This is a genomic window from Mitsuokella multacida DSM 20544, assembly GCF_000155955.1.
Taxonomy (GTDB): domain Bacteria; phylum Bacillota; class Negativicutes; order Selenomonadales; family Selenomonadaceae; genus Mitsuokella; species Mitsuokella multacida.
The window spans coordinates 230,687-346,029 of record NZ_GG697141.2 but is presented as its reverse complement, the minus strand read 5'-3'; the positions used below and the strand labels follow the sequence as shown (position 1 = coordinate 346,029).

At 56.7% G+C, this 115,343-nt stretch carries 95 protein-coding genes and 1 pseudogene (2 of these 96 running past the window's edge); 13 read left to right on the top strand and 83 right to left on the bottom strand.

The annotated features are described in order from the left end of the window. The 4 genes from nth to MITSMUL_RS01640 form a co-directional block, all read right to left on the bottom strand. A protein-coding gene (gene nth, locus MITSMUL_RS01655; RefSeq protein WP_050751620.1) for an endonuclease III crosses the window boundary here: on the bottom strand, window positions 1-369 show its 5' portion. The gene continues 300 nt to the left of window position 1, outside the view; only the first 369 of its 669 coding nucleotides appear in the window; the start codon lies at window positions 367-369; its stop codon lies beyond the left edge, outside the window. Between the two features lie 167 nt (window positions 370-536). After that, window positions 537-1,898 carry a PFL family protein gene (locus MITSMUL_RS01650; RefSeq protein WP_040635296.1) on the bottom strand — a complete coding sequence of 454 codons (1,362 nt, stop codon included), beginning with the start codon at window positions 1,896-1,898 and terminating at the stop codon, window positions 537-539. Between the two features lie 75 nt (window positions 1,899-1,973). Then, window positions 1,974-2,243 carry an ACT domain-containing protein gene (locus MITSMUL_RS01645; RefSeq protein WP_005839366.1) on the bottom strand — a complete coding sequence of 90 codons (270 nt, stop codon included), beginning with the start codon at window positions 2,241-2,243 and terminating at the stop codon, window positions 1,974-1,976. 481 nt (window positions 2,244-2,724) lie between these two features. Further along, window positions 2,725-3,324, bottom strand: a complete 600-nt coding sequence (locus tag MITSMUL_RS01640; protein WP_005839362.1) for a hypothetical protein — start codon at window positions 3,322-3,324, stop codon at window positions 2,725-2,727. Between the two features lie 298 nt (window positions 3,325-3,622). On the opposite strand from MITSMUL_RS01640, the gene MITSMUL_RS01635 reads away from it, so the two are divergent. Further along, window positions 3,623-5,044 (top strand): alanine/glycine:cation symporter family protein, encoded by a 1,422-nt coding sequence (locus MITSMUL_RS01635; protein WP_005839360.1) that lies wholly within the window; start codon window positions 3,623-3,625, stop codon window positions 5,042-5,044. 46 nt (window positions 5,045-5,090) lie between these two features. Here the strand turns inward: MITSMUL_RS01635 and MITSMUL_RS01630 are convergent, their stop codons facing one another. From MITSMUL_RS01630 to MITSMUL_RS01610, 5 genes are all read right to left on the bottom strand, one after another. Then, window positions 5,091-6,758, bottom strand: coding sequence for a nucleoside kinase (locus tag MITSMUL_RS01630; protein ID WP_005839357.1), 1,668 nt, complete (start codon window positions 6,756-6,758; stop codon window positions 5,091-5,093). 121 nt (window positions 6,759-6,879) lie between these two features. Next, entirely contained in the window at window positions 6,880-7,878 is a 999-nt protein-coding gene (locus tag MITSMUL_RS01625) for an inorganic phosphate transporter (RefSeq protein ID WP_005839355.1), read from the bottom strand. Beyond that, the gene (locus MITSMUL_RS01620) at window positions 7,871-8,497 is read right to left on the bottom strand and encodes a DUF47 domain-containing protein (RefSeq protein ID WP_005839353.1); all 627 of its coding nucleotides are present in this window, start codon (window positions 8,495-8,497) and stop codon (window positions 7,871-7,873) included. The genes MITSMUL_RS01625 and MITSMUL_RS01620 overlap by 8 nt, the downstream gene beginning before the upstream one ends. Window positions 8,498-8,702: 205 nt before the next feature. Beyond that, window positions 8,703-9,947, bottom strand: coding sequence for an aminotransferase class I/II-fold pyridoxal phosphate-dependent enzyme (locus tag MITSMUL_RS01615; protein WP_040635293.1), 1,245 nt, complete (start codon window positions 9,945-9,947; stop codon window positions 8,703-8,705). 175 nt (window positions 9,948-10,122) lie between these two features. Then, entirely contained in the window at window positions 10,123-11,355 is a 1,233-nt protein-coding gene (locus MITSMUL_RS01610) for an aspartate kinase (RefSeq protein WP_040635291.1), read from the bottom strand. A gap of 331 nt (window positions 11,356-11,686) precedes the next feature. On the opposite strand from MITSMUL_RS01610, the gene uraA reads away from it, so the two are divergent. From uraA to fba, 3 genes are all read left to right on the top strand, one after another. Next, a complete protein-coding gene (gene uraA, locus MITSMUL_RS01605; protein ID WP_005839347.1) occupies window positions 11,687-12,973 on the top strand; it encodes a uracil permease in 1,287 nt (428 codons plus the stop codon). Beyond that, complete coding sequence (locus tag MITSMUL_RS01600; protein WP_005839345.1) at window positions 12,970-13,860, top strand: RluA family pseudouridine synthase; 891 nt, start codon at window positions 12,970-12,972, stop codon at window positions 13,858-13,860. Before uraA ends, MITSMUL_RS01600 begins: the two co-directional genes overlap by 4 nt. 141 nt (window positions 13,861-14,001) lie before the next feature. Further along, window positions 14,002-15,000: a class II fructose-1,6-bisphosphate aldolase gene (fba, locus tag MITSMUL_RS01595; RefSeq protein WP_040635288.1), complete on the top strand. Its 999-nt coding sequence runs from the start codon at window positions 14,002-14,004 to the stop codon at window positions 14,998-15,000. Window positions 15,001-15,334: 334 nt separating this feature from the next. On the opposite strand, the gene MITSMUL_RS01590 is transcribed toward fba, so the two are convergent. Together MITSMUL_RS01590 and MITSMUL_RS01585 are read right to left on the bottom strand one after the other, a co-directional pair. Beyond that, a complete protein-coding gene (locus MITSMUL_RS01590; RefSeq protein ID WP_005839338.1) occupies window positions 15,335-16,099 on the bottom strand; it encodes an HAD-IIB family hydrolase in 765 nt (254 codons plus the stop codon). Window positions 16,100-16,154: 55 nt separating this feature from the next. Beyond that, window positions 16,155-17,915, bottom strand: coding sequence for a B12-binding domain-containing radical SAM protein (locus tag MITSMUL_RS01585; RefSeq protein ID WP_040635286.1), 1,761 nt, complete (start codon window positions 17,913-17,915; stop codon window positions 16,155-16,157). A 187-nt stretch (window positions 17,916-18,102) separates the two neighbouring features. Here MITSMUL_RS01585 and pepF point away from each other — a divergent pair, with 187 nt between their 5' ends. Further along, a complete protein-coding gene (pepF, locus tag MITSMUL_RS01580; protein ID WP_211205204.1) occupies window positions 18,103-19,899 on the top strand; it encodes an oligoendopeptidase F in 1,797 nt (598 codons plus the stop codon). Window positions 19,900-20,384: 485 nt separating this feature from the next. Here pepF and rpmB read toward each other — a convergent pair whose 3' ends face one another. The 31 genes from rpmB to typA all read right to left on the bottom strand — a co-directional run bounded on the left by rpmB (window position 20,385) and on the right by typA (window position 58,997). Next, window positions 20,385-20,576, bottom strand: coding sequence for a 50S ribosomal protein L28 (gene rpmB, locus MITSMUL_RS01575; RefSeq protein ID WP_036375242.1), 192 nt, complete (start codon window positions 20,574-20,576; stop codon window positions 20,385-20,387). Between the two features lie 164 nt (window positions 20,577-20,740). Then, window positions 20,741-22,801, bottom strand: coding sequence for an elongation factor G (fusA, locus tag MITSMUL_RS01570; protein ID WP_005839330.1), 2,061 nt, complete (start codon window positions 22,799-22,801; stop codon window positions 20,741-20,743). A gap of 165 nt (window positions 22,802-22,966) precedes the next feature. After that, window positions 22,967-23,476, bottom strand: coding sequence for a cob(I)yrinic acid a,c-diamide adenosyltransferase (locus MITSMUL_RS01565; RefSeq protein WP_005839328.1), 510 nt, complete (start codon window positions 23,474-23,476; stop codon window positions 22,967-22,969). Window positions 23,477-23,499: 23 nt separating this feature from the next. After that, window positions 23,500-23,943: a nucleoside-diphosphate kinase gene (gene ndk / locus MITSMUL_RS01560; RefSeq protein WP_005839326.1), complete on the bottom strand. Its 444-nt coding sequence runs from the start codon at window positions 23,941-23,943 to the stop codon at window positions 23,500-23,502. Between the two features lie 49 nt (window positions 23,944-23,992). Next, window positions 23,993-24,517 (bottom strand): gamma carbonic anhydrase family protein, encoded by a 525-nt coding sequence (locus MITSMUL_RS01555; RefSeq protein ID WP_005839324.1) that lies wholly within the window; start codon window positions 24,515-24,517, stop codon window positions 23,993-23,995. Between the two features lie 122 nt (window positions 24,518-24,639). After that, window positions 24,640-25,911 (bottom strand): tRNA nucleotidyltransferase/poly(A) polymerase-related protein, encoded by a 1,272-nt coding sequence (locus MITSMUL_RS01550; RefSeq protein WP_005839322.1) that lies wholly within the window; start codon window positions 25,909-25,911, stop codon window positions 24,640-24,642. 10 nt (window positions 25,912-25,921) lie between these two features. Next, window positions 25,922-26,848 carry a homoserine kinase gene (gene thrB / locus MITSMUL_RS01545; RefSeq protein WP_040635283.1) on the bottom strand — a complete coding sequence of 309 codons (927 nt, stop codon included), beginning with the start codon at window positions 26,846-26,848 and terminating at the stop codon, window positions 25,922-25,924. Window positions 26,849-26,852: 4 nt separating this feature from the next. After that, window positions 26,853-28,154 carry a homoserine dehydrogenase gene (locus MITSMUL_RS01540; RefSeq protein WP_005839319.1) on the bottom strand — a complete coding sequence of 434 codons (1,302 nt, stop codon included), beginning with the start codon at window positions 28,152-28,154 and terminating at the stop codon, window positions 26,853-26,855. Between the two features lie 18 nt (window positions 28,155-28,172). Next, complete coding sequence (locus MITSMUL_RS01535) at window positions 28,173-28,619, bottom strand: ACT domain-containing protein (protein ID WP_005839317.1); 447 nt, start codon at window positions 28,617-28,619, stop codon at window positions 28,173-28,175. 228 nt (window positions 28,620-28,847) lie between these two features. Further along, on the bottom strand, window positions 28,848-29,447 hold the full coding sequence (plsY, locus tag MITSMUL_RS01530) for a glycerol-3-phosphate 1-O-acyltransferase PlsY (RefSeq protein ID WP_005839315.1): 600 nt from the start codon (window positions 29,445-29,447) through the stop codon (window positions 28,848-28,850). After that, window positions 29,447-30,778 (bottom strand): ribosome biogenesis GTPase Der, encoded by a 1,332-nt coding sequence (gene der / locus MITSMUL_RS01525; RefSeq protein WP_040635281.1) that lies wholly within the window; start codon window positions 30,776-30,778, stop codon window positions 29,447-29,449. Before der ends, plsY begins: the two co-directional genes overlap by 1 nt. 36 nt (window positions 30,779-30,814) lie before the next feature. Continuing rightward, window positions 30,815-32,221: a DUF512 domain-containing protein gene (locus MITSMUL_RS01520; RefSeq protein WP_040635279.1), complete on the bottom strand. Its 1,407-nt coding sequence runs from the start codon at window positions 32,219-32,221 to the stop codon at window positions 30,815-30,817. An 87-nt stretch (window positions 32,222-32,308) separates the two neighbouring features. Continuing rightward, complete coding sequence (rpsA, locus tag MITSMUL_RS01515; protein ID WP_040635714.1) at window positions 32,309-33,352, bottom strand: 30S ribosomal protein S1; 1,044 nt, start codon at window positions 33,350-33,352, stop codon at window positions 32,309-32,311. Between the two features lie 2 nt (window positions 33,353-33,354). Beyond that, window positions 33,355-34,182 (bottom strand): 4-hydroxy-3-methylbut-2-enyl diphosphate reductase, encoded by an 828-nt coding sequence (gene ispH, locus MITSMUL_RS01510; protein WP_005839307.1) that lies wholly within the window; start codon window positions 34,180-34,182, stop codon window positions 33,355-33,357. A 101-nt stretch (window positions 34,183-34,283) separates the two neighbouring features. Then, window positions 34,284-34,889: a lysophospholipid acyltransferase family protein gene (locus MITSMUL_RS01505; protein ID WP_005839305.1), complete on the bottom strand. Its 606-nt coding sequence runs from the start codon at window positions 34,887-34,889 to the stop codon at window positions 34,284-34,286. Between the two features lie 4 nt (window positions 34,890-34,893). Further along, on the bottom strand, window positions 34,894-35,550 hold the full coding sequence (gene cmk / locus MITSMUL_RS01500; RefSeq protein ID WP_005839303.1) for a (d)CMP kinase: 657 nt from the start codon (window positions 35,548-35,550) through the stop codon (window positions 34,894-34,896). Between the two features lie 36 nt (window positions 35,551-35,586). Then, window positions 35,587-36,891 (bottom strand): 3-phosphoshikimate 1-carboxyvinyltransferase, encoded by a 1,305-nt coding sequence (gene aroA / locus MITSMUL_RS01495; RefSeq protein ID WP_005839301.1) that lies wholly within the window; start codon window positions 36,889-36,891, stop codon window positions 35,587-35,589. A 51-nt stretch (window positions 36,892-36,942) separates the two neighbouring features. Then, window positions 36,943-38,187, bottom strand: coding sequence for a BaiN/RdsA family NAD(P)/FAD-dependent oxidoreductase (locus MITSMUL_RS01490; protein WP_005839299.1), 1,245 nt, complete (start codon window positions 38,185-38,187; stop codon window positions 36,943-36,945). Next, window positions 38,184-38,936: a pseudouridine synthase gene (locus MITSMUL_RS01485; protein WP_005839295.1), complete on the bottom strand. Its 753-nt coding sequence runs from the start codon at window positions 38,934-38,936 to the stop codon at window positions 38,184-38,186. The genes MITSMUL_RS01490 and MITSMUL_RS01485 overlap by 4 nt, the downstream gene beginning before the upstream one ends. A gap of 4 nt (window positions 38,937-38,940) precedes the next feature. Continuing rightward, window positions 38,941-40,032 (bottom strand): D-alanyl-D-alanine carboxypeptidase family protein, encoded by a 1,092-nt coding sequence (locus tag MITSMUL_RS01480; protein ID WP_040635712.1) that lies wholly within the window; start codon window positions 40,030-40,032, stop codon window positions 38,941-38,943. Window positions 40,033-40,260: 228 nt separating this feature from the next. Beyond that, on the bottom strand, window positions 40,261-43,647 hold the full coding sequence (locus MITSMUL_RS01475; protein ID WP_005839291.1) for a DNA polymerase III subunit alpha: 3,387 nt from the start codon (window positions 43,645-43,647) through the stop codon (window positions 40,261-40,263). Window positions 43,648-43,741: 94 nt separating this feature from the next. After that, window positions 43,742-45,436 (bottom strand): ribonuclease J, encoded by a 1,695-nt coding sequence (locus MITSMUL_RS01470; protein WP_005839289.1) that lies wholly within the window; start codon window positions 45,434-45,436, stop codon window positions 43,742-43,744. Window positions 45,437-45,813: 377 nt separating this feature from the next. Continuing rightward, entirely contained in the window at window positions 45,814-46,605 is a 792-nt protein-coding gene (locus MITSMUL_RS01465; RefSeq protein ID WP_005839287.1) for a class I SAM-dependent methyltransferase, read from the bottom strand. 36 nt (window positions 46,606-46,641) lie between these two features. After that, window positions 46,642-48,609 (bottom strand): DNA mismatch repair endonuclease MutL, encoded by a 1,968-nt coding sequence (mutL, locus tag MITSMUL_RS01460; RefSeq protein ID WP_005839285.1) that lies wholly within the window; start codon window positions 48,607-48,609, stop codon window positions 46,642-46,644. Next, window positions 48,606-51,209 (bottom strand): DNA mismatch repair protein MutS, encoded by a 2,604-nt coding sequence (gene mutS, locus MITSMUL_RS01455; RefSeq protein WP_040635274.1) that lies wholly within the window; start codon window positions 51,207-51,209, stop codon window positions 48,606-48,608. Before mutS ends, mutL begins: the two co-directional genes overlap by 4 nt. A gap of 217 nt (window positions 51,210-51,426) precedes the next feature. Beyond that, on the bottom strand, window positions 51,427-52,635 hold the full coding sequence (locus tag MITSMUL_RS01450; RefSeq protein WP_005839281.1) for an RNA-guided endonuclease InsQ/TnpB family protein: 1,209 nt from the start codon (window positions 52,633-52,635) through the stop codon (window positions 51,427-51,429). Then, window positions 52,574-53,224, bottom strand: a complete 651-nt coding sequence (locus tag MITSMUL_RS01445) for an IS607 family transposase (protein WP_005839279.1) — start codon at window positions 53,222-53,224, stop codon at window positions 52,574-52,576. The genes MITSMUL_RS01450 and MITSMUL_RS01445 overlap by 62 nt, the downstream gene beginning before the upstream one ends. Window positions 53,225-53,349: 125 nt before the next feature. Then, a complete protein-coding gene (gene miaB / locus MITSMUL_RS01440; protein WP_005839277.1) occupies window positions 53,350-54,684 on the bottom strand; it encodes a tRNA (N6-isopentenyl adenosine(37)-C2)-methylthiotransferase MiaB in 1,335 nt (444 codons plus the stop codon). Between the two features lie 175 nt (window positions 54,685-54,859). Further along, entirely contained in the window at window positions 54,860-56,329 is a 1,470-nt protein-coding gene (gene pepD / locus MITSMUL_RS01435) for a beta-Ala-His dipeptidase (RefSeq protein ID WP_040635267.1), read from the bottom strand. Between the two features lie 118 nt (window positions 56,330-56,447). Continuing rightward, complete coding sequence (locus tag MITSMUL_RS01430; protein ID WP_005839271.1) at window positions 56,448-56,987, bottom strand: cell division protein SepF; 540 nt, start codon at window positions 56,985-56,987, stop codon at window positions 56,448-56,450. A gap of 189 nt (window positions 56,988-57,176) precedes the next feature. After that, on the bottom strand, window positions 57,177-58,997 hold the full coding sequence (typA, locus tag MITSMUL_RS01425; protein WP_040635264.1) for a translational GTPase TypA: 1,821 nt from the start codon (window positions 58,995-58,997) through the stop codon (window positions 57,177-57,179). Between the two features lie 329 nt (window positions 58,998-59,326). Here typA and gltS point away from each other — a divergent pair, with 329 nt between their 5' ends. Then, window positions 59,327-60,589 carry a sodium/glutamate symporter gene (gltS, locus tag MITSMUL_RS01420; protein ID WP_005839269.1) on the top strand — a complete coding sequence of 421 codons (1,263 nt, stop codon included), beginning with the start codon at window positions 59,327-59,329 and terminating at the stop codon, window positions 60,587-60,589. A 164-nt stretch (window positions 60,590-60,753) separates the two neighbouring features. After that, window positions 60,754-61,164, top strand: coding sequence for a hypothetical protein (locus tag MITSMUL_RS01415; RefSeq protein WP_005839268.1), 411 nt, complete (start codon window positions 60,754-60,756; stop codon window positions 61,162-61,164). Between the two features lie 106 nt (window positions 61,165-61,270). On the opposite strand, the gene MITSMUL_RS01410 is transcribed toward MITSMUL_RS01415, so the two are convergent. From MITSMUL_RS01410 to MITSMUL_RS12935, 4 genes are all read right to left on the bottom strand, one after another. Beyond that, complete coding sequence (locus MITSMUL_RS01410) at window positions 61,271-62,305, bottom strand: 3-deoxy-7-phosphoheptulonate synthase (protein WP_005839266.1); 1,035 nt, start codon at window positions 62,303-62,305, stop codon at window positions 61,271-61,273. 174 nt (window positions 62,306-62,479) lie between these two features. Next, window positions 62,480-62,941 carry a YbaK/EbsC family protein gene (locus tag MITSMUL_RS01405; protein WP_005839263.1) on the bottom strand — a complete coding sequence of 154 codons (462 nt, stop codon included), beginning with the start codon at window positions 62,939-62,941 and terminating at the stop codon, window positions 62,480-62,482. 196 nt (window positions 62,942-63,137) lie between these two features. Then, a complete protein-coding gene (locus tag MITSMUL_RS01400; RefSeq protein WP_005839261.1) occupies window positions 63,138-63,983 on the bottom strand; it encodes an RNA-guided endonuclease InsQ/TnpB family protein in 846 nt (281 codons plus the stop codon). Beyond that, complete coding sequence (locus tag MITSMUL_RS12935; protein WP_211205203.1) at window positions 63,980-64,408, bottom strand: helix-turn-helix domain-containing protein; 429 nt, start codon at window positions 64,406-64,408, stop codon at window positions 63,980-63,982. The genes MITSMUL_RS01400 and MITSMUL_RS12935 overlap by 4 nt, the downstream gene beginning before the upstream one ends. Before the next feature lie 94 nt (window positions 64,409-64,502). On the opposite strand from MITSMUL_RS12935, the gene tnpA reads away from it, so the two are divergent. Next, window positions 64,503-64,928 (top strand): IS200/IS605-like element ISMmu1 family transposase, encoded by a 426-nt coding sequence (tnpA, locus tag MITSMUL_RS01395; protein ID WP_005839258.1) that lies wholly within the window; start codon window positions 64,503-64,505, stop codon window positions 64,926-64,928. A gap of 132 nt (window positions 64,929-65,060) precedes the next feature. Here tnpA and MITSMUL_RS12020 read toward each other — a convergent pair whose 3' ends face one another. The 6 genes from MITSMUL_RS12020 to MITSMUL_RS01365 form a co-directional block, all read right to left on the bottom strand. Continuing rightward, window positions 65,061-65,840 carry a hypothetical protein gene (locus MITSMUL_RS12020; RefSeq protein WP_156779527.1) on the bottom strand — a complete coding sequence of 260 codons (780 nt, stop codon included), beginning with the start codon at window positions 65,838-65,840 and terminating at the stop codon, window positions 65,061-65,063. 63 nt (window positions 65,841-65,903) lie between these two features. Further along, window positions 65,904-66,239, bottom strand: a complete 336-nt coding sequence (locus MITSMUL_RS01385; RefSeq protein ID WP_050751616.1) for a 7(1) septoil knot domain-containing protein — start codon at window positions 66,237-66,239, stop codon at window positions 65,904-65,906. 190 nt (window positions 66,240-66,429) lie between these two features. Beyond that, on the bottom strand, window positions 66,430-67,431 hold the full coding sequence (locus MITSMUL_RS01380; RefSeq protein ID WP_005839254.1) for a LacI family DNA-binding transcriptional regulator: 1,002 nt from the start codon (window positions 67,429-67,431) through the stop codon (window positions 66,430-66,432). 50 nt (window positions 67,432-67,481) lie between these two features. Then, on the bottom strand, window positions 67,482-68,561 hold the full coding sequence (mtnA, locus tag MITSMUL_RS01375) for an S-methyl-5-thioribose-1-phosphate isomerase (RefSeq protein ID WP_005839253.1): 1,080 nt from the start codon (window positions 68,559-68,561) through the stop codon (window positions 67,482-67,484). A 38-nt stretch (window positions 68,562-68,599) separates the two neighbouring features. After that, the gene (mtnK, locus tag MITSMUL_RS01370; RefSeq protein ID WP_005839252.1) at window positions 68,600-69,856 is read right to left on the bottom strand and encodes an S-methyl-5-thioribose kinase; all 1,257 of its coding nucleotides are present in this window, start codon (window positions 69,854-69,856) and stop codon (window positions 68,600-68,602) included. 96 nt (window positions 69,857-69,952) lie between these two features. Continuing rightward, window positions 69,953-70,606, bottom strand: coding sequence for a class II aldolase/adducin family protein (locus MITSMUL_RS01365; RefSeq protein ID WP_005839251.1), 654 nt, complete (start codon window positions 70,604-70,606; stop codon window positions 69,953-69,955). A gap of 549 nt (window positions 70,607-71,155) precedes the next feature. Between MITSMUL_RS01365 and MITSMUL_RS01360 the strand changes: the two genes are divergently transcribed. Then, window positions 71,156-72,151 carry an IS30 family transposase gene (locus MITSMUL_RS01360; RefSeq protein ID WP_005839250.1) on the top strand — a complete coding sequence of 332 codons (996 nt, stop codon included), beginning with the start codon at window positions 71,156-71,158 and terminating at the stop codon, window positions 72,149-72,151. Between the two features lie 144 nt (window positions 72,152-72,295). Here MITSMUL_RS01360 and MITSMUL_RS01355 read toward each other — a convergent pair whose 3' ends face one another. From MITSMUL_RS01355 to MITSMUL_RS01330, 7 genes are all read right to left on the bottom strand, one after another. After that, window positions 72,296-73,297, bottom strand: a complete 1,002-nt coding sequence (locus MITSMUL_RS01355) for a Fic family protein (protein WP_040635705.1) — start codon at window positions 73,295-73,297, stop codon at window positions 72,296-72,298. Between the two features lie 219 nt (window positions 73,298-73,516). After that, complete coding sequence (locus MITSMUL_RS01350; RefSeq protein WP_005839247.1) at window positions 73,517-76,405, bottom strand: DEAD/DEAH box helicase; 2,889 nt, start codon at window positions 76,403-76,405, stop codon at window positions 73,517-73,519. Between the two features lie 2 nt (window positions 76,406-76,407). Then, window positions 76,408-77,664: a DNA methyltransferase gene (locus tag MITSMUL_RS12495; RefSeq protein ID WP_084778521.1), complete on the bottom strand. Its 1,257-nt coding sequence runs from the start codon at window positions 77,662-77,664 to the stop codon at window positions 76,408-76,410. Window positions 77,665-77,871: 207 nt separating this feature from the next. Next, window positions 77,872-78,444 carry a DNA methyltransferase gene (locus MITSMUL_RS12930; RefSeq protein ID WP_211205202.1) on the bottom strand — a complete coding sequence of 191 codons (573 nt, stop codon included), beginning with the start codon at window positions 78,442-78,444 and terminating at the stop codon, window positions 77,872-77,874. An 89-nt stretch (window positions 78,445-78,533) separates the two neighbouring features. Beyond that, complete coding sequence (locus tag MITSMUL_RS01340) at window positions 78,534-79,235, bottom strand: radical SAM protein (protein ID WP_244944608.1); 702 nt, start codon at window positions 79,233-79,235, stop codon at window positions 78,534-78,536. Between the two features lie 95 nt (window positions 79,236-79,330). Further along, window positions 79,331-80,470, bottom strand: coding sequence for a three-Cys-motif partner protein TcmP (gene tcmP / locus MITSMUL_RS01335; RefSeq protein ID WP_005839242.1), 1,140 nt, complete (start codon window positions 80,468-80,470; stop codon window positions 79,331-79,333). A 5-nt stretch (window positions 80,471-80,475) separates the two neighbouring features. Further along, window positions 80,476-80,706: a helix-turn-helix domain-containing protein gene (locus tag MITSMUL_RS01330; RefSeq protein ID WP_040635258.1), complete on the bottom strand. Its 231-nt coding sequence runs from the start codon at window positions 80,704-80,706 to the stop codon at window positions 80,476-80,478. A gap of 133 nt (window positions 80,707-80,839) precedes the next feature. On the opposite strand from MITSMUL_RS01330, the pseudogene MITSMUL_RS01325 reads away from it, so the two are divergent. Further along, window positions 80,840-81,836, top strand: a pseudogene (locus tag MITSMUL_RS01325) (IS30 family transposase). 295 nt (window positions 81,837-82,131) lie between these two features. Here the strand turns inward: MITSMUL_RS01325 and MITSMUL_RS01320 are convergent. The 13 genes from MITSMUL_RS01320 to ylqF form a co-directional block, all read right to left on the bottom strand. Then, window positions 82,132-83,433, bottom strand: a complete 1,302-nt coding sequence (locus MITSMUL_RS01320; protein WP_005839237.1) for an IS4 family transposase — start codon at window positions 83,431-83,433, stop codon at window positions 82,132-82,134. 332 nt (window positions 83,434-83,765) lie between these two features. Continuing rightward, window positions 83,766-84,470: a hypothetical protein gene (locus MITSMUL_RS01315; protein WP_005839234.1), complete on the bottom strand. Its 705-nt coding sequence runs from the start codon at window positions 84,468-84,470 to the stop codon at window positions 83,766-83,768. A gap of 24 nt (window positions 84,471-84,494) precedes the next feature. Next, on the bottom strand, window positions 84,495-85,691 hold the full coding sequence (locus MITSMUL_RS12015; protein ID WP_005839233.1) for a hypothetical protein: 1,197 nt from the start codon (window positions 85,689-85,691) through the stop codon (window positions 84,495-84,497). A 193-nt stretch (window positions 85,692-85,884) separates the two neighbouring features. Next, a complete protein-coding gene (rlmD, locus tag MITSMUL_RS01305; RefSeq protein ID WP_005839231.1) occupies window positions 85,885-87,258 on the bottom strand; it encodes a 23S rRNA (uracil(1939)-C(5))-methyltransferase RlmD in 1,374 nt (457 codons plus the stop codon). A gap of 5 nt (window positions 87,259-87,263) precedes the next feature. After that, complete coding sequence (locus tag MITSMUL_RS01300; protein WP_005839230.1) at window positions 87,264-87,929, bottom strand: HAD family hydrolase; 666 nt, start codon at window positions 87,927-87,929, stop codon at window positions 87,264-87,266. A 76-nt stretch (window positions 87,930-88,005) separates the two neighbouring features. After that, window positions 88,006-89,448, bottom strand: coding sequence for an Asp-tRNA(Asn)/Glu-tRNA(Gln) amidotransferase subunit GatB (gene gatB / locus MITSMUL_RS01295; protein WP_005839228.1), 1,443 nt, complete (start codon window positions 89,446-89,448; stop codon window positions 88,006-88,008). Continuing rightward, window positions 89,448-90,917: an Asp-tRNA(Asn)/Glu-tRNA(Gln) amidotransferase subunit GatA gene (gene gatA, locus MITSMUL_RS01290; RefSeq protein WP_040635256.1), complete on the bottom strand. Its 1,470-nt coding sequence runs from the start codon at window positions 90,915-90,917 to the stop codon at window positions 89,448-89,450. The genes gatB and gatA overlap by 1 nt, the downstream gene beginning before the upstream one ends. 20 nt (window positions 90,918-90,937) lie before the next feature. After that, entirely contained in the window at window positions 90,938-91,228 is a 291-nt protein-coding gene (gene gatC / locus MITSMUL_RS01285; protein WP_040635254.1) for an Asp-tRNA(Asn)/Glu-tRNA(Gln) amidotransferase subunit GatC, read from the bottom strand. A gap of 109 nt (window positions 91,229-91,337) precedes the next feature. Further along, complete coding sequence (gene priA, locus MITSMUL_RS01280) at window positions 91,338-93,755, bottom strand: replication restart helicase PriA (protein WP_040635253.1); 2,418 nt, start codon at window positions 93,753-93,755, stop codon at window positions 91,338-91,340. 84 nt (window positions 93,756-93,839) lie between these two features. Further along, the gene (locus tag MITSMUL_RS01275) at window positions 93,840-95,390 is read right to left on the bottom strand and encodes a YifB family Mg chelatase-like AAA ATPase (protein ID WP_040635252.1); all 1,551 of its coding nucleotides are present in this window, start codon (window positions 95,388-95,390) and stop codon (window positions 93,840-93,842) included. Window positions 95,391-95,441: 51 nt separating this feature from the next. Next, entirely contained in the window at window positions 95,442-95,798 is a 357-nt protein-coding gene (locus tag MITSMUL_RS01270; protein ID WP_040635251.1) for a YraN family protein, read from the bottom strand. 106 nt (window positions 95,799-95,904) lie between these two features. After that, the gene (locus tag MITSMUL_RS01265; protein ID WP_005839216.1) at window positions 95,905-96,684 is read right to left on the bottom strand and encodes a ribonuclease HII; all 780 of its coding nucleotides are present in this window, start codon (window positions 96,682-96,684) and stop codon (window positions 95,905-95,907) included. Further along, complete coding sequence (gene ylqF / locus MITSMUL_RS01260) at window positions 96,681-97,604, bottom strand: ribosome biogenesis GTPase YlqF (RefSeq protein ID WP_005839214.1); 924 nt, start codon at window positions 97,602-97,604, stop codon at window positions 96,681-96,683. Before ylqF ends, MITSMUL_RS01265 begins: the two co-directional genes overlap by 4 nt. Before the next feature lie 355 nt (window positions 97,605-97,959). Between ylqF and MITSMUL_RS01255 the strand changes: the two genes are divergently transcribed. Beyond that, complete coding sequence (locus MITSMUL_RS01255; protein ID WP_005839210.1) at window positions 97,960-99,543, top strand: PucR family transcriptional regulator; 1,584 nt, start codon at window positions 97,960-97,962, stop codon at window positions 99,541-99,543. A gap of 29 nt (window positions 99,544-99,572) precedes the next feature. Here the strand turns inward: MITSMUL_RS01255 and MITSMUL_RS01250 are convergent, their stop codons facing one another. The 10 genes from MITSMUL_RS01250 to MITSMUL_RS01205 all read right to left on the bottom strand — a co-directional run bounded on the left by MITSMUL_RS01250 (window position 99,573) and on the right by MITSMUL_RS01205 (window position 111,428). Then, entirely contained in the window at window positions 99,573-100,922 is a 1,350-nt protein-coding gene (locus MITSMUL_RS01250) for an NCS1 family transporter (protein WP_040635249.1), read from the bottom strand. A gap of 38 nt (window positions 100,923-100,960) precedes the next feature. Further along, the gene (gene allB, locus MITSMUL_RS01245) at window positions 100,961-102,316 is read right to left on the bottom strand and encodes an allantoinase AllB (protein WP_005839206.1); all 1,356 of its coding nucleotides are present in this window, start codon (window positions 102,314-102,316) and stop codon (window positions 100,961-100,963) included. 15 nt (window positions 102,317-102,331) lie between these two features. Further along, window positions 102,332-103,714, bottom strand: a complete 1,383-nt coding sequence (gene allB / locus MITSMUL_RS01240) for an allantoinase AllB (RefSeq protein WP_005839204.1) — start codon at window positions 103,712-103,714, stop codon at window positions 102,332-102,334. Window positions 103,715-103,747: 33 nt separating this feature from the next. Continuing rightward, window positions 103,748-104,980, bottom strand: coding sequence for a M20 family metallo-hydrolase (locus tag MITSMUL_RS01235; RefSeq protein WP_005839202.1), 1,233 nt, complete (start codon window positions 104,978-104,980; stop codon window positions 103,748-103,750). Between the two features lie 12 nt (window positions 104,981-104,992). Next, window positions 104,993-106,273: a dicarboxylate/amino acid:cation symporter gene (locus MITSMUL_RS01230; RefSeq protein WP_005839200.1), complete on the bottom strand. Its 1,281-nt coding sequence runs from the start codon at window positions 106,271-106,273 to the stop codon at window positions 104,993-104,995. Between the two features lie 135 nt (window positions 106,274-106,408). Continuing rightward, window positions 106,409-107,191, bottom strand: coding sequence for a (S)-ureidoglycine aminohydrolase (gene allE / locus MITSMUL_RS01225; protein WP_005839198.1), 783 nt, complete (start codon window positions 107,189-107,191; stop codon window positions 106,409-106,411). 39 nt (window positions 107,192-107,230) lie between these two features. Beyond that, window positions 107,231-108,202: an electron transfer flavoprotein subunit alpha/FixB family protein gene (locus tag MITSMUL_RS01220; RefSeq protein WP_005839196.1), complete on the bottom strand. Its 972-nt coding sequence runs from the start codon at window positions 108,200-108,202 to the stop codon at window positions 107,231-107,233. Further along, window positions 108,195-108,977 (bottom strand): electron transfer flavoprotein subunit beta/FixA family protein, encoded by a 783-nt coding sequence (locus tag MITSMUL_RS01215; RefSeq protein WP_005839195.1) that lies wholly within the window; start codon window positions 108,975-108,977, stop codon window positions 108,195-108,197. The genes MITSMUL_RS01220 and MITSMUL_RS01215 overlap by 8 nt, the downstream gene beginning before the upstream one ends. A gap of 12 nt (window positions 108,978-108,989) precedes the next feature. Next, entirely contained in the window at window positions 108,990-110,150 is a 1,161-nt protein-coding gene (locus MITSMUL_RS01210) for an NAD(P)/FAD-dependent oxidoreductase (RefSeq protein ID WP_005839193.1), read from the bottom strand. Between the two features lie 39 nt (window positions 110,151-110,189). After that, window positions 110,190-111,428 (bottom strand): M20 family metallo-hydrolase, encoded by a 1,239-nt coding sequence (locus MITSMUL_RS01205; RefSeq protein ID WP_040635246.1) that lies wholly within the window; start codon window positions 111,426-111,428, stop codon window positions 110,190-110,192. Window positions 111,429-111,753: 325 nt separating this feature from the next. Between MITSMUL_RS01205 and MITSMUL_RS01200 the strand changes: the two genes are divergently transcribed. After that, window positions 111,754-112,338: a BsuPI-related putative proteinase inhibitor gene (locus MITSMUL_RS01200; RefSeq protein ID WP_005839190.1), complete on the top strand. Its 585-nt coding sequence runs from the start codon at window positions 111,754-111,756 to the stop codon at window positions 112,336-112,338. A gap of 108 nt (window positions 112,339-112,446) precedes the next feature. After that, entirely contained in the window at window positions 112,447-113,793 is a 1,347-nt protein-coding gene (locus tag MITSMUL_RS01195; RefSeq protein WP_040635245.1) for a hemolysin family protein, read from the top strand. 78 nt (window positions 113,794-113,871) lie between these two features. Here MITSMUL_RS01195 and addA read toward each other — a convergent pair whose 3' ends face one another. Continuing rightward, on the bottom strand, window positions 113,872-115,343 hold the 3' end of the coding sequence (gene addA / locus MITSMUL_RS01190) for a helicase-exonuclease AddAB subunit AddA (RefSeq protein WP_005839186.1). It continues 2,380 nt past the right edge of the window; only the last 1,472 of its 3,852 coding nucleotides appear in the window; its start codon lies beyond the right edge, outside the window — the gene reads right to left on this strand; its stop codon occupies window positions 113,872-113,874.

The following is a 115,343-nucleotide window of genomic DNA, read 5'->3' as shown; positions in this document are numbered from 1 at the left end:
CGTCTTGCGCCCGACGCCCGGCAGCCTCTGGAGCGCCTCGAAATCGTCCGGCACCTCGCCGCCGAATTCCGTGCAGAGCATCTGGCAGGCCGCGAGGATGTTCTTCGCCTTATTGCGGAAGAGTCCGCAATCGCGGATCTCGTTCTCGAGTGTGGGGAGTCCCATCGCCACGATGTCCTCTGGCGACTTGACCTTGGCAAAGAGGCGCTTCGTCGTGACGTTGACGCGCTTGTCGGTACACTGCGCCGAGAGGATGACGGCGATCAGGAGTTCAAACGGGTTGCGGAAGATGAGCTCCGGCTTCGCCCCGCGGTACGTCTCCTCGAGGATGGCCAGCTGCTCATCTCGTATCTTTTTCGTTACACGCATAAAATCCACTTCCTGTTCTGCAAAAATGGCAAAAGGAAGGGCCCAATCCATGAATTGAGCCCTTTCCTGAGTTTCACGATTTTATTCCATTATAGCAGATTCCAGACGTCTGGCAAGTGACAGGTGCCTGTCATCCACCATTACAGTCCTCGCAGCCATGAACGCCATCAGTTCGTCAGGCTGCGGATTGGTGCAGGGATGCGACCGCCGCGCGCGATGAACGCCTCGGAGCTGTACTGGTTGCGCACGGGCACGATCGGGCAGTAGCCAAGCAGGCCGCCGAACTCGACCGTGTCGCCGACTTTCTTGCCCGGGACCGGGATGACGCGGACGGCCGTCGTCTTGTTGTTGATCATGCCGATGGCCGCTTCATCTGCGATGATGCCCGAGATTGTCGCAGCCGACGTGTCGCCCTCGATGGCGATCATGTCGAGGCCGACCGAGCAGACGCAGGTCATCGCCTCGAGCTTCTCGATGGAGAGACTGCCTTCAGCAACCGCGTGGATCATGCCCTCATCCTCGCTGACCGGGATGAAAGCGCCCGAGAGGCCGCCGACATGCGAAGAAGCCATGAGGCCGCCCTTCTTGACGGCATCGTTGAGCAGGGCGAGCGCCGCCGTCGTGCCCGGTGCACCACAGCTCTCGATGCCCATCTCCTCGATGATGCGCGCGACGCTGTCGCCGACAGCTGGCGTCGGGGCCAGCGAGAGGTCGATGATGCCGAACGGCACGCCGAGGCGCTTCGACGCCTCGCGCGCGACGAGCTGGCCGACACGCGTGATCTTGAAGGCCGTGCGCTTGATCGTCTCCGCGATTTCCGTGAAGTCCGCGCCCTTGAGGTCTTCGAGCGCATGCTTGACGACGCCTGGGCCCGATACGCCGACGCTGACGACCTTATCCGCCTCGCTGACGCCGTGGAACGCACCTGCCATGAAGGGGTTGTCGCCCGGCGCGTTGCAGAAGATGACGAGCTTCGCGCAGCCGAGCGCCTGCTGGTCGCGCGTGAGCTCTGCCGTGCGCTTGACGACTTCGCCCATCTCGCGCACGCAGTCCATGTTGATGCCCGTCTTCGTCGAGCCGAGGTTCACCGAAGAGCAGACGAGGTCCGTCGTCGCGAGTGCCTGCGGGATCGAGTTGATGAGCACGCGGTCGCCATGCGTGAAGCCCTTCTCGACGAGGGCCGAGAAGCCGCCGATGAAGTTGATGCCGACTTCCTTGGCCGCACGGTCCATCGCCTCAGCGACCGGCACGTACGAGTCCGTCTTGCAGGCATCGGCTGCGATGGCGATTGGCGTAACGGAGACGCGCTTGTGGATGATGGGGATGCCGTATTCTGTCTCGATGTCCTCACCCGTCTTGACGAGGAATTCCGCCGACTTCGTGATCTTGTCGTACACATTCTGGCAGAACTTGTCGATGTTCGGATGTGCGCAGTCGCGCAGCGAGATGCCCATCGTGATGGTACGGACATCGAGCTTATTTTCCGTAATCATGCGGTTTGTTTCTAAAATATCATCTATCGTTATCACAGAGCTCTTTTCCTCCTAAAAGTCATCAAAATCATCAAAGTCATCAAAAGTCAGTCCGGTATCCTTGCCGTCCGTTCAGACGTTATGCATGACATTGAAGATGTCTTCATGCTGTGCCTTGATGTCGACATTGATCTCCTTGCCCTTCTCCTTGAGCGTCTTCTGCAGGTCTACGAGGTTGATCTTGCTCGCGCTGATCTCCGCGATCATGACCATGTTGAAGAAGCCATCCATGATGTTCTGATTGATATTGAGGATGTTGACATTATTCTCGGCGAGGATCTGGCTGACCATCGCGATGATGCCGACACGGTCTTTACCAACAACAGTTACTACCAGTTTCATTTACACATTTCTCCTTCATTGACCAGATGTATAACACCGTTTGCATCAGGTGGAACAATGTCCCCACACAAACTATTTTCTCCATTATAGCAAGGCTTCTTGAAAAAACCAATAGCTACAGTGAAAATTCTCGCCGTTTCATTCCTTCTATATACAAAAAAGGCGAAGAACACCGCGTTCTCCGTCTCATTTCGTGCTATTCCTTTATACGAGCCTCATCTGGCAAGATCATGCATTCCAGCTGATGACTTTGCCCAGAGCCTCTACATTTGCATAGGACTTGAAGACGTGCTTCACAATCTTCTTCATGGAAAAACCCCCTGTCTTTTCACGATTTCATCTGTGATTTGATGATGTAATTACCATAGCACGATACCGATTCCACGTCAATACGAGCTAAAAAAGAAGTTTTCTTGAAAATTTTTTCTATTTTCGCGCATTAAAAAACAATGTACCGCAGCGTATGCTGCGGTACATTGTTTCAATTTTTCTGCAGAATAAAGCTTGTGCCGTCATCTGTGCTAATCGCATAGTCCGTCGAGGAGAGCAGGCCTTCGATGAACTTGCCGCGCAGGGCCTGATAGACAGCCGGACTGCCCTCGACTTCCGTCCAGTAGTGGCTGTGCACATCTGCCGTCTTGTCCCAGCGGAACGTCTCGGCCGTCTGGTCACGCATCATGTTGACGCCATCGCACGGCATGCCGTCGACGAGGTGCGTCGTCAGATACTGGAAGAGCTCGCCTGCCTCGGCATCGGCCGGTGCAGCCTGCTTCTTGCCTTCTTCATACGCCACTTCCTCGAGCACAGAGAGGCGCTCCGGATGGCCGAACAGGAGCCCCGTGACGAGCGCCGCGAGGCGATGCTCGACATCGGCGATGCTGTTCGAGAGCCAGCCGTGGATATTCGAGACGTCGATGATCGCATCGAGCGGCCGGTCCTCATGGCTGCAGTAGGCATCGAGTGCCTCGGCAGTGGCCCAGCCCTCCGCAGCCGCCCGCTCGGCAATGCGCGCAATGAGCTGCTCCTGCAGCTGGTTCTTACCGTACACCATGAAGTGGATTGGCGCTAAAAACATACTCATGAAAAGACCTCCTGTATCGCAGCGACGCCATGGCAGGCACGGCGCTTGTTAACTTCAGTAAAGATTTCGTTAAGGGTTTGTAATGGCAGTTCGTATCATGTCCTGCCTGTTATTCTATCGGCAATGCACGCTTCTCGCCGTGACATCTGTTACACTTCGCCTCTTTTTTCGCATTCCATCGCGTTCTTTCTTGACCTCCTTAGAAGATTTCTTTATAATAAATATGTATTTCTGTCATAGATTGTGATTGATTTAAAGAACACGGTTCCCAAAGAATCAAAGAAATGAGGTATCATCTATGGATGCAATGAATACGGTGGTCTCGGCCATCAACAACGTGCTATGGTCGTACGTGCTCATCGTCGTGCTCGTCGGCTGCGGCATCTACTTCACGCTCTCCACGCATCTCGTGCAGCTGCGCATGCTGCCCGAGATGCTGCGCCTGCTGACGGAAGGCATCGGCAAAAAGACAGAGGGCGATGCGATAAGCTCCTTCCAGGCCTTCTGCGTCAGCACGGCCTCGCGCGTCGGCGTCGGCAACATCGCGGGCGTCGCGATTGCCATCGTCACGGGCGGCCCCGGCGCCGTCTTCTGGATGTGGGCCATCGCCTTCCTCGGCTGCGCGACAGGCTTCATCGAGAGCACACTCGCCCAGATCTACAAGCTGCCGCGCGGCAACGGCAAGTTCCACGGCGGCCCGGCCTACTACATCAAGAACGCCCTGCACCAGCCCGGTGTGGCCAAGCTCTTCGCCTTCCTGATCTCTGTGACGTTCGGCCTCATCTATGTATCCGTGCAGGCCAACACGATTGCGCTTTCGGCTCAGACGGCCTTCGGCATCGAGCCGATCTACTCCGCTGCCTTCCTCTGCGTACTGACCGCCCTCGTCATCTTTGGCGGCATGTCGCGCATCGCGAAGTTCACCGAGTTCCTCGTGCCCATCATGGCTGGCATCTACCTCCTGACGGCCTTCGCCATCATCGTGATCCACATCGATCAGGTCCCCGCCATGTTCGCCCTGATCCTCCACGATGCCTTCTCGCCGCAGGCAGCCGTTGGCGGCGGCCTCGGCACGGCCGTCATCACGGGCATCAAGCGCGGCCTGTTCTCCAACGAGGCCGGCGAGGGCTCTGTGCCAAACGCCGCGGCGACAGCCGATGTCTCGCACCCGATCAAGCAAGGCCTCGTCCAGTCCTTCGGCGTCTACGTCGACACCTGGATTGTCTGCTCCGCCACGGCCTTCATCGTCCTCTTGACGGGACAGTACACGATTGGCGGCGAGCTCACGGGCATCGCCCTCGCACAGGCATCGCTTGCGAGCATCTTCGGGCCGATGGCTCCTGCAGCCATCTCCATCCTGATCCTGATGTTTGCCTTCAGCTCGATCGTCGGCAACTACTACTACGGCGAGATCAACATCGCCTTCTTCGAGGGCAACACCAAGAAGTACCTGCTCCTCTTCCGCGCCGGCGTCGTGCTCATGGTCTTCTTCGGCTGCATGGCCGAGCTCGCGCTCGTCTGGAACCTCGCCGACCTCTTCATGGGCTTCCTTTGCCTGACCAACCTCTACGCCGTCCTGCGCCTCTCTAAATACGCGCGCATCGCCCTGTTTGACTACGTCAAGCAGAAGCGAGAAGGCCACAAGGAGCCGACCTTCGATCCCGCCATCTTAGGCGACGAAGACGGCGTCCACGCCTGGGGTGTAGACAAGATCAAATGATCCCGCGCACAAAAAGAGCTGCCACAGCAATGTGACAGCTCTTTTTTCATACCTGGTCTTCGCCCTTGAAGAACACCGACTTGCCGATGAACTCGCGCAGGATGGAGTTGTTCGGCACATCCTCCTCGTCGGGCAGGTCGAGGAAGTACTGGCAGAAGTCGAGCAGGCGCCGTGCCTTCGTGTACTCCGGTACATCCGGCGTCACGGCCTCGAGCATCGGCACGGCATAGCGGCGCAAGGCCGATAGCTCGTAGATCATCGCTGAGTTGAACATGACATCGGCTTCTTCCTGATACGGGAAGATGTACTTCTCCTCCCCTTGGCGCACATCCGGCCACTGTTTGAGCGTCTTCAGCGCGCTCGCACCGCGGAACTGATAGTCGCGCACGAGGCGGCGGATCAGGCGCGCATCGGTCGTCGGGATGCGGTTGTGCGCATCAATGTTGAGCTGGGTCAGCGCGCTGACGTAGATCTTGAACTTGTACTCGCGCGGGATGGCTGCCGTGAGCTTCTCGTTGAGGCCGTGGATGCCCTCGACGATGATGGGCTGGCTCTTCTCAAGTGTCAGCGGCGTTTGACCCTCCCACTCGCGCTCGCCCGTCTTGAAGTTGTAACGCGGCAGCACGACGCTCTCGCCCTTGAGCAGGGCGAACATATCCTTGTTGAAGAGGTCGACATCAAGCGCCTCCAAGCATTCGTAGTCGTACGCCCCCGCCGGCGTCTTCGGCGTGTCCTCGCGGTTGACGAAGTAATTATCGAGTGAGATGGAGAACGGGCGCAGGCCCATGACCTGCAGCTGGACACGCAGGCGCTGCGCAAAGGAAGTCTTGCCCGACGAAGAAGGGCCCGCGATGAGGATCAGGCGCAGCTTCTGGCGGTGCTTGGCGATGTAGTCGGCAATCTCAGCGATGTGCTTCTCCTGCAGGGCCTCCGAGACGCGGATGACCTCGCTGATGCGGCCCGAGCGGATGGCGCGGTTGAGATCCGTGACATAACGGCAGCGCAGGATGTTGGCCCAGTTCTTCGCCTCGGTCAGCACCTCCGAGAGCTTCGGCTGCGGCACGGAAGGCGGCACTTCCCCCTTGCTCTTGAGGTCCGGCGTGCGCAGCAGGACACCCGACTCGAAGATGTCGAGCGCGAATTTGCCAAGGTGACCGGTCGAGCCGATCATCGCGCCGTAGAGGTAGTCGTAGTAGTCGCCGCAGCGGTAGATGCTGACCTTCGGCAGCTTAAGCGAGGCGATGAGGTTGGCCTTCTCGACCTGCTTCGTCTCCTTGAAGAGCTTGACGGCCGCTTCTCGTTCGAGCACCTCCTTGACGATGGGCCGGTCTTCCTCGACGATGCGGCGCATCTCCGCCTCGATGGCTTGGGCCATCGCCTCCGTCAGCTTCTTGCCCGGCACGCTGATCTCACAGTAGAGGCCGTTGTTAGCGCGGAACATGGCCGCGACCTCGGCCTCCGGATAGAGCTCGTGCACGGCCATGACGAGCAGGAATTCCACCGAACGGCGATAGATGATCCAGCCTTCTTCACTCTCGAGCTCAACGAACTCGATGGAGCGCGACTTGCCGACCGGCGTCTGCAGGTCGTGCAAGGTGTTGTCGAGCTTGACGGCGACGATGCGGCTCGCGTACTCCTGCTGATAATCCGCCGCGAGGTCGCGAGGCAGGACCTGCGGCAGGACATTCCTTTCCTTTCGTATCGTGACGAACATAGGATTACCCCCTTCTCTTGACGTCAGATGCAAAAAACCGGAACATGTGTTACTACTATTGTAGCACATGTTCCGGTCCAAATGTCAGTTCATTTGGCAGGATTGCAGTCCCTGCGCGCCTTTACCTGAAGATCCAGAGTACGAACTGGTAGGCAACTGCGCCCATCACGGCCGTGCACGGGATCGTCAGGACCCAAGCCGTGACCATCTGCTGGGCAACGCCCCAGCGGACGGCATTGACGCGCTTGGCCGTGCCGACACCCATGATGGAACCCGAGACGACATGCGTCGTCGAGACCGGCAGGTGCAGGAGCGTCGCCGAGAAGATGACGATGGACGAGTTGAGATCAGCTGCGAAGCCAGAGATCGGCTCAAGCTTGAAGATCTTGCCGCCGATTGTCTTGATGATGCGCCAGCCGCCGACGGCCGTGCCGCAGGCCATCGCCGTCGCCGCGAGGACCTTGACGTACGTCGGGACCTCGAAGACATCGATGTAGCCGCCCGAGAGCAGCGCCAACGTGATGATACCCATCGACTTCTGCGCATCGTTCGAGCCGTGCGAGAAGGCCATCATCGCAGCCGAGAGGATCTGCATCTTCTTGAACTTGCCGTTGATGGCCGACGGACTGAACCGCCCGAAGATGCGGAAGAGCAGCGTCATGACGAGGCAGCCCGTCACGATGGCGATGATTGGCGAGGCGATCAGCGAGAGCACGATCTTGCCGATGCCGTAGAAATTCAGACCGTCCGAGCCGACGGAGACGAGCACGGCACCGATGACGCCGCCGACGAGTGCATGTGAGGAACTCGACGGCACGGCGAACCACCAGGTGATGAGGTTCCAGATGACGGCGCCCATCAAGGCCGCGATGATGACGTGCTCATCGACGTGCTGGGCCGACTTGACGATGTCCGCACCGATGGTCTTCGCGACGCCTGTACTGTACATCGCGCCGAGGAAGTTGAGGAATGCCGCCATGATGATGGCGTGGCTCGGATGCAGGGCGCGCGTGGAGACCGATGTCGCAATGGCATTCGCCGTATCGTGGAAGCCATTGATGAAGTCAAACAGCAGTGCGAGCCCGATGACTGTAAAGATCAAAAGCTGGAGTTCAGGCATACTTCATTACCACTCCCCGGAGCATATCCGCGATCTTCTCGCAGTGGTCGAGCGTATTCTCGAGATTCTCGAGGATGTCCTTCCACTTGATGAGCTCGATCGGATCTTTTTCTTTGTCGAAGAGGTAGGCGACCTCATGGCGGTAGACGCGGTCGCCCTCACTCTCGAGGCGGCCGATCTTGTGCGTCGCCTCAAGGATCTGCGCCTGATTCTTGCGGATGTTCTTCAAGAGGGAGAACGCGCGGATGATTTCCTCTGTGCTCTCGATGAGCAGCTTCGTCAGTGTGACTGCGCCGCTCATCGCCTTGCCCGTGCGGTACATCACGATGCGCTGCAGCGTCCCCTGCAGATTGTCCACGCCATCGTCGAGGCCATTGGCCAGTGCGTAGATATCCTCGCGGTCAATCGGCGTGATGAAAGTCAGATTCAGCTTATCGATGATCTTATCGTTTACGGCATCGGCTGCGTGCTCGAGGTCAACAACTTCTTTCACCTTGTCAGCGGCCTTGCTGTAATCCAGCATGACTTCGTCCATCATGAGCGCACCCTGGTAGAAATACTGGGCGCTTTCCACGAACAAGTCAAAGAACTCGCTGTCCTTCTGCTTGAACTTAAACATCTTCTTCTGCGTCCTCCTAGATCATGAACGAAAACGAACCTATTGCATTGTAGTGCAGTGTTAACAAACCTTAACAATTAAACTATAACATCAATCACGGTACACATCAATAAAAACTTTTGACGCACGACGAAAAAGGGCCCGGCATCCGTCATGGGAAACGGATGCCGGGCCTTGCTGTTTTCAGGCATTGAGCGGCGGTATATCAGCCTTCTACAGCCTGCAGCGCCTTGAGGACCTTCGGGGCAATGCCCTTCATCTTCTCGGCCGAGACCGAGCAGGCAGCGATGCGAACGCCGAGCTTCAGCGGCACGGCGAAGATCAGGTCGTCGTGCAGCTTGTCGCAGACAGCCTGCGGGTCCTTGGCCGGCACGGCGAGGAAGAAGCCGCCCTTGTACGGCAGGGCGCCGAGGCCGCATGCCTTTGCCTCTTCCATGAAGAGGTTGCCGCGCTGCTGGATCATCTTGTAGTAGTCATCGCGCTCTTTCTCGAACTGTGCGAGCGTGCTCTTGTCCTGCTGGATGCGCGTAAGCAACGTCATCGCACCGCGGTTGATGTTCGACCACGTCGCGCGGCTCGTGTACTTATTGACTTCCTTGAACTCCGTGATGACTTCCTGGCTCGAGGAGACGGCGACGAGTGCGCCCGTGCGCTGGCCATAGGCCGTGTAGCCCTTCGACATCGAGAAGGCGAACATGACGAGGATGTTACTCGGCAGATTGCCGAACTTCTTCATGAAGCGGCGCGTCTCATTCTTCTCGCCAGCGAAGTCGATGTAGGCGATATCGACGAGGATGCTCATCTTCTTGCCCTTGGCAGCGTACTTCTTCGCGAGGTCGAGGACATTGTCCCAGTCCTCCTCCGTCAGGCTGAAGCCCGTCGGATTGTGTGCCGGCGTGTTGATGATGGTCAGCAGGCTGTCCTGCTTTGCCATGATTGCATCAACCTTTTCGGTGAAGTCCTGGATATTGAAGTTGTTGTTCTCATCGAAGAGCTTGTAGTTCGTCAGATGCGAACCGCATTCGTTGCAGATAACGTTGTAGGTTCCCCAGAACCAGTCGGCCGTCAGGACATCGTCGCCGTGCTCTGCGTAGTTGGCCACGGCGTGGTGGATGGCGCCCGTGCCGCCTGCCGTCGCGATGGCACCGAAGTAACCCTCCGGCTTCTGGTCAGCAAACGTCAGGTCGATGACCGCATCGAGGTAGTCCGGCAGGCCCGGGATTGGTGCATAGCGTGCGTAATCTTCAATGGACAGGGAGCGGAAGACGCGCTCCATCGTCGGGATGCTTGCGAATTTGCCGTTCTCGTCCATCATGACGCCCATCGTCGCATTCGTGACTTTATCGGCACCGTATTTCTCAGCTGCCTCACGGCAGGCTGCACTCGCACCAAAAATCGCATCCTTCAGTCTCTTGCTTGCAGCATGAGATGCTGCCATACTCGTCGTCATAGAATAACTCCCTTCCATACAAACCAATATCCTTTTGATGGGTATATCATAAACGTTTTTCTTTCGCATGTCTAGAGGAAATACTGAACGTATACAATATTTTTCAACATTTCCCTACAATAGAGTCGCACCAACAAGAAAAGCCACCCCGAAGAAAGGGGCGGCTCCTTCTTGCTTATGCCTTAGCCGGGAAGAATTCGTCGTGGATGGCATTGACTGCTTCCTTGAGCTGCGAGCCCTTGACGAGGCAGGAAATGCTGATCTCCGACGTGCTGATGATGTCGATGTTGATCTGGGCCTTCGACAGAGCGCCGAACATGCGCGCCGCGATGCCCGGGTTGCCGAGCATGCCAGCGCCGACAATCGAGACCTTTGCGACATCCTCTTCGATGAGGACGGCAATCGCATTGAGCTTGTCTGCGACCTTGTCGACGACCTTCTTGGCCTGCGCGAGGTCATCCGTCGCGACCGTGAAGACCATATCCGTGACATTCTTCTCGATGTTGCGGATGCTCTGCACGATCATGTCGACATCGATGTTGGCCTCAGCGAGTGCCGAGAAAATCTCATGGGCAATGCCCGGCGTGTTCGGGATGCCCAGGACAGCAATCTTAGCTACCTTCTCATCGTGTGCGACACCGCGGATCACAAAATCCTTATCTTCCATCGTATAATCCTCCCTAATGATCGTGCCCGGTTTGTTCGTGAACGTCGAACGAACGTGAATCGGAATATTGAAGTACTTGCCCATCTCGACGGAGCGCGGCTGCATGACGCCAGCGCCAAGGCGCGCCATCTCGAGCATCTCGTAATACGTGATCTCCTTCATCTTGCGCGCGTTCTTGACGATGCGCGGGTCAGCGGAGTAGACGCCGTCGACATCCGTGTAGATCTCGCAGCTGTCCGCCTTGAGTGCGCCAGCCAGTGCGACGGCCGACGTATCTGAGCCGCCGCGTCCGAGCGTCACGAGGTCGCCAATCTCGTCAGCGCCCTGGAAACCAGCGACGACGACGATATTGCCCTTATCGAGCTCTTCATGGACGCGCTTCGGCTGGATGTCCTTGATGCGGCCCTTCGTGTGCACGGAGTCCGTGCGCATGCCCGCCATCGGCCCCGTCAGGGAAATGGCCGGCTGGCCGAGCGACTTGAAGGCCATCGCGAGCAGTGCGATGGAGACCTGCTCGCCCGTCGTCAGCAGCATGTCCATCTCGCGCGCGTACTGGTACGGGTCCTTCGTGATGCCATTGGCCAGAGTAATGAGGTCATCCGTCGTGTCGCCCATCGCGGATACGACCATGACGATCTGATCGCCCGGCTGCTTCTCACTGAGGACTCTCTTCGCTACGTTCATGATTTTTTCTGTGGTAGCGACCGAGCTGCCACCGAATTTCTTTACAATAAGCGCCATGTTTCTCCCCCTAAACAGATACCGGCGCATCCGCCACAAACGGACAACGCGGGTGTTTTGTTTGTTAAAGTGTTTAATCGAGACATATTATACAAGAATTTTAGCGGCCTGTCTACCATCTTTCGCTATTTTTATGTAAAAATGTTTTCGAGGAAAACACAAGCGAAACGCATCGCGTTACAATATCCCTCAAAAGCAGGAAGTATCTTCGCCTGAATGATAAGATTTTCCGTGTTTTCAAAGCAAAACAAGAAAAGTGGACAGCTGTCCCATCCTATGATAAATTGGATGAGGGCAAGAACAGCTATCAGATTGAAAGGAGTGTCTTATCTTGCAAAAACGTCCTATCGGTGTCGAAGAGAAGCTGCCGCTTCTCGAGACCATCCCGCTCTCGCTGCAGCATCTCTTCGCGATGTTCGGCTCTACAGTGCTCGTGCCGATCCTCTTCAAGATCAACCCCGCCACGGTCCTCTTGTTCAACGGCATCGGCACGATCCTCTACCTCATACTCTGCAAGGGCAAAATCCCGGCATACCTCGGTTCGAGCTTCGCCTTCCTCTCGCCGGTCTTCCTCGTGCTCGCACAGTACAGCTATGAGGCGGCGCTTGGCGGCTTCATCTGCGTCGGCATCGTCTTCTGCCTCGTCGGCCTGCTCGTGCGTGCCGCGGGCACGGGCTGGATTGACGTGATTTTCCCGCCGGCCTCGATGGGCGCCATCGTCGCCGTCATCGGCCTCGAGCTCATGCCGACAGCCGCGGGCATGGCCGGCCTCACGGGCGACAAGACGGACAGCACGGCGATATTCGTCTCACTCGCAACGCTCGCCATCACGATCTTCGCCTCCGTCGCCTTCAAGGGCTTCCTCTCCATCATCCCGATCCTCATCGGCGTCGTCAGCGGCTACATCATCGCCGCGCTCTGCGGCATCGTCGACTGGTCGCTCGTCGAAAGCGCACCGTGGTTTGCCCTGCCGACCTTCTACACGCCGAAGTTCGACCTCGGCGCCATCCTCATCATCCTGCCGGCCTCCCTCGTCGTCATCGTCGAGCACATCGGCCACCTGATCGTCACGGGCAACATCGTCGGCCACGACCTCACGAAGGACCCCGGTCTCGACCGCTCCATCTTCGGCAACGGCCTCTCGACCATCATCTCAGGCTTCTTCGGCTCGACGCCGAACACGACGTACGGCGAGAACATCGGCGTGCTGGCCATCACGAAAGTCTTCTCGACCTGGGTCATCGGCGGCGCGGCCGTCTTTGCCATCCTGCTCTCGTGCCTCGGCAAGCTCGCCGCACTGATCCAGAGCATCCCGACGCCTGTCATGGGCGGCGTCTCCATGCTGCTCTTCGGCGTCATCGCCGCTTCCGGCATCCGCATCCTCGTCGAGGCGAAAGTCGACTACAACAACCCGATGAACCTGCTCTTGACGTCCATCGTCATGGGCATCGGCGTCTCGACGGCCAGCCTGACAATCGGCACGGTCAGCTTCAAGGGCATGTCGCTCGCGACAGTCGTCGCCATCATCCTCTCCCTCGCCTTCCGCCTCATCGCCATGGTGCGCGGCGACAAGACGCCGCTCGTCGGCCAGAAGGCAGAAGACAACACGCATCAATGACGCAGATCCGCGTCGAACTCCCAGAAGCCTTGACGAGTATGCCCGTCAAGGCTTTTCTGACGCAGCACGAAGGCATCTCCTCCACCCAGTGGAAGCGCATCAAGCACTCCGGCACCTTCCGTGTGGGTGGCATCCTCTGCAATGCCGCCCGCACCGAAGTCAGGACGGGCGACATCATTACCTTCGACATCGTGCGGCCTTCAGATATCGAGCCGGAGGACCTGCCGCTCGACATCCGCTATGAGGACGACTACCTGCTGATCGTCAACAAACCCGCAGGCCAGCTCGTCCACCCGACGACGAAAGAAGCGCACGGCACACTCGGCAATGCTGTATTATATTGGTATAAAGCGCATGGTGAGCACCACGCCTACCACCCCGTGCACCGGCTCGACCGCAACACCTCAGGCCTCGTCCTGATTGCCAAGGTCCCGCAAGTCCAGTACAAGCTGACGCCGCGCCATGGCGAGGGCAAGCTCTTCCACCGCGAGTACCTCGCCTTGATTGAAGGCGAGCTCACGCCGCCAGAAGGCCTCATCGACGCACCGATTGCCCGCGCCCTGCCGAGCATCATCCTGCGCAAGGTCTCGCCCGACGGTCAAACGGCCCGCACACATTACGACACCGTGCAGACAGATGGCAAACTATCGCTCATACACCTCGTGCTCGACACGGGCCGCACGCACCAGATCCGCGTCCACCTCGCGCATCTCGGACACCCGCTGCTCGGCGACGACCTCTACGGCGGCAACCTCGCGCGCATCAAGCGGCAGGCCCTGCACGCCGCAAGGCTCCACTTCCGCCATCCCATGACGGGCGCAGAGATCGACGTGCAGGTGCCGCTGCCGTCCGATATGGCGCAGATTGTCTCGGATTTCCAGCGATGAAGCAGATGATTGCTATTATTTACTCGCAAAATAAGATATTTTCGCAAAAAATGACTTTTGGCTATACACCCAGAGCTGGTTCTATGCTATAATGAAGTCAGTTCGTATAGTGAACATGATTTCATTAGGGGGTAATGAAAAATGCCATTAGTTGGAACGAAAGAAATGTTCAAGAAAGCTTACGAAGGCGGCTTCGCTATCGGTGCTTTCAACATCAACAACATGGAGATCGTACAGGGTATCACGGAAGCAGCTGCAGAGCTGAATTCCCCGGTTATCCTCCAGGCTTCCGCTGGCGCACGCAAGTACGCTAAGGGCCCGTATCTCCGTCACCTCGTCGAGGCAGCCCTCGAGGTCAACGATATTCCTATCGCTCTGCACCTCGATCACGGTCCGGATTTCGAGACCTGCAAAGCCTGCATCGATGACGGTTTCACGTCCGTCATGTTCGATGGCTCGAAGTACGAGTTCAAAGAGAACATCAAACGCACGCAGGAAGTCGTCGCTTATGCTCATGAGCATGGCGTTGTCGTCGAGGCTGAGCTCGGTAAGCTCGCTGGCATCGAGGACGATGTAAAGGTTGCTGCTCACGAGGCAGCTTACACGCAGCCGGAAGAGGTTGAGGAATTCGTTCGTGAGACGGGCGTTGACTCCCTCGCTATCGCAATCGGCACGAGCCATGGCGCATTCAAGTTCAAACCGGAGCAGTGCACGCGCAATGCTGACGGCGTTCTCGTACCGCCTGAGCTCCGTTTCGACATCCTCGCAGAGATCGAGAAGAAGATCCCTGAGTTCCCGATCGTTCTCCATGGCGCTTCCTCGGTTATCCCGAAGTACGTCAAGATCATCAACGAGAACGGCGGCAAGCTCGACGATGCTGTCGGCATTCCTGAGGACCAGCTCCGCAAGGCCGCTAAGTCCGCAGTCTGCAAGATCAACATCGACTCCGATCTGCGCCTCGCTATGACGGCTGGTATCCGCCAGCACTTCTTCGCTCATCCGGAGCACTTTGATCCGCGTCAGTATTGCGCTGATGGCCGTACGTACATCAAAGAGCTCGTTGAGCACAAGATCAAGGAAGTTCTCGGTTCCCAGAACAGCGCTGCTGGCGTTATGGAACTCGTCAACGCCAACAAGTAATCTTCGAACTTACCAAACGGCAAATAAAAAAGACTGTGTTTCGCACAGTCTTTTTTTTATTGCAAAATTACCTTTATTGCAAAATTACCTTTACGGAAATAGGTAGACATCCTGACTTAGAAGGCGCGCAGGCATCCATCCCGGCTTCAGCGCGCCGCTGAATGGGGCCCATGTCTTTTTTCTGTCAGCAAAGGCAGTTCGCCGCCTACTGCGGCGTTCTTACATCCTCGCTGCAAGATAGCGCCCCTTGGGCCCCAGCCCTGCGGACGGTCGCTCTGCGCTTGCAGGCGGGATGGGTGCCTGTGCTTGACGTTTGTTCGAATTCCATCAACTATCAAAGATGAGCCAACAACATGGCCCCTACACTTGGGTAGACTTTTGTAGCGGCTTCTTTCATAAAGGGTTCGGCGGTCTCGACGGTGTAGCCGTGGAAGTATTTGACGGCGGGCAGGTCGTTCTGGTCGTCGCCGATGAAGAGGGTCTCCTCGGGCTGCCAGCCAGTCACTTTCAGCAGGCGGCGCAGGCCGTCGCGCTTGTTGGCTTCTTTGAGGTTGAAGTCGATGTAATTGCGGTTGATGTTGCCGATGAGGTCCGGATAGGTTTTCGTGACTTCGGCGGTCACGGCTTCGGCCTCCTCTACGGACTCGCAGCGCATGCTGATCTGGACGACTTTCTCCATCGCCTCGGCTTCAGCGAAGCTCAGCGTCTCCATCGGGATGACCAGGCCGAATTCGATGGTCGAGCCCGTGTCGAGCAAGTACATGTCGGTCTCGGTCAGGAGGCGCATGGGGTTCTTAGTCTGACGCACGAGAGACATGCGCAGGAGTCCCTTGACCGTCTCTTGGGGCAGGCAGAGGCTTGCGAGGAACTCGCGCTTGTTATTGACGACGACGGCGCCGTTATTGCAGACGAGATAGTCGGGATGGAGCGCGGGGTACTTCTTGAGCTCGAACTCGATGAGGCTCAGTCCCCTACCCGTGCAGATGCCGAACTTATGGCCGGCTGCCTGCCATTTGGCGACGGCTTCGATGTTCGATGCGGGGACGGGCTGACGATGCGGCGCAAACGTCCCATCAAAATCGGTTGCAGCTAATTTCATGTTGACACATCCTCATTTCTATGCGCATTTTTTTCGTAATTCGTAACAGATATCATTATAGCACGATTTCCTGGCATGTCACATCAGGGCCCCTAAAGTCGAAGAGCAATGCCATCTCGCGCGCTTCGACGACGCCCTCGCGCACCCGCCGCATATCGTAGGCAAAGAACTCAATGTGGTAGCAGCCGCGCACGGCGCGCCAGTTCGTGAAGGTGAAGCCGGGCAGGTAGGCGCGCGGCCTCTCGCTGCGCCAGAACGGAGCGGTCTCCTGCTGATGCTTCTCCATGTCCCAGTCGAGATAGACGGGCCGGATGCGGCCGCCATCGGCCATCAGCGCGTCGAAGCGCAGCAGATTGTCAAGCAGCGCCGCCGCAATCTGGTAGGCATCCTCTGCGAAGTCGCGCAGCAGGCCGTAGAGGTCTTTGGTCGCATGGCCGACCTTATGATACCCATGCGCCTCCCACCAGTCGGTAAAGCGCTTCCAGAAGGCGAAGGCATCGCCCGCTTCCTGCGAGGCAATCAGGTAGGCGGCCGTATGGCGGCAGCGGCCCGCGTTGTAGTAATATTCGAAGACGGCTTCGAAACTGTGGAACCAGCGAATCTCGCTGTACGTCAGGGCATCTGACACGAGGACCTCGTACGGTGCCATGGGCATGTAGCAGTAGCCGTACGGCTGCACGAGATTCATCATCGAGGCGCCCTTGAGGAATTTGAGGAAGCCGAGCTGCAGCATGTCGGCCTGCAGCGCATAGACGTCGTTGAACGACTGCGCAAACGACGCCATGCCCTCGCCGGGCAGGCCGATGATGAGGTCGACGTGCAGGTGCATATTGTGGAATGAGAGGATGCGCCGGATATGCGAGGCAATCTGCTCCCAGTGGTTGATGCGCGAGACGGCCTGCAGTGTCTTCTCATTCGTCGACTGGATGCCGATCTCAAGCTGCACGCGGCCGCGTGGCAGGCGCGCGAGTGTCGCGAGCACCTCTTCATCGAGGTAGTCAATGGCGACTTCGAAGTGGAAATTCGTGCGCACGCTGTCCGGCAGGTCGACGAGGTACTGCAGGATGGGCAGGAAATGCGATTTCTTAGCATTGAAGGTCCGGTCGACGAACTTGACCTGGCGCACGTCATGGCGCACGAAGAAGTCGAGCTCGCGGAAGACGCGCGCGAGCGGCAGGAAGCGCACGCCGGCCGTCGCACACGAGAGGCAGTAGGCGCACGAGAACGGACAGCCGCGCGATGTCTCATAGTAGAGGATACGCTCCTTGATAGGCTCCATCTCCTCTTCGCGGTAGGCAAATGGCACTTCTGAGAAATCCGCGACCGTCACGGCCGTGCTCTCGTCGATGCTGCCGTCCTCGCGCCGCATGGCAATGCCCGGCAGGCTGCCCGCGCGGCTGACCTCAGCTGCCCGCGCCTTGGCAAAGCCGACCGCACGCAGCCGCTCGATGAGCCTTAGCACGGCCTCCTCGCCCTCGCCACGCACGACAAAGTCAACCATCGGGAATTCTTCGAGGAAGGCGGCCGTGTCGTACGAGACCTCCGGGCCGCCACAGACGATGATGGTATCGGGCAATGCGGCTGGCAAGAGGCGCAGGATGTCCTTGACCATCTCGATGTTCCAGATGTAGCACGAAATGCCGAGCACTCGCGGCTGCCGCTCGTAGATCTCGCCGAGCGCCGCGAGCAGCTGGTGGTTGATCGTGAGCTCCAGGATAGACGAGCCCGGCACGCATTCACGCAGATAGCGCACGGCCAATGATGTATGCGAGTACTTCGCGTTGACGGCGAGCCAGAGGATATCCCCCTGCTCCATCCCATTTCCTTCTCTTTTCTCTGCTTTCCCTGCTGCTTGCACGACAGTCACTCCTCCGCTTCTTTTCCTCCATTGTAGCATGCCTTGCAGCCTGCGGCAAAGAAATCCGCAGGAGTCCTGCCCCTGCGATTTATGCTATAATGAAAGCAGCAATCTCAGAATCGCAACGATAGAAAGGATGAATAAGATGAAAGACAAGATGATTCCCGCACGCAAGGACTGCCCCGCTGCAGAGAAATGGCAGCTTTCCGATATCTACGCCACCCGAGAAGACTGGCAGAAGGCCCGCGATGGCATCCCCGCTGAACTCGCTGCCATCCAGTCATTCAAGGGGCGGCTCCACGCCCCGCAGGCACTGCTCGACTGCCTGACCAAGCAGGACGAGATGGAGATTGCGCTCTCTGCGGTCTTCGCCTGGGCCCGCATGATGGCGGACACCGACACGGCCAATCAGGAGCATCAGGCAGATGCCGCGAGCGTCATGCCGCTACTTGACAAGGTCGGCGCGGCGACGGCCTTCATCGAGCCGGAGCTGCTCGCACTGCCGGAAGATACACTGAAGAGCCTTCCAGACGCCCTGCCGGGCCTCGCGAAATACCGCTTCCGCCTGCAGGAGCTCCTGCGCATGAAGGCGCACATCCTGACGCCGGAACAGGAGGCCTTCCTCGCGCGCACCGGCGAGCTGCGCAGCGCCCCGCGTGACACCTACACCGTCATGGTCAACGCCGACCTCAAGTTCCCGGACACGCTTGGCGAAGACGGCAAGCTCACGTCACTCTCCGAGAGCCGCTACATGAACTTCCTGCGCAGTGCGGACCAGAACGTCCGCAAGGATGCCTTCACGAAACTGTTTTCGACGTATCGTTCGTTCCGCAACACCTTTGCCTCGCTCTACAGCGCTTCCGTCAAGAGCAGCCAATTCACCGCCTCCATGCGCCACTATGCGACCATGCGCGAGGCGGCCCTCGACGCCAACAACATCCCGCTCGCCGTCTACGACAGCGCGATTGAGGCGACGCACGCGGCCCTGCCTGCGCTGCACCGCTACATGGAGGTCAAGAAGCGCCTGCTGAAACTCGACGCCGTCCACATGTACGACCTCTACGTGCCCGTCGTCAAGAAGCCCGAGACTTCCTACAGCTACGAGCAGGCCAAAGGCATCCTCAAAGAAGCCCTCGCACCGCTCGGCAGCACCTACGAGCACGACCTCTTCCAGGGACTCGAATCCGGCTGGGTCGACCGCTGCGAGAACCAGGGCAAGCGCAGCGGCGCTTACTCCTGGGGTGTCTACGGCGTCCATCCCTTCGTGCTCATGAGCTGGAACGATACCTATGAGTCCGTCTCGACCCTCGCCCACGAGATGGGCCACTCCATGCACAGCTGGTACAGCAGCCAAAAGCAGGACTTCGTCAACTCCGAGTACACCATCTTCTGCGCCGAAGTCGCCTCCACGACAAATGAGAACCTGCTGCTCGAGTACATGCTCCAGCACGCAAAAGGCGAGGAGCGGCTCTACTACCTCAACCTCTACCTCGAGCAGATCCGCACCACCGTCTTCCGCCAGATGCTCTTCGCCGAATTCGAGCTCATGACCCATGCCGCCGTCGAGAAGGGCGAGGTCCTGACCGCCGACAAGCTCGAATCCATCTGGATGCAGCTCAACCGCACCTATTACGGCGAGAACGTCATCCTCGACCCCGAGCTCGCCGCCGAGTGGAGCCGCATCCCCCACTTCTACCGCCCCTTCTACGTCTACCAGTACGCAACCGGCTACGCCGCCGCCATGACCCTCTCCCACAACCTGCGCACAAAAGGAACCCCAGCCCAGGACGCCTACCTCTCCTACCTCGCCAGCGGCGGCAGCGACTACTCCATCCCCCTGCTCCAGCACGCCGGCGTCGACATGACCACCCCCGCCCCCTTCCAGATCACCTTCCAGAAATTCACCGACTGCCTCGATGAACTTGACCAACTGACAAAATGATCATATCGTAAGCCAAAAGCTGGTATCTATAAGCGCAGCTTCAGCCTGCTGCGCGGAGCGTTAGATACCAGCTTTTTGCGTCTCGCCTTGTTTCACTGATTTTAATGTCTTACATTGCAAAACATAAGCCAAAAGCCATTATCCATAAGCGAAGCTTCAGCCCGCTGCGCGGAGCGTTGGATAATGGCTTTTGGCGCCTTATCTTGCACGTTATTCATCGTAAGCAAAAAGCAGGTGTCTATAAGCGCAGATTCGGCCTACCGCGCGGAGCGTTGGACACCTGCTTTTTGATGCCGTTGCTTGCTTCTTGCCAACGTCAGTCAAAAATAGGGTACCTATAAGCGAAGCTTCAGCCTGCTGCGCGGAGCGTTAGGTACCCTATTTTTGACGCCTCATTTTGCCAATGCAACACAAATAAATAGAGCAGATAAGATTTCTCTTATCTGCTCTATTTATGATATATCAGCTTTGATATTATGCGCAAATCAAAGGGCACGCTGAACCTTGCCAGAACGCAGGCAGCGCGTGCAGACGTTGACACGTTTGACCTCACCGTCAACAACAGCGCGGACACGCTGGATGTTCGGCTTCCAGGAACGTTTCGTCTTCAGGTGGGAGTGGCTGACGTTGTTGCCGGACAGCTCGCCTTTTGCACAAAACTCGCAAACATTTGCCATGTGTTACACCTCCTTCATACTCAGGGACACAGTGGCCCCCAAACACAATATAAGTATTCTACCACAAATGATGAGACCATGCAAGTATTTTTGCTTGACAATGCCCCTTTGGCATGAGTCACACGTCAAAGGGGCATATCTCATTCTGTCATTGTCTCAATAGTTCAGCCCTTGGCCGCCTGGATGATGGCCTCGGCCGATTTTTCCGGCACGGGCTCGTAGCGGGCGAAGGCGAGCGTGTAGCTGCCGCGGCCCTGCGTCAGGGAACGCAGCTCTGTCGCGAAGCGGTAGAGCTCTGACTCCGGGACCTCCGCGTGGATCTCGCTCATGTCCTTGCCCTTGCCCTCGATGCCGAGGATGCGCGCGCGCTTGGCATTCAGACGGCCCATGACGTCGCCCATGTAGTACTCCGGCGCGACGATGCGGATGTCGTCGATCGGCTCGAGCAGGATGGGGCTCGCCTCCATGACGCCCTTGCGGATGGCGAGCGCCGTCGCCGTCTTGAAGGCGGCTTCTGAAGAGTCGACTGTGTGGTACGAGCCGTCGTAGAGGTTGACCTTGACGTCGACGACGGGGTAGCCCGCCAGCACGCCGCCAGAGAGCGTCTCAGCCGTGCCCTTCTCGACGGCCGGGATGTACTGGCGCGGCACGCTGCCGCCGAAGATGGTCTCGGTGAACGCATTGCCAGCGCCTGCCTCCTGCGGGCTGATCTCGAGCCAGACGTCGCCGTACTGGCCGTGGCCGCCGCTTTGCTTCTTGTGCTTGCCCTGCACCTTGACGCTCTTGCGGATGGTCTCGCGGTACGCCACGCGCGGCTCGTGCAGCTCGAGCTCCACGCCGAACTTGCGCTGGAGCTTGTCGCGCAGGACTTCGAGGTGGACTTCGCCGATGCCGCGCAGGATGGTCTCATGCGTCTCCTGATTCTTCTCCACGAGGATGGTCGGGTCCTCATCCTGCTGCTTGGCCAGCGCGCCAAAGACCTTGTCCTCCTCGCCCTTCTTCTTTGCCGAGGCCGCCATCGCGAGCATCGGCGCCGGATAGGCGATCTCCTCGTAGACAATGGGGTCTGCAGCATCGCAGAGCGTATCACCCGTCTTGACGGACTGCAGTTTCGTCGTCGCGACGATGTCGCCTGCCTCCGCCGTGCCGAGGTGCTCCTGCCGCTTGCCCTGCAGCGAGAAGATTGTGCCGACGCGCTCCGTGTTCTCCTTGTTCGGATGCATGTAGGTCGCATCGCCCTTCATCGTGCCGGAGAAGATGCGCATGTAGCTCATGCGGCCGACAAACGGGTCGACGATTGTCTTAAAGACCTGTGCGGAGAAGGCATCCTCCGTATGGCGCTCCTTGAGGTCGCCGTCCTTGGGGTCCATGCCGATGGCGACGTGGAAATACGGCGTCGGCATGTACTCGACCATGCCGTTCATGAGCTTCTTGACGCCGATGTTCTGCTTGGCCGAACCGCAGAAGACCGGGAAAATCTTGCCCGCCTGGATGCCCTCGATGAGGGCTGCAGCCACCTCGACCTCCGTGATCTCCGTGCCCTCGATGTACTTCTCGAGCAGCTCGTTGTTGAACTCAGCGACGGATTCGATGAGCTTCTGGCGCGCCTCTTCGACATCGCCCTTGATGTACTCCGGGATGTCCGCGATGAGGTCCTCCTCATCATGCGTGACGATCTTCATGTGCAGGGCCAGAAGGTCGACAACGCCCTGGAAGGCCGCCTCCTGACCAATCGGCAGCTGCACGGGCACGACGCCATCACCGAAGCGCACGCGCAGCTCCTCGACGACCTGACGGAAGTCGGCGTGCTCGCGGTCCATCTTATTGATGAAGAAGGCGCGCGGCAGCTCGGCTTCCTCTGCATAACGCCATGCCTTCTCCGTCTCGACTTCGATGCCCGAAGGCGCCGAGATCACGATGAGGGCGCTGTCGGCCGCCGTCAGGGCATCCTTGACCTCGCCGACGAAGTCCGGATAGCCCGGCGTGTCGATGAAATTGATCTTATAGTCACGCCATTCGCAAGCGGCGAGCTTCAGGTTGATCGTCATGCCGCGGCTCTCTTCCTCCGGCTCACAGTCGAGGACACTCGTATGCTCTTCCACGCTGCCGAGGCGCTTGACCGCGCCCGCATTGAAGAGGCAGGCATCGAGCAGGCTCGTCTTGCCCGTCTTGCCATGGCCGATGACGGCAACATTGCGCAGGTTGGAACTCTTATAAGATTTCATCGCAATCCCTCCTAGTGCTTCGTATTTTCATCTATGTGTTCTTATATTCGCTAGAAGTCAGAATTTTCCTGCCTGACAAAAAAAAGAAATCATGCCCTGCGAGCTGCAGGGCATGATTTCTTCCAGATGATGGACTGCCTGATATAGATCTGCCGGCTCAGCCGCTCAGTCGTCCTCGTAGATGTCCTCCTCGAGGCGCATGAGCAGGTAGCAGTAATCCGAGAGGCGGTTGAGGTAGACGAGGTCACTCGCGGCCACATCCTCTGTCTCTGCGAGGCGGCAGGCGCAGCGCTCCGCGCGGCGTGCCGTCGTGCGCGCGAGGTCCAGCATCGCGCCGCTCTGCGAGCCGCCCGGGATGATGAAGGCGTGCTCTTCCGGCAGGTCCGACTCCACATCGTCGCACCAGTCCTCGAGCTCGTGCACGTCTTCCATCGTGATGCGCGGCTCCTTGCCGCAGCTTGCGAAGTCCGCCATGAGGGCGGGCATCTTGCGCTGCAGCTGCAGGATGCGTTCGGCCACATCGTCCTTGTCGGAGAAGGCACGGGCCAGTCCGAGCGCCGAGTCCACCTCATCGAGCGTGCCGTACGTGTCGACACGCAGGCCGCTCTTCTTGACGCGCTCGCCCGTCAGCAGGCTCGTCTCACCATGATCTCCCGTCTTTGTCGTGATCGACATGAGAACTCCCCCTCTCAATCCTCTTAATCGTCGGCTTCGACATGATACGTGCCGTCGTAGATCTCCGTCTGATTGAAGAAGATCGCGATCTCGCGTGCGGCGCTCTCCGGGCTGTCGGAAGCGTGCACGGCGTTGCGGCGGCCCGAGGTGGCGAACTGCTTGCGGATCGTGCCCTCCTCGGCATCCTTCGGGTTCGTCTTGCCGTTGATCTTGCGCACGCGGGCAATCGCATCTTCACCCTCGAGGACCATTGCGATGAGCGGGCCGGAGGTCATGAAGCCGACGAGGTCATGGTAATACGGGCGGCCGATGTGCTCGGCATAGTGGATGGATGCCAGCCGCTCGTCCATCTTCAACAGCTTCATGGCCAGGATGCGGAAGCCTTCACTCTCATACCGCTTGATGATATCGCCTGCATGGTGTCTTGCAAATGCATCTGGTTTGATTAGTACAAGTGTCTTTTCCATTTTTTGATGATCCCCTTATTCCTGATAATACCTTAATACAGCAGAAGGCTCAGAGCCGCTCTGCTGCTTCCTTGTAGTGCTCTGCCACCTTGCGGTAGCGCAGCGAAGATTCCTGGAGTGCCTCGATCTCGTCATCGCGCAGACCGCGGACGATCTGCGCCGGATTCCCGTAGACCAGGGAGTTCGACGGGATCTTGCGGTCCCGCTCGATCATCGTGCCGGCACCGATGACGACATTCTCGCCGATGACCGTGTTGCCCATGATGATGGAGCCCATACCGATGAGCGTGTGGTCGCCGATGCTCTTGCTGTGGATGACGGCGTTGTGACCGATGATGACGCCCTCGCCGATCGTCGTCGGATGATCGTGCATCACATGGATGGTCGCATTCTCCTGGATGTTCGTGTTCTTGCCGATCTTGATGGGCTGGAAGTCGCCGCGGACGACGGCGCCGAACCACACGCTCACACCCTCTTCAATCGTGACATCGCCGGCAACGACGGCCGTCGGTGCCAAAAAGACGCTCTTGTCAATCTTCGGTGCAGTGGATTTATAGGGCATGATGATTGCCATATCGATTCCCCCTCGCGCAGAATTTGCTTTGTGCTCAGTGTTGTTGCTTATCTATTTATGATTTATTCGCGAAAAAAAGAAATCTTCCTGCCTTGAACAGGAAGATTTCTTTCTTGTCGATTTCATATGGTACCAGCGTCCCCCAATCGGCTTGCAGCGCGCAGGGCGGTGAGCTCGCGCACGAGGCGGGCCGTCTGGCGTCCAGCAAGCCACTGGCCGATGGCGCGGCCCCTGAGCTCTTTTGGTGCATCTTTGCCGCTGATGCCGTGCATGGCTGCGAGCAGTCTCTCGCCATGCCGCAGGTAGTCGGGCAGGCTGTGGTGGTCTGCCTCGATGACGGCATTGAAGTCCGCGAGCGTGAGCACGGAGCGCTGCTTGTCGATGGCGAGCAGCAGCGCGGCAATCTTGCCGGGCCGCTCCAAGAGCGGCGCGCGCATGTGCTGCTCGATGAGGAAGCGGCCGGCGCGCAGCCAGTCTTTCGGCAGCGTCACGCGCCGGTCCCATGCGGCGAGCTGCTCGAGCCCGCGCTGTTCGTGGCCGTAGTGATGCGGTTCCATCGCCTTCGGCGTCGTGCCCTTGCCGAGGTCGTGGACGAGCGCGGCGAAGCGCGCGGCGACGTTCGCCGTCTTAGAGGCGGCGCCGTCGACGACCAGGAGCGTGTGCTGCCAGGCATCGCCCTCGGGGTGGTATTCTGGCGGCTGTGTCTTGCCGATGAGCAGCGAAAGCTCGGGGAAGGTCACCGAGAGGATGCCTGCGCGCTCGAGCGCGCGGAAGAACACGGAAGGCCGCTCTGCCTGCAGGGCGCGCCGCAATTCGGCGATGATGCGCTCCTGCGGCTCATGCTGCAGCTCTTCGCGGCAGGCGTGCATGTAGCGGCTCGTCTGCTCCGCGATGGAGAAGCCGAACTCCGCCGCTTGGCGTGCCGCGCGCAACGCGCGCACGGGGTCTTCCATGAAGTGCGGCGAGACGGCACGGATGATGCCTTTCTCGACATCGCGCGCGCCGTGATACGGGTCAATCAAGGTCTTCGCGGGCAGCTCGAGCGCCATGCTGTTCATCGTCGTATCGCGGCGGTAGAGGTCTTCCTCCACCGTCACAGACGGGTCGTACGAGACGCGAAAGCCGCGGTAGCCCTGCCCCTCCTTCCGCTCCTTGCGTGCAAAGGCGACCTCGGAGAGGCAGCCGTCGATGGAGACGAGGTAGACGGGAAAGCCGTGCCCGACCTTCTGGGCATCCGGGAAGAGCTGCTGGAAGTCCACCTCCGCGATGCCGGAGACCATGTAGTCCTTGTCGTGCGGCCGCACGTGGCGCAGCGCGTCGCGCACCCAGCCGCCGACGATGAAGACGCGCGCGCCGTGTGCGCGCAGGACCTTGGCGAATGCCTCTTCCGTCATAGGTGTTCCCTCACTTCAGGATCTGCGCGCCGTGCGTGTCGAGGTCGAGCGTCAGGATGCGCGCCTCGACATCGTGCTTGCGGAATGCCTCGAGCATGGCCTTGCCGACGGCTTCTTCCGCATGGCGGCGCTCCAGCACGTAGGCGATGAGACATGGGCCCGCACCACTCAGGGTCGCCCCTGCGGCGCCCGCCCTGCGCGCGGCCTTGAAGACTTCGTACATGCCGGGAATGAGCTCCGCGCGGTACGGCTGATGCAGGGCATCGTCGAGGCCGAGGCGCAGATAGCGCTCATTGCCGCGCGTCAGGGCTGCGACGAGCATCGAGGCGCGGCCGATGTTGAAGATGGCGTCCTTCATCGGCACTTCCGTCGGCAGGACCTTGCGGGCCATGCGCGTCGAGAGCGGGAAGTTCGGCACGGCGACGACGAACTTCATGCGGAAGCGCGGCAGGAAGCTGAAACAGTCGACGCGGCCGTTCGTGACGGCATTGACCGTGAAGCCGCCGAAGATGGCCGGCGCCACGTTGTCAGGATGGCCCTCGATATCCGTCGCGAACTGCAGGATCTCGCGGCGATTGAACGGCGTGCCGATCAGGGCATTTGCCGCCGTCAGGCCGGCGACGATGGCCGTCGCCGAGCTGCCGAGGCCGCGCGAGAGAGGCACGCGGTTTTCCATGTGGATGACGGCGCCGCGGTACTCCTTGTCCTTGCCGGCCTTGCCCAGGAGATACTGTGCCGAACGCCAGACGATATTGCGGTTGTCACACGGGATGTTCGTCGCCCCCTCGCCCGTCATCGTGATGGACAGGCCCGGCTCGCGTGTCAGGCGCAGCTCGAGGTCATTGTAGACCGTGCAGGCGAGCCCGAGGCAGTCGAAGCCTGGGCCGCAGTTGGCACTCGTACCGGGAACGCGGACGCGAACGCTTTTCTCTGTCATGCTCTTACCCCCGTTCCTCATTCTCGACGCGGATGACGTTGCGGACCTCATCGACGACTGGCAGCTTGCGCAGTGCCTTCAGCGCCTTCTCGATGCGCTTGTGCTCGACGAGATGCGTGATGGCGACGATTTCCGCATGGTCGACGACATTGCGGCGCGTCTGGATGACCGATTTGAGGCTGACGCCGGCATCACCGAAGGCCGTCGCGATGGCACCGAGGACGCCGGGCTTGTCGTCGACGAGCAGGCGCACGTAGTAGGAAGAGGAGGTCGCATCAAGCGGGCAGAGCTTCTTCTTCTCGTAGCAGGTGCAGCGCACATGGCCGAAGGTGCGGTTGATGATGTCGCGCGCGACGTCGATGATGTCGGAGACGACGGCCGAGGCCGTCGGCAGCGAGCCCGCACCCTGCCCGTAGAACATCGCCTCGCCAATGGCGTTGCCGCGCACGAAGATGGCGTTGAAGACGCCGTTGACCGAGGCCAGCGGATGCGTCTTCGGCAGGAAGACCGGGTGGACGCGCACGTCGACGCCGTTCTCATCCGAATCCTTGCCAACGGCCAGCAGCTTGATGACATAGCCGAGGTCCTTCGCGTACTCGATGTCGTCCGGCGTGATCTTCGTGATGCCTTCGACCGAGACGTCTTCGAGCTGCACGCGCGTGTTGAAGGCGAGCGAAGCGAGGATGGCTGCCTTGCGCGCCGCATCGAGGCCGTCGACGTCCGCCGACGGGTTTGCCTCCGCATAGCCCTTGGCCTGTGCTTCCTTGAGGACGGTGTCGTAGTCGGCGCCGCACTCCGTCATCTTTGTCAGCATGTAGTTCGTCGTGCCGTTGACGATGCCGAGGATCTCCGTGATGCGGTTGGCCGTCAGGCACTGCTTGAGCGGCGTGATGATTGGGATGCCGCCACCGACGCTCGCCTCGAAGCGGAAGTCGACGTCCTTCTTCTCGGCCATCGCGAACATGTCCTTGCCGAACTGCGCGACGACGTCCTTGTTGGCCGTCACGACGCTCTTGCCGGCCTCCATCGCGCGCAGCATGTACTCGCGCGCCGGGTGGATGCCGCCCATGAGCTCCACGACGACATCGATCTCCGGGTCATCGAGGATATCCTCAATCTTGTCCGTGAGCCTTACATCACCGAGCTGTGGGCGCGGCTTCTTCACATCGCGCACGAGCACCGTCTTGATTTCAATCGGTGTGCCGACGCGTTCCGTAATCTGCGGCCGATTCATCTCGAGCACCCGAATGACGCCCGATCCGACCGTACCGGACCCGAGCAGACCAATCTTTATACTTTTTCCCATCCGACACACCTTCTTTCCTTAGGACTGACCGAGAACTTCGAGGCGCTTGACGCCGTCGACCATGCGGAGCTTGTCGAGCAGGGCCTCGAGGTCGACTGAGAGGTTCGCCGTCTCGATGGAGACCGTGGCATTCGCGACGCCCTGCAGGGGGATGCCCTGGTTGATTGTCATGACGCTGCCCGAATCGGCCGAGATCGTGTTGAGCACGCTCGAGAGCACGCCCTTCTTGTGCTCAAGCAGCAAGGTCAGCGTGACGATCTTGTTCTGGCTTGCCTCGTAGAACGGGAAGACATAGTCCTTGTACTTGTAATAGGCACTGCGCGAGAGCTCCATCTTCTCAACGGCCTCGTTGATCGTGCGCGCATCGCCGCGCTTGAGCATCTCCTTGACGCGGATGGTCTTCTTGATTGCCTCTGGAAGGATTTCCTCGCGGACGAGGAAGAATCCGCTTTTATCGTTGTTCATATATTACGCCTCCAATGGATACTATTCTTTTGACAAAGGATAGTATACCATAAGATGTGCACAAATGCCAATGGAATTTCCGATTTTGTCCAAATCCTAAGGATGGATTTCACAAAATGTTAACTTTCTCACAGCACGATACCCAAAAAGCGTAAAAAAACAAGCCTGCATCTGCAGGCTGCAAACATTCGTAGTAAAACCGGATACGGACACATGACACTTTGTCACTCAATCGCGGTGGCCGGCGTGTATCTTGTTCTCGGTACCGTTCATGAGACGGACGATGTTGGACTTGTGGCGGATGATGATAAAGGCCGCCGCGAGTACGCCGAAGATGACGTAAGGCGTCGGATAGCCCCAGACGTACGCGAGGACGGGCACGAGTGCCGCCGCGATACACGAGCCGAGCGAGACGTACTTCGTGATCATGACGATGACGAGCCAGACGAGGAAGACGATGAGGCTCGGCACTGGCATGAGCATCGCGATGACGCCGAGGCCGGTCGCCACGCCCTTGCCGCCCTTGAAGTGCAGGAAGAGCGAGCACGAATGGCCGACGATGGCCAGGATGCCCGCGATGACCATGATGAGCGGCGAAGCGGTGAAGACCTCTGCCAGGCCGACGCTCAGCGCGCCCTTGAGGAAGTCAAGCAGAAAGATCAGGAAGCCCGGGCCCTTGCCGAGCGTGCGCCAGGCATTCGTCGCACCGATGTTGTGACTGCCGTATTCGCGCAGGTCGACGTGCCAGAGCAGCTTGCCGAAGACGAGGCCGTTCGGGATGGAGCCCAGCAGGTAGCTTGCGAGGCAGACGAGGAGGACCGATGCCATCAGTAATCTTCCTCCTCTTTGCGCGCGCGCACGATGAGGCGCAGCGGCGTTCCCTCAAAGCCGAACTGCTCGCGCAGGCGGTTCTCGATGAAGCGCAGGTACGAGAAGTGCATGAGCTCCGGGTCGTTGACGAAGATGATGAACTTCGGCGGGCAGATGTCCGTCTGCGTCATGAAGAGGATCTTGAGCTGGCGGCCGCGGTGCATCGGCGGCGGATTGACTGAGACGGCATCGCGGATGAGCTCGTTGAGGACGCTCGTCTTGATGCGCATGGCCTGCTGCTCGGCCACGTAGCGCACGAGGTCCGTCACGCGCGCGACGCGCTGACCCGTCAGTGCCGACGTGTAGAGCACCGGCGCATACTGCAGGAAGCCGAGCTTGTCGCGCAGTTCGTCAGTAAAGCGCAGCGTCGACTTGTCGTCCTTGTCCGGATAGATATCCCACTTGTTGACGACGATGACAACGCCCTTGCCCGACTCGTGGGCGTAACCTGCGATCTTCTTGTCCTGCTCCGTGATGCCCTCGAAGGCGTTGATCATCATGAGCACGACGTCGGCGCGGTCGATGGCGCGCAGCGAGCGCATGACGCTGTAGCGCTCGACCGGCTCGTCGATCTTGCCGCGGCGGCGCATGCCCGCCGTGTCGATCAGCGTGAACTTCGTGCCGTCCTTCGTGAAGTGCGTGTCGATGGCATCGCGCGTTGTGCCCGGCACATCGCTGACGATGACGCGCTCCTCGCCGAGGATTGCATTGACGATGGAGGACTTGCCGACATTCGGGCGGCCGATGACGGCGATGCTGATCTCATCCTCATCCTTGACCTCTTCCTCCTTCTTCGGGAAGGCCGCGACGATTGCATCGAGCAGGTCGCCGAGGTTCATGGCGTTCGAAGCCGAGATGGGGATCGGGTCGCCGAGGCCCAGGTTGTAGAACTCGTAGACGTCCATCGCGCGCTGCGGGCTGTCGATCTTGTTGACCGCGAGGATCACAGGCTTCTTCGTGCTGCGCAGCAGGCGCGCGACCTCCTCGTCTGCCGTCGTCAGGCCGGAGCGGCCGTCGACGAGGAACAGGATGACGTCTGCCTCGTCCATGGCCAGCTGTGCCTGCTGGCGCATCGACTTGAGGATGTGGTTGCTCTCATCAAACTCGATGCCGCCGGTGTCGATCATCGTGAAGTGCTGGTTGAGCCACTCCGCGTCGAGGTAGATGCGGTCGCGCGTGACGCCCGGCATGTCGTCGACGATGGAGACGCGCTTCTTGCCGATCTGATTGAAGAGCGTGGACTTGCCGACATTCGGACGGCCGACAATCGCCACGATTGGTTTGCTCATATTCATCCCTCTTTCTATATAAAATCAAAGTCAAAATCAGTACTGGATGTTCTTCGTATAGCCCGCGTTGCTCTGCCACATGTAGGACGTCTCACCCGCGCGGCGCTTCGCGTAGTGCGGCCAGTCCAGCAAGGCGCGGTAGTAGTCGCCCCCCGTCTGCACGGGCTCGATGCGGCTCGCGGGGAATTCTTCGCGCATAGCCGTGAGGCTCACATCGTCGAGGAAGATGTCCTCGCCCGAGCGCAGTGCGGGCTCCGGTATGAGGATGCCCGAGCGTGGTCCCGAGAGCGCCTTGAGCTGCTCGATGATGTCGTGCGCCGTCAGCAGGCCGGAGACGTTGACCGTCGTGCCGAAGTGCTTGTTCTCGACCGGCACGATGCGCACGTGAAGGTTCGGCTGCTCGGCCTCGGCCTTCTCTGCGAGCTCCTGCATGACGGGCGCAACGGCCGTGCCCGTGACGACGTCGAGATAGACGGGCGCCTCATACGGCGCAGTCTCCCCGTGCGCTTCGGACTCTTTCTCCCAGTCGTTGATGAAATTGCGCGTGAGGCCAATGCCGTTGTCGAGCTGCGGGAAGCCATCGTAGAACGAAGTCGGCGGCACGGGGCGCCCGGCGAGGAAGTAGAACTCATCGCCGAGGTAGATGAAGGTGCGCCCCTCCTCTTGTATCTTCTTCTGCCACTTTTCGACCTCGTCGATGACGCGCGCGGCCCCCTCCGCATCGAACTGGTGCAAGGGGAAGGGGTCCGTGCGGTACTTCGTGATGCCTACGGGCACGATGGCCAGCGACAGGGCGTGCGGCCGCCGCGCGACGACCTCGCGGATCGTGCGTTCGAGCTCCGCGCCGTCGTTGAGACCGGCGCAGAGCACGACCTGTGTGTGGTAATCGGCGCCGGCCGCCTCGAGGTTGTCGAGCTGCTCCGCGATCTTTGCCGCGCCGGGGCAGCGCAGCATCTGTGCGCGCAGTTCCGGATTCATGCACTGCACCGAGACGAAGAGCGGCGACAGGTGGAACTGCTTGATGCGCCGGAAGTCGTTCGGCCCCATGTTCGTCATCGTGACGAAGTTGCCGTAGAGGAAGGACAGGCGGTAGTCGTCGTCCTTGATGGAGAGGCTCTGGCGCATGTTCGGCGCGATCATGTCGACGAAGCAGAAGTAGCAGTGATTCGCACAGTTGCGGATGCCATCGAAGACGGCCGACTCGAACTCGACGCCGAGCTCCTCATCGATCTCCTTCTCGAACGAGATCATCTCCTGCTCGCCGTCGGCGTGCTCGACGAGCATGTCGATCTCCTCGTCGGCCATGGCAAAGCTCAGGTCGATGATGTCGCGGAGTCCCTGCCCGTTGATTTCAAGGATCTTGTCGCCCGGCACGAGCTCCAGTTCTTCTGCCAAGCTGCCCGGATAGACGCGCAGGATGATACCTGGATAGTATTTGCTCATATTCTTACTCTCTTGCACTACAAACAAAGGAGTGATGCATAAAATCATCACTCCTCAGAATGTCTTATCTTATTTTAGACGCAGGTCTCAGTCGCGAGCCTTCGTGATGGACAGCGAGATGCGTTTGCGCTTCGTGTCGATGCGAAGGATCTTGACGCGGACGATATCGCCGACATGTACGGCTTCGTCAGCGCGCTCGATGCGCTTGTCAGCGAGCTCGCCCATCGGGATCAGGCCATCGAAGCCCGGCTCGATTTCCATGAATGCACCGAAGTCCGTCAGCTTGATGACTTTGCCTTCGATGATCTGGCCTTCGCTGTACTTCTCAGCGGAATCATACCACGGATCACGCATCGTATCCTTGACGGACAGCGAGATACGCTTGTTCTCCGGGTCAACGCTCTTGACATAGACGTCGAGCTCCTGGCCAACTTCGAGAACATCCGACGGATGCTTGACGCGGTGCCAAGCGAGGTCCGAGATGTGTGCGAGGCCGTCTACGCCGCCGATATCGATGAATGCACCGTAGTCGACGAGGCGCTTGACCGTGCCGCGAACCGTCTGGCCAGCTTCGAGCGTGGAGAAGACTTCCTCTTCCTTCTTAGCGCGCTCAGCTTCGAGGAGCGAACGGCGGGAAAGAACGAGGCGCTGCTTGTGGACATCGATCTCAATGATCTCAGCCTCGACCGTCTGGCCGACATAGATGGAGAGATCCTTGACGAAGTGGAGTTCCATCTGGGATGCCGGGATGAAGCCGCGCAGACCCTCGACGGAGGCAACGAGGCCGCCCTTGACAACCTGCGTGATGTGAGCCTGGACCGTCTCGCCAGCTTCCTTCTTCTTCTCCATCTCCGTCCAAGCGACCATGCGGTCAGCTTTTACCTTGGAGAGGATGCCGCCGTTGTCGCCGCCGAGGGAAACAACGTAGACGTCGATGACATCGCCGACTTTGACGACATCTTCAGCGGACTCCGGAGCCGGGTAAGCCAGCTCGCGCTTCGGGATTGCGATCTCCTGCTTGTATCCAATATCGACATAAGCCTCGTCGCGGTTTACCTGGATGACCTTACCTTTTACAGTGGTGCGCTCCTGGATATCCGGCAGGGACTCCTGTGCTAATAACTCTTCCATGTTCATCTGTTCTGACACTTTTTATATACCTCCTTGATAATCCAGTCCGGTGTAGAAGCACCAGCTGTAATACCAATTTTTTTTATTTTGTCAAACCACTCGTCCTGCAGCTCTGCCGCAGTCTCGATGTGGTAAGTCAGGCACTTCTCGGAACAAAGCTGTGCGAGCCTTGTCGTGTTGGCACTGTTCTTGCCGCCGATGACCAACATGAGGTCAACCTTGCTGGCAAGATCTATGGCAGCGGCCTGTCGCTGATCTGTCGCCGTACAGATGGTTCGCAGGATCCTGATGTCCCTCGACTTCTCAAGAAGGCGCATGACAATCTGACGGAATCGCGCTCCGGAAAACGTCGTCTGGCACACGATGCCGAGTTTGCCGCAGGGCTCGACGGCCTCTGCTTCATCCTCTGTCTCGATGATCTGTGCCTTTCCAGAAGACCATTCAAAGATGCTCTTGACCTCCGGATGTTCCTTCTCTCCGATGATGACCACACTGTACCCTTCATCCACGAGCTCCTTGGCGGAGAGCTGCGCCTTCTTGACGTGCGGACATGTCGCGTCCACGACCTCAAGGCCGCGCGCCTTCGCCTCGTCGTAGACCGCGGGGCCCACGCCGTGCGAGCGGATGATGACGGTCCCCTTCTCCATCTCCTCGAGGCGGTCTACCGAACCGACGCCTTCGCGGCGCAGCCGGTCAACCATCTGCGGGTTGTGGATGATGGGGCCGAGCGTACAGGCAGTCCCGTCAGCAGAAGCATTCTCTCTGGCAATCTTGATGGCGCGCTTGACGCCATAGCAAAAGCCAAGATAATCTGCTAAGATGACTTCCATACATCTACCACCATAAATCATATTATTGCAAAGACGCCCAAAAGGCTTTTTTACAATCTATAGCCTAGTATATCATGCATCAAGGCGTCAGGCAAATGGTTTTAGGAAATTTTTTTAATTTCTTCCCGCATGGCCGCGATATGTGCCATGATTTCCTGCGAGAAGGCCGCCAGCTGCTCCTTGTCGCGCTTGTCGCCCGTGAAGTGCATCGGCTCGCCGTACATGATGCGGAGCTTCGGCAGGAAACCGCCGTGCTGCATGATGCGGTCCGTGCCGACGATGCAGGCCGGCACGACGGGCGCGCCGCTCATCGCGGCGAGCAAGCCGACGCCAGCCTCTGCCTTGTGGAGCCTGCCGTCCTTGCTGCGCGTGCCCTCCGGGAAGAGGCCGAGCACGCGGCCCTGCTTGAGCACATTGATGGCCGCTTTGATGGCGCCGCGGTCCGCCGCGCCGCGCTTCACGGGGAAGGCGTGGCAGCGGCGGATGGCCGCCCCGAAAATCGGATGCTCGAAGAGCTCGATCTTAGCCATGTACGAGACGGGGCGCGGCAGGAACGTCGCGAGGAGCGGCGGGTCCCAGTTGCTCATGTGGTTGGCCGCGAGGATGACCGGCCCTTCTGCGGGCAGATGTTCCTTGCCGTACGTCTTGGCGCGAAACAGGACCTGGAAGAAGATAGCAAAGATGATGCGAAGGATTGTGTAGAGCATCGTATCACCTGCACATTCCGATGATGCGCGCGACGACCTCGGGGATCGTCATGCCCGTCGTGTCTAGGAGCGTCGCGTCCTCTGCCTGGACGAGCGGCGAGATCTCCCGCTCCATATCGGCCTTGTCGCGCGCGGCGATGTCGTGCTCGATGTCGGCGAGGTTCACCGCGAGCCCCTTCTCGCGCAGTTCCTTGTAGCGGCGGTTCGCGCGCTCCGCGATGGATGCCGTCAGGTAGATCTTGACGTCGGCGCCCGGCAGCACATTCGTCGCGATATCGCGGCCGTCCATGAGGACGCCGCCGCGCTCTGCCATCTTGCGCTGCAGGTCGACCATCTTCTCGCGCACGGGGCCGAGTGCCGCCACCTGCGAGACGATGTGGCTGACCTCTGGCGTGCGGATCTCGCCCGTCACATCCTGCCCGTCGACGCGCACGGTCGTCTTGCCGTTCTCGTACGAGAGGTCCACGTCGATGTCGGGGATGACGGCGAGGATCTTCTCGTCCGTGACTTCCCCGCCCTGCTGCAGGACCTTCCAAGCGACGGCGCGGTACATGGCGCCCGTGTCGATGTACGTATAGCCGAGCTCTTTGGCGGCCAGCTGTGCCACCGTGCTCTTGCCGGCGCCGGCCGGCCCGTCGATTGCTACTACGAGTTTCTTCAAAACAGATTCCCCCAAATCAAGTTGATATGTACTAGCTCATGCCTGAAGGCGGGCGAGCGTACCGTAGAACGCCGGATACGAGATGTTCACACAGTCAGGGCGCTCAATCTCCACGCCCTCGCCGGCCGTGCCGAGGATGGCCAGCGACATCGCCATGCGGTGGTCGTCGTACGAGAAGCAGTTGGCACACTGCACCTTCGTGCCGCCGTGGATGACGAGACCGTCCTCGCTCGCCTCGACAGAGCCCGGCGCGAGCTTGTTGAATTCGTCTGTGATGGCCTGCAGGCGGTCCGTCTCCTTGACGCGCAGCTCGCCGGCACCCGTGATGACCGTGTCGCCCTCGGCGAAAAGCGCCGCCACGGCGATGACCGGAATCTCGTCGATGAGGCGCGGCATGATCTCTGCACCAAACGACGTGCCATGGAGCTTCGCGGCCTCGACGCGGATGTCGGCTGCGGCCTCGCCGCCGCTCACGCGCTCGTTCTCGAGCGTGACGGAAGCGCCCATCGCCTTGAGGACGTCGAGGATGCCCGTGCGCGTCGGATTGACGCCGACATTCTTCAGGAGCAGGCTGCTGCCCGGCACGACGGAGCCCGCCACGAGCCAGTAAGCCGCCGAGCTGATGTCGCCGGGCACCTCGATGGCCTCCGGCGCACGGAAGGAGTCGACCGGCTCGATCGTCACGGCCGTGCCCTCTTTCTTCGTCTCGACGCCGAAGGCCTCGAGCATGCGCTCCGTGTGGTCGCGCGAGGTGAACGGCTCGACGACCGTCGTCGGGCCGTCTGCGTACATGCCGGCCAGAAGAATGGCCGACTTGACCTGCGCGCTCGCGACAGGGCTCTCGTAGACCATCCCGTGCAGGCGGCTCTCTGCCGGCACGATGGTGATGGGCAGCTTCGTGTTGTTCTCGCGCCCGTAGATCTTCGCGCCCATCGCTGAGAGGGGCTTGATGACGCGGCCCATCGGGCGCTTGTGCAGCGAGGCGTCGCCCGTGAAGGTCGTCAGGAACGGCTGCGGCGCGAGGATGCCCATCATGAGGCGCAGCGTCGTGCCCGAGTTGCCCGCGTCGATGATCGTGGAGGCTTCCTTAAGACCGTGCAGACCGTGGCCGCAGACCACGAGCGCCGTCTCCGACTCGAACTCGACCGAGGCGCCTAGCGCCTTCATGCAGGCCGCTGTCGAGAGGCAGTCCTGCGCGTGCAGGAAGTTCGTGATGTGCACCGGTGTCGAGCCGAGTGCCGAGAACATGACGCTGCGGTGCGAGATGGACTTGTCGCCGGGGATCTCGATCGTACCGTGCAGCCCCTGCCTTGCCTTGGCAATCGTTTTCGTATTTTCCATAGAGGTTCCTCCACTCCATTCATCTATCAGGTATCATGCAAAATCCATGTATCAGTCATCGTTCCAGACGCTCCAGCAGCCCGCCGCATTGCCCATCGAGAACGCCGCCTGCAGGTTATAGCCGCCCGTGTAGGCGTCGACATCGACGACCTCGCCGGCAAAGTAGAGCCCCGGCACGAGCTTCGACTCCATCGTCTTCGGGTTGATCTCCCGCACGGAGACGCCGCCGGCCGTCACGATGGCCTCCGCAAGCGGCCGCGTCTTCGTGATGGTCAGCGTCAGATGCTGCAGCGTCTCGACCAGGCGATGGCGCTCCTCCGCCGTGACTTGGTGCACCGGCTTTTCGGGGTCGAGGTAGGCGCAGTCGAGCACCGGCTCGATGAGCTTGTGCGGCAGGAGGTCCATGAGGCCGTTTTTCAGCGACTTGCGGATGTACTGCTCGAAGTCGCGCTGGACGCGCGCATCGAGTTTCTCCGGCGTCAGGGCCGGCTTGAGATTGAGCTCAAGCTCGACGAACTTCCCGTCTGCGAGGCACTTGGCAGCCTGACGGCTCATCGATAGGATGATGGGGCCCGTCACGCCGAAGTGCGTGAACATCATCTCGCCGAACATCTCCTGCACCTTCCCGCCATCGGCGAGCAGCGTAGCGCGGACATTGCGCAGGGAGAGGCCCTGTACATCCTTGACCCACTCCTCCTCTGTCTCGAGCGGCACGAGCGAGGGCTGCAGCGGCACGATTGTGTGGCTGAGCTTCTTCGCCATCGCATAGCCGTCGCCCGTCGAGCCCGTGCCCGGGTACGAGGCGCCGCCCACCGCGAGGATTACGGCGTCGGCCTTGTAATGCGCGCCCGACTTCGTGCGCACGCCCGCGACACGGCCTTCCTGCAGCAGGATGTCCGTAACGGGCATCTCGAGCTCGATGCGGACACCGAGCTCGTGCAGCCGGTGCACCATCGCATCGACGACATCCTGCGCCTTGTCGCTGACGGGAAAGACGCGGTTGCCGCGCTCGACCTTGACAGGCACACCCTGCTCGACAAAGAAGTCCATGACATCCCGGTTGTCGAAGGCGCGCATCGAGCTATTGAGGAAGGCGCCGTTGCCGTGGATGTTCCGGATGATCTCGGGGACGTCGGCCGCATTCGTGATGTTGCAGCGCCCCTTGCCCGTGATCATCATCTTGCGGCCGGGCCGCTTCATCTTCTCGAGCAGCGTGACTTCCGCACCGTTCTCGGCCGCGCGGATGGCGGCCATCATGCCGGCCGGGCCGGCTCCTATGACTAGAATCTGTTTCATCTCGTACACCCCGCCAATCGATAGAGGCTGCTGACTTCTTCTTCCGTCAGGGCGCGGTGCTGGCCGCGCGCGACGCCCTTGAGCGTCAGGCCGGCAAAGCGCACGCGCTTCAAGGACTTGACATCGCAGCCGACAGCCGCGAACATGCGGCGGACCTGGCGATTGCGCCCCTCGTGGATCGTTATCGCAGCGCGCGTGAGACCTCGCACGCGTTCACCGGGCTCGCGCTCCGGTAGCAGGCTGACCTTCGCCGGAGCCGTCATGCCGTCCTCGAGCAGCAGCCCGTCCCGGAGCATCTGGAGCTTTTCCTCGGTCAGCTTCCCCGTCACGCCCGCATGATACGTCTTCTCGACCTCGAAGCGCGGGTGCAGCAGGCCGTTCATCAGAGCACCGTCGTTCGTGATGAGCAGCAGGCCCTCCGTGTTGTTGTCGAGGCGGCCGACCGGATAGACGCGCTCGCGGACCTCCGGCAGCAGGTCGAGTACCGTGCGGCGCCCGCGGTCGTCCTTCGCCGTCGAGAGATACCCCTTCGGCTTGTTGAGCAGCAGGTAGACGTGCTGCTCCTCGCCCGCGATTTTCTTGCCGTCGACCAGTATCGTGTGCGCCGCAGGGTCGACCTTCGTGCCGAGCTCGCGCACAACTTGGCCGTCAACCCGGACGCGGCCCTCCAGGATCATCTTCTCCGCCGCGCGCCGCGAGGCGATGCCGGCCTGGCTGATGATCTTCTGCAGGCGTTCCTCTTGCATCATGCACTCATCCTTTCACCAGTGACCGCAGGAAGTTCCAGACCGTCAGGAAGAACGAGCGGCGCGTGATGTCCGCTCCCGCGAGCAGGTCGGTCGAAGCAACTTCTTTGCCGTCGAGCTCCACGACGAGGCGGCCGACAGTATCGCCCTCCTTGATGGGCGCGCGCAGGTCATCGGCCTCGATGCGCGTCTTGTAGGCTTCGCCCTCGCCCTTGAGCTTGGCGAGCGTCAGCGTCTCGGCGGCCTTCAGGGGCAGCTTGCGGCCCGTGCCGCCTGCGACATTAGCATAGCCCACCGTATCGCCTTCTTTGACAATCGTGTCCGGCTCAACATGCGCGAAGCCGTAGTCGAGCAGCTTGATCGAGTCGTTCCACATGTAGACCGAGTCGAGCACGACGGCGACGAGCTGCAGCCCGTCCTTCTTCGCGCCCGAGACGAGGCAGCGGCCAGCGGCATCCGTGTAGCCCGTCTTGACGCCGTTGGCGCCGCGATAGAGCCAGAGCATCTGGTTCTCGTTGCGCAGATGGTGCGACGGGTCCTTGACCCAGTCGAAGTCAATCTCCTTCGTGCTGACAATCTGCTCGAAGCCCGGCACGCGGTAGCCGTAGGCCGTGATCTTCGCGAGGTCGTAGGCCGTCGTGTAGTGGTCTTCGCGCGGCAGGCCGTTGGCGTTGGCGAAGTTCGTATTGACGGCGCCGATCTCGTGCGCCTTCGCGGTCATCATCGCGGCGAACTTGTCGACGGAGCCCGCGATGTGCTCCGCGACAGCGACCGTCGCATCATTGCCGGAGTGCATCATCATACCGTAGAGCAGGTCGCCCATGCGGATCTTCTCGCCCGCCTCGAGCCAGAGCGTCGAGCCCTCCGTGCCGGCGGCATTGCTGCTGACCGTCACCATGTCATCCATGTTGGAATGTTCGAGCGCCAGGATGAGCGTCATGATCTTCGTCGTGCTGGCCGGGAAGCGGCGCTCGTCCTTGTTGCGCTCGTAGATGACCTGGCCCGATGCGGCATCGATGACGACAGCCGAGCGCGCCGTCAGATTCTGCAATGGATCATCGGGACTGATGACGAGTCCCGGGATATCGGGGCGCGGCATCTCCTTGATATCATAGACGGCCTCTGCCTGTACCGGCGTGGCAGCGATCTGTGGCACGAAAAATGCCAGAGCGAGCCCGCCCGCGAGCAGGAGACGGCCGATTCTTCTCTGTTTCAATCTGAATTCAAACTCCTTGTATTCCCTCATTTTCCCTCAAATATACATCGGGGAGAAGGATAAATCATCCCTATTTTATCATCCATTCCCGCTCCCCGCAATAAGCCGCGCTCAGCGTTTCCGGACTTTTCCCGCACCGACGATGGCCGTAAGCTGTTCAAATGTCTCGGCTGCATCATCGAGCCAGAAATTCTCGCGGGCCTTCTGCCAGTGACCGCCCGAGTGGAAGAACGTCGCGTAGTCGCCGTGATGCGCGGCGATGAGCTGCTTCATCTCCGTGCGCTTCGCCTCGGGCAGGCCGCCTGCCGGCAGCTCGATGTAGTAGGCGAAGCGGTAGTCCTTGAGTGCCCAGACCGAATCGGCGATGAGCTTGACCGTCTCGTCCGTCATGTCGATGTGTCCCTGCACGACGACAGGCGTGTCGGGCACGAGCAGGTTCATATTCTGGTAGAACGTGCGCGGGAAGACCGTGACCTCGATGGAGTCGGTGAAGTCCTCGACCGTCGCGAAGCACATCGTGTCCCCCTTCTTTGTCGTGATGCGCTTTGCCTCCGTCAGCATACCGCCGATGCGCACGACCTGCTTGTCGCGCACGGTATCCGGCTGCAGGCTGCCGATGCGCGGCAGGTTCTCGAGCTTTGCCGCGTACTGGTCCAGCGGATGGCCCGTGATGTAGAAGCCCGTCGCCTCCTTCTCCCAGCGCAGCCGCTCTGCCTTCGGCACTTCATCGATGTCCGGCAGCTGCAGCATGCCCGTCTCCTCAATCGTCTCATCGGAGAAGAGGCCCATCTGGCCGCTCACGGCGTCCTTCTGCTGCTGGGCCGCTTCCATGACGGTCTGCGGCAGGACAGCCAGGAGCTGGCTGCGCTTCGCGCCGAACGAGTCGAACGCGCCGCACTTGATGAGACTCTCGATGACGCGGCGGTTGACGACGCGCATGTCGACGCGGCGGCAAAAGTCCGAGAGCGAGCTGAAGGGGCCGCCCGTCTCGCGGATGCGCGCGACATTCTCGATGGCCGTCTCGCCGACATTGCGCACGGCGGCGAGGCCGAAGCGGATGGCATCCCCGTCGACGCTGAAGTAGGCGGAGCTCGCATTGATATCCGGCGGCAGGATCTTGATGCCCATGCGGCGGCAGAGCTCGATGTAGGTCGAGACCTTCGGCGTGTCCATGATGCTCGTGAGCATCGCCGCCATGAACTCCGCCGGGTAGTGCGCCTTGAGGTAGGCCGTCTGCCAGGCGACGAGCGCGTACGCCGCACTGTGCGACTTGTTGAAGCCGTAGTCGGCGAAGTGCGTCAAGAGGTCGAAGATCGTGTTGGCAAGACCCGCATCAATGTGGTTCTTCTCGCAGCCATCGAGGAAGTTCTCCTTCTGCGCCATCAGGATCTCGTGCTTCTTCTTGCCCATCGCGCGGCGCAAGAGGTCGGCCTGTCCGAGCGTGAAGCCCGCGAGCACCTGCACGATCTGCATGACCTGCTCCTGATAGAGCACGACGCCGAACGTCTCCTTGAGGATGGGCTCTAGCAGCGGGTGCATGTAGGTGACTTCCTTCTCCCCATGGCGCCCCTTGATGAAGTCCTCGACCATACCGCTGCCCAATGGGCCCGGACGGTAGAGCGCGACGAGCGGGATGAGGTCGGCGAAGTTCTCGGGTGCGAGGTCGCGCACGAGCTGCGTCATGCCGGCCGACTCCATCTGGAACACCGCGCCCGTCTTGCCCTCGCAGAGCATCTTCGAGGTCAGCCCGTCTGTCAGCGGGATCTTGTCAATGTCAACCTTCTCATGGCGGCTCTTCTCGATGTTCGCGATGGTGTCGCTGATGACCGTCAGCGTGCGCAGGCCGAGGAAGTCCATCTTGAGAAGGCCGAGTTCCTCGACGTGGTCCTTGTCGTACTCCGTGACGAGCGTGCCCTCCGAGATGGAGACCGGCACGTAGTCCGTCAGCGGATGGCGCGCAATCACGACGCCGGCGGCATGCGTCGACGAGTGGCGCGGCAGACCCTCGATCTTGCGCGCGAGGTCGATGAGCCGGTGGACGTCCTCACTGCTCTCGTACGCCTTGCGGAAGTCGGCCGACTCCTGCATCGCCTTGTCGAGCGTGATCTTAAGCTCATTCGGCACGAGCTTCGCGATCTCCGCCACCTCCGCATACGGCAGGTTGAGCACGCGCCCGACATCGCGGATGGCGCCCTTCGCCGCCATCGTGCCGAAGGTGACGATCTGCGCGACGTGGTCATAGCCGTAGCGCTCCTTGACGTAGTCGATGACCTTGCCGCGCTGGATGTAGTCGAAGTCGACATCGATATCTGGCATCGTCACGCGCTCCGGATTGAGGAAGCGCTCGAAGAGCAGGTCGTACTTCAGCGGGTCGAGGTTCGTGATGCCGAGCAGGTAGGCGACGATGCTGCCGGCGGCCGAGCCGCGGCCCGGGCCGACGCCGATGCCGTGCTCGCGCGAGTAATTGATGAAATCCCAGACGATGAGGAAATAGCTGTCATAGCCCATGCGGTGGATGATGCCGAGCTCGTACTCGAGGCGCTCGCGGATTTTCTCCGTGACCGTTGCGTAGCGGCGCGGCAGGTTCTCCTCGCAGAGGTGACGCAGGTAGGCTTCATCGTCGGCATACGGCGCTGGGATCGGGTAATACGGCAGCTGCAGGTGGCCGAACTCGAAGTCGACCTTACAGCGCGCAGCGATCTTCTCCGTATTGGCAATGGCCTCCGGCAGGTCAGGAAACAGCGCCGCCATCTCCTCCGGCGACTTCAGGTAGTAGTCGTCGCTCGCGAAGCGCATGCGGTCAGGATCGTCGAACGTCTTGTTCATCTGGATGCAGAGCAGGATGTCGTGGAACTCGCTGTCCTCGCGGTGCACGTAGTGCAGGTCGTTCGTCGCGACGAGCCCGACATCGTACTTCTTGGCGAGCTCGACGAGGCCGGCGTTGGCCTTGCGCTCCTCCGGCAAGCCGTGGTTCTGGATCTCGAGGAAGAAGTTCTCGCGGCCGAAGATCTCGAGGTATTCGCGCACGAGCGCGTCGGCGCGCTCCATGTTGTCCTGCAGGATGGCGCGCGGGATCTCGCCGGCGATGCAGGCCGAGAGGCAGATGATGCCCTCGTGGTACTGGCGCAGGAGGTCCTTGTCGACGCGCGGCTTATAGTACATGCCCTCAACGTTGGCCAGCGAGACGAGCTTGACGAGGTTGCGGTAGCCCGTCTGGTTCTCCGCGAGCAAGATCAGGTGGTAGTAGCGGACGCCATTGACCTCGCGGTGTTCTTGGCGCGCGCCAGGGGCCACGTAGACCTCGCAGCCGATGATGGGCTTCACGCCCTGCTTCTTTGCCTCTTTGTAGAAGTCGATGACGCCGTACATGGCGCCGTGGTCGGTGATGGCGATACTGTCCATGCCGAGCGCTTTCGTCGTCTCGATGAGTTCCTTGATGCGGCTCGCACCGTCGAGCAGGCTGAACTCCGTGTGGACATGGAGATGGGTAAACGGCATGCTTTCACTCCTTCCCGTTTACGATAGAATCACGATATAATCAGCAGAAAAGCCGGAGACGATGCTCCGGCTCAAATTCCATATGGTGCTGGCCTCAGACCTCCATGATGATCGGCAGGATCATCGGGCGGCGGCGCGTCTTCTCGAAGAGGTAGCGGCCCAGCGCATCGCGCACATTCGACTTGATGGCAGCCCACTCCTTGACCTTCTCGTCTTCGCAGCGGTCGAGTGCCTGCTGCACGCGTGCCGTGGCCTCGTCCATCAGGGCCTCCGACTCGCGCACGTAGACGAAGCCGCGCGAGACAATATCCGGACCCGAGACGACGCGGTGCGTCTGCTTGTTCATCGTGACGACGACAATCAGGATGCCGTCCTGCGAGAGCTGGCGGCGGTCGCGCAATACGATATTGCCGACATCGCCGACGCCGAGGCCGTCGACCATGACCATGCCGGCCGTGACCTTGCCGGCCACCTGGCCCTTGTCACGCGTGAACTCGAGAATCTGGCCGTTCTCGCTGATGAAGATGTTCTCCTTCGGCATGCCGAGCTCGCGCGCGAGTCGGGCGTGCTGCACGAGGTGATGGTACTCGCCGTGGACCGGGATGAAGAACTTCGGGCGCACGAGGTTGTGCATGAGCTTGAGCTCCTCGCGGCTCGCATGGCCCGAGACGTGGATGCCCTGGTTGCGGCCGTAGATGACGTTGGCACCGAGCTTCATGAGGTTGTCGATCGTCTTCGAGACGAGCTTCTCATTGCCCGGGATCGGCGTTGCCGAGATGATGACCGTGTCGCCCGGCACGATGCCGACCTTGCGGTGGTCGCTCATCGACATGCGCGTCAGTGCCGACATCGGCTCGCCCTGGCTACCCGTCGTGATGATGACCATCTGCTCCATGCGGTAGTTGTGGATCTCATCGATGTCGACGATCGTGCCCTCAGGCGCCGTGATGTAGCCGAGCTCCAAAGAGATGTTGACGACGTTGACCATGCTGCGGCCGAGCACGGCGACGTGGCGCTTGTAGCGGACGGCCGTGTCGATGACCTGCTGGATGCGGTGGACGTTCGACGAGAACGTCGCGACGATGATGCGGCCGCGCGCATTGTGGAAGGCGCGGTCAAAGGCCGCCCCGACCGTGCGCTCCGACGGCGTATGGCCCTCGCGCTCCGAATTCGTCGAATCCGCCATGAGCACGAGGACGCCGCGGTTGCCGAGGTCGGAGAAGCGGCGGAAGTCCGTCATCTTGCCGTCAATCGGCGTGTAGTCGAGCTTGAAGTCACCCGTGTGCACGATCATGCCGACCGGCGTCTTGATGGAGAGTCCGACGGCATCCGGGATCGAGTGGTTGACGCGGATGAAGCCGACGCTGAAGCAGCCGACGTTGATGATGTCGCCCTGCATGACCGAGTGCAGGTTGCTCGAGTCGACGCCGTTCTCCTTGAGACGGCCCTCGAGGATGCCGAGCGTCAGGCGCGTGCCGTAGACCGGCACGTTGATCTTCTTGAGGACGTACGGCAGCGCGCCGATGTGGTCCTCGTGGCCGTGCGTCAGCACGATGGCCTTGATCTTGTCCTTGTTCTCAATGAGGTAGTTGATATCCGGGATGACGAGGTCGATGCCGAGCATGTCTTCATCCGGGAACATCAGTCCCGCATCGATGACGAGGATCTCATCATCCACGCGGATGACGGTCATATTCTTGCCGATCTCCCCCAGGCCTCCGAGAGGGATGATCTGTAATTTTTGTGCTCCTTTAGCCAAAAAAGTACACCTCCAAAGTGTTTGCTGCATCTCATAGCAGAATGCAAATGCAAAATTTATGATACATCTTTATTTTGATATACGTTGCGTATGGTTGCTGGATAGAAATCCCCTATCGTTCCTTCCTGCCCTGCTTCTCTTCTCCGATGACGTGCTAAATGCGTTAGACGCGCTAAGAAAGCGTTCCCATAACCATGACAAGAATCCGTGCTGCCTCACACGATGCAAGGCATCTGTCATGATGAACGTCGCGCAGGAATGGTAGTATGAAGTTTTTATCCGATCAAATCATTCTTTTTTATTTTATCATCAAGGCGCCCATAAATCAATGTAAAAAGACACTTCCAGATGGAAGTGTCGCAAAAAAGTATACCATATGCACCTTGATGCATCTGCCCACCCGAGCATCAGAGGATGCGCACGCCGTAGTGGACCTTGCTATAGCGGCCGCCCATGATCTTCGTGAAGCCGAGGCGCTCAAACTCCAAACTGCGCGCGTTCTCCTTGAAGACGACGCGGCGCCTTGCCACGCGGCAGGCCTCCTCGATCATCACCTCTGAGACCGGCTCGTGGTTGGCCGCCGTGCGCAGCGGCGAGAGGCTGCGGCTCTCGAGCAGCGGATGGCGGAACATCGGGTCGAAGTAGACGACGTCGACGGAATCATCCGGCTGCTCCTTCAGATAGTCGAAGGCGTCCGCGCAGACCGTGCGGATGCCGCGCATGGCCTCCTGTATCGGCCAGTTCTCCGCCTTGAAGTGCGCGAGGCCGTAGCCTACGACCGTCTCGATGAGCGGCTGCGACTCGATGCCCGTGACCCGCCCTTCCGGACCGACCGCAAAGCTCGCGACGATCGCATCCGCGCCGAAGCCCAGCGTGCAGTCGAGCACGCTCATGCTGCGCGAGAGGTCCATGGCCTCGACCATGCGGTCACCCGTGCCCGCGCTGCCGAAGCGCAGGTTCTTGAGGCGCAGATGCGCCATGTTCGGGTGGAAGAAGAGGTCGCCGGATGGCGTCGAGAGCGTCAGGAGGCCCTGCTTCGCGACCAGGATGAAGTCGACCCCATAGCGCTCGCGCAGTGCCTTGCCCGAGAGATTCGCGCGCGGCACGTAGGGAATCCCCGCATGCTCTGCCGCCCACTTCGCCAGGGCGACGGCATCCTCGCTGCACTTGCGGCCCGTCGTCGCGATTGCCTGAACCATCGTATCATCCTCCAACTGTATCCTATCTGTATCGTATCAAAAGCCAAAGCCCGTGCGCTTGAACATCTTGGCCAGCTCTTCGCTGCTGAACTTCAGGATGGTCGGGCGCCCATGCGGGCAGGTGTAAGGGAAATCCGTGTGCGCGAGCGCGTCGAGGATGATCTGCATCTGGCGGAAGCTCAGCTCCTCGCCGGCCTTGATGGCTGCGCGGCAAGCCGTCGTCGCGAGGCATGCCTGCCGGATCTCCTTCGCCGTCGTCTCGTGCATGTCCATGAGATTCGTCAGGATCTCGCGGATGATGTCCTCCGCTTCGCTGACGGGCACGTCGGCCGGCACCTCGATGAGGCGGAACTCGCGCTCGCCGCTCATCTCCATGTGGAAGCCGAGCGAGGCAAAGAGCTCCTGATGCGCCTCGACGAGCTCCGACTCCTTGCGGTCAAACGTCAGGATCTGGTGGACGAGCAGCTGCTGCGAAGGGATGTCGCCCGCCATCGCCGAGAACTTGTCGAAGAGGATGCGCTCGTGCGCCGCATGCTGGTCGACGATGTAGAGCCCCTTGGCGTCCTGCGCGATGATGTAGGTCAGGTCAACCTGGCCGATTGGCACGACCGTACCCTCGTACTGGAGCCGCTCTCCCTTTTCTCCCTCAGCGCACGGCGTCTCTTGCGCAGATGACAGAGGCGCTGCCGCCGTCTCTGCTACCGTGCCTTCCAACACGGGATGAGCCGCATGGATATCGTGCAGAGGAACAGCGGCCTCGCGCTCGCGGCGCAGACTCTCTTGTGTATCAGAGAAGCCGGCCAGCGAAGATGCGGCGGACGGTGCCGTGCGGTGCACGGCCTCGTAGATGGTCTTAGGCTTGCTCTGCGCCGCTATGGGGCTCGCTGCAGCTGCCTGCGGCCACTGCGGGATGATGGGCTCGGCGAGCGGCTCCGTCGCCGGCACGAACTGCATGGGCTCCATCGTCACGTGCTGCTCCGGCTTCTCGACGACGGCGGCCACCTCGCCGAGTCCCCGGCCCGCCGGCCGGATGGCGTCGAGCACAGCCTTGTAGACGGCCTTGAAGATGCGGCTCTCATCCTCGAACTTGAGCTCGCTCTTCTGTGGGTGCACGTTGACGTCAATCGTGCGCTGCGGCACCTCGATGCAGAGGACCGCCAGCGGGAAGCCGCTCTTCGGGATCAGCGACTTGTAGGCGTTGTCGATGGCCTTGGCGATTGCACGGTTCTGGATGATGCGCGAGTTGACGATATACGTCTGCCAGGCGCGGCTGCTCTTGAGCATCGACGGCTTCGTGATGTAGCCGGAGATCTTGATGTCCTCGTCCTCGAGCGTGAGCCCTAAAAGCGAGTCTGCTGTCTTGTCCCCGTAGATGGCCTGTATCGTGTCGTAGAGGTTGCCCGTGCCCGGCGTCACGACGGACATCTTGTTGTTGTTGATGAAGTGGAACTCGATGTCGGGGCGCGAGAGCGCGAGCTTGACGATGAAGTCATTGATGCGCGCGCCCTCTGTGTGATTCGTCTTGAGGAACTTCTTGCGCGCCGGCGTGTTGAAGAAGAGGTCTTCCACCTTGACCGTCGTGCCGATATTGCAGCCCGCCTCGATGAAGTCCGGCTCCCTGCCACCCGTGATGGTCACGCGCGTGCCGAGGTCGTCGCCCTCGCGGCGCGTCAGCAGCGTGAAGCGCGAGACGGAGGCGATCGTCGGCAGTGCCTCACCGCGGAAGCCCAGCGTGCCGATCGTGTTGAGGTCGCCGACCTCGCGGATCTTGCTCGTCGCATGGCGCAGGATGGCGAGGTGCGCATCCTCGGCGCTCATGCCCCTGCCGTTGTCCGTCACGCGCATGAAACTCGTGCCGCCCGCCATGATCTCCACCTCGATGCGGGTCGCCCCCGCATCCATCGCGTTCTCGATGAGCTCCTTGATGACAGACGCCGGCCGCTCTACGACCTCGCCCGCCGCGATCTTGTTGATGGTATTGTCGTCGAGTACATGGATGGTCATGCTTTACCCGCCTCCCCTTTTGCCTGCTCCTGCAGCTTATAGAGCGCATTCATTGCCTCGAGCGGCGTCATCGTCATGACGTCGAGCGAGAGCAGCGTGTCGCTGAGGCTCGAGGCAAAGAGCGAGCCCATAGCCGGTGCGGCAGGCTCTGCTTTTGCCGCGCTGCCTGCCGCTGGCGCCGCTTTGGCAGACGGCACGGCCGCTGCATCCGGTGCCTCTGCCTCGAGCATCGCGAGGATCTCCTCGGCGCGGCTCGTGACGGATTTCGGCAGGCCTGCGAGCCGCGCGACGTGGATGCCGTACGACTTGTCGGCCGCACCGGGCACGATGCGCCGCAGGAAGGCCACCTGATTGCCGCGCTCCTTGACGGCCACGCAGAAGTTCTTGATCTTGTCGTCCTCGAGGTCCGTGAGCTCATGGTAGTGTGTCGCAAACAGCGTCTTGGCGTGAACCTTCTTCTCGATGTGCTCGATGACGGCGCGCGCGATGCTCATGCCGTCGAACGTGCTCGTACCGCGGCCGATCTCGTCGAGGATGACGAGACTGTCCTTCGTCGCGTACTTGAGGATCTGCGCGACCTCATTCATCTCCACCATGAAGGTGCTCTGGCCGCTGACGAGGTCATCGCTCGCGCCGATGCGCGTGAAGATGCGGTCGACCGGCGAGATGGAAGCCTCGCGCGCGGGGATGAAGCTGCCGATCTGCGCCATGAGCGTCAAAAGTGCCACCTGGCGCATGTACGTCGACTTGCCCGCCATGTTCGGGCCCGTGATCAGCATGATCTCGCAGTCCTGATGGTCGAGATGCGCATCGTTCGGCACGAAGAGGTCGCGCGTCAGGATGCGCTCCACGAGCGGATGGCGGCCGTCCTTGATGTCGATGACGCCGTCCGTCCGCATCTGCGGGCGCACGTAGTTGTAGCTGCTGGCCGCCTCCGCGAGACTCGCGAGCACATCGACGAGCGCGATCTCGTGCGCCGTCTGCTGGATCTCCGTCAGATGCGCCTTGATGGTCTCGCGGACCTCCGTGAAGAGATTGTACTCGATGTTGACGATCTTCTCCTGCGCGCCGAGGATCTTCGTCTCGAACTCCTTGAGCTCCTCCGTGATGTAGCGCTCCGCATTCGCGAGCGTCTGCTTGCGGATGTAGCGGTCTGGCACGCGGTCCGCGCCGCTGTGGCGCACCTCGATGTAGTAGCCGAATACCTTGTTGTAGCCGATCTTCAGCGCCTTGATGCCCGTCTGCTCCTTCTCGCGCTCCTCGATCTCCTGCAGCATCGCCTTGCTGTCGTGCGAGATGCGGCGGTACTCATCGAGCTCTTCGTTGTAGCCCGATTTGATGATGCCGCCCTCGCGCAGGCTGATGCCCGGGTCCTCGACGATGGCGCGCTCCAAGAGGTCGACGAGAACATCGAAGGTCTCCACCTTCGCCTCGGCCTGCTTGAGCATCGAAGACTTCGCGCCCTGCAGCTTCTCGCGGATGCCCGGCAGGCAGCGCAAGGAGATCTTGAGCGCAATGAGGTCGCGCGCATTGGCCGTGCCGACCTCGATGCGCGTCAGGAGGCGCTCGAAGTCGTGGATCTCGCGGCAGCCCTCGCGCACGCCGCCGCGCAGCGAGAAGTCGCCGACGAGCTCTCCGACCGCGTCGAGGCGCTGCGTGATGCCCGCGATGCTCAGCAAAGGATACTCGAGCCACTTCTTCAAGAGGCGGCTGCCCATCGCCGTCTCCGTGAAGTCGAGGACATCTAGGAGCGTATTCTTCTTGCCGCCGTCGCGCAGGTTGCGCGTGATCTCGAGGTTGCGCAGCGTGTACGTGTCGACGACGAGGTTCTCTGAGGCATCGAGATACATCAGCTGGTTGAGCTGCGTGAGGTCCGTGCGGACCGTCTCGTGGAGGTAGTCGAGCAACGTCGCCACCGCTTCCTTCGCCTCCGACTGCGCGGGGCGCGTCGCCGCGTCGAAGTGCTCGACGATGCGGTCCTCGACATGATGCGAGACTTCCGCGATCGGCGTGAACGAGCAGTGCGGCAGGCGCAGGGCGGCAAACTCCTTGAGCGCACTGGCAAACGACGGCTTGCCGACGATCAGGAGCTCCGGCATCATCAAGCGGTAGAGCTCATCGAGCAGCATCTGCAGGCGGTTGCCGCCCTCGTAGATGCCGTAGAAGCACTCGCCCGTCGAGATGTCGGCGCCCGCGAGCACGATCTTCTCACCCGTCTCGTAGATGAGTGCGATGTAGTTGTTCTGCGTCGCCTGCAGCGCAGACTCCGAGAGGATTGTGCCCGGCGTCACGACCTTGATGACCTCGCGCTTCGTCAGCCCCTTCGCCTTCGGGTCGCCAATCTGCTCGGCGATGGCCACCTTGTAGCCGCGCTTGACGAGCTTGTTGACGTACGTCTCAGCCGCATGGTACGGCACGCCGCACATCGGCGCATCCTGCCCCTTGCTGCGGCTCGTCAGCGTCAGGCCGAGCTCCTTCGAGACGAGCTTGGCATCTTCAAAGAACATCTCATAAAAATCGCCGAGGCGGAAGAACAGGATTGCTCCTGGATTCTGCTCCTTCGTCGCGAGATACTGCTGCATCATCGGCGTCATTTCCATCAATACTACACCTGCTACTAAAAACATAGCATAACATAGAAATTATCTATGTCTAGAAAAATTCCTTATTCATCGTGTATGCTTTTGTCCAGACAAGCCTGAGACTACTCACAAGTTCTTGTACACTCCAAAGGCGTTGACCGTGTTCCTTGCCTCGCAAGGCAACGACCTGTTCCCGACTAGCCATCGGTACATTTATCGAGATGTGAAACGTGAATCAGGCGATGCGATAGTTCTTCGTATCGCGCAGATTCAGTGCTGCATTCAAATCGCGGTCTTCCGTGAAGCCACATGCGGGGCAGACGTAGACTCGGTCTTTGAGTTTCAGGCCGCTATGCACATGCCCGCAGGCGTGGCAGGTCTTGGAACTCGGGTAGAACTGGTCCGCGATGCGGAATTCAATCCCGATGATCTCTGCCTTGCGCCGCAACTTCTCACGGAAGGAATAAAAGCGCTGCTGCGCCACGGCCTTCGATAGATGGCGGTTCTTCATCATGCCGGTCACTTTGAGGTCTTCCACCGTGATGAAACGTGGTTTTTGCTCCACCAGTGCGTGGATGACCTGATTCTCGTGATTGCGGCGGAGATTCGCCAGCCGCTGATGCAGTTTCTGTACCGATGATTTCTTTTTCTCTATGTTTGCAGAGGCAGTAGCAGTACTACCACCTTTCCTCTTTCGCATCTCGTACTTGCGGCTGAGGCGCCTCTGCTCTCTTCTCAGCCGCTTCTCGAGCCGTCTGGCTCGGGAAGACGTATTGATATTTTCAAAAATCCTGCCGTCGCTGACGATGGCAAGCGATTTGACACCAAGGTCCACACCGATGCCATCCGACTGCGGACGGTACGATGCTTCTAGGTCATTGTTGTAGCGGCTCATCTCATCAATCTCTGCTGTGACAGAGACGTAGTAGCGGCCCGCTTCATAGGAGACATGCCCATTCTTGATGGTCACGCCCTGCGGCAGGTAGCCAAATTCCTTTAGGCGTACCCTACCGATGGTCGGGATCTGGATTTTGTGTCGCCAGATCGTCCAGTCCCCCTTGTTGTTCTTCGGGAAGTAGAGCTTTACATTCTGCTGATTCTTCCGCTTGAAGCGCGGGAAATGCGCCTGCCCTTTGAAGAAGCGCTTGAACGCCTGCTCCGCATTGACGAGGACCTTCTTGCGCGCCTTAGAGCCGCATTGGTCAATCCAAGGGAATTTTTTCTTCAGCACGTGATTGACGTACTTATCGAAGTCATTGGCGGTGACGAAACGGCGCTGTTTCTCATCGAGGACGCCACGCTGATACAGGCGGTACAGCCAGATGTTGCGGGCGATGTACTGGTTCGCGAGAAAGCGGCAGATACCGAGAGAGCGACATACCTTATCCGTTTGGCTTTCGGTGAGACGGAGTTCGGTCTTGAAGGATTTGAGCAACGGTTTCATCCCCTTTCAACTGTCCTTCGTATTTCCCCAATCCATGGATACGGATGGAAAACATACGGATGATGCTGATAAGGTCTTGGATCATCTCGCGTTCCGGACTGAGGTCCTCGTTGTTGACGACAATGATCTTTGCCCCGTGCTCGGCCAGATGGCGTTCGAACCAGTCAAAGCCGAAGCGGACGAACCGATCCTTATGTGCGATATAGATTTCGGCCACTTTGCCTTTCTCTGCCATCTTGATGAGTTCATTCCATTGTTTCCGCTTGAGATTCAGGCCACTGCCGATATCTGTCATGACACGGTCGACAATGACACCGCGCGCATTGACAAATTCGCGCAAGAAGGACACTTGGTTCTTCAAGTCGTCACGCTGCTTTGCCGTTGACACTCTGGCGTATAGGATCACTTTCTTCTGATTCTGCACTCTCGTGCTGTTCCCCATATACACATCCAACTGCTCCTGTGTATAAAACCTCCGATTCGTCGGGGTTCTGAAAGCTTTCAACTTGCCCGCAACATCCCACTTCTGGAGCGTCCGGACCGTCACACCGAGCATCTTGGCAAAATCTTTCGGTTTATAGGTATTCATGCTTATATTATACCATATATACCTATTATATTCTATGTTTTAATTAACAGTTATGTGCTCCTGAGTAAACTGGATAAAAGACGTGCTGACACGATGCCAGCACGCCTGTCATTTCTCTTTATTCTTTATGATACTCGTTCGCCCTTGAGGACCCAGGTCTGCGGGTGCGTGATGCGGACGTCGATGAAGTCGCCCGGCTTCTCGCCCGCATGTGCGAACAGCACGATCTTGTTGGTGCGCGTGCGGCCCATCCAGACGGAAGGCTCGTTCTTGCTCGGGCCCTCCACCATGATTTCCAGCGTCTTGCCGAGGAGCTTCTCGTTGATGGCGAGGCTGATCTCGTTCTGCACGGCCATGAGCGCATTCAGGCGCTCCTTCTTGACGGACTCATCGACCTGGTTCTCCATCGTCGCCGCCGGTGTGCCCGACCGCTTCGAGTAGATGAAGGTGTAGGCCGAGTCGTAGCGGATCTCGCGCAGGAAGTCGAGCATCTGCTGGAAATCCTCATCCGTCTCGCCGGGGAAGCCGACGATGAGGTCCGTCGTCAGGCTCACGTCCGGGATGGCCGCGCGGATGCGGCGCACGAGGTCGCGGTACGACTCCACCGTGTAGACGCGGTTCATCGCCTTGAGGATGCGGTTGCTGCCGTACTGGACCGGCAGGTGGATGTGCTCGCAGAGGTGCTCGCCGTCGCGGATGGCCGCGATGACCTTGTCCGAGAGGTCCTTCGGGTGCGAGGTCATGAAGCGCACGCGGCGGATGCCCGGCACCTTGTCGACCATCTTGAGGAGATCTGCAAAGTCTGCGAGCTTGTGGTCCTTGCCGTAGGAGTTGACATTCTGGCCGAGCAGCGTGACTTCCTCATAGCCGTTCTTCACGGCCTCCTCAACCTCATGCACGATGTCCTCGGGCAGGCGGCTGCGCTCGCGGCCGCGCACGTACGGCACGATGCAGTAGGTGCAGAAGTTGTTGCAGCCGTACATGATCGGCACCCAGGCCGAGAGGCTGCCCGCGCGTGCGACGGGTACGTCGTCCGGCAGCTCCGTCTCGCCGAGCTGCACGTCGACGACGTGACCGTGCTCCGCCTGGATCTCCTGCACGACGTGCGTGAGCTCGTGGACTTTGTTGGTGCCGAGCACGAAGTCGATGTGCGGCGCGCGCTTGATGAGCGCATCACCCTCTTTCTGCGCCATGCAGCCCGTGATGCCGAAGATCAGCTCTGGGTTCTCGCGCTTGAGGCGCTTGATCTCGCCAATCTTGCCGTAGACGCGGTCCTCCGCCGTCTCGCGCACGCAGCAGGTGTTGATGAGGATGAGGTCGGCCTCCTCCATCGACTCCGTCCGCTCATAGCCGATCGTGCGGAGCTGCCCCATCATACGCTCCGCATCGCTCTGGTTCATCTGGCATCCATAGACCAGGAGATACGCATAGCGATGCAGCTTGCCATCTATCATTTTCATACGTTTTGTTCCGTCCTTTTCTTTGCTGTCTATCTCATAATCAATGTTTTATTGTATCAAAAATGGCCGTACTTGTCCATGATACAGAAGATAGAGATGCCGCATGGACAAGCTGTCTCCATGCGGCATCTCTATCGTATCTTCCTGTTATTCCTGCAAAGACCGATGGACTCAATCAGAGTGCGGCGATCTTGTGCAGCGTTGCGACGATGAGGTCGACCTGCGGCTTGACCGTTGCGAGCACGAGGTGCTCGTTCGGGCTGTGGATGTCCTTCGTCGTCACGCCGATCGACACCATGTCGAGTTTCGGGTTCTTGCGGAAGTGCCAGCCGCACTCAAGGCCGGCGTGAATCGTCTCGACCTTCATCGGCTTGCCGTTCTGCTCGGCAAACGTCTCCGCCACGATCTTGGCGAGGCGGCTCTCCTTGTTCTCCTTCCAGCCCGGCGACTGCGTGCCGATGTGTGCCGTGAAGCCCGTGAGTTCCGCGACCGTCTCGGCGTACTGACGGAATTCATCGAGTTTCTGGTCGATGGCCGAACGCGGGAAGAACTGGACCTCCACTTCTTCCGCCGTCATGTTGACGACGCCGAGGTTGGCGCTCGTCTCGACGAGACCAGGGATGACCGTCGACATCGCGTAGACGCCCGTGTGCAAGATGGTCAGCAGGCTCAGCAGGCGCTTGGCGTCGCCCGCCTTGAGGACCTGCTGCGCTGCCTCGACACTCGTCAGCGGCACGAGGATCTGCGGCTCGACATTGCCGTACATCTGCGTGAAGCGCTCCTTCTGGTCCGCGATGACCGCCTCGATGTCCGCCTTCGGGATGTCCGTGACGATGACCGCCGTCGCATCGTTCGGGATGGCGTTGCGCGCCTTGCCGCCCGTAAAGGAAGCGAGCTCGACCTCGCCTTTCGCTTGCAGCGCCGTCAGGATCATCGCGAGCGTGCGGATGGCATTGCCGCGGCCGTCGCCGATGCGCTCGCCAGAGTGGCCGCCGCGCAGGCCCTTGACCTCGATCTTCCAGGCGGCCGACGTCTCCGGCTCCACGCGCTTGAGCTCGCGCGTGAAGTCGAGGTCAACGCTGCCGGCACTGCCGACCGTCAGCTCATCGTAATTCTCGCTGTCGCAATTGATCAGGAACGAGGCATCCTTGAGATGGTCTGCCGAGAGGTGGATGGCGCCCTTCATGCTCTGCTCCTCATCCGTCGTGACGATGAGGCGCAGCGGGCCGTGGTCCTTCGCCGTCTTCATGATGTAGATGGCCTCCGCCACGCCAATGCCGTCATCCGCACCGAGGCTCGTCCCCTCCGCCGAGAGGAATTCTTCCGTGCGCACGAGCTTTATGGGGTCTTTGAGCGGGTCGTATGCATAGCCCTCCTCGGCCACGCAGACCATGTCCATATGGCCCTGCAGGATGGTCAGCGGCGCCTTCTCGAAGCCAGCCGTCGCCTTCTTGTCCGCGATGATGTTGTTCGCCTCATCCTGCGTGACCGTGAAGCCGAGCTCACTGAGGTACGACTTCAGAAAGTCGCTGACGGCCTGCTCGTGACCGGATTTGCGCGGGATAGCTGCGAGTTTCGCAAACTCCTGCAGCACGCCTTCAAGTACCTCATCCTTCTTTGCCTTATCGGCCTGATTCTGGTTCATCTGAAATTCCTCTTTCCTGATTTCTAATGCTTCAGCAATCCGCTGCTCTTGGCAACGAAAAACAGCCTGCCCCTTGAGGCAGGCTGGCATGAATCCATGGTTTCATCTGGACGGATTGTTAGTCTTTGAGTGCCGCCGGCATCGCTTCGGCAACATCGACGCCTTCCGGCGCGTAGAGCACGATCTGCTCCGAGATGCGCTTTGCGCAGCCATTGACGACGTAGCAGGCGCCGTTGACGAAGTCGCAGATGCGACGCTGCTCTTCGACCGCAACGCGCTCGTAGTTGACGACAACAGCCTTGCCCGACTTGAGGTTGTCCGCGATGTCCGTGACCTGGTCGAAGTTCTCCGGCACATAGATCTGCACGCGGAGCTCCGGGATCTTCGTCGTATGGACCGTCAGCTGCGGATGCTGCGCACGCGTGCGCGCGCGGAAAGACGGCGCAGGCTCCTGCGCCTCTGTGCGCTCGACATAGATTGAGTCGCCGCCCGAGACCTTGTACTCCTGCGCTGCAGCGCGGGCCGGTTTCGCTACGGCCTGCTGCTGGCTCTTCTCAGCAGCAGCATCCTTGTGCTCCTCTACCTCTACGTCCTCCCACGGCATCAATACATCAATGAGGCCCTGGAACTTTCTTTTGATCGTCTCCATACCACTCATAACATCTCGTCCTTCCACCTGAATTCATATTGCTCCACACGTATTTATCCACACGTACATGTGTACAAAACTGGATTTAACTATCGACATGATAACACATTTCGACAGAAAATGCAAAAAACCTGCTGGATTTTTTCATATCCAGCAGGTTTTCTTAAATTTTATCTGTTATGGATGCCGCAGACAAAATCAGCCCTTGCGAGCGTTCTTGGCGTTGCGGCCGCGGATCGTGCGGTCGAGGATGGCCTTGCGCAGGCGGATGTGCTCCGGCGTGACCTCGACGAGCTCATCGCTGTTGATGTACTCGATGGCCTGCTCGAGCGAGAGGATGCGCGGCGGCGTCAGGCGGATGGCCTCATCCGAAGAAGATGTACGCATGTTGGAGACGTTCTTCTTCTTGCACGGGTTGATGTCGATATCGTTCTCGCGGGAGTTCTCGCCGACAATCATGCCTTCGTAGACCTGCTCGTTCGGTCCGATGAACATCGTGCCGCGATCCTGCAGCGTGTAGATGCCGTAGCCCGTCGTCTCACCCTGCTCGAACGCGACGAGCGAACCGCGCGTGCGGCCCGGGATGTCGCCCTTGTACGGTGCATAGCCGTGGAAGACGTGGTTCATGATGCCGTTGCCCTTCGTGCTCGTCAGGAGCTCGGAACGGAAACCGATGAGGCCGCGTGCCGGGATCGTGAACTCGAGGCGCATGTAGCCAGCCGTCTCCGTCATGTTCGTGAGCTCAGCCTTGCGCGTGCCGAGGCCTTCCATGACAGCGCCCATGTACTCCTGCGGCACTTCGACCGTCAGGTTCTCGATTGGCTCGCAGAGCTGGCCGTTGATCGTCTTGTAGACAACTTCCGGTTTGCCGACCTGCAGCTCGTAGCCCTCGCGGCGCATCTCCTCGATGAGGATGGACAGATGCAGCTCGCCGCGGCCCGATACCTTGAAGACATCCGGCGAATCCGTCTCTTCGACCTTCATCGCGACGTTCGTCTCGACTTCCTTGAACAGGCGGTCGCGCAGATGGCGGCTCGTGACGAACTGGCCTTCGCGGCCGGCAAACGGGCTCGTGTTGACGCCGAACGTCATCGAGAGCGTCGGCTCGTCGATGCGGATAGCCGGCAGTGCTTCCGGCTGCTCAGCGTCAGCGACCGTGTAGCCGATGCTGACATCGCCGAGGCCCGTCAGAGCGACGATCTCGCCCATCTTGGCTTCCGGCACTTCGATGCGCTGCATGCCCTGATAGACGAAGACCTTGCCGATCTTCGCGCGGATTTCCTGGTCGCCATTAATGAGCACGACATTCTGGTTCGTGCGAGCCGTGCCGCGGCTGATGCGGCCGACAGCGACGCGGCCGACGAAGGCATCTGCCTCGAGCGTCGTGACCATCATCTGCAGCGGGCCGTCCGGGTCGCCGTGCGGAGCCGGGATCTCTTTGACGATCGTCTCCATCAGCGGCTCGAGGTTCGTGCTCTCGTCTTCCATGTTGTACTTCGCGATGCCGTCGCGGGCCGTCGCGTAAATGACCGGGAAGTCGAGCTGATCGTCATCGGCATCGAGTTCCATGAAGAGCTCGAGGACTTCGTCGTAGACATCGTCCACGCGCTGGTTCGGCTTATCGATCTTGTTGATGACGACGATCGGCTTGAGCTTCTGCTCGAGAGCCTTGCGCAGGACGTACTTCGTCTGCGGCATCGGGCCTTCGAACGCATCGACGAGCAGGAGAACGCCGTCGACCATGTTGAGGACACGCTCGACCTCGCCGCCGAAGTCCGCATGGCCCGGGGTGTCGACGATATTGATCTTGATGCCGTTGTACATGATGGCCGTGTTCTTCGAGAGGATCGTGATGCCGCGCTCGCGCTCGATATCGCCCGAATCCATGACGCGCTCAGCCACCTGCTCATTCGAGCGGAATACATGGCTCTGCTTCAGCATGGCATCGACCAGCGTCGTCTTGCCGTGGTCGACGTGCGCAATGATTGCGATATTGCGGAGCTTATCATTAGTCGTCATACTCATTCTGTGTAATCTGCCTCCTATAAAAGAAAAGGGATACCTGTCGTATCCTCATTTGCAAACCTAAAAATTACTTACTCATTATACATGCTTTCCCCGCGTAATGCAATAGATTTCCACGGCCAGTCGCAGTCTGGGACAGAAATTATCTTGCAGGATCTATAACAAAAGTGTTGTATCTCCAATAATTTTTTGATATGATAATACACATGTTACAGTTTTACAAACAAATGCATTCAAACTGTCTACAGGAATCCCCGACACTGTAGCATGGATGCAATACATGCTAGACTAAGGAAGTATAAGGAAGTAAAGGAAGTCATCAAATGGATCCCATCAACGTCAACCTCAACATCTACCAGACGCTCGCTGCGGCCACGGCAGTCTATTATCTCGGCGTGCTGCTGCGCATCAAGGTCCCGTTCCTGCGCCGCTACTGCCTGCCGGCCCCGGTCATCGGCGGCATCATCTTCGCGATACTCAATGCGGTCCTCTACACGAACGGCATCTGGACGTACCAGCAGGACACCATCATGCAGAATGTCTGCATGATGCTCTTCTTCACGAGCATCGGCTACACGGCCAGCATCAGCCTGATCCGCAAGGGCGGCTCGCTCGTCGCCAAGATGGCCGTGCTGACCACCCTCTTGATCCTCTGCCAGAACGGCATCGGCATCGCCTTGGCGCACGTCTTTGACCTGAGCCCGCTCATGGGCCTCGCGACGGGTTCCATCCCGATGATCGGCGGCCACGGTACCTCAGGTTCCTTTGGACCAGTCCTCGAAAGCGTCGGCCTCGACAATGCGACGACGATTGCCTTTGCCGCCGCCACGTTTGGCCTCGTCTCAGGCAGCCTGCTCGGCGGCCCGATGGGTGAATTTCTCGTGCGCCACTACGGCCTGACGAGCGTCGCCGACGAGGAGCGCCTCGACCCTGCCAACACGAGCGACGAGCTCCAGAAGCTCGAGCAGGCCGCCCACGGCGAGCGCAAGGCCATCGATGAGGAGAAGCGCGCGGGCCAGAGCATCAACAACTACCGCTTCATGAACGCCCTTGCGCACCTGCTGATTGCCATGGGCCTCGGCACCGTCGTGAGCCAGATCTTCGTCAATTTCGGCCTCGTCTTCCCGAACTACATCGGGTCCATGCTCGTCGCCGCCATCATCCGCAACGTCTCCGACTACACGCACGCCTACAAGGTCTACCAGCGCGAGAGCGAGGTCCTCGGCAACCTCGGCCTGACGATTTTCCTCTCGTGCGCACTCATGAGCCTCAAGCTCTGGCAGCTCTCCGACCTCGCCATCCCCCTGATGGCCATGCTGCTGAGCCAGGTGCTCTTCATCGCACTATTCGTCAAGTTCCTGCTCTTCCGCGTCATGGGCCGCAACTACGAGGCCGCCGTCATGGCAGCCGGCACCTGCGGTTTCGGCCTCGGCGCCACGCCGAACGCCATCGCCAACATGTCCGTCATGGTCGAGCGCTTCGGCCCCGCCCCCACGGCCTTCTTCGTCATCCCGCTGATTGGTGCCCTGATCGTCGACTTCGTCAACTCCTCCATCGTCACGGTCCTGTTGAACTTGCTGGCCTGAGCTGACCGCAACATAACAACATTACACCCATCTTTTTGCGATTCCTTTGCGTTCTCTTTCCCGGTATGATAGAATGGTCATAGCATCATGGCGATGGCAGCAATCGCTATCGGTTACCGTTCATTGCACTTCATTTCAACATTCAAAAAGGGGATTACGACTCTATGCTCAATCAAGTTTCTGTATTCGCTGAAAACACGAAAGGCGCTCTGCGCAAGATGACGGCAGTGCTCGCCGCAGCGGACATCAACATCTACTCCATGCTCGCCAGCGACAGCGCTGAATTCGGCATCATCCGCCTCGTGCTGACGGACCCGGACCGCGCGCTCACCGAGCTCAAGAAAGCCGGCTACCAGTGCCATATCGACAAGGTCATCGCCGTCGAGATGGGCGACACGCCGGGCAGCCTCGACGCGATCCTCAAGAACCTCGAAGAGGCCAACGTCTCGCTCGACTACCTCTACATCTCCTATGACCGCCAGGCCAGCCAGCCGGTCGTCATCTTCAAGACGCGCGAGCCGGAGGCCGAGACCTTCCTGCGCGGCAAGGGCTACAAGCTCGTCGACAAGTTCTGACCAGCCTTGCGCACCTGACTCAAGCACCGAAAAAGGAGCCTGTCACATGATTCCATGTGACAGGCTCCTTTTGTGTTCCGATTGGTTTAATCAGCAAGCAGTGCGATCAGAGCAATTCTGCCAAGTCGAAGATGAGCTGCTGCGTCTTCTCCCAACCGAGGCACGGATCCGTGATGGACTTGCCGTACGTCCCCTCGCTGATCTTCTGGTTGCCGTCCTCGATATAGCTCTCGATCATGAGCCCCTTGACGAGCGACCGGATGTCCGACGAGACTTTGCAGCTGTTGACGACATCCTTCGCGATGCGGATCTGCTCGAGATACTTCTTACCCGAGTTCGCATGATTGGCATCGACGATGACCGCCGGGTTCGCGAGATTGCGCTTATGGTACGCCTCGTAGAGCGAGCGCAGGTTCTCGTAGTGGTAGTTCGGCATGCTGTTGCCAAAGCTGTCGACATAGCCGCGCAGGATGGCATGGGCCAGAGGATTGCCCGTCGTGCGGACTTCCCAGCCGCGGAACAGAAACTCCTGCGAGTGCTGTGCCGCCTCAATCGAGTTGAGCATGACCGAGATGTCGCCCGACGTCGGGTTCTTCATGCCGACCGGGATGCCGATGCCGCTCGCGATCATGCGGTGGAACTGGTCTTCGACCGAACGCGCACCGACCGCCGCATACGACAGCAGGTCCGACAGATAGCGGTAGATTTCCGGATAGAGGATTTCCTCTGCACACGTGAAGCCCGTCTCACGCACGACGCGCGCATTCATCTCGCGGATCGCGATGATGCCGCCGAGCATGTCTTCCTTGCCCTCCGGGTCCGGCTGATGCAGCATGCCCTTGTAGCCGATGCCGATCGTGCGCGGCTTGCTCGTATAGAGGCGCGGCACGATGAAGATCTTGTCCTTGACCTGTTCCTGCACCGGCACGAGGCGATGCACGTAATCGAGCACGGCCTCTTCGTTGTCGGCCGAGCACGGGCCGATGACGAGCAGGAAGCGGTTATCCTTGCCCGTCATGATGTTCGCGATGGCCTTATCGCGCTCCACCTTGATTTTCTTGACGCGGTCATCTATCGGGAACTGCTCCATGAGCTCCTGCGGCGTAGGCAGCCTACGGATGAATTCCATTTGCATTTCCATATTCAGTGACTCCTCTCTGACGCTTCTGACGCTGTGATGCCTACCATTATATCATAGATTCTGCCGCCACCATAGAGAGCACATGACAAAATTCGCTATATCCGCGAAAAAATTTCGGTAAATGTCGCGTCCTTCCTCACGAAGCGCACAGAGATGCAATAGGAGTGAAACGATTCACTTCGAGACAGCGACCCAGCCCGCTGCCGGGATGATGCGGTAGAGTTCCTCTGGCGTCAGGCGCACGGCGCTGTGGTCATCGCCCGCCGCCGGGTAGACCGTCTCAAAGCGGCGCAGCGACTCGTCGAGGTAGACCGGCACACCCTCCTTGATCGCGAACGGGCAGACGCCGCCCGGTGCATGGCCGATGAACGCTTCCACCTGGTCGAACGGGATCATGCGTCCCTTCTTGTGGAACGCCTCCTTGAAGCGGTGATTGTCCACACGCACATCACCGGCAAGGATGACGAGCAAGGGCGCGCCGTCCACGAGGAACGACATCGTCTTTGCGATGCGCCCCGGCTCCACGCCGACTGCCTCAGCGGCAAGTTCCACCGTCGCCGTCGACGTTTCAAACGTGATGACGCGGTCCGCCATCCCCTTAGCGGCCAGAAAGGCCTGTACTTTCTCGATTGACATAGCAGATTCTTCTTTCCTGATAAGAGTCAACTACCCGCGACTGAAGTCGCGAGCTTGAGGGAATCTTTCGATACCTCAATTTGCTTAGATAGGCCAGGCTTACTGCATTCGCAGTCTTGCGAGGTACAGCAGAGGTCCGGTAATTACCAAAGCCATTAGCGTCCGCAAGTTGCCAAACGGACAAGATAGGTTTGCATCAATGCATGGATACGAGCTTTGCTTTGGCTCGCGCTAGGATATTCTTGGCCGCATTCACGTCGCGAAGGTGGTGTATCCCACATTTCGGGCAGATCCACTCGCGGTCCTTGAGCGTCAGTTTCTCTTTGCCGCTCATGATATGGCCACAAGCGTGGCAGGTTTGCGTCGTATTCCGCGGGTCGACGGTGACGAAGTTCTTGCCGTACAGCGCTGCCTTATAAGTCAGCATACTAAGGAACATCCGCCAGCCATTGTCTTGGATGCTCATAGCCAGGACATGGTTCTTCAGCAGATTCTTGCTCCGCAGTTCTTCTACTGCGACCAGATCGTGGTTCTTGATCAGTGTCGCGGAAGTGCGGTGCAGGAAATCTTTGCGGCGCTGCATGACTTGTGCCGTGAGCCTGGCGACGAGCAAGCGCTGTTTCTCGACGTTCTTTGCCTCACGGAGCGGGCGATGCTCTTTCTTGGCACGGACAATCCGACGGCTCAGCTTGCGCTGTGCGTTGGCCAGCCGTCGTTTCTGTCTGCGGTAATAACGAGGATTGGCCACAATCTCGCCATTCGAGTCGGCATAGAAGTTCTCGATGTTCAGGTCGATGCCAATCTCTGCCTTTGTTTTCGGGCTGGCTTTCACGAATGGTTCATCGGAGCCGAGTTGGAATGACGCAAAGTAGCGGTGCAGGCTGTCTTTCGTGATGGTAATCGTGCCGATGCGGACTTCCTTCATGGCAAAAAGTCGGTCCAGTATTTTACGCGAGCCTTGGAAGCGGATGCGTTTGAGCTTGGGCAGCATCAGATGATGCTTGTCGAGGAAGCGGGCGTTACTGGTAAACAGCGAAATCACCGTACCTTGCTGTAATGCGGATTCGTCTGATACGACTCGACGGTACGTTTTTCTTGGTGGAAGTTCGGCACACCAGCATGATGGACGGCACGGAACTGCTTCCAAGCATGCTGGTAGTTCTGCCGTGCATTGGCAATGGACTGCGCATCGATATCGGGATGCCGGAGCCATGGATAGCGGTCTTTCAATGCTGTTACCGTGCGGATTCGCTCGCGCAGTGCCTCGATGCGCTTCTCGATGAAGTCGATGTAGATGCTCCGTCTGCCGAATCGTGCGATCTCCTTGTTCACAGCGACATGTTCATTGTAGACGCAGCGTGCCGCATCCGCATTGCGTCGAATCATCTCTTTCTGTTGCTGGCTGGGGTAGATGCGGACTTTCAGGCCGTAATGATAGGCATACTCCGCCATCTTCTTATGTTCCATTTTATTCGCCTCCTTCCTACTTCTATTATACAGCATATAAGATTGCCTAACAAGCAATATATCGCTATAATAAAAAGGAAGGAGTGTGATACACATGAAACGGAAAGAGCGCATCCCAGATGCAATCTATGAGCGTGGATACGTCTACAATTTCCACTTTCATCTGATCTGGGTGACGAAGTATCGGAACCCAGCCTTCACGACACCGGAGCTCGTGCAGGAGATGAAGGACATCTTGCTGCGCATCGCGCAGCTGAACGATGTGACCGTCGAAGAGCTGGAAGTCATGCCAGAGCATGTGCACATGCTCATCAGCTTCAAGCCAAAGTATACGCCGACAAACATCGTCAAGGCACTCAAAGGCGGCAGTGCCAGACTGTTCCTAAAAAAACATCCCGAGATCAAGCATGATAAATTCTGGGGCGGTCATATCTGGTCACGCAGCTACTATATGAGCACACTTGGCAACATGAGCAAGGAAGTAGTCGCAAAATACATCCAGAATCAGTATTCCAAGTGACTACCGTTGCGGCCATTCCTCTCCTGACTGAAGTGAGAAGATTCCTGGCCGCATTTTAATTGAAAACCTAGAAGGATTCTCGTATCTTTACTGCATTCGCGAGTCAATCGCAAAATCCTGCCTCAGAGTCCATCAAAATCCGCCGTCATCGCCGCCGTAATCGTCACCGCCATAGCCGCCATAATCTCCGTAGTCATCATCGTGGTCAGCACCCGAGTAGTCGCCGTAGCTGCTGTAGTCATCATTGCCATAATTGCCGTAATCATCATAGTCCGGCTCGTCATCCCCGTGGTCTTCCTCATCGTCGACCGACCAGTCTGCGTCCCAGTCGACATCATCATCATGGAAGCCATCGTCATCTGCATCGTAGTCATCTGTGCCATCGGCCCTGTCATCTGCATCATCCGCGGTGTAGTCGTCTCCGTAATCGCCGTAATCGCTATAGCCATCCGCATCCTCTGCATCGTACGAATCTACATCCGACTGCTGCTGTGTGCGCTGCGCCACAGCCATCTGGTCGAGGCGCGCCTGCTGGGCCTCCGCATCGTGATGGCGCATCAGCGCCGCCCCAGCCACTGCGCCGGCCACCGCCGCAGCCGCCGACATGCGGCTGTCGTGCTGGCGATTCAGCATATTCTGCCGATGGATCCGCGCCAATTCCCGGCACTGCTCCGCCGTCAGGCGAGGGCCAGCCGCCCGCGAAACCCCATTCGGCCCCAGTTTCGTCACCGGAGCCGGCCCGCCTTTCGCATCAGCCCCTCCTGCAGCAAAAGCCGTGGCTTTCGTCTCCGGTCGGACTGGCTCAACCGGCTCCACCGCCATCTCAGCCTCCGACTGTCTCGTCTTCATCGGACGATTCATCAAAAAAACAGCTGCACCGGCAATCAGCAGCCCCAGCAATACCGTCCCCATGACCATACAAAGCACCTCGAATCTAAAAAAATCTTATCCGGCAAACGACTTCTGATACGTCCATCATTCCACGCCCGGCCAGTGCTCGACAAACTCGATCTTGATGTCTGGGAAGCTATCGACATACTGGATCGTGAAGTCCTCGCCGTAGTCCACGAACTGCCACTCGCCGATGTCATCGGGGAAATGCTCGACCGCCTTGACCCGCAGATCCGGGAAACTGCTGACAACCTTCACCTTGATGTCCGCATTGTACTCCACGACCTTGACCTTCCCCGCCAGCCGGATGCCCTTGTAGTAACCATCCTTGTTGATAGGCGAAGCCGCCAACGCCACCGTCGACAAGACGAGCAGCAGCAGAGCCGCCAGCATCGTCATCACGCCGAATCTCTTTCCCATGACCATCACCTCCATATCGTCCACTGTTATCTTCATATATATATTCGATATTATTAGAAGAATTCGATCTTCTCAGCTCAAATTCCTGCCACAATGCGCTATCTGCCAAAAACCGCCTCCCCATCATCGATGTATCAGCAGTCAAGGATGACAGGAAGGCGCTTCTTCTCACGGTTTTATGTTCAGCTGGTCAGATGGCTTGCACGGAATGGCGCTCGACGAGCCAGCAGCTCGTCATGATCTTGAGCGGATGCTGCCTGCGGTCAGCGATAAGGCTCAGCAGGCGCTTGACAGCGGCGCTTCCCATACGCTTCTTCTCGAGGTGGATGGTCGTGAGCTCGGGGCGCGTCATGGCGCTGATGGTCAGGTCGTCGATGCCGATGACGGAGACGTCCTCCGGCACGCGCTTGCCGATTTTCTCGAGCGCCAGCAGCAGGTTGATGGCTAAGATATCGTTGTCGGCGAGGATGGCTGTCGGCAGGTTTTCTGAGTCAATCTGCTCGACGAGTGCATTCGTATAGGCGCGGACATCGTCAGGCGCGCAATACGAAAAGGCCGCATCACCAGACAGGCCGAGCTCCAGGAGCGCCTGACGGAATGCACGGCTTCTCGCCTTAAGGTTCGGCACGGCGTACGTCGTGGTCAGGTGGCCGATCTTTCGATGTCCTTTGTCGTAGAGGTACTGCATCGCGCGGTAGACGGCCTCCTCATTGTCCATGACGACGGTATCCTGGTCGAGATGGCGCATCTCATTGTCGAGCACGACGAGCGGCGCGGCAAATTCCCGCAACAGCGGTGCCATGTCCGGTTCCAGCTCTGTCCCGAGGAAGATGATGCCGTCGTCATGAGCCTCGTTGATGACAGGAATCATCGCTGCCAGATTCTCCGCCCGCACATTCATTATGGTCAGTGAATAGCCGTGCTGGCGTGCCGTGCTCTCGACACCGTCGATGACGCGCGTGATGAAGTCGCCATTCTGGCGGACCATGTATCCCTTTGCCTGATACTTGAGGAAGCAGATGTTCCGCGGCTTGTCCGGACTGCGGTGCGGCAGACGATAACCACAGGCCTCTGCAATGCGCCGGATCTCCCCGCGCTTCTCCTCGCTGACGCCGGGCTTGTCGTTGAGCACGAGCGAGACCGCCGTCTTCGAGACGCCTGCCCGCTCAGCAATGTCCTGCAACGTGACCATGCCGCCATCCCCTTCCTATTCTCCAGATCTTCTCTATGATTCGTTACTTCTCATCTTCCACATTTCCGGCGGATTTCCTGCAACGAAACGTCGTACGGTGCCCGGGCAATGCCGTATTCCGTGACGATGGCCGTGATGAGGCTGTGGTCCGTCACATCGAAGGCCGGATTGTAGACCTTGATTCCCTTCGGTGCCATGCGCTCCTTGTACCACATCTCCGTGACTTCCTCGGGCGGACGCTGCTCGATCTTGATGCCTGCCCCCGTCGGCGTCGCGAAGTCAATCGTCGAAGTCGGCGCACAGACGTAGAACGGGATGCCATAGTACTTCGCGAGGATAGCCACGCCCGAAGTGCCGATCTTGTTCGCCGCATCGCCGTTGGCCGCGACGCGGTCACAGCCGACGAATACAGCTTGGACCCAGCCGTTCTTCATGACGGACGAGGCCATGTTGTCGCAGATCAGTGTCACATCAAGCCCCGAAGCGCTGAGCTCATAAGAGGTCAGCCGTGCGCCCTGCAGCTGCGGCCGCGTCTCGTCGCAGAACACATGGAAGCCATACCCCTTTTGATGCCCGAGGTACATTGGCGCTGTGGCCGTGCCGTACTTGGCCGTGGCCAGCTGGCCAGCATTGCAGTGCGTCAGCAGGCCATCGCCCTTCTTGACGAGCGTCAGGCCGTACTCACCGATCTTGCTACAGATCCAGATATCTTCGTCCTTGATCTTGACGGCCTCATCGTGCAGCATCTGCTTGATTTCAGCGAGCGGCTTCCCCTTGGCCTGCAGGACGACCTGCTCCATGCGGTTGAGCGCCCAAGAAAGATTGACTGCTGTCGGGCGCGACGAGTCGAGATACGCCTTTGCCTCCCGGAACCGGCGCAGGAATTCCTCGTAATCATCCGTCTCGATCTCCCGCGCGGCGAGGTAGATGCCGATGGCCGCCGCATCGCCGATAGCCGGTGCCCCGCGGACCGCCAGCGTATTGATGGCCACCCAGATTTCCTTCTGCGTTTTCAGGTGCAGGAGCTCCGTGCGCCCCGGCAGCTTCGTCTGATCGATGATGACCAGTGCATGTTCCGTATCGTCGAGGGCTACCGTCTCGTAGTCCATGATGCTCTTCTCTTCCGTCATTTGAAAATCTCCTCTCTTCACTTCATCACGCACGCAAATCACGAAGCCCGCTGTTCCGTGCCCTGCCGCGGGAATCTCGCGATAGCCTGCTCGATGGCCCGGCGATAGTCTCTGCCACAGCGGAAGCCGCTGCGCTTCATGATGCAGGTCTTCGCTAGCGTCAGGATGATGCGCTCTGCGCGGGCCCTCTTTACCGGATCTTCAATCGAAGTGATGTCCTTGACATTGGCGATGCCAACCGTGCGGCGGATCATTTCAATGCCCATGACGCCGGCCGTGTCCGCGAGGACCGTGCCGAGGTAATAGTCGAGGAAACCTTCTGTCTTGGCCATCTCATCCGTGACCCTTTCCTGATACAGAGCCCAGAACTTCGCAATGAACTTGTCCAGGATCTCCTCGATGGTCTGGAGTACCCAGCCGCAGAATCTCTGGCGCTCTGCCGCATCTGCAATCGTCGCATCGCCATTGCACCAGGCGAAGAACATGTTGGCCAGGATATTACCGATGTCGTAGCCCATCGGGCCGTAAAAGGCAAACTCCGGGTCAAAGACAAAAGTATGCGTATCGTTGATGAAGATGGAGCCCGTGTGCAGGTCGCCGTGAATCAGCGACTGCGCGTTGTTCATGAATTCAAATTTCAGCTTGGCTGCCTCGAGATGCAGGGCCTTGTCCCCATAGATCTCCTTCTGCACAAAGTCGGCATTCGGTGGGAATACGTGGTTGCGCTTAGCACAGTCGTTGTAGGGCTCAGTGTAGACGAGGTTCTCGGTCAGGTCGCAGAGGTCTGGGTTGATGAAACTCTTGACGAGCTCCTTCTTCTCCTGATGGTCCATGACGATATCCGTCGAGAGCAGCAGTGTCCGCGCCATGAAGGTCGAGATATCCTCTGCAAAATGCGGGTAGATATGATGTTCGAGCAGCCCCGTGCGCATCATCGTATGGCCGACCATGTCCTCCATCGTGATGGCACACATCGTGCCGTCGTAGAGGTAGACATGCGGCACGAGCCCCGGTGCCAGCTTGCCCTGGATGGACAGGATCTTGGCCTCGATGCGGCCGCGGTCGGTAGACAGGTGCATGTCCTTCGAGATGCGCAGCTCCACGCCCGCCTGCTTGACGATGATGGTCTTGCCCGACTTCGCATCACGGACCCGGAAGACGTAATTGAGATTGCCATCGCCGATCTCCTCAGAGGTCAGGACAGCATCATCGGCAAAGAAATCCGGCAGCTTCGTGCAGACATACGCGGGTACATCTTCTGCCTTCATCAGGAAATACTTGCTGTAATCCGACATGATGAAAAACCTCCTCAAATAGAATCATCTGGAATCATCAAATCATTGTTTCGCGACTAAACTTAGCCAAACAAAGAAGTTAACGTTCAGCGAATATCACAGAGACAGACTGCCAGGATAGCGCCATCCCTCGAGCTCCTTGACGGGAACCACATCCGGCTCATGTCCCAGCACGGTCAGTGTCTTGTAATAGATCTCTGCGAGCTCCTCGACGTAGCTGGCCTTGAGCAGTGCCTCCTTGAGGTTCTCCGCGACAGCGATGACGCCATGCGCCTGCATCAGCGCGACATCCGAGATCTTGAGCGGCTCCAACACCGACTCCGCCAACGCTTTTGTGCCGGGGCGTCCATACGGTGCCACAGGGATATAGCCCTTCTTGCAGCCGAGCAGGAAGAGCTCGTAGACGATGGCCGGGATGGGCTTGTTCATCACAGCAAAGGCCGTCGCCGTCTTCGAGTGCGTGTGCACGATGGCCCGCACGTCCGGCCGCGACCGGTAGACCGCCATGTGCATCATGCTCTCGCTCGTCGGCTTCCTGCCGGTCAGCGCCTCGACCGTCCTGCCCTGCTGGTCAATGATGACGACATCCTCCGGCGTCATCTCGTTCCGGTCCATGCCCGTCGGCGTGATGGCAATGAGCCCCGTCTCCGGGTCAAGGCAGCTGAAATTCCCCGATCGATGACGGCAAAGACCATCCCGTTCTGCCTGCTGCGCATAACGGACCACCTCACGCTTCTGAGTCTCCAGCATAATGACGCCCTCTTTCCATGAATCTTTCAAGTTTTCCGATATCTATATTTTACAAGCATTAACTTAACAAATCAAGTATTATTTACTATTATTTACTAAAACGTCATCAAAAAGACGAATTAGGTCATATTAGATGATTATCTTTCTCATATAACAAAAATGACGTTCGGAGCCATAAAAAAAGCGCTGCATGCTTCAAATCCCACGGGAACTAGTCTCCCGCGTCGGTTGAAGCATTCAACGCTACGCTTTATTATACCAGGAACGTGCTTACTCTGTCCATTCATCTGGGTAGAGTCTAGGATCTGGAAACCCTAATTGAAAAGAGATCTCATACTTACAAGCTCCAGCTTGCTGTCCCCAAGACCGCTCTCCTATTTTCCCTTCTGTAGCTGCCCCATGGATATTCCCTATAGGCTTTAAACGTTCTTTTCGATGATGGATTTACAATCTAAGTGCAACAGCTCCTAGACAACCAAATAAAATGACACATAGACCTCTCTGTTATAATGGTGTTTGAACAGAACTACCTACAGCAAAGGAGAGCCTATGTGCCACTACACACATCTTACACCACCTGAGCGAGAAAAGATACTCTTTTTTCTTGCTCAGGGCAAATCCATCACGGAGATTGCCTATCTGCTGAACCGGAGCAAGTCGACCATTTCTCGTGAGCTTCGCCGCAATGCGGCTCCTGTGGGCCAGCCTATGTCGTACTGCCCGTTGACTGCGCAAGCGCTTTACAAGCGGCGCAGGGAAGCCTGTCGTCCGCATAAGCGCCTTGAGAATGCCCCCCTGCACTCCTACATCCAGATCTGCATCCTGAAGTACCACTGGTCGCCAGAAGAGATTGTTGGACGAATCCAACTGGAGCATAGCTGTCGGCTTGTCAGCGTTCCAACCATCTACCGTGCTATTCACTCTGGCCTGCTGAACCCGCCAGGGGCTTCAGCGAAGTTTGTACTTCGGAAGCTACGGCATCACGGGAAACGGCGTCACAAGAAAGGCAGCGAAGAACGTCGTGGCAAGTTCGTCATATCGCACCCCATCGAAAATCGTCCTGCCAGCGCGGCGAACCGTTCCGTCCGAGGCCACTGGGAAGCGGATACCGTAGTAGGCAAGCAAGGAAAGGCATGCCTCGTCACGTTGGTGGACCGGAAGAGCCGGTACTTGCTTAGTGGAAAGGCCATGAGCAAGACCGCTGTTGCAGTCAACAAGGTGATGTGTGAGGCGCTCTCGGGGCAGCCGCACTTGTCGGTCACGCCGGATCGAGGGAAGGAATTCTCAAAACATGTTCAGCTCAGAAAGGAGCTGAAACGTGTGACGTTCTATTTTCCTGCTCCGCACCATCCGTGGGAGCGCAGGACCAACGAGAATACCAATGGGCTTCTGCGAGAGTTCTTCCCGAAGGGCAAGGACATCACGGACATACCAGAGGATTACATCCAACGGAAGTACCATGAACTGAACCTGCGCCCTAGGAAGTGCCTTGGCTACAAAACACCATATGAGGTCTATTTCTCAAAGGTGTTGCACTTAGCTTGACAATTCACCACCTATAATACCGAACAGGATAAGTCCCATCGCTCAACCTGCCCGATGGCGCTTCTGTTCTATGCTGCCATGGTCTCAACCTTGCTCCTGTATGTATTTAACTTGGTCGGTATCTTAGTCGCTTTACTTGGTCGGTCAGCGACCAAGTTGTTTCTTCCTATACTTCTGATTCCGACTGCGAGGCTTATCGGGAATCGTCATTTCTATAGCTCCTAGTGCTAATGCCAAATTCAGATAATTCTTGCGAAATGTCGGCCTATGGGAAAGGCCCAGTCTCTCCATGATCTGAGCAGCTGACAGTTCCTCGTTACCAAGAACATCAAGCAATTTCTGTACGGAAGGATTCGTTTCTTTAGCCTTTTCATCGGCATTGCCCACGACTGTCGTTCCTGTCAGCGTGTCAAGAATGATCCCCAGCAAGAACTCAACAAAAGCACTGCTATCAGATTGTCTGTCCGATTTACCGAGCGCACCATAGTACTCCTGCTGCCGAGAGCGAATCAGTTCCTCGATCGGCAGCCAGTAGAATATCTCATTCCATTTCCCCAGAAGCAGACTATGCCACATCCTGCCCATACGCCCATTCCCGTCTGCAAATGGATGAATAAACTCGAACTCGTAATGGAAAATCGCACTGCGAATCAATGGGTGTATCTCCGAGAATCGGTACCAGTCGAACAAATCCTGAATTTCTCCAGGTACCAATCTCGCCGGAGGAGCCATATGTACGACTACATCTCCATCAAATACGCCTACCCCGCCAGAGCGAAATTTCCCATTCTCCGAAATCAAACCATCCATCATCATCTTATGTGCCTTCAGCAAGTCTTTCACTGAATATGGGTCAAGAGAAAGCATCATCTCATAGGTATCGTAGGCATTCTTCACTTCCCGGATTTCATTCGGATTTCCGAGGATTCGTTTACCGTCAAGAATTGCCGTAACCTGCTCAAGGGACAGGGAATTTTGCTCGATGGCGAGCGACGAATGAATGGTCCTTATTCTGTTTTCTTTTCTAAGGTGCGGATTCAAAATGCCATGTGAGAGCACCTTAATCCTGCCAATCTGTTCACTGATAGCAGCAACCAGATTTGTAATCCTGTCCGTCATATGAAATGGCGGTTTATATTCACTCATGTGATTCATCACCTCATTCCTATAGTACCGAACAGGATAAGCCCTATCGTCTCAACCTGCTCGATAGCTTCTCTATTCCATGCTGCCATGGTCTCAACCTTGCTTCTGTATGTATTTAGCCTGGTCGGTATCTTAGTCTCTTTCATTCAATGAAGTTTGAGAATTGGAGAGTTCAATCATTCGATCACACAAAGCCCTCAATGCCTTTCCTTAGTTTTATCAGAAATCGAACTGTCCATCTGTTTCAAACAGATGATCAAGTTCTTCAATTGACATAGCCTTCAGCACTTTATCCCGAATAGCACTTTTTGCCATATCCAGTCTCTTGAACTTATTGTGTCCAGCTGCATCTTTGCTCATGCGAATCAGCTGAATTCTTCCAAGTCCCGGATTCAATCGTGCATATTCTGCGAAACCTTTAGCCTTTCCAAGGTTGTCTTTAAAATCAGGATTATGCGGTTCCAGAATATCAATCACATACTCAGATATCGGATCTTTGCGTACGATAATAAAATCTGGATATGTGGGTTTTGTATCGCCATCCTCATCATAAGGGATGCAAAGGGCCCAAGAGCCACGTGAAGGATTTCGAATCCAGCATACAAAATCATGTCTCTTTTCTTCCTCTTCAATAACACCGGATTCCCAACTATTGAGCTTCAAAGATGCCACGCCAGTATCGCCATTAACAAACAAATGATCCCGGTAAGGCTTCCCACCTATATCGTGTGGAACCTGAATGGTCTCTGGAAGCCTGAAATTGTGCTTGCTGACTTTGTCGCCATCAGAAACAATACTATCGTACTGTTTTCGAATTTTTTCTGAGTCGATTCTCGCAATATATCTGCGATATTCATCATTCCAACTATGAAATTTATCTTGTGCATAATTGTGTAACTGATTCATGCACTCATCATCAGCAACAAAGAGAATGACCTCTATCTCATATCCAGCAGGATCACCCAGATCACCGTACTTATTTGCATAAGACAGGCCAACACCTTCATTTCCTAACTTGGCCTCTGCCGCGCGGAACTGGCGCTCCAAATCCGTATCCGTTGTAGTGAACATGTCATGCACCGAATAGTTGTCAACACTTTCTCCGAAAGCATCGAATATCTGTGTCGCCAACTTAAACTGCTTGACCTGAAGCACAAGATCATCATAAGAACCGCCTGCTTTAAGAGCCAAGGCATGATTGTGAATCATCTCGGCAATTTCATCCTGCACCTCTCGTATTGCTTCACGTCTCAGATTCGACATGGTCAAAAGATGAGCAAGTTTGTACAGGGACTTCAGATAATTGCTAATCTGATAGGTTCTTACATCGAAAGTCAACAGACCAGAATCATTGATGAATTTCATGACCGCCTCGCGGTCAAACAAGTCTTCGCTTTCTTCTTGCTGGTCACCTTGCTCAGCTTCTTGATTCGCGGTTGCCTTTTGCTCTTCATTTGAAGGTACTTCCGAAGCGACACTATCTGTCGGAGTCTCGACACGATGTTCTGGATTCTCAGATGAATGATTCGACGTCTCATGGTTCTCAATTGGCTGCTGGGCAGAATCCCCGTTCTCATTATCAACGGCATATGTCGTTAGATTCTGTGGCTCCTGCGAGGCCTCATTATGCGAACTATCCGTCAAATTTGTCCCATCTTGATTTAAAAAATCCTCAAAAGACATCTGGTTCGGATCTTCGTTATCCTTTTTCTTGCATGGCTTCTTTACGGTCCAAGTTTCAAACTTTCGTCCAGAGGTAGATTCCCCATAAATATCTGTCGGGATTTCTCCGCCTTCTGAGTTCTGAAGCTCATCTACCACATCTTTTACCGTGCTTTCATTAAAGTACGGCAAAAACAGATGCACATTGTTTAAAACATCATCGACCTGAATATGCATCTGCATTGGTGTCCGCACCATACGTCCGAGGAGCTGTGCAATATAAGTTGCATCGCTGGCATGCCGGAATGACATCATGGTTTCAGCTCTCGGGCAATCCCAGCCTGTAGATAGGTTTTCCTTAAAGAAAACTACTCGTATATTCTTGTCGTCGGCGATGCGTGATGGCTCCACATAGCGGACTTCCAAGCCATTAACTGTAATGGATGACTGTGTCTGTCCGAAAGTATGAACGACTTGTCCCGGTTCAAAGTGTATCCCGACTCTTTCCTCGATCTTGCTGAGGCAATCATCAAGATTCGTGTCTGACAACTTTTTCCCAGATCCATTCAACACTTGGATAATAAACACAGGATTGACATAGGCATAATGCTGTTCCTGACAATACTGCGTCCAATGTCCCCATTTTTCCTTCCAGTCATCTGCAGCGGCCTGAAGAATCGCCATATCATTATTGATAGCGTCTTCTTCCGGATATGTGATAATGATCCGATCCTTCAGTAATCCGGAGGCCCGCACTTCATCTGCTGTAACCACAACTTTATGAATTGTTGAGGACGTGTTTTCTACCAACTTATTAAACCGCTGCGTCGTTGCGGACATCCCAATAACAACAGGCATCGGTGGGATATGATCGGAATCACTTCCCTTGATGAATTTCTGCATGATCGTTGTCGCACGGCTTGCTTCACGTCCCTGCATGCCACGATGGGCTTCATCAATGATGAAATAGAGCCGATTGCTCTTTTCTCTTACCGTGTTAGAGATGGTCTCCCAGATTGTATAGGTTCTTCCGTCTCCATGCTTTGTAAGATTCGAAGAAACCGACAGCTTCTGGGTATTCAAAAAATAGATATGTCCATCCTCGAATGTTTCCCGGTCAAATGATTCCTCCGAAACAGTTACACACTGTCCGAGACGAATCTTGTCGGCCTTTGCATCTATCTTCAGTTTCGATTGCTCGTTCAACTGAGGAGAATCTGACAGCCATACAAATACTGCATTCTGCTGCTCAGCAAATTGGCTGTCTCCGAAATAAATGTCCTCGATCAGGGATGCCATAATGATCGTCTTTCCAGCACCTGTAGGAGCAGTAAAGGAGACAACCTGTGGTGTATGCGTTCTATGATAGCCGCCCATTGCCTCGGCTGTATTCAAGCGAAGAGCATCCACTGCTCTTCGCTGAAATGGGAAAAGTTCTACCTTCATAGTTACCTCCCTGTGTTGATGCGGAAATTATCCAGATAATCCCGGTAAAGCTGGTAGCAATCTTTGCCCTCATAAGAGCGTATCATTTCACGGTATGCAGATTCCGAATCCGTGATGATGTAAATCGTCTGTATTTCCGGATGCTCTGTCAGCTTGGCATCAAACTCCGAGTAATAGGTCTCATCGATCAAAACAGCGAACTTGTTCTCCGAAAGCACGAGCATCTTGGGCAGTTCATCACTCTCCAGGTTTGGGCAAGGGCCGATGCAGTTTGCCTTCATCCACAAGACGGGTAGGAGCTCCTTAAATTGTCTGCCGAGCGCAACAGCGTTCTTATCGAGAAATCCCAATTTAAAATATGCTGCGTTTGCCTTGAAACCATCCGCCATTGGGATGTCACTTCCGATATAGTTACCTTTTAGTGGCTTACCATTCGCATCATGGCCTTCAATGCTGCAGACGGTGCGCGGCCATGTGACGTAACGTGCGATGCCGAGCTTTTCCCATTCTCCGTCGCCAGGTATGTATCCTTGCTTTGTCAGGACTTTCGCTTCAGACTCTGAGACCTCGTTGTTCGTAACCATGATGCAACGACGATGACCGCCGTCTTCTGCATTAAGAAGGTTGACTGCATGGAGAGTTGTTCCGGAGCCGGAGAAGAAATCAACAATCAAGGCATCTTTGTTCTCGCCAACATAAAACTTCAAGACATCCTCTACAGCATAAAGTGATTTCGGAAAAGGAAAATTTCTCTTTGGCAGAAATTTTGACAACAGATTTGTCCCATATGTGCTTGCATCGTGACAATCCCGAACCCACATAGACTTAGGCTCTTTGTCTATCTCTTCATCATCGTTCCACTCCAAGATTAAAGATCCATCTGTATCTCGCCCTCGAGAAACAAGAATTCCGTCATTTAATTGTTCTTTTTGCTTTTTCTTTAAAAACACAATTGCCCATTGATCTCTTTTTTTGTTATATGCTCCAAGTTTGGCAATCCCTTCTGTCACATATCTTTTTAAAGTTTCACTTCCTAATTGCCATCTTCCTTCACTATTATCAGTTCTAATAGGCCAAACTGCTCTAAGGCCTATTTGGGGTAGCTTCTTTTCTACCTCATGTCGGTTTTGTGTAAGTGGCAATGAATCTCCTACAAATTCTATTTTCCGCTTATTTTCATCTACCCAAACCGGGTAAAAAGTTTTGGTGATTCTTGTCGTGATGAGCCAGAAGAGCCTCGCCTCAACATGCTGTTCCAAATTGTATCGGTTTTTTGTATCTTTGCATCTGGGTTGCTATTATCTGTAACGTCCAACATAGAGTATGATAGTTTGCAAATATTCATGCTTCCAAATTGAAGCAAATATATGTACTCGTCGCATCTTGCAAATTGCCCGACTCGGGTTGAAGCTTTTTTATTAATTCTACTCGTTATCATCTGCATCCGAGCTTCGGGGAATATTTCTTCAATGAGCATATTCTTTCTCATCTATCGTCACAATAAGAACAGAATTCTCCGGATTCAGAAGTTTCTTTGCCAGTTTCAGCCGCTTTTCCATAAATGACAACCATTTGCTGTGACGGTACTGATCTGAGCTGTCGACATAATCATTGTTGTATTTCCAGTCCCGCGCGCCGGTATTGTAGGGTGGGTCTATGTAAATGCAGTCGACTTTCTCGGCATAGAGATATTCCAGAAGCTGAAGCGCATGATAATTATCCGCTTCGATAAGCGTGTGCCAAAGATCAGAATCCGGCGCATTGCAAACAGAATCAACTGGCTTGAGATATGGATAAATTGGCTCTCCGAATTCCGCCACAGCTACAAGATCATCCATCTTAAACTCCTCTATATTATGATCCTGCCTATGCTCACAGGTTGCTGTCTCTCCGTCAATGGACCGGACGATATAAATGTCGTCGACCTTTCCAGCCTTGAGTGACACCTTTGATCCTTTCTTGATTTTGACGTCGTAGAGGGGAGTACATTCAGGAAGGTGTTCCTCAAATACAAGGCCGAACTTCTTCTGCTTACTCATTTTGTCCACTTCGCGAAGGATTCTATCGCGGAGATCCGGATCATCGATCTGTTTAATTAAATCCTGTAGTAGCGCCACAGTTCTTCACCTCATTCTTCTGTTATCGTTTTACTCTTTATATGGTAGGCGATTCCTTTGTCTTCACAAAAGGCGATCACCATCTTTGCGCATTCATTGTAGAAGTGACGATGGTTTTCAAAAGCATTAGCAAATTTGCTGTAATTCGTCCGGCCGAAAATAATCCGGTCTGTAAAGCTAACTGCTTCAAGAATCTCGTTCAGATCTTGATCAATCATATTTGGTGTCGGGTAGGGTTCTATGCTTACCCAAGTCTTACATCCGGCTTCGTGCAGTGCTTTGAGCGAAGCAAGCCGCTCTGCATATGGAGCAGCTCCCGGTTCCACGTGTTTTCTATATTTCTCATCTAAAGAAATCAGAGTAATGCCATACTCATTTTCCTTTGACAGATCTGAAAGTTCTGGTGGCAAAATTCCCTTTGTTAATGTTGTACATTTAATACCGGCCTCATTCAGCTTTTTGATCGCTGCGATGCTCATTTCTTTCACTTCGTCATATCCGTACATAAATGGATCAGTCGTGAAGCAAAGCTGTACAAACTGGATTTTATCTTTAAGTCGCGGAATTTCTTTATCCAACAACTCCAGTGTATTTGATACCAGTTTCGGTTGCAACCATTCTTCATAACTTTTAATCTGTCCAAACCTTTTCTTCATCAGATAGGCATAGCAAGGGTACTTACACCCATGTGTGCAGCCCTGCACATGATTCATGGTGTAATCTCCATATTCCACGCCTGTTTGATATAGCATGGATTTTCTTTTTATAGTCTTCAAAATGGTCTTAACCTCACTTGTCTATTAGTTCTTTACGTATTCCTAAACGATATTATCTGCTGTTTTTTCCCGGAACTTGGATCAACGATTGTTCCGATGCGGGCATCATAATATTTTTTTAAATCGTTTTTGATTGCCTTACGAAACCCATCTGTTGGGAAAATAGGATGATAATCTAATACGCTCCAAATTTCTTCTAAAGGAACGCTATTTTCTCCTGAAAAAGATTTCTGAAGATATTTTGCTATATCATGAATTCCGTAACAGGAATCATCCGTAGGAAACGTTACGCCAAATCCATTACTAGAGAAATCCAGTTCCATTTGAACGTACCCATCGTTCGATCCCTTTGTCGAGGACTGGCCTCCAAAGACCTTCCATGCACAACTTTTATAAAGCTTGAATCCTTCAATATTGCTTGTGCAATGAATGAGATCATACATGAGAGAATTCTTTTGGTTATAGAAAGGGAACGATGCTACAAAATATCTTCGATTACCTTTCATATAATCTATGATTTCTTCTACTCTTTTCTCATAGGCGTTTTTATTACTCCCGTACGGCAGCAGTTTTTCGAAGTCTTCCAAATATGTATGCTCATATTTTTCTTTTGCCGTACTGCTCTTGGCACTGCCAATAGCACGAATCGGATCAAGCAAGGCATGGTTAATCATTACCTCACCCCAGTGTCTGAAGAATGGCAGCAAGGCGCGCCATTCTATCGACGCATCATAAGGATCATAGAGCAAGAAATAATGGTAGTGGCTTGAATCATTCAACTGTGGTCCTATATTTTCAAGAAGTTCCTTAGCATCTTCATTGGAAGTCACAATCTTGAAATTTTGCCCTTCATCTGGCAGATGCTTCTTCAATTCTTCAACTCGGGCAGAATTTAAATCATTAAGATAAATGAAGACCTGTTTATCAGTGTATGTCCTTGCCACATCCAGTAAGGCATTTGCCACCCTTATTGGTGTTCCATAAATAATATTCCCGCTTTGATCTTTATAGACTCCGGAGTTGCACATACAGTCTATAAAGATAAGGCCATTGCATTGCCTATTAAGCATGAGTTTCTGCGCCCACGCTTTGATATACATCTCTATTAGCTCAAATTTTTTTATCGTATGAGGCTTGGCTTCTGTAATAATCTGGCTCTTTTTAACCGGCATGTAATTTACTCCTTTACTTCTCCTGCATCTTCTGCTGTCGGTATTAGTTCCATAATATCCCCGATGTCACAATTAAGAGCCTTACAGACCTTTATTAAGACTTCCATACTGACAGTCTCTCCCTTCGACAGCTTGGTCACAGAAGACCAGCTGATTCCGGCTTCTGCCTGTAAGTCTTTCTTTTTCATATCCTTGTCTATCAACAATTTCCAAAGCTTTTTATAGCTGACTTCCACGGTGTCCACCTCTTTTTGATGATGGATTTACAATCTAAGTGCAACAGCTCTTAGACAACCAAATTAAAATGACACATAGACTTCTTTGCTATAATGGTGTTTGAAAAGAACTACCTACAGCAAAGGAGAGCCTATGTGCCACTACACACATTTTACACCATTTGAGCGAGAAAAGATACTCTTTTTTTCTTGCTGAGGGCAAATCCGTCACAGAGATTGCCCATCTGCTGGACCGGAGCAAGTCGACCATTTCGCGCGAGCTTCGCCGCAATGCGGCCCCTGCGGACCAGCCTATGTCATACTGCCCATTGACTGCGCAAGCGCTCTACAAGCGGCGCAGAGAAGCCTGTCGCCCGCATAAGCGCCTTGAGTATGCACCACTGCGTTCCTACATCCAGACCTGTATCTTGGAGTACCACTGGTCGCCAGAAGAGATTGTCGGACGGATCCAGCTGGAGCATGGCTACCAGCTCATCAGCGTCCCGACCATCTACCGTGCTATCCACACGGGCCTGCTGAACCCGCCAGGAGCTTCAGCGAAGTTTGTACTTCGGAAGCTACGGCATCACGGGAAACGGCGTCACAAGAAAGGCAGCGAAGAGCGTCGTGGCAAATTCGTCATATCGCACACCATCGAAGATTGTCCTGCCAGCGCGGCGAACCGTTCCGTCCGAGGCCACTGGGAAGCGGATACCGTAGTGGGCCAGCAGGAAAAGGCATGCCTCGTCACGTTGGTGGACCGGAAGAGCCGGTACTTGCTTGGCGGAAAAGCCATGAGCAAGACCGCTGCTGCAGTCAACAAGGTGATGTGTGAGGCACTCTCGGGGCAGCCGCACTTGTCGGTCATGCCGGATCGAGGAAAGGAATTCTCAAAACATGCTCAGCTCAGAAAGGAGCTGAAACGTGTGACGTTCTACTTTCCTGCTCCGCACCATCCGTGGGAGCGCGGGACCAATGAAAACACCAATGGGCTTCTACGGGAGTTCTTCCCGAGGGGCAAGGACATCACGGATACGCCAGAGGATTACATCCAACGGAAGTACCATGAACTGAACCTGCGCCCCAGAAAGTGCCTTGGCTACAAAACACCATATGAGGTCTATTTCTCAAAGGTGTTGCACTTAGCTTGACAATTCACCATTGAAGACAATAAAACACAAGGCCTGCCGCACTCGGATATTATATCATTTTTAAAGCTCAGAGGCAATAGAATAACTCCGCATATGCAAGAATACTCTACTCATCTGATTGAATATTCTCCGTGTTTTTGTTATTATCTCAAACTTCGCACACCTGAAACCCTTATGAGATAAGGCTCCATCCGGTTTTCAGGCATGCATCATCGTCATATCATGCACACTGTTTCAGGCACTTTCCCCATAGATTGGGCAGTTTTGCCACGAACAGATTGAGCAGCCGGTTAATCTACTCTTCGTCAAGAATCTCTGCTTCCTTAGCGCAGTCCATCAGCAGGCTCAGCAATGAAGCCAGAGCGTCCAGATAGTGCAGGTCTTCCAGTTCATCTATCGTCAGGTAAAAGAGCTCGCCAAGGCTCCGCTCATCCGTGTTACGCCGTTGTTCCAGCGCAAGCATCACGTAGCGCGCGAAGACAATGGCTGTGTGAGCGGTCAGGGCATCGTAGGAGATAGATCTCGTTTCTTTGCCCAGCTTCAGATAGGACTTGCACATCTTGAAGAAGACCTCGATGTTCCAGCGCTTGCCATAAGTCTGGATGATCTCTTCTTCGGACAGTGTCAGGTCCGTCGAGACCAGGACAAGGTAGTCGCTGCGCTTGTTCTTGTTGCGGACGTAGACCAGCCGTACCGGAAGGTGCTTGCCATCCTTGACGGCCTCTGCCTCTACGGAAAGCAGGTACGCGGAGCGCCCACGGCGCTTCTTCTGCCCTAGGTAGATGGTCTTGACGTCCTGCATGCGGCCTTGGAAGCAGAAGTGCATCTTCTCGCTTTTCTTGACACGCGCGATGACGTCGTAGCCGAACTCGTGGATCTGGTGGAGCGATGCCGGTGAGCAGAACCACGAGTCGAACAGGACGTGCTGGGCAGAGACACCCGCCTCGCGCGCTTCACGCAGCAGTGTCAGGACTACCTCTGGAGCCTTGCACTGCGCCAGCTTGCGCTGCTTGTCTCCGTTGCTGCGCGGGTCGACGTCTTCCAACGCGCCCTGCAGTTGCTGCTGCTTCGACGACGAGGACAGCAGGCAGTGGCTGAGCGGCAGGAAGGTATTCCCGTCGCTCCAGCCGAGCGTGAGCATGCGGAAGCCCTTCACGTACGTGCCGCTGACATGGTCGTAGACGCGGGCCAGCAACTCTACTTTCTTGGAGCGGTTGCGGCTGAACAGCGAGTCGTCGATGATGAGGACGTTCCTGCGTGCCTCGCTCGTCAGCGGCGCGATGGTCTTCTGGATGATGGCCGTACCCAAGAGCAACGTGAACTTGCGCCAATGGATGGCGCAGGAGTTCAGGAAGCGGTAGAACGTGTTCCGCTCGAACGGAATGGAATCCGGCGCATCCTTCTTCCGCTGGTAGAAGGAGCGCCGCTGGAACACCGCCTCGAACGCGACGAGGAAGATGGCCATGACCGCAAAGCCGCGCAGCTTGTAGGCATTGCAGCTCCGCAGGATCCGGCTGACATGGAACTCAGCAAAGAATTGCTGAATCTTGGAAGAAGTTGCTTCACAGGAGTGATGGTGATGTGGTACAATATTCATAGCATAAGCCCTCCGTTTGTGTTGTGGATTTTGGTTACTTTCATTATACAAAACGGAACGAGCTTATGCTATTTTTATTTCGCAGGCTGCCGCTAAAGATAAATCAGCGGTTTGGCAACTGCGAAGTTTGAGCCTCTTATTATTTCCTCAGCATAATTAGGAAAGATATCTTGTAACGTGTAATATAATTCTTTATATTACATAATAATACAGTCCTCTCTAAAATCATAAAATTAAGATAATCTCTCCGACCTAAGTATATTATTCCATCTTTATTCAAAATAAATTATCCAAGGATATCTAGAAAGACATCCATATTCCTATTCTCTCCGTCATTTCTTAAAATATAATTCTTTTGCCTTATTCCAAGCAGCTTCTTCAATAGTTTCAGGGAAAATATCTAAGCCCTTTGCAATCCCCTTGTATCCAGCATAATCGACGGTCTGATCATCAATGTGACAGGTATATAAAACCGGCCGAAATGTAAAACCATTTAGATTGGTTGCACGAACCCAGATTTCCACAGTTTTATTTCCCCTGTCAATCGTTATGAAATCTTTCGCATACATACAGGTTTGCGTTGCTGATGAATAAATCCAGTTCCATCGATCTTCAGCATTGGATGACATATGACTGATTCCATATTGATCACACACATCATCGGCTGCCTTTTCTATATCACTGTCCGGCGCAATTTTCTCCATAGGATACTGGCTTTGTTTTATTATTTTTCTTTCGCCCGTATTTTCATCATAGATTGCATGCTTTATTCCTTGATACTCGCGCCGATCTAAAAAGATATGATATTCTCCTATGCATAATGGCTTTCCATCAGATATGACTTTTTCCCAAATTGTGATAGTATGTGTATCAGGATCATACTGTGCAGTCTGTCTATCATAATACATCATATCTCTATTATCTTTTCCAACGTAGACCCATCTAGAATCCATATCAGAGGCAAATACGGTAGATGTCATCAAAACAAGAAAGAGGACTATTCCATATATCCCCTTTTTATTAAATAGCTTATCCATCTAACATTTCATCTCCATAAATTTTCAATGCTCATGATAATAATTTCTTGCCCAGATCAAATAAGCCATATCAGCGTCGGTAGGTCTCGATTCTGGATAAAATTTACCATTTTCCACCATAAATGGACGTACAATCATATTTTCTACATCAAACAAAAATGTGTTTACACTATCACCATATTGAGGTGCAGATGTTTTTCCGAAAGCGTATACAAAGCCATTTGCTTTATCACAACGTATATTGTTTATATCGATATAATAGTTGTATCCCCGACTTCTGTCTCCAAATATAAACTCCCATGTTGGCGACTTGTTTACAGGCGCATCTGTAATTCCTAAATATTGATATAGACGTTTCTGATATTTTTCAGCATACGACTCAGGCGCAATAGGTTCCAATCCAACAGATTTTCCACCTTTATATGCAAATCCTTCTGTATGCCCTGGTAAATATCCCATTGCACCTGTCCGGAAAATCTTATTTTCGCAGACATAAATTTTCATACCTGATACACATTTCACGCCGCTTACTTCATTAATACTGCTTGTCGTAAAAGAAATTATGCCAGCATTTTTGTCATATTGAATAGAATCCGCATCAATACCAGAACGCCAACTATTACTTCCATAAAACGGCTGCATCAATATTACTTTCCTGAAACTTGTTTCATTCTCTTTTATTTTCTTTTTAAGTGTTTCTTTCTCAATTGTTTTTTGGCTGTCTGAGTATTGCTTTTTTAATTGATTGTTTTCATTTTGTAATTCAATGATTCTTTTTTCGAGTATAGCTGCTCTTTCAACGGCTTTCTTATCTTCCATTATTTTTTCCAGATTGATATTATCTGGATCAACGGTCGCTTGAATTGTGCAAATCCATATGATATGTTTTTGGTCACTTGCAATCTTTGGCAAAATTTCTTCTTTTTGAATCGATAGAACCTGAGCAGAAACAACACGCATATCATCTGCTGTCAAAGTCTGACCTTTTGTCTTCGAGTAGCTCTCTACATACACGCCAGCCTTCTCCGCTGCTGTACGCATCGCTTCAGTACGTGCCCTCTCTTTTGCTGTATTGATATTTTCGTCAGGACCATCACCGATCAGGTACTCTCCCGTAGCCTCGATATTCTGTGGAGCTGCATCCACACTCGGAGCAGACAAGAAAAAAGCCAGTGCATTGATGAATACGACGCCTGCTACCACATATGACTTCTTATCCATGCTGAACCTCACCGTTCTATATGCTTGTCACAAATCTTAGTATTAACATTCGCTGTGAATCTATGATATCCTGCTTTAGATGACAAGTATTCGCATCAACTATCATATTGATAAATACTATCAATAAAAAGGAACAAGTCCTAATAAAAGGACTTGTTCCTTTACATATTACACGATTTAGTTTTTGATAGTATCACAAAGATACTTTCTCAATCAATGCGACCGTCTCGACGTGCGAGGTCATCGGGAACATGTCGACGGGCTGGACTTTCTTGGCTTTGTAGCCGAGCTGCTCGAGGACGGCGAGGTCGCGGGCGAGGCTGGCGGGGTTGCAGGAGACGTAGACGATGCGGTCGGGCTGCATGTTGGCGAAGGTCTTGAGGACGGTCTCGGTGCAGCCGGCGCGCGGCGGGTCGACGACGACGACATCGGCGCGCACGCCCTGCTTGTAGAGGCGCGGCATGACTTCGGTCGCGTCGCCGACGATAAATTCGGCGTTGCGGACATTGTTGTCGCGCGCATTCTTCTGCGCATCGAGGATGGCGGGCTTGACGATCTCGATGCCGTAGACCTCACGGGCTTTCTGCGCGAGGAACAGCGTGATCGTACCGGTGCCGCAGTAGGCATCGATGACAGTCTCCTCGCCCTTGAGGTTCGCGAATTCCAGCGCCTTGTTGTAGAGGACTTCGGCCTGCTTCGTGTTGACCTGGAAGAAGGAGCGCGGCGAGATGTGGAAGGTCAGGCGGCCGATGCGGTCGAGGATGGTCGGCTTGCCCCAGAGCAGGTTCGTCTCGCGGCCCATGATGACGTTGTTGCGGTACGTCTGGATGTTCTGGTGGATGCTGACGACGTGCGGCAGGCGCTTGCGCAGGGCCTTGACGAATTCCTTCTCGCGCGGCAGCTGCTTCGTGGCCGTGACGATGACGACCATGAGCTCGCCCTTCTCGCCGACGCGTCCGACGACGTGGCGCAGCACGCCCGTGTGGCGGTCCTCATTGTAGACGGGGATGCGCAGCTCTGTGATGATATCGCGCACGGCATTGACGATCTCGTTGTTGCCCTCTTTCTGGATGTGGCAGTCACGCGTGTCGATGATCTCGTGCGTGCCCTGCGCGAAGCAGCCGATGACGGTCTTGCCCTTGCAGCGGCCAATTGGGAACTGCATCTTATTGCGGTAATTCCACGGGCTCTCCGCGCCGAGCGTCGGCTCGACGAAGAGGTCCTTCTGGCCGCCAATGCGCGTGACGGCGTCGATGACCTGCTGGCGCTTGGCCTTGAGCTGAGCCATGTAGTCGAGGTGCTGGAGCTGGCAGCCGCCGCACTGCTCGTAGATGGGGCAGATTGGCGCGACGCGGTCGCGGCTCGCGCGCAGGACCTTGACGAGATGGCCTCTCGCGTACGTCTTCTTGACCTCGTCCACGGCGACCTCGACGGACTCGCCCGGCAGCGCACCCGGCACAAATACCGTAAATTCTTCGTAGCGCCCTACGCCCTCGCCGCTCGTGCCGAGCGTGCGGATCTCGATCTCATATGATTTTCCTTTTTCGACGGGAACTTTGTGTTTCATGATGGTTATCCTTTTGCAAATGTCAGTTTTTCAAAGAGTTCCTCTGGGCTAGCGAGGATGACCTTGGCGCCGTGCTCTACGAGCTCCTTCTCGGGTCGGAAGCCCCAGAGGACGCCGACGGGCAGGAAGCCGGCGTTGACGGCCGTGTCCATATCGACGCTCGTATCGCCAAAGTAAGCGACTTCTTCGGGTCTTACGCCGTACTCCTTGGCCATCATGAGGACTTTCTTCGGGTCCGGCTTGATGGGCAGGCCCGGGCGGTCGCCCATGACGGTCGTGAACGTGCCAGCAGGGAACATGCCGCCGATGATCTCGTCGGCGGCCTGCTGGTGCTTGTTGGTGCAGACGCCCATCGGGATGCCCTGCGCCTTGAGCTTATCGAGCATCGCCTGGATGCCCGGGAACGGCCCCGTATGGTCGCGGTGGTGCTCATAGATGGCCTGATAGCGCTTCATCGCTTCGAGCACGAAGGCCTCATCGGCGGCCTTCTCCTTCGGCAGCGTGCGCTCGATGAGCTTCTTGGAGCCATTGCCGAGGTAGTAGCGGTATTCGTCTAAAGGATGCGTCGGGAATCCGTAGGATGCGAGCATCTCATTGACGCTGATAGCCAGATCTTCGAGCGTGTCGACGAGCGTGCCGTCGAGGTCGAAGATGGCGGCTCTGTACTGCATGAGAATTCTCCTTTCTCTTTTCTCTTTGTCAAAAACCTTCCCCAGAGGGGAAGGCTTTGCTTGTGTCTATCCTGTTTTAGTCGGCGAGCTTCTCGGCGAGCATCTTGTTGACCATCTGCGGGTTTGCCTTGCCGCGCGTGGCCTTCATGACCTGGCCGACGAGGGCACCGATGGCCTTCTTCTTGCCGCCCTTGTACTCTTCGACGGCTTTCGGGTTCGCCGCAATCGCTGCGTCGACGGCCGCCTCGATGGCGCCCGTATCCGTGATCTGGACGAGGCCCTTGTCCTTGACGATCTTCTCCGGGTCGTCCTCGTTCGTCCACATCTCCTTGAAGACCTTCTTGGCGATCTTGCCGGAGATCGTATCCTTCATGATGAGACCGATCATCTTGCCGAGGCGCTCGGCACTGACCGGGGACTTCGTGATATCAATGCCGTCCTCATTGAGGTTCTTGGCGAGGTCGCCCATGATCCAGTTGGCCGCGAGCTTCGGGTCGGCGCCCGTCGCGACGACGGCGTCGAAATACTCTGCCATGGCGCGCGAGCTCGTGATGATGCCGGCATCGTAGTCCGACAGGCCGTATTCCTTCTCGAGGCGGGCGCGGCGGGCATCCGGCAGCTCCGGCAGCTCGCTACGGTACTTCTCGATCGTCTCCTCGCTCGTGACGATTGGCGGCAGGTCCGGCTCCGGCATGTAGCGGTAGTCGTGCGCATTCTCCTTGCTGCGCATCGAGAGCGTGATGCCGCGGGCCGGGTCGAACGTGCGCGTCTCCTGGACGATGTGGCCGCCGTCCTCGAGAACTTCCTGCTGGCGCTCGATCTCGTAGTTGATGGCATCCTCGAGGTTCTTGAAGGAGTTGATGTTCTTCATCTCCGTGCGGGTGCCGAGCTCTTCCGTGCCGGCCGGGCGCAGGGAGACGTTGATGTCGGCGCGCAGGTTGCCTTCTTCCATGCGGCAGTTCGAGACGTCGATGTACTCCATGATGGCCTTGATCTTCTCCATGTAGGCGCGGGCCTCTTCTGCCGAGCGCAGGTCCGGCTCCGAGACGATCTCGAGGAGTGGCACACCCGTGCGGTTGTAGTCGACGTTGCTCGTCGCGGAGTCCTTGATGGTCGTGCCCGAGTGGACGAGCTTGCCGGCGTCCTCCTCCATGTGGATGCGCGTCAGGCGGATGCGCTTCTTCTCGCCATCGACATCGATGTCGACCCAGCCGTGCTCAGCGATCGGCAGGTCGTACTGGGACGTCTGCCAGTTCTTCGGCAGGTCCGGATAGTAGTAGTTCTTGCGGTCGAACTTGCTGTACTTGTTGATCGTGCAGTTCGTCGCGAGGCCGGCCTTGATGCCGAACTCGACGACGCGCTTGTTGACCGTCGGCAGGACGCCCGGCAGGCCGAGGCAGACCGGGCAGACATGCGTGTTCTGCTCCGCGCCGAAGCCCGTGGCGCAGCCGCAGAAGATCTTCGTTTTCGTCTTGAGCTCGCAGTGGATCTCAAGGCCAATGACTGCTTCGTATTTCATCAGTGTTTCCCTCCCAGCTCAGGCATCTGCTTGTGGTAGTCCTGGCTCTGCTCATACGTGTAGGCCGTGCGGATCAACGTTTCCTCCGCGAGCGGCTTGCCGATGATCTGCAGGCCGATGGGCAGGCCCTTGCTGCTCTTGCCGCACGGGATGGAGATGCCTGGCAGGCCGGCGAGATTCAAGGGGACGGTGCAGACATCCTGCAGGTACATCTGCAGCGGGTCTGCGATCATCTCGCCGATCTTGAAGGCCGGCGTCGGGGCCGTCGGGGCCATGATGACATCGACCTTCTTGAAGGCTTCCGTGTAGTCCTGCTGGACGAGCGTGCGGACCTTGAGTGCCTTGAGGTAGTAGGCGTCGTAGTAGCCGGCGGAAAGCGCGTAGTTGCCGATCATGATGCGGCGCTTGACTTCCTCGCCGAACTTCTCGTCGCGCGTGTTCGTCATCATCTGGACGAGGTCCTCGCCGTCGACGCGCTCGCCGTAGCTGACGCCGTCGTAGCGCTCGAGGTTCGTCGCAGCCTCAGCCGGCGCGATGAGGTAGTACGTGGAAATCGCATACTCCGTATGCGGCAGGGAGATCTCGACGACTTCCGCGCCGAGTTCTTCGTACTTCTTGATGGCCGTGCGCACGGCCTGCTCGACCTCCGGGTCCATGCCCTCGACGAAGTACTCCTTCGGCAGGCCGATCTTGAGGCCCTTGACGTCCTCGACGAGGGACTTCGTGTAGTCCGGCACCTCTGCAGCGCTCGACGTGGAGTCCATCTCATCGTGGCCCGCGATGATGTTGAGCAGGTTCGCGCAGTCCGTGACGTCGCGCGTCAGCGGGCCGATCTGGTCGAGCGAGGACGCGTAGGCGACGAGGCCGTAGCGCGAGACGCGGCCATACGTCGGCTTCATGCCGACGACACCGCAGAAGGAAGCCGGCTGGCGGATGGATCCGCCCGTATCGGAGCCGAGCGCCCAGATGGCCGTGCCAGCGGCGACGGCTGCGGCACTGCCGCCCGAGGAGCCGCCCGGCACGCAGTCGAGGTTCCACGGGTTGTGCGTCACGTGGTAGGCCGAGTTCTCCGTCGAGCCGCCCATGGCGAATTCATCCATGTTGACCTTGCCGAGGATGACGGGATTCTCGGCCTTGATCTTCGTCATGACCGTCGCATCGTACGGCGGCACGAAGTGCTCGAGGATCTTCGAGGCGCACGTCGTCTTGACGCCCTTCGTGCAGATGTTGTCCTTGATGGCACCCGGGATGCCCTCGAGGAAGGAAATCGCCTCACCCGCTGCGATCTTCTTGTCGACGGCCTCTGCCTGCGCGAGCGCTTCCTCGCGCGTGACCGTCAGGTACGCCTCGACGTCACCCTCGACCTCATCGATGCGGCTGAGCACATCCTGCGTCAGCTCGACCGACGTGATCTCTTTGTTGACGAGCATGTCGTGCAGGACATGCGCCGGTTTATCATATAATCTCACAATCGTTCCCTCCGTCAGTCTCAGTCCTCAAGTACCTTCGGCACCTTGAAATAGCCGTCTTCCTGAAGCGGCGCATTCGCAAGCGCAGCTTCGCGCGGCAGCGACGGCTTGACGACATCCTCGCGGAAGACGTTCTGCATCGGCAGTGCGTACGTCGTCGGCTTGACATTCTCCGTATCGACTTTGGAAAGATTGTCCATATACGTCAGGATCGAGTCCATCTGCTGGATGTAGGTCTCTGCCTTGCCCTCCGGCACCGAGAGGCGGGAGAGGACAGCGACGTTCTCCAGATCTTCTTTCGTTACTTTCATGTTTTCACCATCCAAATCAATTTGCATGTTCATACTCGTGCGGAAAAACACTTTATCATTATAACACATTATGGGGCAGCAAAAAAGAGAGCCGCCCGCAGCGGACGGCTCAGAACATCGTGATGGGGTCGATATCGATGGCGACATCGGCGCGCAGGTGGAGCTGCTGCTCCTTGAGGAAATCATGCACGGCCGGAAGGTCCGCCGTCTTGATGAGCACGACGAAGCGGTAGATACCGCGGAAGCAGGCGATGACAGCGGGCGCCGGGCCGATGACCTGATGGCCCTCGCGTCCGGCGAAGGCGAGTTCGAAGGACTTGACGAGCGCCTCCGCCTCCGCCTTTGCCTTCACCTCCGACGCATTCTGGTAGAGCAGCTTGACGAGGCGGCTGTAGGGCGGGTAGAAGAGCTCCTGCCGCAAGGCGATCTCCTTGTGGAAGAAGCCCTCGTAGTCCTGACGGATGCCGCAGGTCACAGCATAGTGCGTCGGGTTGTAGGTCTGGATGACGACCTGGCCGCGCGTCTCGTGGCGGCCGGCGCGGCCCGCCGTCTGCGTGATCAGCATGAAGCAGCGCTCCGCCGCGCGGAAGTCCGGCATGTTGAGGCTCGAGTCCGCGCTGATGATGCCGACGGCCGTGACGTTGGGGATGTCGTGCCCCTTCGCGACCATCTGCGTGCCGAGCAGGATGTCGTACTCGCCGCGCCGGAAGCTCTCGAGGATCTCCTGATGCGCGAATTTCGTCGTCGTCGTGTCGCGGTCCATGCGGATGACGCGCGCCGACGGCACGAGCGCGGCGAGCTCCTGCTCGAGCTTCTCCGTGCCTGAGCCGAAGTACTTGATATAGCGGCTGCCGCACTTCGGGCAGACGTCCGGCACGGGCTCCTGCACATCGCAGTGGTGGCACTTGAGCTGGCCGTTGCGATGGTAGACGAGCGGCAGGCCGCAGTGGCGGCAGCGGATGACCTCGCCGCAGGAGCGGCACATGACGAACGTCGAAAAGCCGCGCCGGTTGAGCATGATGATGACCTGCTGGTGCCGCGCGATCGTCTTCTCGATGAGCTCCTGCAGTGCGCGCGAGATGATGTGACGGTTACCCATGCGCAGCTCCTGCCGCATGTCGACGCAGTGGATGACGGGCAGCGGGATGTCGCCGATGCGCCGCGGCATGACGAGCAGCGTGAGCTCCCCCTGCGCCGCGCGGAAGTACGACTCAAGCGACGGCGTCGCACTTCCGAGGAGCAGCACGGCCCCGTGGACGCGCGCGATCTTCTCGGCCACGACGCGCGCGTGGTAGCGCGGCGACTCATCCTGCTTATAGCTCATGTCCTGCTCCTCGTCGAGGATGACGAGCCCGATGTCGTCGGCCGGCGTGAAGAGCGCCGAGCGCGCGCCGATGATGATGCCAGCCTCATTGCGGCGCACGCGCAGGATGGCGTCGTTGCGCTCCGCGAGGCTCAGGCGGCTGTGCACGACGACGAGGTCGTCCGGGAAGTACGATTTGAAGGCCATGACGACCTGCCCCGTCAGCGCGATCTCCGGCACGAGCACGATGACGCGGCGGCCCGCCGCCCGCACGCGCTCCGCGAGCTCGATGTAGACCTGCGTCTTGCCACTGCCCGTGACGCCCTTCAGGAGGAAGCCCTGATACCGCGCCGCATCGATGGCAGGATAGACCTGCGCGACGACCTGCTGCTGGTCCTCCGTTAAGGCGACCTCTTCTTTTGAGGCTCTGGCATCGCGGTAGCTGTCGCGCAGCACGCGGCGCTGACGGATCTCGGCGAGGCCTGCCGCTTCGAGGTTGTGGACCGTCGCGAGGCTCACGTGCTGCGCTTTGAGCGCGGCGAGCGGCACCTCCGGCGTCTGCTGCAAGAGCTCTAAAAGATGCGCCTGCGCCTTCTTGCGACGGTACGAATCGAGCAGCCCCGGCGTGACTTCGCCGCAGAGCACGACGATCTTCTCGTACTGTGCCGCATCGCGCTTCTGCGCCTCGTAGACCTTGCGGACGATGTGGTACTTCAAGAGCTTCGCGAGCAGGTCATCGAGCTCTTCCTGCCACTCGGGCAAGGCCCGTCGGAGCTCCGCTTTCTTCTGCGGGCCCTCGCGCAGCAACGTATCGTAGATGGCGCGGCAGCCCCGCATCGCAAGCATCATGTGGTCCGGCTGGCTCTCGTCCGCCTCGTAGCGCACGGTAATGCGCAGGCCGCTCTTGCCCGGCATGAAGAGCCGCATGATCTCCGCCAGCGAGCAAAGGTAGAAGTCCGAGAGCCAGCGCGCGATCTCGATCATCTGCGGCGAGAACCAGCACTCCTCGTCGACCGCCGCGATGACGTCCTTGAGCGTGATGTTCTCGGGCGCCGCCGCGAGCTCATGCGTCTCGACGACGAAGCCTTCGACCTTGCGGCTGCCGAACGGCACGAAGACGCGCCAACCCGCCTCAATCTTCGAGAGCTCCTCTGGCACACGGTACGTATAGGCCCGCGCAATGCTCTTGACGGGGATATTCACGAAAACATCGGCTGTCTTCATCGACTCTTCTCTTCCTTCCTGAAATGCTAAGCTGCTGGATTGTATCTCTCTATTATAAGGGTTCCCCATCCCGCGGTCAAAAGACTACTCGACCGCCAGCCCGATATCGCTGCGCAGGCCGATGGCCTCGGCGATGTGCTGAGGGCCGAGCGCTGCGGCGGCTTCCGCCCCATCCTCAGGGTTCTCGAGGTCGGCAATCGTGCGCGCGACCTTGATGATCCTGTCGTAAGAGCGGGCCGAGAGACTCATGCGGCGGAAGGCCATCTCTAAGAGCGACTGCGCCTCCCCCGTCAGCTGGCAGGTCTCCCGCAGGATCGTGTGGTTCATCTGCGCATTGCAGAAACGCCCGTAGGGCTGCAGGCGCGCGAGCTGGCGCTGCCTTGCCCGCTCCACGCGGCCGCGTATCGTCGCCGAGTCCTCGGCGCGCCGCTTCGAGGCGAGCTCCTGATAAGCGACGCGCGGCACGCGGATGTGGATGTCGATGCGGTCGAGCAACGGCCCCGAGATTTTGCGCGTGTAGCGGCGGATCTCGCTCGGCGAGCACTCGCAGCTGCGCCCCCCCGACTCGTCGCCATAGTAGCCGCAAGGACAGGGATTCATCGCACAGATCAGGATCATGCTCGACGGGAACGTCAGCGTCGCATGGATGCGCGAGATCGTCACAGCGCGGTCCTCGAGCGGCTGACGCAAGACCTCGAGCGTCGCCTTCGAGAACTCCGGCAGCTCGTCGAGGAACAGCACGCCGTGATGCGCGAGCGTGACCTCGCCGGGCCGCGGTACGCTGCCGCCGCCGATCATCGCGACCATCGACGTCGTGTGGTGCGGACTGCGGAATGGCCGCTCCTGCACGAGGCCGCCGCCCTGTGGCAGGAGGCCCGCGATGCTGTAGATCTTCGTGACCTCGAGGGCCTCCTCACGCGAGAGGCGCGGCAGGATGGAGCTCAGGCGGCGCGCTAGCATCGTCTTGCCTGACCCCGGCACGCCAATCATCAAGAGATTGTGGCCGCCCGCCGCCGCGATTTCGAGCGCTCGCTTCGCTTGGAACTGCCCCTGCACATCGGCAAAGTCATCGCGAAGCACCGGGGCCGCTTCTTCCATAGACGGCACAGCTGGCGTAAGTGACTCCTGCCCGTTGCAGAACTGCACGACCTCGTGCAGGCAGTCGATCACGTAGACTGTCACGCCCTCGACGAGCAGCGCCTCATTGGCATTGCCGCGCGCAACGAAGACCGAGGTCAGCCCCTTCTCGCGCGCGGCGATGACCATCGGCAGGATACCGCGCACCGGACGGCACTCGCCCTCGAGCGAGAGTTCCGCCGCAAAGAACGAGGTCTGGAGGCAGTCTGCCGGCACGACGCCGTAGGCCGCCAAGAGGCCCACAGCAATCGGCAGGTCGAGTCCCGGGCTGTCCTTGCGGATGCCGGCCGGCGCGAGGTTTATCGTGACCTTCTCCTGCCGCAGCTGGATGCCGGAATTGCGTATGGCCGTGCGCACGCGCTCCTTCGACTCGCGCACCGCTGTGTCGGGCAGCCCGACAATGTCAAAGGCGGGCAGTCCCGCCGCCGAGTCGACTTCCACCGCGATGATGAGACCGTCGACGCCCATCGTCGTGCCGCCAAATGATCTTGCAAACAATCGCTCCCCCTCCAATCCTCTTTTTCCTCATCTCTTTTCTCACATAATCTGTCATGTCTCAAAGGCGCCAGGCAGATGCTCAATCTGCCAGCGCTCTCCTGCGCGATAGATTTCAATGACATCAAAACGACAGAGACAACCTTCAAGATGTCTCTGCCGCAAGAACCAGTGCGCAGACTGGATGATCTTCTGTTGTTTGCGATAGTCGACAGCAGCTGCCGGCCGGCCGAAGCGCTGCGTGCGCCGCGTCTTGACCTCGACAAAGGCCAGCATCCGCCCCTTGCTGGCCACGATGTCGATCTCTCCGCGCGGCGTGCGAAAATTGCGCGCAAGAATCTCGTAACCAGCCCGCTCTAGAAAAACGGCCGCGGCCTCTTCGCCCTGACGGCCAATCGTCGTCGTGTCCATAAGCCTCTCCGCATTCCCTATGATTGCCAAAATAATTATCAAACAATTCGTATAGTTCTATTATACGGGCTGCGGGGAAATGCGTCAAGCTTCATGGACGCCATCGTCACACATCAAAATCGTAGGCGATGGAACGCACGGGCTCGAAAGAGCGGCGGTGAATCGGGCACGGGCCGTACTTCTTGAGCGCCTCGATGTGCTGCGCCGTGCCGTAGCCCTTGTGCTGCGCGAAGCCGTACTCCGGGTAGATCTTGTCGTACTCATCCATGAGGCGGTCACGCGTGACCTTCGCGATGATCGAGGCCGCCGAAATCGAGGCGGACTTCGCATCGCCCTTGATGATCGACTCCGAGGGCATCGGCAGACGGTCGAGCGGCACCGCGTCAATCAGGACCTCCTGCGGCGCAGGCTGCAGCGAGAAGATGGCCTCGTACATGCCGTTGATTGTCGCCTGATAGATGTTGACGCGGTCGATCGTCTGCGCGTCGATGAGCGCCGTGCCGACCGCGATGGCCTTCTCCTGGATCTCATCGAAGAGCTCCTCGCGGACCTTCGCCGAGAGCTTCTTCGAGTCGTTGAGCTTCGGCAGGCAGAGGTCGTGCGGCAGGATGACGGCCGCCACCGAGACCGGCCCCGCAAGCGGGCCGCGGCCCGCCTCGTCGACGCCCGCCACGATCTCGTGGCCGCGCGCCCAAGCAGCGTGCTCGTAGGCGTAGAGCTTCAGCAGGCGCTCATGCTCCGCCTGCGCCTTTTCATAGCGGCGCACGAGGCGCGCCGCCGCCTTGCGCGGGTCCTCGCGGCAGGCGGCGAGGAATTCCTCACTGACCGGGCCCGCCGTCAAAGCTGCCTCGAGCTCCTTTATCGTGCAGTCTGCGACAGCCTTCATGCCTCATCCCCCCGCTCTTCACCGGCCGGTTCCGTTGCAGGGGCCTGCGGCACCTCATCGAGCGTGACAAGGCCGAGCTTGCCACTGCGGAACTCCGTCAGCACGATGTTCTGCGCCTTCTCGAGGTCGACCACGCCGCCCTTGACGAGGCAGCCGCGCTTGCGGCCAATGGCCTCGAGCAGCGCCAGCCCGTCTTCCGGCATCTCGCCCTTGAACTTGAATCGCTCCTGCAAGCGCTCCGGATAGTCGCGGCGCATGACCGAGAGCAAGAGCGCCGTGACCTGCTCGCGGTCGTAGATTTCATCGTTGATCGCGCCCGTGAACGCGAGCTTCAGGCCGACCGTCTGGTCCTCGAACTTCGGCCAGAGGATGCCCGGCGTGTCGAGCAGGTCGAGCGCCGCGCCGATCTTGATCCACTGCTTCGCGCGCGTCACGCCCGGCTTGTCCGCCGCCTTCGCCTTGACCGCACCGGCCAGGCGGTTTATGAGCGACGACTTGCCGACATTCGGGATGCCGAGGATCATGCAGCGCGCCGCGCGCGGACGACCGCCAGCCTTGACGAAGCGGTCCGTCTTCGGACGCGCGAGTTCCTCCGCCTTCGCGACGAGCTGCTTCATGCCGCGTCCCTTGACCGAGTCAATCGCAACCGCCGGAATGCCCTGCGCGCGGAAATACGCGAGCCAGCGCTTCGTGCTCGCCGCATCCGCGAGGTCCGACTTGTTGAGCGCGATGAGCCTTGGCTTGCCCTTGATGATCTCGGCGAGCATCGGGTTGGCACTGCTCGCCGGGATGCGCGCATCGAGCAGCTCGATGACAACATCGACGAGCTTGAGGTTCTCCTCGATGAGCCGCTGCGCCTTCTTCATATGGCCAGGGAACCACTGGATTCCCGGCAGGTCATTTCTTGTTTCTTTATCCATCTGTATCCTTATTCCTCCAAAATCTGCCCCATGGTGGGCAAGCCCATTTTCTCATCAACCGAGAGGTGTTTCCTTATAATAGAGAAAGACAGCTGTACCAACTTGTACAGCTATCTTTATTGTATCGGACTTCTTGCGCCTTGTAAAGTCAGGACAGTACGGGGCGCCCTCCCGAATATCATTTGTTCATCTCAATGTCATCAGTCCGGCACTACGAGTCCAGAGAGTGTAGAACAGTCTGTGTAAATCGGTATTGCACGAATATGCTTCATGACCTATACTGATGGTAATCGAAGATAAGGACGGACTGCTAGTATAGGGATGCAAGGGTTCCATTTTGTGAGGGAGGAGTTCTATGCCAACAATCAAATGGCTACTGAAGGAAAGTGGCCTGAGTAATCTGCGCTTACTCACCAGCTTTAATCACATCAACAGCCCCATTCGAAGCGTGAATGTTTTGGATAATCCAGATGTCAGCAAGTGGTTCAAGAAGGATGAGTTGATTTTAACGACAGGCTTTATATTTCTGGACAACCCAGAATTGCAGCGCAGTATTGTCCGCGACCTGAAAGAATTCGGATGCGCTGCACTTGCCATCAAGATTCGTCGTTACTTTCGGTCAATTCCAGAAGCCATCCTGGATGAAGCGGCAAAACTCGACTTCCCGATCATCGAGTTGCCTTTCTTCTACGGTTTTTCTACCATTTCTCAGGTTGTTTTCAATCAGCTAGATATCGAAGCGCATGCTCTGCCGATTGCACGGCAAGAATTCATCCAAAATTTCATGGATGATGTACTCAACCGTTCCTCTTGGGATGACCTGTTACAGAAACTCGCTGATTTCCTAGAAATGCCGGTAAGCCTGGTTGATGAACAAGAAATGCCACTCTGTTCTATTGCTCCAACAAATACGCTTCCAGATGATGAGTGGTTTCAGCGAATCATGGAAAATGCTTACAGCCAAGGTGTCACTGCCATAGAAAAACTAATGCTGAAAAACGCTACACACAAAATGCAGAGCATGGATCTTCCCAACCAAATGGGGAGACTTCTGATTTTTTATAAAAAAGATCAGGCGATTCCTCCAGAAGATTTCTGGCAATGTATCTTAAGACTATTAGCACTCGCCTTCGAGCAACAGAACTTCAGCCTTCAGAATCGCGAACATCATTCGTCTTTCTTTCTGCGTGTAGTCATGCAGAAACAGAAACTGACCGAACAGGAAATCAAGAATCTCTGCCTCTTTTACGGATTTGATTTTCACAAATCATGGATTTGCCTGACAACCAATCTGCCAGCGGTAAAAGGGCTTTCCAATGATATGATGTCCAAGATGAAGCAGGATGTCCTGCAAACAGCGGCTGGATTCTCTACTCCCTTCATCTGCACGAACAATAACATATTCTGTTGCTTTTTCTTATTCCCTACGGATTGCCATCCTCTCAAAGCGCTGCATACAGTACGCCAATTCGCTCGAGGACTGATAAAGAAATGGAAACCATATGCAAATTCTCCTATCCCCATCGGTATCAGCAGCTGCCATAACAGCGTAGCATCGATTCGCCAGTCCTTAGAGGAAAGCCTGACAGCACTGAATACCAATACCAAAGATACTGGTTCAATCCGCTCATACCTGCATCTCCTCCCTGCTCTTATGATAGGTAATCACCCCCAAAATCAGGCTATCCTGATCCGCAATTTCCTAGAGCCTGTCCTCCAATATGATCATGAGCATCATACCAATTTAACAGGAACACTCCGTGCTTATCTAAACGCAAACTACAATGCCAGCCTGGCAGCAAAGTCGATGTATCTGCACCGGAATACAACCATCAACCACATCGAGAAAATAAAAGAACTGCTGGACATCCAGTTTGACAACGCAGAAGAAAATCATCTGATTTACCTTGCGCTTCTCGCTCTCGATATCCAACAGTAAACTCCAGTGAATTCTTTTATTTTATAGGTTCATATGTCCGTGCGGAATCCTGCACCAAGCGAAGTATATTTCATGAGGAAATAATACGCTATACCCCCAATAAAAAATCCGAGGCACCATGCCAGCTTAACCTCTAGGAAAGCGGCGACAGCTCCTAGGCACATGGCAAGGATAGCGGCTTTATTGTATCCCGGCATAGATTCTTTTGAGGAATAAATCGTCGCAATATCAATTTCTTGCTTGCGCAGAATGTAGTACTCAATCAAGAGTATGGCAACAATTGGACCGAGGAATGCGGAATAGATGAGGATGAAGTAGGTCAACCCCATAGCCGAAGAATCCTGCACTAAGATCCACGGGCAGCTGCATACAGCAAGCACGCCAGTGATGATAACCGCCATACGATAGCGTACCTTCGTCAGGAGAACCGTGACATAGGTAGGCGGCACGATATTGGCAACCATATTTACAGCGACAGCACCCATGACGATGAATGCGGAAATGAATACACTGATTGACGGATTATTAACGACCATCGGAATGGCCTTTGCTGGGTTGGAAATCCCCGTTACCGATGCGAGCATAGCGCCGATGCAGAGGACGGTTCCATAAGCCAGAGCAATCGGACAGAAATACAGCAAGCCGCGTTTTCCATGGCTGATGCCAGGTTCCAGTTCGCGTGAATAATCCGCAGCAGAAAGAAAAATTGCCGCATAGTTACCCATGAATGCCATGATGAAGCCAAAGAATTCAATTCCCCAGGTTCCTTCCGCATCAACCCACGTACTGACGATTTCTGCACTATGCTGAGATAGAAGGATATAGAAGACATAGAGCAGTGCCAGCATAATGACAACCGAGATAATCGATTCTACCCATTTGATGGCCTTGAAACCAAAGAAAGAGAGGACAATCTGCACAGCTTGCATGACGATGAAGCACATGAATTGCTGATCGATGCCAGCAACAATCTTCAGTATCTCATTCAGTGCCGTTGCACCAATCCAGCTCTGGAAACCATACCATACGATGGCAGGGATGCCGCGGAGCAGTGATGAGATGATGCTGCCTTTGGCACCGAAGGACATGCGGAGCTGCATGACATACGGGATTCCTGTCTTATAGCCAAAACTATCATTCAGAGAAAAAATCACGGATATGATTGCAATGGCAATGAACGCCGCCGCCAGTGTCTGGTAGATATTCATCATGGCTGTACCCGCAACGACAAGACTTCCACCGAGAGTCATATTACCGAGATTTACACCATCTCCGAGCCACATCGACATATAGTTCCACGGATTGAGCTTCCGTTCCTCCGGCTTCTTGGGCAGCAGTGATTCATCGATTCCTGCTGCCTTGTTTATCGCTACACACATGGAGACCACTCCTTTTTCTGGTAATTCATGGTAGATTGTCATCCTTTGCACATGATCATGCGGCCACGCGGCGTGCCGATGATTTTCCCATCTCTCATGATGGTCTGTCCACGAAGGATTGTCTCATCGACAGCGCCTTTGAAGCGCGTCCCCATATAGGGGCTAACATGATGCTTGTAAAGGATATCGTCGGCTTTCAGGATGTATTCTCGATTCAGATCTATCAGTGCAAAATCTGCATCATAGCCTACCGCGATCTTTCCTTTTCCCTCAATCCGGAGAGATTTTGGCATGTTCTCACAGGTCAGCTTCATGATTCTTGCTAATGGCACTTTCCGCGCATGGTAGCCGTGCGTAAGCAGCCCTGTCAGCGTGTGCTGTACAGAAGCGATGCCACCCCATGCCTTCATGAAAGAAACGCCCTCTTTCAAAGATGGGTCGGACGGAGAGTGATCGGAGTCCACATAATCAATATCACCTGCCAAGAGATGTGCCCACATGAGTGGCTGGTTCTCCTTGCTGCGGACCGGCGGCGAGCATTTTGCCACTGGGCCGAGAGCTGCGACCTCTTCATCCGTCAGGATCAGGTACTGCCCGATCGTCTCTACTGATACATCGACACCTCTTACACGCGCTGCATTGATGATGTCGATGCTCTTGCCAAGGGATGCATGCGCGATGATCAGCTTGACGCCCGTTTCCTCGGCGAAGGTGATCATGCGCGTGATACTCTCAATCTCTGTGATGGGAGCATGTGCCGCAAAATACGCCCAGGCATCATCGCGTCCAGCTGCCGCCTGTTCAGCCCCGAGTTTTGCGGTCAGTGCATCATTTTCGCAATGGACCATGAGAGGGAGCCCGAGCTTCTTGATGATTTCCATGCCTTTAAGTGCGGAATAATCATCAATGCCCTTGAACTCTGGGATGCCGCTGTAGCAAGAGAATGCCTTGAATCCGACCACGCCACAGGCAGCCAATTCTTCGAGCCGGTCGAGATTGTCGGGCGTCAAGCCACCCCAGAACCCAAAATCCGTGTAGGAATCATGGCTGGCAATATCATATTTTTTCTGGAATTCTTCCTTATCGAGCAAGCAAGGACTGGAGTTGAGCGGCATATCGATGAATGTCGTGCCGCCACCAGCTGCAAGACCTGCGCTGCCGTCCTTGATGGTTTCCCATTCTGTACGGCCAGGCTCATCGAAATGCACGTGACCATCAAAAGTACCAGGGAACACTACTTTTCCCGTGGCATCGATTTCACGGTCTGCGGAGCCAGAAAGAGATGGCCCGATTTCAACAATCTTTTCTCCCTCGACAGCGATATCGACCTGCTGCATTCCCTCAGGAAGCATGACCTTGCCGCCACGGATCAGCAATGAATAAGTATTCGACATGGTAAAGCACCCCCATCATCCTTCTGCCCACTGTTTCTTTACGAATTTTCCAAAGCCTTTTTCACCGACCAATTTGCCATTTCGGGCCATGACTTTACCTCGCAGGATAGTGCAGACGGGAAGCCCCTGCCCTTTCATGCCGACAAAAGCAGAAATCTTATTGACATAGTACAGGGAATCTGCTGTGATTTCCCATTTGGCATCCGGGTCGAGGATGACCATGTCCGCATCGAACCCTGGACGGATGGCGCCCTTTTTGCCATAGAGTCCAAAGACACGGGCAGGGCCCTCGCCAATGGCATGGGCAATGACAGTTGGACTGATTCCCCGTTTGACAACACCTTCGCTATAGGCTGCCTGTATGGTACTCTGGATGCTCGAAATGCCACCCCATGCCCCAAAGATGCCATGCTTTTCCTCACTCTTTTCGCTGAGCTCACAGGGAGAGTGATCGGAACCGATGCAAGAAAGCGTGCCATCTTCAACATAATGCCAGAGCGCATCGACATCTTCTGCGCTGCGCAGAGGTGGTGCGCATTTGAAGAGGCTTCCATGCGCCAATACATCCTTATCGGTCATGCTCAGATAGTGCCCACAGGTCTCTGCCGTGACATCCACGCCATCGAGTTGTGCTTCCTTGATTGCCTGAGCGACCTTCGGATGGCTGACATGGCAGATATGCACTTTAGCACCAGTTTCTCTGGCACATTCGATGATATTCTGCGTCGCGATGAGCTCTGCAATGACCGGGCGTGAATCCAGGAAATCCTGCCAATCTGGCTTTGCTTTGCGCTTAGCTCGTTCTTCGCCCCATTTGATCAGGGAATAGTCCTCACAATGGAAACCGGCTCTCGCATCGAATTCCCTGAGGATCTCCATCGCTTCGCGCGCCTGACCAATGGTCAGCGGTACATAATCGGGAGAGACCGGCCCGATGAAACTCTTGAAGGCGACGCAGCCTTTTACATCGAGTTCTTTGAGGTCAGCAAAGTTATAGTCGACCAGTCCACCCCAGAAACAGTAATCGGTATAAGCCTGTGGCGCAACGATTTCCAGTTTCTTATCCATGATATTGCCATTGGTCATCGCCGGCTCATTCTGCAAGGGCATATCGATGATGGTCGTATAGCCGCCAACGATAGCAGCTGCTGTACCATGCGTGTAATCTTCGCGCCAATTATATCCTGGATCATTCAGGTGCGCATGGCTGTCAATGCCGCCAGGGAATACGTATTTCCCTTTTGCATCAATCACGTCTTTTGCCTCAAACGGCAGCCCCGGTGCAAAAATCGCGGCAATCATTTCGCCCTTCACGCCAACATTTGCGGAAAAAATCTGATCAGATGTGACAATCCTGCCATTCTTCACGACCAAATCAAACATCATCTTCGCCCCCATGATAATCACAGCTATACTAGCAGCTGTCACGCCTTACAGCGTATGGATCAAATCGTATAAGACTTCTGTCGCCTTGCCGAAGGACTCATACTCCGTATGCTCCTCCTGGCAATGACTGCGTCCATCTTTGCTCGGCACAAAGAGCATGACGGTATCATGATGCTGGCCGATGGCCAGTGCGTCATGACCAGCGCCACTTGGCATGCGGATGGCCTGGTAGCCATGTTTCTTGCAGGAATCTTCCATCATGTCCAGCATTGCACTGCTCATATCGACAGGCGTGATGCTGAGTTTTGTCTCGTACGAATACGATGCACCACATTTCGACGTTTCCTCTTCCAAAAGCGCCTGTATCTTCTTGGCAATCTTGTCGATGATCTCGTTCTTTGTCGAGCGGATATCGACACTGAAGGACATCTCCTGAGCAACGACATTCATGCCACCAGGGACGGCATGGATAAATCCGACCGTCGCCACGGTACCTGGTTCTTCAGCGCGCGCCAGATCCCCGATCTTGCTGATGACTTTCGTCGCAATATCGACAGCATCTTTGCGCATGTGCATCGGCGTCGTCCCTGCATGGTCCGAACGGCCATGTACTGTGAATAAGTAACGTTGAATGCCAACGATACAGTTGACAAGGCCAAACTCCAGTTTCTCTGCATCGAGGACAGGCCCCTGTTCAATGTGCATCTCGATATAATGGCCAATGCGGTTCTTGTCCCAGGCAGCCTCCGTAACCTTCTCTGGGTCCAGGCCATAACGCTGCATGGCGTCATAAACACTGATATCATCCCGGTCCTTGAAGCGCTTGCACTGTTCCACATCCATCTCACCAAGGATGGAATACGAACCAAAATAGCCCGTACCAAAGCGACATCCCTCTTCATCCATGAAGGCTACAACGACGAAATCCGTATCGAGCATCGCATTTTCTTCCTGCAAGATACGCGCCAACTCAATCGCTACCACCACGCCAGCGATACCATCGTAATCGCCGCCATTATATACAGAATCATAATGTGATCCGCAGACGATGGCCGGCAGGCTGCTGTCTTTGCCCTTGCGTGTGCCGATGATATTGCCGACACAGTCTTCCACCACATCAAGGCCAGCGTCTTTCATCGCTGCTTTCAGATATTCTGCCGCAGCTCTTGTTTCCTTGGAAAACGGCATACGCGTGCATCCCTTGCCCGGTGTTGCCGTAAAGGCTTTCAGGTCTTCCAGGTTCTTGCGGATGCGTGCCGTACTGATTTTCTTATCCATTGCGATTCTCCTTTATTTTCCCGGACTTGCCACAGGTCCAGGATTTGTTATAGCATCGATATAAGAGACAGCTGTCTCATCGTTGTAGACGCCTTTGTTGAATACGCCAAGGGCCTTGCTGGTGAGCATGCCAACCAGGACATCGACATCGACATTCATCAGTGTGCGGAACATACCCGAGAACCAGTCAATACCAATGAGGATGGCAACGGATTCGGTCGGAAGTCCCATCGTTGTAGCGAAGAAGGTGTAGACGACAATCATGCCACCTGGGACAACGATTGTTCCCATGCACATCAGGACGGCCAGCAAGATAGCCATGCCGAACTGCATCGGAGAGAGCGTGATTCCCGTGGACTGGCTCATGAAGAGGATGGCGAGGACATAGCACTGGACGGCACCGCAGCTATTCATCGACATCGTGATTGGACCAACGAAGTCTGTGACTTTGCGATCGACACCAAACTTTGTTACCATGTCTTCCATCTTGGTTGGCAGGCAGATTGCCGACGACGTTGTCGTCAGTGCCATCATCGACATCTTTCCATATTTGCTCGGCATTCTCATCGGATTGACGCCACAGATAGCCGCAACAGCAGGACAGTAGACAAGGAACTGGATCACATCACCGATGAGCAGGCAGCCAAGGAACTTGAGCATTGGCATGATGACGGCAAATCCCGTACCACCAGCTACATTTGCCAGCAGGCAGAAGATGCCGATTGGAGCGACCTTCATGACAGCCTTGATGATCTCCAAGATGACGCCATTGACAGCCGTCAGGAAATCCGTAACGATGGTAGTATGATGGTCACGCTGATAGATGCCTGTGCATGCACCAAAGAAGATAGAAAAGAGGATACATGGAACCATGGCGCCCGATGCCATCGATGAGAAAATATTCGTCGGCACAAAACCTACTAGTGTCTTCGTGATAGAAGTATCTGCTATCTGCGCAGTAGAAGCCGTGGTGCCAATATCGATACCAAGTCCCGGCTGGACCAAAAGGCCTAAGCCAAGTCCAAGGAAAGCAGACAACAAGGTAAAGACGACAATGCTCGCGAATACAACCAAGCCCATTTTCCCAGACCCATTCCCACCGAGTCCAGCAATGGCCCCGGCAACGGCTGTCATGACCAGTACGACAACTGACATCTGGATCAGGTTGATAAAGATATCACCAATGAATCTCAAGTTTGTTGCCCATGGGCCAACGACAGAACCAAAGATAATGCCGACAACTGTGGCAATGATGATCCACATGGTCAAAGAAAGCCCTGATTTGCCCTTCATAATATCGCTCCCTTTCTCGAAGCTTTCGTTCGTTTAAACAAAAAGAGCCTGAACAAGCCGGAAATACTCCGACAAGTTCAGACTCCCTTGTCCTCTTTCTATGCGGTTAAAAGACCAGGCTGCCGATTACTGGCATCACAGTTCTACATCACGGTTGCAGTCTTTGGAATAGATGTAGATATAGTCTTCCGTGCCAACGGCGTAGCAGCCCTGCGGGCAGTAAGAATCCATGAATACATAATCGCCCTTCTTGAGCGGGATCCACTGATCATCCAAGAGATACATGCCCTTGCCTTGGAGGAACAGCATGCCATGCTGCTGCAAATGCGTCTCTGCGTAGCCATGCGATGCACCCGGCTCGAACTTGAGGATGTGCATGTTCATATCAAAGCCAAGATCCGTTGCCGACGGCAAGAAATCTTTGCTCTGTGCATTCTTCATGCCCTCATAGTCCATGTAAGGAACATCATTGATGTTGCCGACTACTGTGTGAGCGCTCGTTCCTTCAAGTGGGATATAGCGACGGCGATAGACATAGAGTCTGGCATCTTTACCGCTCTTGTTCTCGAACGTGAATGGCTTATCTGCCGGACTGAAGATGTAGCCGCCTTCCGTCAGTTCTGCTTCTTTATCTGCATTCGTGACGCTCACCGATCCGCTTATGACATAGAGGAACGACTCGATGCCATTGCCACCAATGCCCGTGTTCTTGCCGCCTGCATGTGCCGTGACAAGATAATCAGCAAACGTAGCGCCCATCTGCGGCGTGCCGAGGATCGTGACATCACAATCCGAATAGCCCGGTACAACGTTCTTGACGAGTCCGTCCGGTTCCAGGATGACATAGCCATTGCCAATGACAGAACGATTCGTCAGGATGTCTTTACGGTAACCCGTCTGACCATTCAAGTAACTCATATCAAATACTTCCTTTCCTAGAAAACAAAAGTTTGAAATTTATTTTGGGTCGGCTGCCGCCAGGAGCTCTGGTAAGATATCCTTCATGTCGGCAACGACTTTGTAATCAGCAAAACCGAAAATCGGGGCTTTTGGATCTTTGTTGATGGCAATGACCAAAGGATCTCCCTTGATTCCCTCCGTGAACTGGATGGCACCGGAAACGCCACAGATTAGGCAGGCTTCTGGTCGGATAACCGTACCGGATTCACCAATCTGTGCCTCAAAATCAATCCAGTGCTGATCGGCCATCGGACGGCTGCCAGCAAATGCAGCATTGATTTTTTGTGCATAAGATTTTGCCAGACTGAAGTTTTCTCCTTCTATGGCGCCTTTGCCAACGCAGACCACGCGCCTTGCACCCAGAAGGTTACCTGCCGACTGGCTCTCTTCAAAGGCCAGAACCTCAAGAGCCGATGTCAGATTTTCCTTTTCGATGACCTGGATCTTCGGCGTCCCTGTCTGGGGTGCTGCTTCGTAGGAGCCTGGGATCAACGTGATGATTGCCGGCTTTGTCGTGATATCACACGTAACGAGTCCCTGACTGCCAAATGAGCTCTTGATCTGATGGACGACTACCTTGCCATCTACGGCTTCTGGCTTCAGTTCTTTGCAGGCTGCTGTCATGCCCGCGTCGAGCTTTACAGCAATACGCGAAAGCAAAGCTCTGGCCTGATGCTCCGACGGCGCAAGAATCGTCGACACATCACGGGAAGTGATGACATCTGCAATGACCTCGCTCAGCACATCCGTCTGCATTTCATCGATGCCGACCGTATGCAGGAGAATAACATCCGAAACGCCATCCAGCTTCAGTGCATCTTCATACGAAGGTGCCTGGTCATCAGCGGCGAGAACGGTGATGGTTTCTCCAGAAACTTTTGCGACTTCCTGTGCGGCAGTGACGAGCTCGGCTGCCTCCGGATTCAGACCGTTCTTGGTGATCTGTGCATAAACAACAATCTCAGACATCCTGCTCACTTCCTTCCAAAAGTTTCTGGATCTTTACGGCGATTTCCTTCGGAGTACCTGTAATCTCCTTCGCCTGCTTATTTGTCTCTGGCGCTGGATATACATCCGTGACGACAGACTTGACTTCCAGGTTCTCGAGGACGGATGGATCGCAGTCCTTCCCCGTCAAGACATGGATCTCTTTGTGGTTCGCTTTCATCTGCGCACGCAGTGTCGGGAGTTTCGGTTCATTGCAGCCAAATGGTACCGCTAAGAGGACTGGTCCTCTTGCCTTGATTTTCAACGTCCCCTGCTGCATCTTTTTGCCGATAAGCAGTGCACCGTCTCCATCCGGCTCTACGGATACGGCATCGGCGACATCCGGCATGCTGAGAAGTTCGGCGAGCATAGCACCAACCTGCCCGGTTGCACCATCACTGGATTCCGCTCCAGTGAAAACGATGTCGTATGATTTGCGTTTGACAAAATCGGCAAGTACACGAGCCGTGCCGAGTGTATCACGACCGGCAAAGCTGCGGTCGCTCAGGAGATACGCCTCATCTGCCCCAAGGGCTAGACACTTCTTCAAGGATGTCGCTGCACCATCCGGCCCCATCGTGTAGACATCGATACTGCCATCCGTTGCTTTCTTGAGCTGAGCAGCCATCTCCATCGCATTCAGATCACAGGGATTCATATCGCACGTTGCATCGATACGACGGACACTATGCGTAACCGGATCGATTTCTACATCTTCACTGACGGGAACATGTTTTATACAGATTGCTATCTTCATGCGTCATCCGCCTCATTTCTTCAACAGTCTCGAGAATGCCCATTCTTCGAGGAGCAATGTGCTTTCGCCTCGCATGATGTATTTTGCCAGATCACGGCTGACTGCCGGTGCCTCGATGACACCATTTCCGCCATAGCCCGTGGCCAGGAGATAGTTCTTGACCGGCGTGTCACCAATGATTGGCAGGAAATCGCGTGGCTCTGCACGATAAGACAGCCACGATGAACTCAGGCCTGCATCGACCAAGCCAGGAACATTCTTTTCCATCTGCTCGAACAGGAACTCAATGAAATAATCATCTGTGCCGCCGCGTTCCGGCAGTTTATCCGGGTCCCACTGGCCCGCATGCATTGGATTGTCCAGGTCCATCGACAGATGCGATTTACAGATGAAGATGTTGTTGCCGGCGCGCAACGCATAGAATGCCGGGAATTTCAGGATGGGGAATACATAGTCGAGCTTTTCAGATGGTGCCATGAAGAATGCTTCTGCCTTCGTGTGCCAGATTGGCACTTCAAGGTCGACCATCTTGCCCGTGAAGCGGCTCCACGGCCCCGTGCAGTCCACGATGACATCATAAGCTTCCTGTTTGCCTTCCGATGTCGTAATGCCAACAGCTGCTCCACCTTCTACCTTGATATCCGTAACACCAACACCGATGATGACGGTTGCGCCATTCGCTTCCATCTTGCTGGCAAAATTATTGGAAATCATCGTACCATCGAAGTACCCATCATCTGCCGTATAGCCTGCACCGATAATGGAATCCGGATCAATCATCGGAAGAATCTTCTTGATTCGGTCTTTATCCGTGATGTATTCACCCGTGTAACCTGCGGATTTTGCCAGTGCAATACCTGTCTTGATGCGTTTTTCGTCTTTTTCATCCAATGCACAGACCAGCGTGCCCGTCTTGTCAAATCCGGCCGATCCCTTTTTTTCCTGCTCCATCTTACAGTATGTCTCAAAACCATAAAGGCGGACATCCCAATAGCGATTATTCAGGGAATCATCGAACAGGCATACCGTGCCAGCTGATTTCGATGTCGTGCCAGCACCGATGCGGCCTTTTTCATAAAGCGTGACTTCTGCATCATCATAGAGGCTCAGATTATAACCAAGAGCCGTACCAGAAATACCGCCGCCGATAATGCAAATCTTCTTCTTTGCCATAATGTCTTCTCTCCTATCCTAATACAGAATATCCTATCCTTATTCTTCACTAAGGCGGCGTAAGGTGGCCGCTAAAAGGTCTGTGCCCTTAGCAAGATCATCCATATCAATAGATTCTTTCCGGTCATGACTGATGCCATCTTTACAGGGGATGAAAATCATCGCTGCATCTGTGATGTCCCCCAACATCAGGCTGTCATGATAAGCACCACTGATCATATCGAGTACAGGAAGCTCCAGTTCTTTGGCACTTTCATGCAAGAGTTCTCGGAGGCGCGGACTGCAGATGTACGGTGTATCGTTATTCAGCTGTTCCAGTTGATAGGTAACACCGCGGTTCCTTGTGATTTCATCAATCTTTCCCTGCAATGCCTCGACCAAGTCATCCTTATCCTGTGCCGAGATGGAGCGGATATCGATGGAGAAATTCGCTTGCCCCGGAATGACATTTGCTGCGCCAGGGTCCAATTTCATCGCGCCGACTGTTCCCGTGATGTATTCACTATCTGAGGCTTTCGCTAAGTGCTCGAGTGCCAGAGCAATCTCAGCTGACGCCATAAAGGCATCGCGGCGATCCTCCATACTCGTGCCGCCGGCATGCGATTGAATGCCATGAATCTCGCATCGCAGATTTGTCGGTGCACAAATGCCAGTGACAATACCAACAGAGATGCCCTTGTCCTGCAAGATCCTGTTTTGCTCGATATGCAGCTCAAGACTTGCGTGGACCCTCGGCTTTGTAGAAAAGTCTCGATTGAATCGCTCTGGCTCAAAACCATCATGGCTGAGGACATCAAAGATGCTCTCACCAGCCATATTTCTTGCGTCCTTTAAATCTTGCTGATGAATGCGACCAACAATCGCGCGACTGCCAATACAGCACATCCCGAAACGACTCATTTCCTCTCCAGCATAAGCATTGACGAAGATACTCCGTTTCGGCTGATAGCCATCACTTTTCATCATGCGGATAACTTCCAAGGCTGCGAACACACCAGCCATTCCATCATAGCGCCCACCATGCGGAACCGTATCGATATGTGAACCGGTCCAGACAGGAGGGCATTCTGGATGACGCCCTTTATATTCTCCATAGATATTGCCGACGCAATCCTCATGGATCTCAAGGCCGAGGTCATGCATTTCTTTCTTTAAATATTCGCGAGCTCGATAGAACTCCTTTGTATAGACGGCTCGGGTTGTACCTTCTCCAGGCGTTGCATTGAAGGTATCGATTCTCATTAGCCAATCATTCAATTGTGCTGCATCTGCTTTCATAAAATCGTACCTCCTAAATAGACAAAGCGACGCATAAGTAACATTTTACTTTACTAATGCGCCGCTGCATCTTTTATATCGCCTTTTATGGTTACAGTATAGCGGGAATGCGCTTGCTTAACAATATACACACTGCATATTTTAACTGTATACAATTAGGCATATTGTATACTATAAAAATCAAGCCATGAATCTTTGAACGAATCTTTGCCGTTTGAGTCCCCATACATGCAAGGAACATCTTTTGCCTAATTCTAACATGACATGGTACAATAGAATCAACGATACCAATCCAGAACGACAAACAAAATCAGGAGTGATTACCATGAAAAGATATGCCCTTATCCCCGCGCTTGCCCTTGCAGTCGGCGCTGTCTCCCTTTCCGCGATGCCGGTGGCCTCTGCCTCTTTCGGCACGGGCATCGGCGTCTCATTCCCGACCTCAGGCTCGCACAGCAGCGAGATCGTGCCGTCATATGCGGCCTTCAGCTTCGACAATATCGTCGAGGAGCTGACCGTCGAGGAGAAGCACGGCCGGCTCGTCATGGAGCTCAAGGTCACGAATGACGGCGACAGCGACTACTCCGTCGCCCACCGCGACGGGCAGGTCTACGACTTCGCCATCCTCGACAAGAACGGCAAGACGCTCTACCGCTGGTCGGACGGCATGGCCTTCACGCAGGCCCTGACGAGCTCTTCCGTCGCCGCCCACAAGAGCGAGGTCTACACGGCCGAGCTCGACCGCAAGGCCTACCGCAAGATCAAGGACGACGCGGTACTCGTGACGGCCTGGCTTGTCGACACGCCCTATAAGCTCACGACGCGCATGCCGACCAAAGTCGGCAGCTCCACGCCCGTGACCCTGCACGGTGGCATCGTCATCGGCAACGGCCCCTGGTATGACGACTGAGCCACGCCCAGAGCCCGCGCCATATGTGACAAAACGCCATGGTTATGCTATATTATAGGAAAATAGTTTACAACCTGTATGTATCTTTGCAAAGGATGTGTATCATTTTTGGACAATACTGACGCGGGCCTATTGCTCGTCTTACTCCTGTTACTGCTGCTGGCCAACGCCTTTTTCTCGCTCATCGAGACGGCCCTCACAGAGAGCCACCGCGGACGGCTCGAGAAGCTCGCCGAAGACGGCAATCAAGATGCCGAGGCAGCGCTCGGCCTGCTCGAGAACGTCGAAGCGCCGCTCTCGCTCGTCCAGGTCGGCATCACGCTGACTGGCATCCTCATGGGCATCTGCACCGGCGCCTTCATCGCACCGTACCTCGCCAGCTTCATCGCCTTCCTGCCGCATGCCACGACGATTGCCATGCTCTTCAGCATCGTCGTCGTGACGTACATCACCCTGCTCTTCAGCGAATTCCTGCCGAAGAAGAAGGCCGCACAGAACCCTGAGCACATGCTCATGAAGTACCATGGCATCGTCGCAAGGCTTACGCGCCTCGCGCGCCCCTTCATCCGCTTCCTGTCCGGCTCTGCGGGCGGCGTCCTCCTGCTGCTCGGCATCAACCCGCACGTCGAGGACACCGTCACCGAAGACGAGGTCAAGGACCTCATCGAGCAGGGCACTGAGGACGGCACCTTCGAGAAATCCGAGCAGGCCATGGTCGACCGCATCTTCCACATGAGCGACCAGACCGCCTACTCCCTGATGACGCCGCGCACCCAGATGCTCTGGCTCGACCTGACCGACTCCCTGCGCCACAACCTGCGCATCATCCGCGAACATCCGCAGAACGTCTTCCCCGTCGGCCGCGAGAATCTCGACGACTTCTGCGGCGTGCTCTACGCCAAGGACCTCCTCAACGCCTCGCTCGAGCGCAAGTCCCTCGACCTCGCGCAGTACATCCGCAAGCCCATGTTCGTGCCGCGCTCGATGGAGACCTTCCGCGTGCTCGCCAAATTCCGCGACACCGGCATCCACGAGGCCATGGTCCTCGACGAGTACGGCGGCGTCGTCGGCTTCATCACCCTCAACGACATCCTGCAGGAGATCATCGGCGACTCCATGTCCAACGTCGAGCCCGACCCGATTCAGTTCACCCCACGCGACGAGCACTCCTGGTACGTCGACGGCCTCTGCTCCATCGACGACTTCAAAGAGCGCTTCGACATCGCCGAGCTCCCCGACGAAGACCACGACCACTACCAGACCATGGGCGGCTTCTTGACCTCCTACTTCGGCTACATCCCAAAAGTCGCCGAGAAATGTGAGTGGAACGGCTTCACCTTCGAAGTCGTCGACATGGACCGCGCCCGCATCGACAAAATCCTCGTCACCCGCGAGGAAAATACCGACGCTGCCCCCGCAGCGCCGTCCGATGCAAAAAAAGAGAGCGACAAGTAAATCACCATAAAAAAAACGAGACTGCAACCTGGATGCAATAGCATCTGGTCTACAGTCTCGTTTTTTTAATTCAGCGACTCAAGAAATCCGCAAGCTCGTGCCGTCATAAAGCATGAACAAGATGCTCTCCTTGACCTCTTTCCCGACGATGGACTCGACGGCCTCGCGGTAGAGCTCGATCTGCTTGGCGTAGTGGCGGCGGATTTTTTCGGGGGTGGTGTCGCGGTCGGTCTTGTAGTCGAGCAAGATGAGGCTGCCGTCGGCTTCTTCGAAGAGGACGTCGATGACGCCCTGGACGAAGATCTTCTCGCTGCTGCCTGCGTAGGTGGGGTTGACCTCGCCGACGGGGATCATGCGGCTGAAGGGCAGCTCGCGCCAGACGCGCACGGCCTGCTGCATGCGCTGGCCGAGAGAGGACTGGCAGAAGGATTCGATGCTCGTGTAGTTGACGGCATCCTCGTGGCCAGCGGCAATCATGCCGGTGACTTCCATGCGGGCAACCTGTGCGCGCAGGCCCTCGCGCGTGAGGTCGCCGTGCAGGTCGAGGTTCTGCAGGATGCTGTGCATGAGCGTGCCGCGCTCGGCTGGGGAGAGCCGCCCCTTCTGCTGCAGGAACTGCGGGCGGCGCCAGACGGGCGGCGCTGCCGGTGCGACGGGCAGCGCCGCCGGCTCGTCTTCGCGCAGCGACTCGGCAAAGCGCTGCTTGATTTCGGAGACGGTCATCTTAGCCGTGATGCCCGGTAGTTCTTCGGCATCGTAGTGCCAGCTCAGACGCTTCTCGACGAGTTCGCGCTCGGGCGAGGCCGGCAGCGCCCTGCCCTCGCGCACGGACTGCAGGGTCGCATCGAGCTCTTCCTGCTCCTCCCTTGGCTGTATCGCCTCGGCGCTGAGCAGGTTGACAGCAAAGTGAGCCGCCGGCTCGACGGCATCGAGCATCTCGCCCCAGTCCACGCCGGCCGCCTCGCGGATGGGGGCACCGTCGGTATGGCGCGCCACGGCCGGTGCAATCCAGTCGAGATAGCTGTCCGCCTCGCGGATCATATCGTCCGGCAGGGCGAGCTCGCGGCTGTCGAGGCTGCGCGCATAGCGGGCGGCCTGCTTTTCCCATTTGGCCGCGGCCAGGGTGCCCGTCAGGATGAGTTTTTCGCGCGCGCGCGTCATGGCGACGTAGAGCACGCGCATCTCCTCGGCCTTGGTTTCGGCAACGATGCGCGCACCGATGGCCTGATACGGCAAGGTGTCGTACATCTGCCGCCCGACTGTCGAGCGCTCGACGAGGCGCGGGCCGATGCCGAGCTCCTTGTGCAGCAGGAAGGTGCCCCTCGCGTCGAGCTGGTTGAAGCCCTTAGCGATGTCGGCGACGATGACGACGGGGAATTCCAGTCCCTTGCTCTTGTGGATGCTCATGATGCGCACGACGTCCTCGCTGGCGCCGAGCGTGCGCGCGACGGAGAGGTCCGTGTCGCGCTTGCGCAGGTCTTCGAGAAAGCGCAGGAAGCGGAAGAGCCCGCGGTAATTCGTCTTCTCGTACTCGGCGGCGCGGTCAGCGA

Bases quoted from the DNA above. Each gene is read 5' to 3' on its own strand.
- MITSMUL_RS01625 (WP_005839355.1), bottom strand. From the start codon at position 7,878: ATGCCTGAACTCCAGCTTTTGATCTTTACAGTCATCGGGCTCGCACTG.
- MITSMUL_RS01205 (WP_040635246.1), bottom strand. From the start codon at position 111,428: ATGAAAGCAGATGCAGCACAATTGAATGATTGGCTAATGAGAATCGAT.
- pepD (WP_040635267.1), bottom strand. From the start codon at position 56,329: ATGAACCAGAATCAGGCCGATAAGGCAAAGAAGGATGAGGTACTTGAA.
- pepF (WP_211205204.1), top strand. From the start codon at position 18,103: ATGAAAGACAAGATGATTCCCGCACGCAAGGACTGCCCCGCTGCAGAG.
- MITSMUL_RS01445 (WP_005839279.1), bottom strand. From the start codon at position 53,224: ATGAATACCTATAAACCGAAAGATTTTGCCAAGATGCTCGGTGTGACG.
- MITSMUL_RS01255 (WP_005839210.1), top strand. From the start codon at position 97,960: ATGCCAACAATCAAATGGCTACTGAAGGAAAGTGGCCTGAGTAATCTG.
- gltS (WP_005839269.1), top strand. From the start codon at position 59,327: ATGGATCCCATCAACGTCAACCTCAACATCTACCAGACGCTCGCTGCG.
- MITSMUL_RS01450 (WP_005839281.1), bottom strand. From the start codon at position 52,635: ATGAAACCGTTGCTCAAATCCTTCAAGACCGAACTCCGTCTCACCGAA.
- MITSMUL_RS01585 (WP_040635286.1), bottom strand. From the start codon at position 17,915: ATGGAGCAGGGGGATATCCTCTGGCTCGCCGTCAACGCGAAGTACTCG.
- MITSMUL_RS01615 (WP_040635293.1), bottom strand. From the start codon at position 9,947: ATGACGACGAGTATGGCAGCATCTCATGCTGCAAGCAAGAGACTGAAG.
- der (WP_040635281.1), bottom strand. From the start codon at position 30,778: ATGAGCAAACCAATCGTGGCGATTGTCGGCCGTCCGAATGTCGGCAAG.
- MITSMUL_RS01610 (WP_040635291.1), bottom strand. From the start codon at position 11,355: ATGGCGCTTATTGTAAAGAAATTCGGTGGCAGCTCGGTCGCTACCACA.
- MITSMUL_RS01365 (WP_005839251.1), bottom strand. From the start codon at position 70,606: ATGCTGGAGACTCAGAAGCGTGAGGTGGTCCGTTATGCGCAGCAGGCA.
- MITSMUL_RS01555 (WP_005839324.1), bottom strand. From the start codon at position 24,517: ATGGCAATCATCATGCCCTATAAATCCACTGCACCGAAGATTGACAAG.
- MITSMUL_RS01630 (WP_005839357.1), bottom strand. From the start codon at position 6,758: ATGTTCGTCACGATACGAAAGGAAAGGAATGTCCTGCCGCAGGTCCTG.
- MITSMUL_RS01600 (WP_005839345.1), top strand. From the start codon at position 12,970: ATGACGCAGATCCGCGTCGAACTCCCAGAAGCCTTGACGAGTATGCCC.
- ndk (WP_005839326.1), bottom strand. From the start codon at position 23,943: ATGGAAAAGACACTTGTACTAATCAAACCAGATGCATTTGCAAGACAC.
- MITSMUL_RS01360 (WP_005839250.1), top strand. From the start codon at position 71,156: ATGTGCCACTACACACATCTTACACCACCTGAGCGAGAAAAGATACTC.
- MITSMUL_RS01470 (WP_005839289.1), bottom strand. From the start codon at position 45,436: ATGCAGCAAACACTTTGGAGGTGTACTTTTTTGGCTAAAGGAGCACAA.
- allE (WP_005839198.1), bottom strand. From the start codon at position 107,191: ATGAGTTACTTGAATGGTCAGACGGGTTACCGTAAAGACATCCTGACG.
- MITSMUL_RS01320 (WP_005839237.1), bottom strand. From the start codon at position 83,433: ATGAATATTGTACCACATCACCATCACTCCTGTGAAGCAACTTCTTCC.
- MITSMUL_RS01480 (WP_040635712.1), bottom strand. From the start codon at position 40,032: ATGCCGCGCCCCGATATCCCGGGACTCGTCATCAGTCCCGATGATCCA.
- rpmB (WP_036375242.1), bottom strand. From the start codon at position 20,576: ATGGCAAATGTTTGCGAGTTTTGTGCAAAAGGCGAGCTGTCCGGCAAC.
- fusA (WP_005839330.1), bottom strand. From the start codon at position 22,801: ATGAAATCTTATAAGAGTTCCAACCTGCGCAATGTTGCCGTCATCGGC.
- allB (WP_005839206.1), bottom strand. From the start codon at position 102,316: ATGTCGAATACTTATTCATTGCTGATCCGTGGCGGCAAGGTCATGCTT.
- mutL (WP_005839285.1), bottom strand. From the start codon at position 48,609: ATGACCATCCATGTACTCGACGACAATACCATCAACAAGATCGCGGCG.
- thrB (WP_040635283.1), bottom strand. From the start codon at position 26,848: ATGACAGAGAAAAGCGTTCGCGTCCGCGTTCCCGGTACGAGTGCCAAC.
- MITSMUL_RS01355 (WP_040635705.1), bottom strand. From the start codon at position 73,297: ATGAGTGAATATAAACCGCCATTTCATATGACGGACAGGATTACAAAT.
- MITSMUL_RS12935 (WP_211205203.1), bottom strand. From the start codon at position 64,408: ATGGAACATAAGAAGATGGCGGAGTATGCCTATCATTACGGCCTGAAA.
- MITSMUL_RS01340 (WP_244944608.1), bottom strand. From the start codon at position 79,235: ATGAATCATGTGCAGGGCTGCACACATGGGTGTAAGTACCCTTGCTAT.
- MITSMUL_RS01465 (WP_005839287.1), bottom strand. From the start codon at position 46,605: ATGGTTCAGGCAATCGCGACGACGGGCCGCAAGTGCAGCGAGGATGCC.
- typA (WP_040635264.1), bottom strand. From the start codon at position 58,997: ATGACGACTAATGATAAGCTCCGCAATATCGCAATCATTGCGCACGTC.
- MITSMUL_RS01380 (WP_005839254.1), bottom strand. From the start codon at position 67,431: ATGGTCACGTTGCAGGACATTGCTGAGCGGGCAGGCGTCTCGAAGACG.
- MITSMUL_RS01415 (WP_005839268.1), top strand. From the start codon at position 60,754: ATGCTCAATCAAGTTTCTGTATTCGCTGAAAACACGAAAGGCGCTCTG.
- MITSMUL_RS01315 (WP_005839234.1), bottom strand. From the start codon at position 84,470: ATGGATAAGCTATTTAATAAAAAGGGGATATATGGAATAGTCCTCTTT.
- aroA (WP_005839301.1), bottom strand. From the start codon at position 36,891: ATGGAAAATACGAAAACGATTGCCAAGGCAAGGCAGGGGCTGCACGGT.
- MITSMUL_RS01540 (WP_005839319.1), bottom strand. From the start codon at position 28,154: ATGGGAAAAAGTATAAAGATTGGTCTGCTCGGGTCCGGTACGGTCGGA.
- MITSMUL_RS01535 (WP_005839317.1), bottom strand. From the start codon at position 28,619: ATGAACAACGATAAAAGCGGATTCTTCCTCGTCCGCGAGGAAATCCTT.
- MITSMUL_RS01645 (WP_005839366.1), bottom strand. From the start codon at position 2,243: ATGAAACTGGTAGTAACTGTTGTTGGTAAAGACCGTGTCGGCATCATC.
- plsY (WP_005839315.1), bottom strand. From the start codon at position 29,447: ATGGCATCGGTCCTCCTCGTCTGCCTCGCAAGCTACCTGCTGGGCTCC.
- ispH (WP_005839307.1), bottom strand. From the start codon at position 34,182: ATGGAAGTCATCTTAGCAGATTATCTTGGCTTTTGCTATGGCGTCAAG.
- tnpA (WP_005839258.1), top strand. From the start codon at position 64,503: ATGAAACGGAAAGAGCGCATCCCAGATGCAATCTATGAGCGTGGATAC.
- MITSMUL_RS12015 (WP_005839233.1), bottom strand. From the start codon at position 85,691: ATGGATAAGAAGTCATATGTGGTAGCAGGCGTCGTATTCATCAATGCA.
- fba (WP_040635288.1), top strand. From the start codon at position 14,002: ATGCCATTAGTTGGAACGAAAGAAATGTTCAAGAAAGCTTACGAAGGC.
- rpsA (WP_040635714.1), bottom strand. From the start codon at position 33,352: ATGGAAGAGTTATTAGCACAGGAGTCCCTGCCGGATATCCAGGAGCGC.
- allB (WP_005839204.1), bottom strand. From the start codon at position 103,714: ATGGGGGCGAAGATGATGTTTGATTTGGTCGTGAAGAATGGCAGGATT.
- MITSMUL_RS01620 (WP_005839353.1), bottom strand. From the start codon at position 8,497: ATGTTTAAGTTCAAGCAGAAGGACAGCGAGTTCTTTGACTTGTTCGTG.
- MITSMUL_RS01200 (WP_005839190.1), top strand. From the start codon at position 111,754: ATGAAAAGATATGCCCTTATCCCCGCGCTTGCCCTTGCAGTCGGCGCT.
- MITSMUL_RS01485 (WP_005839295.1), bottom strand. From the start codon at position 38,936: ATGATGCAAGAGGAACGCCTGCAGAAGATCATCAGCCAGGCCGGCATC.
- MITSMUL_RS01410 (WP_005839266.1), bottom strand. From the start codon at position 62,305: ATGGAAATGCAAATGGAATTCATCCGTAGGCTGCCTACGCCGCAGGAG.
- MITSMUL_RS01220 (WP_005839196.1), bottom strand. From the start codon at position 108,202: ATGTCTGAGATTGTTGTTTATGCACAGATCACCAAGAACGGTCTGAAT.
- MITSMUL_RS01270 (WP_040635251.1), bottom strand. From the start codon at position 95,798: ATGGACACGACGACGATTGGCCGTCAGGGCGAAGAGGCCGCGGCCGTT.
- MITSMUL_RS01350 (WP_005839247.1), bottom strand. From the start codon at position 76,405: ATGAAGGTAGAACTTTTCCCATTTCAGCGAAGAGCAGTGGATGCTCTT.
- mutS (WP_040635274.1), bottom strand. From the start codon at position 51,209: ATGGAAATGACGCCGATGATGCAGCAGTATCTCGCGACGAAGGAGCAG.
- MITSMUL_RS01635 (WP_005839360.1), top strand. From the start codon at position 3,623: ATGGATGCAATGAATACGGTGGTCTCGGCCATCAACAACGTGCTATGG.
- miaB (WP_005839277.1), bottom strand. From the start codon at position 54,684: ATGAAAATGATAGATGGCAAGCTGCATCGCTATGCGTATCTCCTGGTC.
- MITSMUL_RS01210 (WP_005839193.1), bottom strand. From the start codon at position 110,150: ATGGCAAAGAAGAAGATTTGCATTATCGGCGGCGGTATTTCTGGTACG.
- MITSMUL_RS01405 (WP_005839263.1), bottom strand. From the start codon at position 62,941: ATGTCAATCGAGAAAGTACAGGCCTTTCTGGCCGCTAAGGGGATGGCG.
- MITSMUL_RS01300 (WP_005839230.1), bottom strand. From the start codon at position 87,929: ATGCAGTACAGAGCCGCCATCTTCGACCTCGACGGCACGCTCGTCGAC.
- mtnA (WP_005839253.1), bottom strand. From the start codon at position 68,561: ATGACGGAAGAGAAGAGCATCATGGACTACGAGACGGTAGCCCTCGAC.
- MITSMUL_RS01215 (WP_005839195.1), bottom strand. From the start codon at position 108,977: ATGAAGATAGCAATCTGTATAAAACATGTTCCCGTCAGTGAAGATGTA.
- priA (WP_040635253.1), bottom strand. From the start codon at position 93,755: ATGAAGACAGCCGATGTTTTCGTGAATATCCCCGTCAAGAGCATTGCG.
- rlmD (WP_005839231.1), bottom strand. From the start codon at position 87,258: ATGAAACACAAAGTTCCCGTCGAAAAAGGAAAATCATATGAGATCGAG.
- ylqF (WP_005839214.1), bottom strand. From the start codon at position 97,604: ATGGATAAAGAAACAAGAAATGACCTGCCGGGAATCCAGTGGTTCCCT.
- MITSMUL_RS01520 (WP_040635279.1), bottom strand. From the start codon at position 32,221: ATGAGCAAATACTATCCAGGTATCATCCTGCGCGTCTATCCGGGCAGC.
- MITSMUL_RS12020 (WP_156779527.1), bottom strand. From the start codon at position 65,840: ATGGGGACGGTATTGCTGGGGCTGCTGATTGCCGGTGCAGCTGTTTTT.
- MITSMUL_RS01475 (WP_005839291.1), bottom strand. From the start codon at position 43,647: ATGCCGTTTACCCATCTCCATGTCCACACGGAGTTCAGCCTGCTCGAC.
- MITSMUL_RS01640 (WP_005839362.1), bottom strand. From the start codon at position 3,324: ATGAGTATGTTTTTAGCGCCAATCCACTTCATGGTGTACGGTAAGAAC.
- MITSMUL_RS01505 (WP_005839305.1), bottom strand. From the start codon at position 34,889: ATGCTCTACACAATCCTTCGCATCATCTTTGCTATCTTCTTCCAGGTC.
- MITSMUL_RS01265 (WP_005839216.1), bottom strand. From the start codon at position 96,684: ATGAAGGCTGTCGCAGACTGCACGATAAAGGAGCTCGAGGCAGCTTTG.
- tcmP (WP_005839242.1), bottom strand. From the start codon at position 80,470: ATGCCGGTTAAAAAGAGCCAGATTATTACAGAAGCCAAGCCTCATACG.
- MITSMUL_RS01590 (WP_005839338.1), bottom strand. From the start codon at position 16,099: ATGAAATTAGCTGCAACCGATTTTGATGGGACGTTTGCGCCGCATCGT.
- MITSMUL_RS01430 (WP_005839271.1), bottom strand. From the start codon at position 56,987: ATGAGTGGTATGGAGACGATCAAAAGAAAGTTCCAGGGCCTCATTGAT.
- MITSMUL_RS01385 (WP_050751616.1), bottom strand. From the start codon at position 66,239: ATGGGAAAGAGATTCGGCGTGATGACGATGCTGGCGGCTCTGCTGCTG.
- MITSMUL_RS01230 (WP_005839200.1), bottom strand. From the start codon at position 106,273: ATGAAGGGCAAATCAGGGCTTTCTTTGACCATGTGGATCATCATTGCC.
- gatB (WP_005839228.1), bottom strand. From the start codon at position 89,448: ATGAAATACGAAGCAGTCATTGGCCTTGAGATCCACTGCGAGCTCAAG.
- MITSMUL_RS01550 (WP_005839322.1), bottom strand. From the start codon at position 25,911: ATGACGGAAGAGGCATTCGCCAAGGTCCTGCGCGCACACGGCGCGCGC.
- MITSMUL_RS01490 (WP_005839299.1), bottom strand. From the start codon at position 38,187: ATGAAACAGATTCTAGTCATAGGAGCCGGCCCGGCCGGCATGATGGCC.
- MITSMUL_RS12930 (WP_211205202.1), bottom strand. From the start codon at position 78,444: ATGAGTAAGCAGAAGAAGTTCGGCCTTGTATTTGAGGAACACCTTCCT.
- MITSMUL_RS01235 (WP_005839202.1), bottom strand. From the start codon at position 104,980: ATGGATAAGAAAATCAGTACGGCACGCATCCGCAAGAACCTGGAAGAC.
- MITSMUL_RS01250 (WP_040635249.1), bottom strand. From the start codon at position 100,922: ATGTGTGTAGCGATAAACAAGGCAGCAGGAATCGATGAATCACTGCTG.
- gatC (WP_040635254.1), bottom strand. From the start codon at position 91,228: ATGAAAGTAACGAAAGAAGATCTGGAGAACGTCGCTGTCCTCTCCCGC.
- mtnK (WP_005839252.1), bottom strand. From the start codon at position 69,856: ATGTCGGATTACAGCAAGTATTTCCTGATGAAGGCAGAAGATGTACCC.
- MITSMUL_RS01565 (WP_005839328.1), bottom strand. From the start codon at position 23,476: ATGTCGATCACGACAAAGACGGGAGATCATGGTGAGACGAGCCTGCTG.